Raw genomic sequence first — 115,343 nt, 5'->3', positions numbered from 1 at the left:
CAACCAAAGACGCAGGTAAAATCGCCGGCCTTGAAGTGCTGCGGATCGTCAACGAGCCGACGGCTGCTGCATTGGCATACGGTTTGGAAAAAGCCGAAGATCAAACGATCCTCGTTTATGACCTTGGCGGCGGTACATTCGACGTATCCATCCTTGAACTGGGCGACGGATTCTTCGAAGTTAAAGCGACGAGCGGCGACAACCAACTGGGTGGCGACGACTTCGACCAAGTGATCATCGACTATCTCGTGAGCGAGTTCAAAAAAGATCAAGGTATTGACCTGAGCAAAGATAAAGCAGCCGTGCAACGTCTGAAAGACGCTGCGGAGAAAGCGAAAAAAGAGCTTTCCGGCGTATTGACTACAACCATTTCCCTGCCATTCATCACTGTTGCTGACGGCGTTCCTCAGCACTTGGAGCTCAACCTGTCCCGCGCGAAATTCGAAGAATTGTCCGCAGGTTTGGTAGAGCGCACGCTTGGACCGACTCGCCAAGCATTGAGCGATGCAGGCATGACAGCTAACGATATCGACAAAATCGTACTCGTTGGTGGTTCCACGCGTATTCCTGCCGTTCAGGAAGCGATCAAAAAGCTGACAGGCAAAGAGCCGCACAAAGGCGTTAACCCGGATGAGGTTGTAGCGCTGGGTGCTGCCGTTCAAGCCGGCGTATTGACTGGCGACGTAAAAGACGTGGTATTGCTTGACGTGACTCCACTGTCCCTCGGTATCGAGACCGCAGGCGGCGTATTCACAAAAATGATCGAGCGCAACACAACGATCCCTACAAGCAAATCCCAAGTGTTCTCCACATATGCAGACAATCAGCCTAGCGTTGAGATTCACGTCCTGCAAGGTGAGCGCGAAATGGCTGCAGGCAACAAAACGCTGGGACGTTTCATGCTCGGAGACATTCCTCCAGCACCGCGCGGCGTACCGCAAATCGAAGTTACTTTTGACATCGATGCGAACGGGATCGTCAACGTGTCTGCAACAGACAAAGGAACGAACAAAACGCAAAAAATCACCATCACTTCTTCCAGCGGCCTGAGCGATGCCGAAGTGGAACAAATGATGAAGGATGCCGAGCTGCATGCCGAAGAGGACAGAAAACGCAAAGAGCTGGTTGAGGCGAAAAACAACGCGGATCAGCTGATCTACTCTGTGGACAAAACGATCAAAGATCTCGGCGAAAAAGCAGATGCAGGCGAAGTCGAAAAAGCAAATGCCGCGAAAGAAAAACTGCAGGGCGTGCTTGCTTCCGACAAACTGGAAGATATCAAAGCGGCTACCGAGGAATTGACCCAAATCGTACAGCAACTGTCCGTAAAACTGTATGAGCAGGCGCAAGCTCAAGCTCAGGCAGAGCAAGGCGGCGCGGAGCAAGCGGGTTCCGCTAAACGCGACAACGTCGTGGATGCCGATTACGAAGTTGTGGACGAAGACAAAAAATAACACCAATTCACGAATAAGGATTGGACATTGAAACATCGGTGACGTTCGGATCAAAGGGAAAGTCATAGCCGGGGCTCCCGTGCTTTGGCTTTCCTTTTGTCACGATGTACGGTATGGTGTATGACATGGGGGTGGAAGAGTGGCTGAAAAGCGTGATTATTATGAGGTGCTCGGCGTCAGCAAAAACGCAAACGACGACGAGATCAAAAAGGCGTATCGCAAGCTGGCGCGTCAGTATCACCCTGACGTAAACAAAGCGCCGGATGCGGAAGCCAAATTCAAGGAAGTCAAGGAAGCTTACGATGTCATCAGCGATAGTCAGAAGCGTGCCCAATATGACCAATTTGGCCATATAGACCCGAATCAAGGCGGATTTGGCGGAGCCGATTTCGGCGGCGGCGGTTTCGGTGACATCTTTGATATGTTCTTTGGCGGTGGCGGCAGACGCGATCCGAATGCGCCGCAGCGGGGGAACGACCTGCAATACACAATGACGATCGAATTCAAGGAAGCGGTGTTCGGCAAGGAAACCGACATTACCATTCCGCGCACCGAAAGCTGCGATACCTGTCATGGTTCCGGAGCGAAACCTGGAACAAGACCGGAAACGTGTTCCGTCTGCCACGGCAGCGGCCAGCAGGAAGTCGTGCAGAATACGCCGTTTGGGCGCATGGTCAACCGCCGTGCCTGCTCCAACTGCAGCGGTACCGGCCAAATCATCAAGGAAAAATGCTCGACATGCAGCGGCAGCGGCAAAGTCCGCAAGCAGCGCCAAATCCATGTGCGCATTCCGGCGGGTGTGGATGACGGTGCCCAGCTGCGCATGACAGGCGAAGGCGAAGGCGGGTTACGCGGGGGTCCTGCAGGGGATTTGTATATCGTCATTCGCGTGAAATCGCATGACTTCTTCGAGCGCGAAGGTGATGATATTTACTGCGAAGTTCCGCTTACTTTTGCCCAGGCAGCACTGGGAGACGAGATCGAAATCCCTACGCTCACGGAAAAAGTGAAGCTCAAAATACCCGCAGGTACACAAACGGGCACCTATTTCCGCTTGAAAGGAAAAGGGGTTCCGCGCCTTCGCGGCATGGGACAGGGCGACCAGCATGTGAAGGTGGTCGTCGTTACGCCTAGCAAGCTGAGCGAGGAACAGAAAGACCTGCTGCGCCAATTCGGCGCTTTGAGCGGAGAACAGACGCATGAGCATGAGCAATCGTTCTTCGACCGGGTGAAACGGGCGTTCCGCGGCGATTGAGCTGCATGAACGTTTCTGAATCGTCAACATATGATATACAACAGAAGGCATCGCGTCCCAATCGGCGCGGTGCTTTTTTTATGGCCAAAGTTCTGCATATTTACGGGAGGGTTGCGGAAGGATAGCAGACGAGACAAGTTTGACGTGGGGTATCCCTCGCGTAGAGATTTCAGGAAGCAGGTGAAACGGATGACCGAGAAAAACATTTTGGCGTATTTTCACAGCCCCGAACAAGCGGAAGGCGCGGCCAAAAAGCTGCAAGCGCTGCGCGTGGAAGATATGTCCATCGATCGCTTCAGTCGTTACGCCGGCGATGGACCCAGTGGGGCTTCATATACCCCTGGCGTCACTGGCAGTTTTTCATCCTGGGTGCCGGACACGATGGGGACCAATTCCTCATCCGGCATTCTGGCCGCGGCCGACCCATCGGCCAGCGGCATGAGCGATGGCGGTCAGGGCGGTCCGACGGGCAGGGATATCCTGCTTACTGTCGTTGTGGACGAAAATTTGCATCACCGTGCAATGTCCATTATTGAACAAGCGGGCGGAATGATTTGACGCACCAATCCTAATCCGTACATCAAGGAGGCATTTAAACCATGGCAAATCACAGACATTCCAGCGAAGTTTTAACCAAGACCGAAAAAATGAAACAGCTCCAGTCGGCCAAAAATGAAGACGTGGAATTCAGTGCAGAGCTTGCCGACCATGACGATGTGGAGGCATTGCGCCGAAGCGAAGCGGCAGACCGCCGTCAGGGACGCGAGCTGAATGACTGAGGATCGTTCGGCGGTCACCGTTGAAGCGGTATTTGGCAGCTGGACGGCTGCCGAATCGGCCCGAAGGTCTTTGGAGCTGTTGAATCCCGGACAATGCCGGCTTGAGAGCCTGAGTGAAGGAACAGCGTTGTCGCAATCGATGGCAGCGGATCGCAACGGCAATGCGCCGACGGTTTGGTTTGGCGGATTCAGCGGTGAATTGAACGTGCTCTCCTTGATCAGCGATGAGCCGGAAATGCTCTCCGGAGGAGAAGTGTTCGATGCGCCTGCCGTTCCCGCAACTTCCGGGCAACGCCAAGGTGTACTGCTGTCCGTTTCCGTATCCGAGCCTTCACTCGCTCAAGCGGAAGAAATGATCATTCGCAACGGCGGAACGATACGTTGAACAGACGTATGAACCCAAGGCGAGAAAAGGTGTACAGGAAGAAGCGGGATACTTACACGCAGGGCGTGGGTATCCTGCTTTTTGCCGTTGTTTTCATACCTCTGCCTTTGTGCTTGGGACGGCATGTGTAGTACAATAGTTGGGATGTGTGAATATGAGGAGGATAAATCAAGTATGTTATGGCATGAATTGACGATACATACCACAGAGGAAGCTGTGGAGATGATTTCGAACTTTTTGCATGAGGCGGGCGCCGGCGGGGTTTCCATCGAAGAGTCCGGCACATTGAATAAAGAGCGTGACACCTCTTACGGCCAATGGTACGAACTGCCGCTTAACGACATTCCCGAAGGCCAGGCCGTGATCAAGGGATACTTCTCGGAAGGTACGGATATGGAAGCCTTGCAATCGGAAATCGCTCCAAGAATCGAACAGCTCTCCGAGTTTGACATCGAAGCAGGAGAGCTTCGATATGAGGTGCGCACGGTCGACGAAGATGACTGGGCGAATGCATGGAAGCAATACTTCAAGCCGGTGCGCGTTTCGGAACGTTTGACGATCAAGCCGACATGGGAAGAGTATACGCCGGAAAGCTCAGATGAAAAAATTATTGAACTCGATCCGGGCATGGCGTTTGGCACGGGCACGCACCCGACGACCTCACTTTGCCTGCGCACGCTGGAAACCGTCATTCAAGGCGGCGAGGAAGTGATTGACGTCGGTACAGGGTCCGGCATTCTCGCCATCGGTGCCGTTCGGCTCGGCGCGAAGCATGTGCTGGCCCTCGACCTCGATCCGGTAGCCGTATCGAGTGCAACCGAGAACGTGCGTCTGAACGGATTGGAGCAGCGCATTACCGTGAAAGAAAGCGATCTGTTGTCCGTGCTCGGCAGCAAGGATCCGGCTCTCGGAGTAGCCCTGCCGGTCAAAGTGATCGTGGCCAACATTTTGGCGGAGATCATTTTGCTGTTCATTGATGATGTCTACAACGCTCTAGAAGCCGATGGTGTATATATCGCATCGGGCATCTGGAAAAACAAGGAGCAGGTCGTGCATGATGCACTCCTGGCGGCCGGTTTTGAAATTGAAGCGGTGCACCGCGACGAGGACTGGCTGGCGTATGTGGCCAGAAAGAGGTAACGCATGGACTTTCTGAATTCGTTTTTTCGTTATCCGCTCGATCAGCTGCCTTTTTTTCTGCTGACGATCATCATCGCGTTCACGGTGCATGAATTTGCCCACGCCTATTTCGCGAACAAATTCGGCGACCCCACGGCCAAACTGCTTGGCCGGGTGACGTTGAATCCGGTCGTGCACTTCGATTTTCTCGGCGTGCTTCTGCTGCTCATTGCAGGCTTCGGCTGGGCTCGTCCCGTGCCTGTCAATCGCGCCAACTTCGCCAAGCCAAGGCTGATGGGCGCCATTGTATCTCTTGCCGGACCGCTCAGCAACCTGCTGCTTGCGATCGTGGGCACGATCATATACGCGGTCCTGGTCGGTTCAGGAACGTTGGGTGGGATCGAAAACGAACGGTTATTGACGGCGGTGCAAATGTTCTTCGTTATGTTTAACCTAACGAACTTTTTCTTGTTCCTGTTTAACTTGATTCCCCTGCCGCCATTGGACGGGTATCGTATTTTGGAAGATGTACTGCCGCCTTCCGTAAGCAGCAAGCTGCGGGGCGTGGAGCAATGGTCCATTTTTATTTTCCTTTTGATTCTGGTCATTCCAGCACTTAGGAACGTCACGATCCAACCGCTCTATGAGCTGGCGCAAAACATGTACGTTGATCTGGCCAAATTGATCCTGTCCTTTTTCTAGAATCGGTACCACTGCACGTTTTTTGGATTGAAATACTGGTCAGAAGGACATAAAAGTTGTATGATCATCTGTGGCGATTGGGTTCATGCCTGCCGGCAGGCGGGATGAATGCCGATCATAACAGGAAAGAATGGTGGATGGACCCATGCAGCGATATTTCGTATCCACGGAACAATTTACCGAGCATTCTGTCGTGATTCAGGGTGACGATGCCCGCCATATCGGCAAAGTGATGCGAGGCAAGCCTGGAGATCAGGTGATCGTCAGTGACGGACGAGCAAGGGAAGCTCTGGTGGAAATTGAAAGCATAGAGGCCGGTCAGGTGACGGCACATATCGTGGAATCCCTGGCCATGGATCACGAGGCGCGTATACGCGTAACGGTGGCCCAAAGCTTGCCGAAGGGCGACAAGATGGAAACAGTCATTCAGAAATGCACCGAGATCGGGGCGGTGGCATTTGTCCCTTTCGAGTCAGAGCGCACGATCGTGCAGTACGACGGCAAAAAAGAGGGCAAACGTCTTGAACGGTGGCGCAAAATCGCCAAGGAAGCCGCCGAGCAGAGCCACCGCAACCGCATTCCATCCATCGAGCAGCCGCTTTCCTGGAAAGGGCTGCTGTCTTCTTTTGGGGGCTATGGTCTGGTATGCTATTGTTATGAGAAAGAAGACGGCTTGCAGCTAAGGGATGCAGTCAAGCCGTTTGTGGAGCAGCTTGCCCCTGAGGCGGCTGCGGACGTGTTGGTAGTCGTTGGGCCGGAAGGCGGCTTCTCCGAAAAGGAGGCGCTGGAGGCCGAGCAGGCGGGAGCCGTATCCGTTGGTCTGGGCAAACGCATTTTGCGTGCCGAGACCGCTGGCATGGCGGCGCTGACCTGCATTTTATATGAATCCGGAGAAATGGGAGGAATGTAATTATGCCATCCGTGGCGTTTTACACCTTGGGATGTAAAGTGAACTTTTACGATACGGAGGCGATCTGGCAGCTGTTCAAAAACGAAGGCTACGACCAGGTCGACTTCGATGAACAGACCGCAGACGTTTATTTGATCAATACATGTACAGTGACGAATACGGGCGACAAAAAAAGCCGCCAGATCATTCGCCGTGCCATCCGCCGCAACCCGGACGCGATCGTGGCAGTAACCGGATGTTATGCACAGACATCCCCGGCCGAAATCATGGACATTCCGGGCGTCGATCTCGTCATCGGTACGCAGGACCGGGATAAAATCCTGCCTTACGTCAAGGAAATCCAGGAATCCCGTCAGCCGGTGAACGCGGTGCGCAACATTATGAAAACACGCGTGTTCGAAGAAATGGACGTGCCGGATTTCGCGGACCGTACCCGCGCTTTCCTGAAAATCCAGGATGGCTGCAACAACTTCTGCACGTTCTGCATCATTCCGTGGTCGCGCGGATTGTCCCGCAGCCGGGAAGCAAGCAGCATCATCCAGCAGGCGAAACAGCTGGTGCATGCCGGGTACAAGGAAATCGTCCTGACGGGCATCCATACCGGCGGATACGGCGACGACATGGAGAATTACGACCTGACCGACCTGCTGTGGGATCTGGACAAGGTGGAAGGACTGGAACGGATCCGCATCAGTTCCATCGAAGCAAGCCAGATTGACGACCGCATGCTGGACGTGATCAAACGCTCGGACAAACTCGTGCGCCATTTCCACATTCCGCTTCAGGCCGGTGACGACACGGTGCTCAAACGGATGCGCCGCAAGTACACGACCGAAGAATTCTACAACAAAATGCTCCGCATTCGCGAGGCGATGCCGGACGTGGCCATTACGACCGACGTCATTGTTGGTTTCCCGGGCGAAACGGACGAAATGTTCCGCAACGGCTATGAGCTGATGCAAAAAATCGGCTTCTCCGAAATGCATGTGTTCCCTTATTCCAAACGGACCGGAACGCCGGCTGCGCGCATGGAAGACCAGGTGGACGAGGACGTGAAAAATGCCCGCGTGCACGAGCTGATCGATTTATCCGAAAAAATGCAGCTGGAGTACGCGCAAAAATTCGTGGGACAAGTGCTGGAAGTCATTCCTGAAGGCGAAGCGAAAGGCCGCGAAGGCAGCGGCAAGCTGCATGGCTACAGCGACAACTACATTCAGCTTGTCTTTGACGGAACGCCGGACATGATCGGCAAAGTATGCCGCGTCAAATTGACGGAAGCCGGCGTAAACGAGAGCCAAGGGACGCTTGTCCGCGTGCTGGAAGAAAATCTGAAATCCGCAGCGATGTAATCGGGCGGCAGGGATCAAGGATTTCAAGACCCTGGGCACATCCGTGTCCGGGGAAATTGAAATCCTTCTTTTGCTAATACAGGCGAGATCATTATCGTGAACTGGGGGAAATCGGGATGAACAAAAAGGAAATTTCGGCAGGCGGTGTTGTTTATCGCACGGGAGAGGGCGGTCAATTGCAAATTCAGCTGATCGTGGACCGCTATGGAAAAACAACGTTGGCCAAAGGCAAAATGGAGCCGGGCGAAACGGTGGAACAAACCGCGCTGCGCGAAATTTTGGAGGAAACCGGCATGGTGGGCCGCATCGTCGAGCCTGTGGACATTATTGCGTATACGTACCAGCATGCAGAGTTTGGTCCGGTGGACAAAGAGGTACATTATTATTTGGTCGAAGCCGAAAGCGGTGATCTGCAACCCCAGATCGAGGAAATCAAAGGGGTGGATTGGTACACCCCGGAGGAAGCCTGGACGAGACAGCAGCAGAGCGGATACGACAACAATGACAGCATTTTGCGTACGGCACTGAACAAGCTTGGCATTGACGTTTAACCGTAATTGGTGTCAGCCCGGGATGATGTACCAGCAAAGCCGTGTGCAGACATCATATCAGGCCGCAGGTGATTTCGCCGATGGGCGGGACGCCGGTGGCCTTTTGTGCCAGATGGGCAAATAACAGAAGGGCAGGGCAAGCAGGGAACTGATCACGTTAAAAAGGGTCTGGGCATGTGCAATCTGTGCCCCGAGGTCCGCTGATATCCAGGCCGAGGCGGCCTGAAGCAGGCTGATCAGCGGCATGAACAGCAGCGCGCCTGCCACGTTGAGCACAACGTGCGAGGCGGCGACGAACTTGCCGGCCGATGCTCCGCCCGCGGCTGCAATCACGGCGGTGATGCAGGTCCCTACGTTGGACCCGATCACGATGGCGATGCCGATTTCCACGGGCAGAACCCCCGTGGCCGCAAGCGTGATCGCCATGCTGATCACGGCGGCGCTGCTGTGAATGAGCGCTGTCAGACAGGCGCCGGCGAGGAACCCCCACCAGAGGCTGTCCGCCGCCCGGTCCAGAAACCACTGGAACACCCCCATGCTGCGCAGTGGAACGGCAATCGATTGCATGACCTGGATGCCGATCATGATCAGTGCGAAACCGGCGACGGCAAGAAAGCCGTATTGTGCACCCAGCAATATGTTTCGCGTGCGCGTCGGTGCGAATGGATTGAGCTCGCTTAGAACAACGAAGAGGGCCCAGCCGAGCAATGACAGCATAAGCAAAGGCAGGCCGAAGCGGCCAAGCTGCAATCCGACCAGTTCGGTGGTCAGGCAGGTCCCGATATTGGTTCCCAAAATAATGCCAAGGGTACGCCCATACGTGATCAGGCGCGCATTGGCAAGGCCGATCGTGAGGACGGTGACGGCAGTGCTGCTTTGGAGCAATGCCGTTGCTCCTGCACTAAAAGCCATGCCTTTCCAGGGAGCAGACGTGGCTCGCCCCAGCCAAGTGGCGAGCGATGGACCGGCCATGCGCTGCAATGCCGTCTCCATCCATTTCATGCCGGCCAAAAAAATAAGCAATCCATACAGGAGCGGAAATAGAACATCCCTAAACATCGTTCTGTATCATTCCTTCCGTACCTTTCCTTCATTCATCTTATGAACGACGGCGGACAACCATGACAAGCACAAGAGATGGAGCATGAAAAACGTCGTGGCGACAGGAACGGAACGGGGCACATCATGTTTGTATGGACAAGCGAAATATAAAATACCAAAAAAGGAAGTGCATTGACTTGCCATCGGTTACACTGGAACGCAGCCGCAAAAAGCGGCTCGAACAATCCCACCCGTGGATTTACAACAATGAAATTGCTTCGGTGGACGGCAATCCCGAGCCAGGCGACCTGGTTCAGGTGCTGAATCATCAAGGCCGGTATTTGGCGACCGGGTATTATAACCCGGCTTCGCAAATTACGGTAAGGGTCGTATCTTACGAACCACTGGAATACAACCAAATGGATATCGCCTTTTTCGCAGACCGGTTCCGTGACTGTTTGCGTCATCGGGAGCGGTTCATCCAGGATGGCGAGGCGTACCGACTCGTCTACGGTGAAGCCGATTTCCTGCCCGGACTGATCGTGGACCGCTTCGGCAGCATCCTGGTGGTGCAGTTGCTGACGCTCGGCATGGACCGCTGCCGCGAGGCGATCGTGCAGGCATTGATCGAAGTGCTGCAGCCTGAGGGCATCTACGAACGCAGCGACGTGCCGATTCGCGAGCTCGAAGGCCTGGAGCAAACCAAAGGGCCGCTTTACGGCGATTGTCCAAGACATGTGACGGTGACCGAGAACGGTCTGTTGATCAAAGTGGACATCGTGGAAGGGCAGAAAACCGGTTATTTCTTCGATCAGCGCGAGAATCGTGCCGCCATTGCGCCGCTTATGAAGGGCTGGGGTTACAAAAGCGGCATTAGGCTGGAAGAGGTTGATCAGGATGGCGAGAAGCAAATGCTTCCGGTCAACAAAAGCGGCAAGGTGGTCACATTCCCGTATTGGGACGGAGCAACCGTGCTCGAATGCTTCTCCCACACCGGCAGCTTTACGCTGAATGCATGCAAATACGGCGCGAAAAAGGTAACTTGCCTGGACATTTCCGAGCATGCGATCGAAAGCGCGCGCACCAATGTGGAACTGAACGGTTTCACGGACCGGGTGGAGTTTGTCGTTGCAGACGCTTTTCAATATTTGCGTGACCAAGTCAAAGGATTGGATGAACGGGCGGCACGCTCCCGTGCCGGGGAAGAAAAAGTGGATACGTCCAAGGCACTGGCCGCCGGAGGCGGAAAAACATTTGACGTCGTCATTTTGGACCCTCCGGCGTTCGCCAAAACAAAGTCGGCCGTCAAAGGGGCCTGCCGCGGCTACAAGGACATCAACCTGCACGGCATGAAGCTGGTGAACGAGGGAGGGTACCTCGTAACGGCAAGCTGTTCGTACCACATGCGTCCCGACCTGTTCCTCGAAACGATCGCCGATGCCGCGAAAGATGCAGGCAAAGTGCTGCGTTTGATCGAGTGGAAGGCGGCAGGCAAGGACCACCCGCAAATTCTTGGCGTGGATGAAGGGCACTATTTGAAATTTGCGATCTTTGAGGTGCGCAGCAAAACGAAGTAATTCGGAATTGTGAATCGCCGGGTGATGATGGATATAACGAAACGTATTTGCAAAAAGCCCAATGCTGGGAAAGCTGCGGGCTTTTTGCCATGTATGGATATGGAAGCGGCACTTTGCCGGATTGTGGCAAACGTATGTTCCGAAGCACTTCCGGTATGGTATACTGGAAATTAAAATCTTGATCGTGATGTTTGGAGGAAGGAACATGTCCGTACGTTTTGTGATAGGCCGGGCAGGCAGCGGCAAAAGTACGCTGTTCACCCGGGAGATGGTTTCCCTGCTTCAGCAGGACCCGCAAGGCAAGCCGCTGATCATGCTGGTTCCCGAACAAAGCTCGTTCCGTGCCGGACAGGCGTTGTTTGCGTACGGGGCCGTCAAAGGCGCGATGCGCGCAGAAGTGTACGGCTTCCGTCGTTTGGCCCACCGGGTCATGCAGGAAGTCGGCGGTTCCGCGCGCACGCCCATCGGCAGCGAAGGCAAAAAAATGCTGCTCTACAAAGTGCTGCAGCGTCGGCATGAAGAGTTGAAGCTGTTCGGCGCGTCAGGCAGCCAGTTGGGATTCATCGGCCACTTGAATGACCTGTACGGCGAGTTCAAGCGCCATGAGCTGGCTCCGGCTTCGTTGGAGGAGGGCCTAGCCGCATGGGATGCTTCTTCGTCGGCTCCGATTCTGGGCGACAAGCTGCATGACCTGCTTCTCGTATACCGCGATTTCGAACAGGAATTGAGCGGTTTGTACATTGACGATGAAGACACGCTGTCCGAGCTTTCGGAACGCATGCCGGAGAGCGAGCTGCTGAATGGCGCGCAGGTCTGGATCGACGGTTTTCAAAGTTTTACACCGCTGGAGCTTGGCGTGATCGGGGGATTGATGTCTCGGGCGGAGTCCGTCACCATCGGACTGACGCTTGACCGTCCTTACGATCAAGGCGCACTGCCTGGGGAACTGGATCTGTTCTTCCCTACGGCGGGAGCGTATGCCAAGTTAAAAGGCATGGCCGACGAGAGAGGCGTGGCAACCGAAACGCAGGTGCTTCATGCGGACGTCTTGCCTCGCTTCGTGAACAGTCCGGGGCTGGCTCATCTGGAAGCGGGATTCGATCGGCGCGTCCGCTGGAGAAGCGATGGCCGAGATCCGGGCATTCGGCTGTACGCGGCGGAGAACCGCCGTACCGAATTGGAAGGCGCGCTCCGGGAAATGCGTCGCCTGGCACAGGAAGAAGGCGTGCGCTATCGGGACATGGCCGTGCTCGTCCGCAATCTCGATGCCTATGCCGATATGGCCGAACCGCTTTTCCGGGATTACGACGTGCCTGTGTTCCTTGACCGAAGAAGAAACGAATTGCATCACCCGCTTGCGGAATTCGTTCGTTCCGCCTTGGACATCGTTCGCCGTCGGTGGAGGTACGAGGACGTATTTCGCTGCGTCAAAACGGATTTGCTGCTTCCCCGGGACGGCTCCGTTACGCGCGAAGACATGGATCAGCTTGAAAATTACGTGCTTGCCAGCGGCATTCACGGATATCGTTGGACGGACGGCAAGCCATGGCGGGCTGCGCCAAGCCTGTCGCTGGAAGATCCGGGCCAGGAGCGCCGCAACCTGGGGCGTGAGCAGATGTTGGCCCTGATGGAGACGTGCAGGTCGACGATTACAGGCCCGCTGGGCGCATTCGAGAAACGAATGAACAAAGCCAAGACCGCCAAGGAACGCTGCGTTGCTCTGTACCAGCTATTGGAGGACGCGGAAGTTCCGTGGAAGCTGGATGCCATGTCGGCCCGTGCGGAGGCTGAAGGCGATCCGGAACGATCGCGCGAGCATCGCCAGATCTGGGGCGCCGTGCTGGATTTGCTGGACCAGACGGTGGACATGCTCGGCAGCGAACGGTTGGAGCTCGACCTGTTTGCAGGCATGGTCGAGACCGGACTGGCCGAGCTGCAGCTCGGCCTGATTCCCCCGGCGCTGGATCAGGTCCTCTTCGGCTCCATGGACCGGACCCGTCTAAGGGACATCCGTTACGTGTTCGTGCTGGGCGCCGTGGATGGAGAACTGCCTGCCGTTCCTCAGGACGACGGCGTATTGACGGAGCAGGAGCGGCTCTGGCTGACGGATCGCGGTCTCTCCCTCGGACCGAATGCCACCCGAAAAATGTTGGATGAACGCTTCCTGATCTATACTGCGCTCACCTCGGCGAGTCACCGGTTATGGCTCAGTTATCCGGTTGCCGATGAAGAAGGCAAAACGCTGCTGCCCTCGGAAATCGTAAGGCATGTGCGCAAAATGTTCGGGCTTGAAATTTCACCGCTGCTCGCGGAGCCGCAAAACGTGGACGACGAGCAGAGCCATTGGGCCCATGTGCTTCATTCCGGACAAAGCCTGTCCAGCCTGATCGCGCAGCTGCGCAGATGGCGGCGGGGAGAAGAAATACCTGAACTGTGGTGGGCGGTATACAATTGGCACCTGTCCCGCATGGAGACAAGGCTTCCGCTGGAACGCCTGCTCGGGTCGGTGTTTTATCAGAATCGCGCACTGCCCCTGCGTACGTCGACAAGCCGCAAATTGTACGGAACGCAAGTCAGGACCAGCGTCTCGCGCATGGAACGCTTTGTGGCATGTCCTTTCTCGCATTTTGCCTCCCATGGGCTGCGCCTGAAAGAACGTCAGACGTATCGCTTGCAGGCGCCTGACATCGGACAATTGTTCCACGCTGCGCTCAGCCAGCTTGCGATTCGGCTGCGCGAGCAAAACCGAAGCTGGGGAAGCCTTTCGCCCGACGAGTGCAGGCAGGAAGCCGAGCATACGGTAGAGCAGATCGCTCCGCAGCTTCAGGGCGAAATTTTGCTCAGCACGAAGCGGTACGGATACATTTTCCGCAAGTTGAAAGAAGTCGTCGGCCGTGCCTCGGTCATTCTCGGCGAGCAATCGCGGCGGGGGAGCTTCGAGCCGATCGGGCTGGAGCTGGACTTTGGCCCCGACAAACCGCTGCCGCCGCTGCGTTTCGAGCTGGAGAACGGCTGCGTGCTGGAAATCGTGGGCCGGATCGACCGCGTTGACGTTGCAGAAGGCGAGAACGGATTGCTGCTGCGCGTCATCGACTACAAATCAAGCCAGACGGATCTCAAGCTGCATGAAGTGTATTATGGCCTTTCTTTGCAGATGCTCACTTACCTTGAAGTGCTGCTGAGCGCTGCCGAAGAATGGCTTGGAGAACCTGCATTGCCTGGCGGAACATTGTATTTCCACGTGCATAACCCGCTGTTGCAATCCTCCAACGGCATGACTCCCGAGCAGGCGGGGCAGGAGCTGTTGAAGAAATTCAAGATGAAAGGGCTGCTGCTTGCGGATCGGGATGCGATTGCTCAGATGGACCACACCCTCGATAAGGGTCATTCGGCCATAATTCCGGTTGCGCTGAAGGCGGATGGAAGCTTCTACAGCAGTGCGGCCGTGGCGACGCCGGAGCAATGGGATACGCTGCTGTCATCCGTGCGCCATAACATTCGCGAGATTGGAACGCGCATTACCGAGGGCGATGTGGCCATCGAGCCTTACCGCATCCAGCAGGAGGTGGCCTGCACGTTTTGCCCGTACAAGCCGGTCTGCCAGTTTGACGAAAATATCGAAGGCAACGAATACAAGCTGCTGCCCAAACCGGGCAAACAGCAAATGTGGGACCTGTTGTCCCATCACAAGGGAGGGGAGACGACATGACGAAGTTGCATAGCATACCCAAACCGGAGGGAAGTTTCTGGAGCGACGATCAGTGGAGCGCCATTTCGCAAAGCGGGGAAGACATTCTGGTGGCGGCTGCGGCCGGGTCCGGGAAAACGGCGGTGCTGGTGGAACGCATCATTCGCAAAATTGCCGATCCTTCCCTGGGGTTCAGCGTGGATCGCCTGCTCGTGGCCACGTTTACGAAGGCGGCAGCTTCCGAAATGAAGCAGCGGATTCGGGAAGCGCTGGAACAGGCGCTGGAACAGAATCCGGAGGAAGAGCATCTGCGCACGCAGCTTTCGCTGCTCGGGCGGGCGTCGATCACGACGCTGCATTCCTTCTGCATGGAAGTCATTCGCCGTTATTATCAGCTTATTCCGCTGAATCCAGCGTTCCGCATCCTGAACGAAAACGAAGCGGAACTGATGCGTCAGGAGCTGCTCGAGCAGCTGTTCGAAGAAAAGTATGGCCAAGAGGGGGAAGGCAGCACGTTCCGCGAACTGGTCGACTGGTTCAGCGGCGAACGCAGCGATGATGCGATGCACAGGCTGGTCCAGCGGCTGTACGATTTTTCGCGCAGCCATTCCTGGCCGGAGCATTGGCTTGCCCAGATGGCAGACGCATTTCAGGTCGAAAGCGTGGAAGCTTTGGGACAATCGCCTTGGGTGCGAAGCATTTTGCAAGATGCGGCACTGACATTGAGCGGGGCAGCCGGATTGCTGCGCCAGGGGATCGCGATTGCGCTGCAGCCCGGAGGACCGGCCCCATACGCCGATACATTGAAAGCTGACCTTGCCATGGTCGAAGAGTTGTTGTCCGCGGTGCAGGTCGTGCCATGGGAGCGCCAGCCGGAGGCTTTTCAAACGGTGGCTTTCGGCAAGCTGAAACCGTGCAAGAAGGACCAGACCGATCCCGATTTGCAGGAGCAGGTCAAGGAATTGCGCGAGGCTGCGAAAAAAGCGGTCTCGGATCTGAAAGCTTCGCTGTTCGGCAGAAGCGCATTTTCCTTTTGGCAGGAGCTGCAGCAGGCTGCTCCGCTCATGCAAGAGCTGTCCCGTCTGGTCAGCGAGTTCGCCGAGCTGTACCGCAGCGCAAAGCAGGAGCGCGGACAGGTCGATTTTAACGACTTGGAGCATTACTGCTTGCAGATTTTGCGGCATGAGGATTCCACGCCGGACCAGGCGTTGCCTTCCGATGCTGCGATGGAATACCGGGAGCGCTTTGATGAAGTGCTGCTGGACGAATACCAGGATACCAATACGGTGCAGGAAGACATCGTGCGGTTGATTTCGAGGGAAGCCCCGGGGAACCGCTTCATGGTCGGGGACGTGAAGCAAAGCATCTATCGCTTCCGTCTTGCGGAGCCTGGATTGTTCTTGAGCAAATACCGACAGTATCGGACGGACGCGGGCGACAGGGAAGATCAAGCGCTGCCGCTTCGGGCGGGGAAACGGATCGACCTTGCGCGCAATTTCCGCAGCCGTTCCGAAGTCGTGCATGCCGTGAACATGCTGTTTCGCCAAATCATGAACGAAAGTGTTGCCGAAATCGCGTATGACGAGCGAGCACAGCTTGCCTATGGCGCGACTTTTCCGGAAGAATCGCTGGGCACGGCGTCCTACACGCCTGAACTGCTGCTGATCGACCGCCAGGGCGACGGCGCGGATTGGGCGGATGCCGAAAGCGAGACGGGAGAAGGCCAACCGCTCGCGGAATTGGAGAGCGCAGAGCTGGAGACGGCCCAATTGGAAGCACGGGCGATTGCAGGACGGATTCGCGAGCTTTTGGGTGACGGGGACAAACCTGCGCTGCAGGTATACGACAAAGCGCTCAAAACGATGCGCCCGACGCGTTACGGCGATATCGTCATTCTGCTTCGTTCCGCGGCGATGTGGGCTCCGCTCATGATCGAGGAATTCAGGCAGCAGGGCATTCCGGCTGGCGGGGAACAGAGCAAGGGTTATTTTCAGGCGACCGAGGTCGAAGTGATGTTATCCTTGCTGCAGATCGTGGACAATCCGCGTCAGGACATCCCGCTTGCTTCGGTGCTTCGTTCCCCGATCGTGGGACTGGATGAAGAGGAACTTGCGCTCATACGCCTTGGCGATCAGAGACAATCCTTCTATGATGCAGTGATAATGGCTGCTGGTAGTCTTGAGGAACCTTCGATTCGTTTGGCAGATTCGATGGGGAAAGGGAAAGACGACGCCACTCAGGTGGAATGGTCCGAGGCATGGAGCGAGCTGGAACAGGCGCTGGGGGAAACCGCGACGACGGCGGAGCTTGAACTGCCTGAACCGGTTTTGGAAAACGACGATCCCGATCAAAGCTTCGTTGGAGCAGAGGGTCATGCAGATGGTCAGTTCTATGCCGGTCTATCCAACGGACATCAGGAGCATTTCGTTCAGCATGAAAGTGATGAAGCGGATTTGTTGCGGCAAAAACTGGTGCGTTTTTTGCGCCAGCTGCAGCAGTGGAGACGGGAAGCGCGTCAAGGAAGCTTGAGCGAGTTGATCTGGCGTATATACCGCGAAACGGGATATTTGGATTGGGTGCGCGGCCTTCCCGGAGGCATGCAGAGACAGAGCAATCTTAAGGCATTGTACGATCGTGCACGGCAATATGAAGAAGCGACCGCGAACCGCGGATTGTTCCGTTTCCTGACATACGTGTCCAGACTTCGGGAAAATGGCGGGGATTTGGGGGCGATGAGCGCGTCCGGGGAGCAGGATAACGCGGTGCGCATCATGACCATTCATCGAAGTAAAGGGTTGGAGTTTCCGGTCGTGTTCGTGGCAGGCATATCCAAAATGTTCAACCAGCAGGACCTGAACGCACCGTTTCTGATGCACAAGGAGCTTGGATTCGGCCCGCGGTTCGTGGATCGCGACAATCGGGTAACCTATCCGACGCTGGCCAATCTGGCCATTCGCCGCCGCGCCCGTTTCGAACTCCTCGCGGAGGAGATGCGCGTGCTGTATGTGGCACTGACACGGCCGAAGGAAAAAATGATTTTGGTCGGCACGGTGAAAGACGCGGCCAAAAAAGCGGCTGCCTGGGCACAGGTCAAGGACAGTCCCGAACTGAATCTCCCGGATTACCTGCTCGCCGCCGGCAGAAGTTATCTCGACTGGATCGGACCTTCGCTGGTCCGTCATCCGGATGCGACCCTGCTGCGGCAGCTTGCGGGTGGAAGCGATGCTTACGCTGCATGCCTGACCGATGATGAATCACGCTGGAACATTGCGGTAGTAAACGCTGACCGCATATCCAAGGAGGTCATGGTCGGTTCGGCGCAAGAGAACCAGGAAGGGTTGTCGCTGATCCGTGAGGAACGGATGTCTGCCTTGGCGGCGAAACAACCGGTATCTTTGCGGCCCAAACTGCGCATGGATGATCGGATCGAAACGGAGGAAGCGTTGGAACTGCCGGAGCAGCGAACTGATGATCGAGACGGATTAGTGCAGATCGACGACCAGGCAAGCAGCAATCTGATGCAGGAAGTGGATCGGCGGCTGTCATGGTCTTATGCTCATGAGGCAGCCACGCAAGTTGCTGCGAGCACATCCGTATCCGAACTGAAAAGCCGTTTTTTCTCCCTTGGGGACGAATCCCTGCAGGTGATGGAGGAGCTGTTTGTGCGGAATCGATACAAGCCTGACGGAGAAGCAGGGCAAGTGGACACGGAAAACCCGGGATCGGGTGACGAGACGGCAGAAGCGGGCGACGGAAAACCGGTCCACGCCCGACAAGGCGCCGGTCAGGCGCCGGATTTGCGCGATGGCAGGAAAAGCGATGAAATCCGCAGAAATGTTCCGGTCCGGAATGCCGATAACGGAGGCGGCCATGCCGCAGATGCCTCGTTCAAGCTTCATCTTCGTCGTCCGAAATTCATGGAAGAGAAGCAATTGACAGGGGCTGAGCGAGGAACCGTGTATCATACGGTGATGCAGCATGTACCGTTTGATGGTACCGTGATTGACGTTGCCGTCCTGGAACAAACGGTCGCCAATCTCGTTCAGCGGCAATTGCTGACCCAGCAGCAGGCGGACGTCGTTGAAGCTGCGGAGCTTATGGCGTTCTTCGAGACGGAGCCCGGCTCCGAGCTGCTGCGTGCCGATCGTGTTCAACGGGAGATTCCGTTTGTTTACGGGCTTCCGGCGAATCTTACGCCCGCGCGGTGGGTGAACGATCGTACTGCAAACGCCGGAGAGGGAACGGTGGACTTTGACGCGAAACAGAGCGCGGTTCTGGAACAAGAAACGGTGCTGGTTCAGGGGATCATCGACTGTCTCTATGAGGTGGACGGAGAGTTGGTTCTGCTCGATTACAAGACGGACCGCGTGCTTGAACATCGGGGCGGCGTCGATGCGCTGGTAGCGAATTACAGCTTCCAACTGAACCTGTATGCTCAGGCCATCGAAGATATATTGGGCCGGAAGGTTTCGCGGAAATGGTTGTATTTCTTTGATGGCGGGTATGCCGTTCGGTTATAGGCCACCACGGCCGAGTGCGGGAGGCGGTCCACGAAAGATAAAAGAGGCAGGGCTGCCTGTATGAGTGCCTTGATCACGAGGGCTCAGCAATAGATGAATGCAGAAACACAAAGGAAACCCGGGTGGACGGGACGAGGGTAAGCGTACGGGGGAAAGCAGGTTTGTACGGAGCATTTTTCTCCTCGCGGCCGCGAGGGTTTCCATGGAGAGGGGATGAACGGGCGATGCGTATGTTGCACACGGGAGATTGGCATTTCGGAAAAACGCTGGAGGGTCGGAGCCGACTTCGGGAGCAGGAGGATTTTGTGGACGAGCTCGTCAGGTTGGCCGACGAGCAACAGGCCGATGCGGTGCTGATGGCAGGGGACGTGTACGACTCCGTCAATCCGCCGGCGGCTGCGGAACAGCTGTTCTATGAGGCTGCGGCCAGACTGACGGAAAAGGGCAGGCCGCTGGTCGTCATTGCAGGCAATCACGATCAGCCTGAGCGGGTATCGTCGGTCACGCCGCTGGTGAACAGGCATGGGATTACGTTGATCGGAACGCCGACCGCCGAGACGGTAACCATCCATGCCAAGCGGACCGGAGAGACGGCGCATATTGCGGCGCTGCCTTATCCTTCCGAATCACGACTGAATGAATTGCTCAGCGCGGATAGCGATGAACGCGTGCTTCGCCAGGCATACAGCCGCCGCGTCGGCATGCTGATGCAGCGGCTTGCAGCTTCTTTCCGCCCGGATACGGTCAATCTGGCGATGAGCCATATTTACGTGCTCGGCGGCGTGGAGACAGATTCGGAGCGTCCGATTCAGGTGGGGGGTGCATACACCGTAGACCCGTCCGCATTGGCTGTTGGCGCGCAATATACAGCGCTGGGCCATCTTCACCGGGCCCAGGCAGTGAAAGGTGACGGGATCATTCGTTATAGCGGGTCACCGCTTGCATATAGCTTTTCGGAGGCGGGACAGAGCAAGTCGGTCACTATGGTGGACGTCGTACCAGGACAACCTGCTCAAGTTGAAGAAGTGCTGCTGTCCTGCGGACGGCCGCTGGTGCGCTGGAAAGCGCGCGGCGGGTTGGCCGAAATTCAGCGCTGGCTGGACGAGGGCAGGGATGCGCAGGCTTTCGTGGATCTGGAAGTATGGCTGGACGACGCGATGTCGCTAAAGGAGATCCAGACGCTGCGGCGGGCGCATGACGGCATCATTCACATTCGTCCGGTATATCCGGAGATGGAGGCGGCGGGCTTGCTGGAGCAGCGCGCGGAATTGCCTGTGCATGAGCTGTTCCGCAAGTTTTACCAGCGGCAGACCGGAGGGGCGCAGCCTGAGGACCGGCTGGTCCAGCTGTTTTTGGAGCTCGTGGACGAGGACGAGCCCGGCGTTCGTGAGGAGGTCGAAGCAAGATGAAACCGATTTGGTTGAAAGTGGCGGGTCTGCAGAGCTACCGAGAGCCGCAGGAGATCGATTTCACGGTGCTGACGGAGACGGGACTGTTCGGCATATTCGGACCGACCGGAAGCGGCAAGTCCTCCTTGCTGGATGCGATTACTCTGGCCATGTACGGCAAGGTGGAACGCGCCGTAGGCGGCACCCAAGGCATTATGAACCATGCGGAAGATTCGTTGTCGGTTTCGTTCGAGTTCGAGCTGGCTGCGGCCCACGGACCGCGCAGGTTCCGCGTGGACCGTACGTTTAAACGGACGGGCGAAGTCACCGTGAGCAATACGAAGAGCCATTTTATAGAAGTGCTCGAAGATGCCGAGCCGGACGTGATTGCCGACAAGGTGTCCGACGTAAATCGTTGCGTAGAGGATGTCATCGGGCTGAAGATGGATGATTTCACTCGCGCCGTCGTGCTGCCGCAGGGCAAATTCGCCGAATTTCTGTCCCTGAAAGGCAGCGAGCGGCGCCAAATGCTGCAGCGGCTGTTCCATCTGGAGAAATACGGGGATCAGCTTGCCATCAAGCTTAGCCGCAGAGTGAAGGACAACGACGTGCAGCATCGAGCCATTGCCGCTGAGCAGCAGGGGCTGGGGAATGCAAGCCGTGAGACGTTGGAGGAAGCCGGGCAAGCCGTTCAGGCCGCGACGAAGCAAGCGGAGGCTTCCCGCAAAGCGTTGGAAGAATCGATGCAGGCCGCGGAGCGGCTTGGCAAAGTGCGTGAACTTGGCCTTGAACGCCAGGCACGTCAGGCAGAGCAGCAAAACTTGAAGGCACAGGAACCGTTGATCGAGGCGGAGGAACAACGGCTGAAACTGGCGGCTGCAGCAGAGGCCATCCTGCCTGCATTGCAGGCGATGCGGGATGCCGACAGCGCAAGCAAGCTGCGGCAGCAGGCGGCCGAGACGGCGAGCAAACAGGCGGCGATGCATGAGCAGTTGTCCGCGCAGGCGGCGAGCCGTGCGGATCAGACCCGTGCCCTACTGGCTGAGGAAGAACCGCGGCTCGTATTGCGTCTGGAACAATTGGAACAGGCCAAAGAACTGCAAAAAGAGCGGGACGGCTTGCAAAGCGACACGCAGCGCTTGTCCCGGCTTTTGGAGCAAGGGGAAGCGGAACAATCTGCCCTTTCCCAGCAGTTGGACAAGGAACGGGAACTGCAGCAGCGCGGGCGCAAGCGGCGGGAAGAGCTGCAGGAGGACTTGAAGGTCAGCGAGGTGAAAGCTGACGAACGCAGGCAGCTGCAGATTGCGCTGGAGCTGCGCCATCGCCTGGAGGCGATCAACGAACAGCGTCGTAGCCATCAAGCCGAGGCGGATGCGGGCAAGCTTGCCTTGGAGCAAGCGGATGCCAAGCAGAAAACGGTGAGCTTGCAGGAAGAACGCCAGGCTAGGCAAAAAGAGCTGCTGGTTGCACAAACCTTTGCAAACGTAGAAGCCTTGGCCGCCTGCGAGCAGGATATCGGCCTTGAGCAGCGCTTGCTGGCCCGGGCGGAGGAACAATTGCAGGGCGCGTTGCGTGAGCAGGAGCTGCACCGCCTTTCCGCTGCCCTGCGGGCAGAGCTGCGCGACGGCGAGCCTTGCCCGGTGTGCGGCTCCGCGCACCACCCGCTCCCGGCGCCGCCGCCGGAAGAAGGTCCGCACGCAGGCGATGCGGACCTCGAGCTGCTGCGCAGCCTGCAGGCGGAGCTGCAGGAGCTGCGCTTTGGGCTGCGCCAGCAGCTGCACGAGCGTCGCAGCCTGCTGGCGCAGCTCGGCGCGGCGGCCGGCCCAGCCGCCGCCGAAGCCGCGCCTGCGGCAGCGGCGCAAGAGCCCGCCGGGGAGCCCGCGCACGCAGGCTCTCCGGCGGAGCTCGCGGCGCGTGCCGCCGCGCTGCGCCAGGCCGCGCAGGCGCTGGCTGACGCCGCAGCGCCGCTGCAGGGCGAAGCCGCCGCGCTTGCGCAGGCGGCGGCGGAGGCGCAGCAGCGGCGCGCGGAGGCCGCTGCTGCGCAAGAGGCCGGCCGTGCCGCGCTCGCGCAGGCGGAGCGCCGGCTGGCCGAAAGCGAGGCCGCAGCGGCTGCGCTGCAAGCCCGCTGGGCCTCGGAACTGCCGGGCATCGCCCCGGAGCAGGCTGAAGCCATGGTGCAGGCGATGCAGGAGCGCGATGCACGCTCCGAAGACATCAAGGAACGACTTAGCAAAAGCGTCACGTTCCTTGAAGAGAAGGAGCGGCTGATCCAGACGCTCCATCAGCAGCTGGTCGAGCTGGACAAACGGTTGATCCAGTGGCGGACGGAATGGCAAGGCAACACCAAACAGCTCGCCGAGAAAGAAGAACGTTTGCGCAAATGGGTCGGTGAACAGCGCGTCGAGGAACTGATCGCGGCGGCCCAGGCGCGGTTAAGCGAGCTGCGACAGGCTGCCGAAGAGGCTTCCCGGCGTTATAAGGAAGCGGATGCCTTGAAGCAAGAGTCTGTCAAAAACGACGCCTTGGCTCGTCAAGCTGCCGAGTCCGCGGCCCAGCAGCTGGAGCAGGCCATGGAGCATTGGCGGCAATCGCTGGCGCATTCCCCGTTTGAAACCGATCATGAAGTGGAACTCGCCAAGGTGGAAGAAACCGAGGTTCTGCGGCTGACGGAAAAAATCCGTCTTCACCGCGAACGGGAACGCGAGCTGGCATCCCTGCTGCGCGAGCTGGAGCAGAAGTTGAACGGTGCGGAAGTAACCGAGGAACAGTGGCAGCATTGCATGACTCTCCTTCAAACCAGACGGGCGGAGGATGAAGCTGCACTTGCAGCGAAAGCCAGAGCAGAGCGGGATTTGGAGGATGTGCAGCAGCGGCATGTACGCTGGACCGAGCTGGAAAACAAACGGCTTGAGGTCAGCGAAGAGGGAGAGCTGCTGAGCAAGCTGCAAGCGGCGTTCCGGGGCAATGCCTTCGTGGAATACATTGCGGAAGAGCAGTTAATGCAGGTGAGCCAGGCAGCCTCGCAGCGCTTGCGTTTCCTGACCAAGCAGCGTTACTCCCTGGAGGTTGATTCCGGTGGCGGCTTTGTCATCTGCGACGATGCCAATGGCGGTGTCAAACGGCCGGTATCCACCCTGTCTGGCGGAGAAACCTTCCTGACCTCCCTGTCTCTGGCGCTGGCGTTGTCGGCGCAGATTCAGCTGCGGGGGCAATATCCGCTGCAATTCTTTTTCCTGGACGAAGGCTTTGGCACGCTCGATCCCGATCTGCTCGATACGGTGATCACTTCCCTGGAAAAACTGCATGACGACAGATTGGCCGTCGGCGTGATCAGCCATGTGCCGGAACTGCGGGCTCGTCTTGCCCGCAAATTGATCGTCGTCCCGGCGAACGAGGCGGGTGGCGGTTCCAGAGTTATGCTGGAAACGCTATAACCCCGGATTACGAGGAAAGCAGGCTGCCGATGAACGTGAGCTTTCTCACAGATACAGGTTCAGCCTGCTGTTATACTACAGTCAAGCCGACAATTCTTATTTACAAGTACCCTGGCAGACGTTTGATCAGGAATGTTCCTGAATAGACGTCTGCGGAAGTGTCTCCCACTGGGAAGATGCTCATGGGGTGCTTCTTTTTTTATCCATTTGATGTTGGGGTTTGTCCGCGATTGAACGTCTGCTCTGGCGCTGCCGCCCAAAAAAAATGTAGGGGTTTCGTGCCCCATAGTGTCAATTCGCCCAGAACTGAATACGATGGGATCAGGAACAGAGGTTAATTGAGGAGGCGCAGCAACGTGGAAAAAATGGAAGCAAAGAAATTATGCATGGATCATTTGCATCGGTATGTATGCATCCAGATGGAGGACGGGAATCTTTTTGATGGGATCGTGGAACACGTGGATGACGACATGGTTTATCTGGCAGTCCCCGTTGGTCCTGAGGCTGCTGTACCTTATGCGAATCAGGCACCAAGCGTGATGCCTTCATCCAACATGCCGATCACGCCAATGCGTGGATTTTATCCGGGATATGGATACCCGCAGCCATATCCATATCCATATCCTTATCCTTATCCTTATTATGGTTATGGACGCAGACGTTTCAACAGACTTGTGCTGCCGTTGTTCGGGCTCGTGGCCTTGTCGCTGCTGCCTTATTATTGAGGCGATGAACAGCCTCCCAACTCCCTTGAGTTCAAGATCCTGGGAGATGGGAGGCTTGTTTTTTTTCAAATTGGACGTGAGATTTCAGTTCCGGTATGATAAAGAAGGATATACATAACATATCAATTAAAGGAGGGTATCCACTATGGATTGCTTGTTTTGCAAAATCGTCGAGGGCAGCATTCCCTCCAACAAAGTATTGGAGAATGAACACGTGATCGTATTTCATGATATCCAGCCTGCGGCGCCTACCCATGTGTTGATCATTCCCAAGAAGCATATTGCTTCCATGAACGAGGTAACGCCGGAGGATCTGCCGTTGATCGGAGAGATGCACCTGGCGGTGCAGGAGGCTGCCGAGCGTTTGGGCGTCAAAGATTCCGGATATCGTTTGATCAACAACTGCGGCAAGGATGGGGAACAGTCAGTGAACCATTTGCACTATCACCTGCTTGGAGGGACCCGCATCGGCGCCCTGACAAGTCTATCCGATTCACACAAATAATCGACAATTCCTTTAAGGTTGACACCTTGATTGTCTTTCGCCTATAATGAAAGGTGATGAACCGTGTTGTTGCTCTTGGACGGTCTGGTCGGAGGGAGGGAAAACTGGTGTCTGAAACTAAAGTTCGCAAAAACGAGACTATTGATGCTGCACTTCGTCGCTTTAAACGTTCCATCGCAAAAGATGGCGTCCTGGCCGAGGTGAAGAAGCGTAAACATTATGAGAAGCCAAGCGTGAAGCGCAAGAAAAAGTCCGAGGCTGCTCGTAAGAGAAAGTTTTAGGAGGATTTGAACTACCATGAATCTTAGCGAACGATTGAACGAAGATATGAAGCAAGCGATGAAGAGTAAGGATAAATTCAGACTCTCCACCATTCGGTTGATTCGTTCGACGATCAAGAATCTTGAAATAGATTTGAAAAGAACTTTGGATGACAACGAAGTGCTTGATATCCTGAGTCGTGAAATCAAACAGCGCAAAGATGCCCTCCAAGAATTTGACAAAGCCGGTCGCGATGAACTCGCGGCTAATGCAAAAGCGGAAATTGATGTAATTAGTCAGTACCTTCCTGCACAGCTTACCGAAGAAGAAATTAAAGTTATTGTACAGCAGACCATCCAGGAAACCGGTGCTTCTTCGAAAGCCGAGATGGGGAAAGTCATGGCCGCCCTGATGCCGAAAGTCAAAGGCAAAGCGGATGGCAAACTGGTTAATCAAGCAGTCCAACAATTTCTGCAATAAAGCAAAAACGGTAAACACCTCCTGAATGCTCAGGAGGTGTTTTTTCTTTCTCTGGACTCGGTTATCATTTTTGATATTCCTTTCAGTGTGAATAATGAATGACCATACTTAAACGAGTCGTTGCATATCCGGCATGCTGGTAGACATGTGGTTTGTCTGCCTTGAGCCGGATAGCCGCGCCTGCGGGGACGGCATACTCCTGATCATGCACCTGAACGATAAGCTCTCCTTCAAAAGCCCAAATGAACTCCTCCGTACCTTTATTATGGGGGGCCGCCCGAAGCACTCCGTATTGATCCATTTCCATCATGTATGTCTCAAACGGTCTTCCATCCTCAATGGAGAAGTGGGGATATATCCGAATCCGCCCCTCATCTTTCGTCCACATGCGAACCCGATCCAACGGAATGACCGATGCATCTTGTACGGGCTCGCTGATCAAGGCCGTGATGGACAGCTTTAAGCCGTTGGCGATTTTCCACACCGTTGCAATGGAGAGGTGGGATTCGCAACGTTCGATCTGACCCAGCATCGTTATGCTAATGCCCGTCACTTCGGCGAAGCTCATGATCGTTCCTTTCGGTGGGGGACGGCCCTGGTTCTCATAAATTGCGGAATTTCCATGTGGTGAGCTGCTTTGTTTGGAAATACATCTTTAATGGCATAAATTAATTTTGTCTTTTATGAAACGCAATGTTGCATTCTACGTAATAAATACCATAAGCTGGACTGTATAACGATATTGGAAAAGGGGGGATTATTTGTGAAAGGAATGCGTCGAATGTGGCTTGCGGTGCCACTGATGCTTATCATGCTATTAACGCTGACGCTTCCTGTCTTCATGGGCGGGTCTTCTGTTTATGCGGCTGAAAACAAGACCGGGTCGGTGTACATCATTCCGGTTGACAAACCGATTGAGCAGGGGCTTGGCAAATTCATGGAGCGTGGTTTCAAGGAAGCGGAGGCCATGGGGGCCGGGTTGATTGTACTTGATATCAATACGCCCGGCGGGCGAGTGGATACTGCGGAAGCGCTGGGAACGCTCATCAAGGAAAGCCCTGTGCAGACCGTGGCTTTTGTGCGTGGGGACGCAGCTTCTGCGGGAAGTTTTCTGGCGTTGAATGCAGATAAGATCGTGATGTCGCCAGGAAGCATGATTGGTGCGGCGGCGATGGTGGACAGCTCCGGTAAACATGTGGACGATCCTAAGCTGGTTGCTTTCTGGAAAAGCAAAATGCAAGGGGCCGCCGAAAAAAGCGGCCGCAACCCGGACATCGCTGCCGGCATGGCTGACGTAAACGTCGTTGTGGAAATGCCGGAAATCAACAAAACGAAGCAAAAAGGGGAAATCATTGCTTTGTCTGCCGAGGAAGCGCTGAAGGTGGGTTATGCCGACCATATCAGCAGTACTCCTGAGGAAGCTGCAGCATGGCTCGGTTACGGGAACAATGACGTGTTTACGATGGAGCGGACAACCGCGGAGAACATTTCTACGTTTCTGACGAATCCGGTCGTCATGACCGTGCTTTTGTTCCTGGGTATTGCAGGCGTGGTCATTGAGATGATTGTACCTGGATTCGGCGTGCCTGGCATTGTGGGCATCGTCAGCTTTGTCCTCTATTTTTCCGGCAATTACATTGCCGGGTTTGCCGGAGCGGAGACATGGATTCTGTTTACCGTAGGGCTGATTATGATGATTCTGGAAATGTTTATTCCGAGCTTTGGCATACTGGGTATTCTCGGCTCGATTGCGTTGGTTGCAGGCGTTGTACGGGCTGCATATGACACCAGCGACGCCTTTGTATCGCTCGGCATTGCTTTTGCGGCAGCGCTCGTGGTGATTGCCATCGTGGTTATTGTGTTCAAGGACAGAGGTGTCTGGAAACGATTTATTCTGAGTGACAGAATGACTGCAGACAAAGGCTATTCTTCTGCAACGGAGCGCAAGGAATTGCTTGGCATGCAAGGAATCAGCCTGACTCCGCTTCGGCCGGCCGGAACGGCGCTCTTTAACGGTGAACGTGTGGATGTGGTGACCGACGGAGGCTTCATCCCTGTGGATACACCGATCATTGTGGTTAAGGCCGAAGGAACGCGAATTGTTGTACAACAAGCTCTTCCCGTTTAATTCAAAATGCGTGCCAAAGTCATGAGCTTTGGCACGGTACATAGCCGTATGGCTAACGAATGCACCATTTTAAGGGTGTTTTTCGGTAAAACGCAGCATAGATTCACAAGGTGTGTTATGATTTTTGTTCATAAAACTAAGAAAAAATGGAGGAACTAACATTATGGAACCTGGTTTGATCTCTGTGTTGTTCATTGCGGTAATAGCCATTATCGTGTTGAGCGTGTTCTTCAGCTTCTTCCCGGTCATGCTCTGGATCTCGGCACTCGCGTCCGGCGTACGGATCGGCATTATTACTCTGGTGGCAATGAGACTGAGACGCGTTACGCCTAGTCGAATCGTGAACCCGTTGATCAAAGCAACGAAAGCGGGTCTTGGACTGACGATTAACCAACTGGAAAGCCACTTCCTGGCAGGCGGTAACGTAGACCGCGTTGTCAACGCCCTGATTGCTGCACAACGTGCGAACATCCCGCTGGAATTTGAACGGGCTGCAGCGATCGACCTGGCTGGACGCGACGTGCTGCAAGCCGTACAGATGAGTGTTAACCCGCGCGTCATCGAAACACCAATCGTTTCTGCGGTTGCCAAAGACGGTATCGAAGTTAAAGTTAGAGCTCGTGTAACTGTACGTGCCAACATTGACCGTTTGGTCGGTGGTGCCGGTGAAGAAACCATTATTGCCCGTGTCGGCGAGGGGATCGTCAGTACGAACGGTTCTTCCAATTCCCACAAAGACGTCTTGGAGAATCCGGATCTGATCTCCCGTACAGTCCTGGCTAAAGGGCTCGATGCAGGAACAGCCTTCGAAATTCTGTCCATCGATATCGCTGACGTGGATGTAGGTAAAAACATCGGTGCATTCCTGCAAACCGAGCAAGCCGAGGCGGATAAACGCATCGCACAGGCTAAAGCGGAAGAACGCCGCGCCATGGCGGTTGCCCAAGAACAAGAGATGAAGGCCCGCGTCGTGGAAATGAGAGCGCGAGTGGTGGAATCCGAGTCCCAAGTTCCACTGGCGATGTCCGAAGCGCTCCGCAGCGGCAAAATCGGCGTGATGGATTACATGAACCTGAAAAACATCGAGGCAGATACCCAAATGAGAACCAGTTTGGGCAAACCTGGCGACAATTCCGGCTCCGGCAATCAGGATGGCTCGAAAAACTGAGGATAGGCGGTGAGTGCATGTGAGCCTATTGGATTGGGTATTCGATAATTTGTACATTGTAGCAGTCATTGGCTTTGCATTGTTTTCCTTCATCGGAAAAGCAGCCAAGGCTGGCGACCCCAAAAAGAAAGGTACCCATACCGGGATGCCCACCTTTGGAGGTGGGGGAGAACCGGATTGGAATCGGCAGAATTCTCCTCAGCAGGCTGCAGGACCTCATTCATCGAGAGGCGCGAATGATGAGGACGAACGCGATGAAGATGAGCGATATGAGGATGAGTGGTACGATGACCACCGTGGAGAGCAGCACGATCAGCCTGCTGCCACCAATAACCGTGCCGATGATTTTGGAGGCCATCTTTCGGAGGGTAAGGGAGCGTCACTGCAGGAGCAGATGCTGGAAGTAGAACGTCAGCAGCGTCTTATTCAAGAGCGGATGGATCGGATTTCCTCCGCGAATACAGCTGCCGCTAGCCCGCTTCCGGATGAGCAAGGCTCCGACGCCGAAGCAGGGCGGTCCGTGCTGCGCCGGGAGGATATTCGCAGTGGCGTATTGTGGGCGGAAGTATTGGGTCCGCCGCGCTCTAAGCAACCCTTCGGGACCCGCGGAAAGCTTTAGTTTTTAAGTAGGCTATCTTATGACGAAATAATACAAATGAAGAACCGTTTTTTGGCGATTGTTCGCCGGAAAACGGTTCTTTTTGTTTTGCTCGGCCCTCCTTGCGCATAGTTCTCATATTTGTTTCCCTCATCGCATAAGTTGAAATGTATAGGAAGGGGGCAGACCTTCGAATGACCCGGATCAGCCGCAAGCTGCGGAGATGGACCAGCGAAGTGCTGGATCTGCCGCAGGATGTGCTTTATGATATGCCACGGTTAACCCTGATCGGCAGCAAGCAATTGTATATTGAAAATCATCGTGGAGTCATCCAGTTTACCCCTGAGCGAATCGTGCTTGCCTTGTCGCAAGGTCAACTGGAAATCAAGGGGACAGATCTGATGATTCGCAATATTATGCCTGATGAAGTGGCGGTAGAAGGCATCATTTTGGATATTCACATGAATGGAGTGGAGGGAAAAGGATGAAGCAGCCCAGTCTGTACAAACTGCGCGGAAACGTCCGCATTACGGTTACTGGGGAGAAGATCGAAGCGTTGATCAACCTGTTGACGGAGCAAGGGATGGAGATTTGGGACTTGCGCGCCCGGGACGCACACACGGCAGAAATGAACGTGTTGCTGCCGCATTTTTTCAGGTTGCGTCCCTTGCTTAAACGGACAGGCTGTCGTATGCGGGTAACGAAGCGCAACGGTTTTCCCTTTTTTTTGGATAGACTGTGGAAGAGAAAGTTTTTTCTCGGCGGAATGTTGTTTTTCATCGTGGCACTGTTTGCGTTGTCTTCCATGGTCTGGAGCGTGGAAGTAAAGGGAAATGTCAAAATACCTTCCGACGTTGTGCTTGCTGCAGCCAAAAAAGAAGGGCTGTATCCTTTTCAATGGGGGTTCCGGTTACAGAGCCAGGACAAGCTCTCCAAACAGCTGGCGCTTGCATTGCCTGACGTGACTTGGGTTGGTGTCAGCAAGGAAGGAACGACCGTTACGATCCAGATCGTGGAATCCGCTCAGCCTAAGCCGGAACCTTTGTTGAATCCTCGGCATCTGGTCAGCAAAACGGACGCCGTAATTACGAACATATACGCTGAACAAGGGCGACCCGTCGTTCAGAAAGACATGCGCGTAAAAAAGGGACAGGTTCTGATTTCGGGCATATTGGGCGATGAAGAAAATACACGGACTGTTGTCGCAAAAGGAGAGGTCAAGGGCCTTGTATGGCGCGAGTACGAAATCGAGGTGCCTCTTGTGCAAAAGCATCACACGATGACCGGGGAGAGCAAGGAACGTTTTTACGTCGTGCTGGGCAATTGGGCCGTGCAGCTGTGGGGGTATGGGGACACCCCGTTTCGTTCGTATGACACAAAGAGCGACCATAAACCGCTCACCTGGCGTTCTCTGACCCTTCCGTTCGGGTGGTTGACCGAAACCGACTTGGAGACGCAGGATCGACAGGAGCAGCATACGGAAGAATGGGCCAGGGCCAAAGGACTGGAAGGGGCCAGAAACGACATTATCGCGAAAAATGGCAAAGGCACGAAAATTTTGAGTGAAAAAATTTTGCATGAGCGTGAAGAGAATGGTAAAGTTTATATGAAAGTACTATTTGAAGTGGAAGAAAGCATTGCGGAAGAACTTCCGTTAGTCCCTAGTCAAGGAGAATGAGGCTATTTGTCAGAGCAAACACGCAGCATACGAATCTCCCTGCAGAGCGCGGGAGAGGGCCAGGCTCTTTTTGGCCCCCAGGATATTTTTCTGAAACTGATTGAGAATGAAATTCCGGCCCAGATTGCATCCCGCGAAGCGGAAATCGTGATTCATGGCGGTATCCGGAACGTGGAATCACTAGAACAATTATTTGACGTGCTGTTGCAATTGGTCCGCAACGGATATGCGTTGACCGAAAGGGATGTCCTGTATGCCATCGAGCTGGCGAAAGATTTGCGCGCCGACCAGCTTCTGGATCTGTTTAAAGGCGAGATTACAACGACATACCGCGGAAAGCCGATCCGAGTCAAAACCATCGGGCAAAAGCACTATGTAACCACAATCAAGAAACGCGATGTCGTATTCGGCATCGGGCCTGCTGGAACGGGCAAGACGTATTTGGCCGTCGTGTTGGCGGTTGCGGCTCTCAAGGAAGGCAGCGTCAAACGAATCGTGCTTACGCGTCCTGCGGTTGAAGCGGGCGAAAGTCTCGGCTTCCTGCCAGGCGATCTTCAGGAAAAGGTCGATCCGTACTTGCGTCCTCTCTATGATGCGCTGTATGACGTGATGGGTCAGGAACAGGTTGCCAAAGCGCTGGAACGCGGGCTGATCGAAATCGCCCCGCTCGCCTACATGCGCGGCCGGACGCTGGACGATTCATTTATCATTTTGGATGAAGCGCAGAACACCACGCCCGAGCAGATGAAAATGTTTTTGACGCGTCTCGGTTTTGGTTCAAAAATGGTCATTACCGGGGATGTTACGCAAATTGATCTGCCGCGGGGCAAAAAATCCGGGCTCGTGGATGCCAAAACGATCCTCGGCGATGTAGAGGAGATCGGGTTCGTTTATTTTGCCGAACAGGATGTCGTACGTCACTCCCTTGTGCAGAAAATCATCGTCGCATACAACGAAGCCGCGGAAAATCAAGTGTAGAAAGGGATTGTCTATCGTGACTTCGAAGGAAACGTCAAAAGGCAAATCTTTTCAAAAGAATAGAACAACAGGATGGAAGTATAGCGTGTGGGCACGCTATCTTCTGTTTTTGTTTCTGGTGCTGGTCTTTTATGTCAGTCTTGCGTCGCGGGTGCTTCCCGAGCGTTATGATATTCAGGAAGGCACGCGGAGCGAGGTGAATATCGCTGCTCCGATGCAAATTCCGAATAACAAGGCTACGCTGAAAGCCCAGGAAGAAGCGGCTGAGCGGGTTCAACCGATATATCAGATTGTGCAAATGCGTAATGAAAATTTGATGACAACGCTGCTTGACCGGATTGACCGTTTGAACCAGGATGATCAGATTTCCAGCCAGGACAAAATCGATATTTATCGGGACGAAATTCCGCAGCGGCAAAAAGATTTTGTTTCCAATTTCATCAACAACAACCGAAAAGCGGGTACATACTCGGAAACACTGCTTGAGGAAGTGCGAAATGTGGTGCAGGAGCAAAGTTACCGTATTCCGGAGGAAACCTACATCAAGATTTCCCGCCTGACCTCGGATGACATTCAGGAGATGAAGCCGGTTGCCCGGGATATCGTTTCCAGGCTGATGACGGACCAGATCAGCGATGCGACCATTGCTCGTGCAAAGGTGGCTGAAATGGTCAGCGTCAGTTCGCTTGGCAAACGCACGCAACGCGAAGTGGTTCAGGAGCTTGCCCGGCTTGTATTAACGGCCAACCGTTTCTATGACGAGGAAGGAACCAAGGAAGCCAAAGTGCAGGCACGTGAAAATACGCCAACGGTGTTCATCAAGCAAGGGGAAACGCTTGTTTCCAAAGGCGAGATGATTACGCCGGAGCTGTACTCGCTGCTGGACGAAAACGACCTGTTGAAGAACGAAGTGAACTACTGGCCGCAGCTGGGGCTGTTCATGTTGTCCTGCCTGTTATCGGCAGCGGTGCTGATGTACATTCAGCAGTGCAGCGGAACACATTTCAAGTACAATAATGCCCAATTGTTGATGCTTGTTTTAATATTCATTATTACGATCGTGGTTATGCATGTGACAGCGATCATTCAGACCAATGAGCAATCCTACGTCGGATATTTGGCACCAGTGGCGATCGGCGCGATGATGATTGCGCTTTTGCTGGATACGTCGCTTGCATTTGTTTGTTCGATCATTATCGGCATTTTGTCCAGCATCATCCTGAATACGCATCAGGGTCAGCTGTTCGATTTCGAATTCGGATTTTTTGCCGTACTGGTATCCTTTGTGGCCATTTTTGCCACGCACCGCGCCAGCCAGCGCTCCACGATCATCAAAGGGGCGATCATGGTCTGCCTGTTCGGTTCGCTTGCGGTCTTTACCGTGGCTTTGATGGATTCGGGAGAATGGAGCCGGACGACAACGTTATACGGCATCGGGTTTGCGTTTGCCGGCGGTGTGCTGACTGCGATTCTAGTCATGGGGCTAATGCCGTTTTTCGAAACCTCTTTTGGCATTTTGTCCGCGCTGAAACTGGTGGAACTGTCCAATCCGAATCATCCGCTGCTGCGCAAGCTGCTGACCGAAACGCCCGGAACATACCATCACAGCGTCATGGTCGGGAATCTTTCGGAGGCTGCGGCTGAAGCCATCGGCGCCAATGGATTGCTATGTCGCGTCGGTTCGTATTATCATGACATAGGCAAAACGAAGCGTCCGATTTATTTTATCGAAAACCAGAACAATATGGAAAACCCCCATGATTCCATCGATCCGAAGCTGAGCAAGTCGATCATCGTCGCACATGCCAGGGATGGGGTGGAGATGCAGAAGGACTATAAGCTGCCGAAGCCGATCCGGGATATCGCGGAACAGCATCACGGGACGACATTCCTTCACTTTTTCTACCACAAGGCCTTGCGCCAGGCAGAGGAAGCCGGCGTGGAACCGGACTTTACGGAGGAGGATTTCCGTTACCCGGGACCGAAGGCGCAATCGAAGGAATCCGCGATTGTCGGCATTGCCGACAGTGTGGAGGCCGCAGTTCGCTCCCTGCGTAAACCGACGGTCGAACAGGTGGAGTCCATGATCGGAAAAATCATCAAGGGACGGCTTGACGATCATCAGTTCAACGAATGTGACTTGACGATGCGCGAGCTGGACATCATAGCCAAAACGCTGCAGGAAACGGTGATGGGCATTTTCCATTCCCGGATCGAATATCCGGAGGAAATCAAAAAATCGAAGCCGGTTTCACCGGAAGCAGGTTGAACCGATTTTATTATGAGCAGACAGGAGCTAGAAAGAATGACCCTTAATCTGGCATGGAATAATGAACAAGAGGATGAAGAAATTTCGGAATCCATGATTGCAATGCTCGAGCGATTGCTCGTGCTTGCCGGAGAAGCCGAAGGCATCGAGGAGGGCGAGGTAGCCCTGACTTTTGTTGACGATGCGCAAATTCATGAATTGAATCGCGACTATCGCGGCATTGACCGTCCGACGGACGTATTGTCCTTTGCGATGAATGAATCCGTTGACGAAGAGCTCGATATCATCTATGAGCTGGATGAGGATGAAGAGCTGGAGGAAATGCCCGAGGTGCTCGGCGATATCATTATTTCCGTTCCGCGCACGATTGCGCAAAGCGAAGAATATGGACACTCGTTTGAGCGTGAGCTGGGCTTTTTGTTTGTGCACGGTTTCCTGCATCTTCTGGGGTATGACCATCAGGATGAAGCAAGCGAAGCCGAAATGATGGGCAAACAGGAAGCGGTTCTGGCACGTGCCGGGCTGACACGATAATGAAAAGGCGCTCCTGGGGGTTGGTATTCCGCAATGCGGCGGAGGGAATCGTATACGGGCTGCGGACCCAACGCAATGTTCAGGTACATACAGGAGCAGCCTTCCTTATGTGTGCAGCCGGAGTTTTTTTCGGCATTTCCAAAATGGAATGGCTGTTTGTGCTTACCGCCATTTTTCTGGTGCTGGTCACCGAGTTGATGAACACGGCCGTGGAGGCTGCGGTGGATCTGGCTGAGCCTAATATTCATCCGCTGGCCAAAGCGGCAAAAGACACCGCGGCCGGTGCGGTTTTGCTGGCTGCGGTGTTCGCCGTCATCGTGGGATGCATCGTTTTTGCGAAGCCGGTCCTGCGATGGCTGGGGTTGTCATGAGGAATAAAGGGAGTGATTAGAGATGGATAAACAGGGATTGATGCAGCAAGCGATCAAGGCACGTACGAAAGCGTACACTCCTTATTCCCATTTCGGGGTTGGTGCGGCATTGTTGGACCATGAGGGCAACGTTCATCATGGGTGCAATATCGAGAATGCGGCTTATACGCCGAGCAACTGCGCTGAACGTACCGCGTTGTTCAGCGCCATTGCGGGCGGGCAGAAGCCGCGCAGCTTCAAAGCGATTGCGGTTGTGGGCGATACGGAAGGTCCCATCGCGCCTTGCGGGGTATGCCGTCAGGTATTGTTCGAGCTTTGCGAGCCGGACATGCCCGTTTTTTTGGGCAATCTGAAAGGAGATCTTCAGGAAACAACCGTGGCCGAATTGCTGCCATGGGCGTTTGGACCGGCTGATCTCGAAAAATCGACCAAACAGTAAGCAAAAATACACATTCCAGGCCTAGGCGCCTGAGGAGGAACATATGAAAAAACAAGCATTCAAATCGGGTTTTGTTGCCATCGTCGGCCGTCCGAACGTGGGCAAATCCACGCTGATGAACAAAATTATCGGGCAAAAAATCGCGATTATGTCGGATAAGCCGCAGACGACGCGCAACAAGATTCATGGCGTATACACCTCTGCCGAACAGCAAATCGTTTTTTTGGATACCCCGGGAATCCATAAACGCCAATCCAAATTGGGCGATTTCATGAACCAAACGGCCCTGAACACGCTTGGCGAAGTCGAGGCGGCGCTGTTCCTGATCGATGCTTCGGAAGGTATGGGCGGCGGAGACCGTTACATTGCCGAGCAGCTCAAAAACGTGCGGACTCCGGTGATTTTGGTCATGAACAAAATCGACAAAGTAGAGCCGGAAGCCTTGCTTCCGCTGATTGAGGAATATCGCAAACTGCATGATTTTGCGGAGATCGTTCCCGTATCGGCGATGCATGGCAACAATGTTTCGACTTTGCTCGAGCAGATCGGCAAATACCTGCCGGAAGGCCCGCAGTATTATCCCGAAGACCAGGTCACGGACCACCCCGAGCAATTTGTGTGCGCTGAGCTGATCCGGGAGAAAATTTTGCAAATGACGCGTGAAGAGGTACCGCATTCCATCGCTGTAACCATCGAGGATATGAAGGTGCAGGATAACGGCGTGGTGTATATTTCGGCGGTTATTTTTGTGGAGCGGGATTCCCAGAAGGGCATCATCATCGGCAAACAGGGCGCCATGCTTAAAGAAGTAGGCAAGCGCGCCCGAACGGATATACAGAATTTGCTTGGCTCAAGAATTTATATGGATCTGTGGGTTAAAGTCAAGAAAGACTGGAGAAATCAGGAACGTGTGTTGCGCGACTTGGGCTTCCATCGTGATGCCTGACCCGGCGAGTATCCATTAATTGCAACACATAGTTTCCCTTGGAAAACTCCATCCTATCGGGTAGAAGCAGACGTCATTTCCGAAGAGAGGATGAATTCCGAGTGCGAGATTTTTCGTGGAAGGTGTTTACGATGACGGGGGATGTAGAATCTTATTTGCTATATACCGAGGCGTGTAATGCATTGGAACCGGAGTCGGAAGCTTCAGGGGAAGGAATCGAAGATGAAGAAGCCGAGAGTTGATTGGCATCTTCGGGAATGGTTAGGTGACGAGGCATGCTATACAGGGTGGAAGGGATTGTCATCCGCAGCATGGATTACGGCGAGGGAAATAAAATTGTTACGCTTTGCACCGAAAGCGGAACAAAAGTAGGGGTGCTTGTCAAGGGCGCCAAAAAGCCCAAGAGTAGACATGCTGCGCTGGTACAGCCTTTTACGTACGGCCAATATGTATACTTCCGCAACAAAGGTCTGGGAACGCTGAACGCAGGCGAGATCATTGAATCCAACCATGAGCTGAGGGAAGACCTGGTCAAGGCTGCTTATGCTGCCTATGCTTGCGAGCTTTTGGACCGGGTGCTGCAGGAAGAGGAAACAGGTGCATTTTGGTTCAAACAACTAAAGGCGTGCCTTCAGGCATTGAAGGAAGACAAAGACCCGGTGGTCATCACCGGTCTGTATGAGATGAAAATATTGCAGGCCGCAGGATACGGCCCGGCTCTGGACGAATGCATTTCCTGCGGACGCGAGCGTCCGGAGGAGCAGCTGTTCGTCAGTCCAAGACTGGGCGGAGTGCTTTGCAGGGCCTGCAAGCATTTTGATCCGCCGGCGATGAGTGTGGGCCCGAGGGCGCTTAAGCTGCTTCGTTTGTTTGCTCAGCTGGATCTGCAACGATTGGGCAGCATATCGGTCAGCGAAGACACCCGGGCCGAACTTAAACGAATCATGCGAGCCTTCATGGATCACCAGTTAGGGCTTCATTTAAAATCCCGTTCTTTCCTGGACCAGATGGAAAAGTACGGGATTTGAACTGCTCGTTTTTGAAAAAAATATGTTCTTGACTTTTTAATAGGAATTATATATTATCAATGTAATTTCTCTTTTTTAGAGTCATGCGTTGAACGAGAGAGTAGCATTCAGGACGAATCATTGAGCGAGCCGGGGATGGTGAGAGCCTGGCTGAGTCGGTTTGCGAAACGGCACTCGGGAGCATGAATGGACACGGAAAAAGTGGGCTTTGCTTAACCTTCGTTACGCAGGCCAAGTAGGGTGGAACCGCGGGAATAACTCTCGTCCCTACGTCTGTACATCAGGCGTAGGGCGGGAGTTTTTTTGGCTGCCGTTCTGGGCTTGTAATCAAACCATCGAAAAGGAGCATGATCATGAATTTTCAGCAGATGATTCTAACGCTGCAACAATTCTGGGCCGAGCACAACTGCATTATTGTGCAGCCATACGACACGGAAAAAGGCGCAGGTACGATGAACCCGATGACCTTTTTGCGTTCTCTTGGGCCTGAGCCGTGGAAAGTAGCCTATGTGGAGCCCTCCCGCCGGCCTTCGGACGGTCGTTACGGCGATAATCCCAACCGCTTGTATCAGCATCATCAGTTCCAGGTCATTATCAAGCCTTCGCCGGATAATATACAGGAAATTTACCTCGAAAGCCTGGCGCGTTTGGGCATCGATCCGCTGAAGCATGACATTCGTTTTGTGGAAGACAACTGGGAGAACCCGTCTCTTGGTTGTGCGGGTTTGGGATGGGAAGTATGGCTGGACGGCATGGAAATTACCCAGTTCACCTACTTCCAGCAAGTCGGCGGCATCGAGACCAATCCGGTCGCGGTAGAAATTACGTACGGCATGGAACGTCTGGCTTCCTATATTCAGGAAAAAGAAAATGTATTTGAACTGGAATGGGTCGAAGGCATTTCGTATGGCGATGTTTTCAAGCAACCCGAGTTCGAGCATTCCAAATATACGTTTGAGGTATCTGACGTCAAGATGCTGTTCACCCTTTTCAACATGTACGAGGAAGAGGCAAACAAAGCAATGGCTCAACATTTGGTATTCCCTGCATACGATTACGTGCTGAAATGTTCGCACACCTTTAACTTGCTGGATGCACGCGGCGCAATCAGCGTAACCGAGCGTACCGGATACATTACCCGCGTTCGGAATCTGGCTCGCCAAGTAGCCGCAACATACGTGGAAGAGCGCGAGAAGCTGGGCTTCCCGCTGATCAAGAAAGGGGGAGCCGAGCATGTCTAAGGATTTACTGTTCGAAATCGGGTTGGAAGAGGTACCTGCGCGTTTTTTGCGTGGAGCCATTGAACAGCTTCAGGAACGTGTTGTCAAGTTTTTGGATGCATCCCGCATTGCGTTTGGCCAAGTAGAGGCTTATGCGACTCCGCGCAGACTTGCCGTGCTTATTCGTGACGTTGCCGAAAAACAAGAGGACGTCGAGGAAGAAGTAAAGGGGCCTTCCCGCAAAATTGCGCTGGACGAAAACGGAAACTGGAGCAAGGCCGCGCTCGGGTTTGCACGCAGTCAAGGCGTCGATCCTGAACAGTTTACGTTCAAAGAGCTTGCGGGCGTGGAATACATCTACGCAACGAAAAGCAGCAAAGGGGTTGAAACCGCCTCGGTTATCGGCGAAGGACTGCTGTCCGTGCTGCATGCGATGACTTTCCCGAAATTCATGCGTTGGGCTTCGTACGATTTCAAATTCGTTCGCCCGATCCGCTGGATTGTTGCTTTGCTGGGCAACGAGATTATCGAATTGGAAGTTGCTGGCGTCAAGTCCGGCAATGTTACCCGCGGACATCGTTTTCTGGGGCAGGAAGCGGTTGTCACCGATCCGGGCTCTTACGTGGAACTTCTTCGTTCCGAACATGTAGTTGCGGATATTAAGGAACGCGAGCAAATGATCGTTTCCCAGATTCAGGCGCTTGCCGCCGAAAAAGGCTGGAACGTGCCGATCAAAGAGGATTTGCTTGAAGAAGTATTGTTCCTGGTGGAGACGCCGACCGTGCTGTTCGGTACGTTCGACGAATCGTTCTTGAACATCCCGCAGGACGTGCTGATTACGTCGATGCGCGAACATCAGCGTTATTTCCCTGTACTGGACGAGAACGGGCAGCTGCTGCCTTACTTCGTGACGGTGCGCAACGGAGGAAGCGATTCGCTAGACGTCATCGCAAAGGGGAACGAGAAAGTATTGCGCGCACGCCTGTCCGACGCAAAATTCTTCTATGAGGAAGATCAGAAATTGCAGATCAAGGATGCATTGTCCAAACTTGAGAGCATCGTCTTCCAAGAAGAGCTTGGAACGGTTGGAGACAAGGTACGCCGCATTCGTAAAATTGCCGACAGCCTGGCGTCGAAACTGGACGTGCCTGCAGACGATGCCGAGTCCGTAAGCCGCGCAGCCGACATTTGCAAATTCGACCTGGTCACGCTCATGGTTGGCGAATTCCCTGAATTGCAAGGCGTGATGGGTGAGGATTATGCCCGCAAGGCTGGAGAAAAAGAAGCAGCTGCCAAAGCGGTATTCGAACATTACCAGCCGCGCTTTGCAGGAGATCAATCCCCTGCCTCGCTTGTCGGTGCAATCGTGAGCATTGCAGACAAAATCGATACCATCGTGGGATGTTTCTCGATCAACATCATTCCAACAGGTTCGCAGGACCCTTATGCACTGCGTCGTCAAGCAGCCGGCATCGTGCAAATCCTGCTCGATCACAATCTGCCTTTGACGCTGTCCGAAGTTTTCGGCATTGCGCTGGACGTTCATGCACAGATGAATCTTTTGAAACGCACCGAGGACGAAGTTCGTAAGGATTTACAAGACTTTTTCAGCTTGCGCGTGAAAAAGCTTCTGTCCGACACCGTGCGTTATGACGTCGTCGATGCGGTCATTGCCGCCGGTTTTGACGATATCGGCGCCATCGTTCCGAAAGGTGAAGCATTGATGGCCGCGGTTCAAACCGGGGATGCTTTCAAAACGACGGTGGAATCCTTTAACCGCGTAGGCAATCTGGCTGCGAAAGCTTCTGCCGTTGCCGTTCATCCCGAACTGTTTACGGAAGACGGGGAGCGTCAGCTGCACGAGGTCTGGAACAGAACCGCCGACGAGTACCGTCAAGTTCTGTCCCGTCATGAAGCTGCCGAGGCGCTGGCCATTGCGTCGGGCTGGAAAGAAGCCATTACGGCATTTTTCGATTCCGTCATGGTTATGGCGGAAGACGAAGCGGTTCGGGCGAATCGTCTTGCGCTGCTCGCGGCCATTGATCGCGACCTGAAAGGATTTGCCGATTTCTCCAAGCTGGTATGGTAATTCGAGTATTAAAGCAGGATAGATGAGGGTATAAATATACGGAACGCGTTGTCGAATCATTTGAACAACCGTTCCGTATTTTGTCCTTGCATTTCCATGATCTTGCCAGAAGGATTTTTCCTGGCTCGGGTCGTATATTACATTATGCAGTTATTTTATGAAGTCGGGTGGTCTGATTTGAGTGAGTTGAATGTGCGCCACATCGTTGTGGACGGTGATGCTTGCCCGGTCAAGGCCGAGATTGCCGATACGGCACGGCGTTTCAATATTCCAGTCCTGTTGGTCTCTTCATTCGATCATCAGCTGCAGGGTGGAGACGGCGTGCGCATCGTACAGGTAGATCGAAGCAGCCAGAGTGCGGATCTGTACATTGCCAATCATGTTAAGGCATATGATGTGGTTATTACGCAGGACTACGGATTGGCTGCACTCGCGCTAGGCAAACGTTGTTACGTTTTATCTTTTCGCGGCCGTAACTTCACGGATCGTGACATCGACTTTATGCTGGATTCGCGTCATACCGCTGCGAAGGAACGCAGGAAAGGCCGCTATGGCAAAGGGCCGAAGCCTTTCACAGCGGAGGATCGTGAAATTTTTCAACATAAACTGACAAAACTTTTAAAAGATTTGCAGGAGAACGTACAAATTTAGCGAATTATATCTACGTGTTAAAGAGATGAAGGTGGTTGAGATGAGTACCGGACAAGGCGGTATACCCGAAAGCATCATTGAATCGGTGTTACAGCAGCACGACATCGTTGACACGGTTAGCCGATTTGTGCATCTGACCAAGCAGGGGAAATACATGAAAGGCCTCTGCCCTTTTCATTCCGAGAAGACGCCTTCGTTTACAGTCACTCCCGAGAAACAGATTTTCTATTGCTACGGCTGCGGCAAGGGCGGAAATGCCATCAAATTCAGGATGGAAATCGAAGGATTATCTTTTCCCGAGGCCGTCAAGTCGATGGCGGAAGAAAGTCATATTTCGCTGGGAGATTGGCAGGGGCGCGAATCTGCTCATTACAATCCGGAAACGGCACGTTTGCTGGAAGCATATGAGCTTACTGCGAAGCTGTATCATTTCTTACTGAAAAATACCGAGCACGGCAAGGCGGCTATGGAGTATTTGCGTTCGCGTGGTTTTAACGACAAGTTGATCGACCAGTTCCAGATTGGTTATGCACCGAATCGTTGGGATACGCTGGTGCAGTTTCTGGAGAAACGCGAGTTTTCCCTGAAGGAGATGGAACGCGGCGGGCTTCTGTCCGAGCGCAATGAGGGCGAAGGATACGTCGATCGCTTCCGCGATAGAGTCATGTTTCCGATTCATGGGAGAAACGGGAAGCCCATTGCTTTTGCAGGCCGCATTTTGGGAGAGGGACAGCCGAAATATTTGAATTCGCCGGAAACCCGGCTTTTTCACAAGGGTCGTGTCCTCTATAATCTGCATCAAGCCAAAAACGGGATTCGCAAACAAAGACAGGCCATCTTGTTCGAGGGATACGGTGACGTGATCTCTGCTTGGGATCAAGACATACAGAACGGCGTAGCCGCAATGGGAACGGCACTGACGGAAAATCAGGCCTTAATGCTTAAAGGCATGTGCGATGAAGTCATCCTCTGTTATGACGGCGACCGGGCTGGACAGGCTGCAGCAATGAAAAACTTTCCGATCCTGGAAGAAGCCGGACTGAGAGTGAAGGTCGCGCTAATTCCGGAAGGATTGGATCCGGACGAGTTCATTCGCAAGCATGGCGGCGAACGGTTCCGGAACCAGATTGTTGAAGGTGCTGTAACAACCACAAAATTTAAGCTTATAAACCTGAAAAAAAACCATATACTGCTAGAAGGCGGCGGGCAGATTGCCTATACGAAGGAAGCGGTGAAGCTCATTGCCCCACTGCCTTCGCCGACAGAGCGCGAGGTATATCTTCGTGAGCTGGCTGCCGAGGTCGACGTTTCATTCGAAACGCTCAAGCAGGAATGCAACGAACAGCGCGAAGCCATGAAAAATAACCCGGAGTTCGGGGATAATAACCCGAAAAGGTGGAATAATGGTAGGCAACAAAATAGGCATGTGCCAACACCTAACCTGTTGCCCGCTTATCATGTGGCTGAGCGGAAATTGCTTGCTTGGATGCTTTTGGATGAAGAAGCGGCCCAGTACGTGAATGAGCATCTTGGTGAAGCTTTTAATTTGGAGGATCATGCAGCGATCGCTGCTTATCTATACGCCTATTATGCACAAGGAAAACCGCCGGATACAAGCCGTTTCATGTCATCGTTGCATGATGACCGCCTGGAGAAAACGGTAAGCTCCATCTCCATGATGGAGGGACCGGGCGAATGGAGCATTCAGGTGCTGGACGATTGCATCAGGGAAATATTGAAATATCCTCGGATGAAGCAGTATGACCTGAAGAAGGAAGAAATGATTGCTGCAGAGCGGGCGGGTGATTCTGTACGCGCGGCACAAATCGCAATTGAAATGATTGCCCTAGAGAGACAGTGAACGTCTGCAGGTTGGATGTTTCTAGGGAGGAGGGAGTCGAAGTTATGGCGAATGATCAGCATACTGAACTAGAAACAGAAATGACGCTGGATCAGGTTAAGGATCAATTGATTGAACAAGGCAAGAAAAGATCGTCATTGAACTACAAAGAAATTATCGAGAAGCTCTCCCCATTTGATCAGGATCCGGAACAAATGGATGAGTTTTACGAACAACTGAGCGATCTTGGCATTGATGTGGTGAATGAAAATAATGAAGAGGTTCGGCCCGGGGAAGAGGGAGAAGGGCGGGATTCGGACGACGAATTCCACTTTGATGATGACCTGAGCTTGCCTCCAGGGATCAAAATCAACGACCCGGTCCGGATGTATCTCAAAGAAATCGGTCGTGTACCTTTGTTGTCTGCGGACGATGAGATTGAACTTGCGAATCGGATCGAGCAAGGGGACGAGGAAGCCAAACGGCGTTTGGCGGAAGCGAATCTCAGACTCGTTGTCAGCATCGCGAAGCGGTATGTAGGACGTGGAATGCTGTTCCTTGATTTGATCCAGGAAGGAAACATGGGGCTGATCAAAGCCGTAGAGAAATTCGACTACAAAAAAGGCTTCAAGTTCAGTACGTATGCGACATGGTGGATTCGCCAGGCCATTACGCGTGCCATTGCCGACCAGGCGAGAACGATTCGTATCCCGGTGCATATGGTTGAAACCATTAATAAGCTGATTCGGGTATCCCGTCAGCTGTTGCAGGAATTGGGCCGCGAACCGACGCCCGAAGAGATTGCAGCCGAGATGGATCTGAGCGTGGAAAAAGTACGCGAAATTACGAAAATTGCTCAGGAACCCGTTTCCCTTGAGACACCGATTGGTGAAGAGGACGATTCTCATCTGGGTGACTTCATCGAGGATCAAGAAGCGCTTGCACCAGCGGATGCGGCCGCTTACGAACTGCTGAAGGAGCAGCTTGAAGACGTTCTGGATACGTTGACCGAGCGTGAAGAGAACGTACTGCGTTTGCGTTTCGGACTTGATGATGGACGGACCAGAACATTGGAAGAAGTGGGCAAAGTATTTGGCGTGACGCGTGAGCGTATTCGTCAGATTGAAGCCAAAGCTCTTCGCAAGCTGCGTCATCCAAGCCGCAGTAAACGTCTTAAAGATTTCCTCGAATAACATGATCATGGGAGACTTTCCGCAAAAGCTGAGGCGAAGGCGGGGTCTCCTTTGTTTTTAATTTTAAAGTCTTCATTTCTTGGTTTTGGAAATTAATCCTTGAAATGTTTGATTGGCTTTTATTTTATCGCTTTTCGCTGCCTAATGCAAATCCAAAACTAATGAATGGTGTAGGTGTTCATGAAACTTTCGAATCGATTACAGTTAATTCACGACCAAATTCCGGAGGGCAGCCGTCTGGCAGATATCGGTTCAGACCATGCATTGCTTCCAGTCGCTGCCGTCCGCAGCGGACGAGCGGCACTGGCCGTTGCGGGGGAGGTCAATCCGGGACCTTATGAAGCTGCCCGCAAGCAGGTGAGCGATGCTGCTCTCGAGGGGCAGATCACGGTGCGCCGGGGAGACGGCCTTGAGGTCATTTCCAAGGGAGAGGTCGACGTTATCACGATTGCGGGTATGGGAGGGGCTTTGATCGCTTCCATTTTGGACCGTGGGTACGACAAACTGGACGAGGTCAGCCTGCTTGTGCTGCAGCCGAACGTAGGCGAGGACATTCTGCGACGCTGGCTGCTTGAACACGGCTGGGTCGTCGTGGCTGAGCGGTTGCTGGAGGAAGACGGAAAAATTTACGAAATCATTACGGCTATGCCGCAATCGCAAAGCCCGATCGCCAATGAAGAAGTATATCGCCCGCGGCCGCTTGGAAACGGGATCGAGTTGACGCAGGATTTATTGCTGCGCATGGGGCCGTATTTGGTCGATCGTCCGAACGAAGTGTTTTTTGCAAAATGGGAAAGCGAGATCGCCAAACTGCAAGGCGTTGCCGATTCCATCGCCAGATCCGATTCCGATACTGCCCGGGACAAGGCTTCCGAGGTGGAACGACTGATTACGAGTCTGAAGGAGGTTCTTACATGTTTGCCAAAGGTCAAACCGTCATTCAACTGATGGAGCAGCTCGCTCCCAAACATCTGGCTGTCCCGGATGATCGAATCGGACTGCAGCTGGGCAGTCTGCAAAAAGAAATCAACCATGTGCTCGTTGCCCTCGACGTCACCAATGAAGTCGTCGATGAAGCCATTCGGATCGGCGCCAACCTGATCATTGCGCACCATGCGATCATCTTTCGTCCTGTCAAATCGTTGAGCACGGATACGCCGATGGGCAAGTTGTACGAGAAATTGATCAAACATGATATTGCGGTGTATATCAGTCATACGAATCTGGATGTGGCGGAAGGCGGCATGAATGACTGGATGGCCGAGGCCATCGGCATCAACAGCAAGGAGTCGCTGGAGGACGTACATACGGACCAGCTGTTCAAATTGGCGGTATTCGTGCCTCGCACGCATCATGAACAAGTGCTGCAGGCGATTCTGGAAGCCGGGGCAGGAAGCATTGGCAAGTACGAGAAGTGCAGCTTTAACACGGAAGGCACAGGCACGTTTGTGCCAGGCGAAGGGACCCAGCCGTTTATCGGTGCACAAGGCCGAATGGAGCGGGTGGAAGAAATGCGGATCGAGACGATCGTACCGCAAAGCCTGCGCAGCAAGGTCATTCAGGCGATGCTGAAAGCCCATCCTTATGAGGAAGTGGCTTATGACCTGTATCCGATGGATTTAAAGGGCCGTACGTTGGGTCTGGGGCGTTTGGGACCTCTTCAGGAGACAAAGACCTTGGGTGAACTGGTAGAGGTCGTTAAAAAGGAACTGAACGTGCCCCACGTGCGCGTTGTTGGCGACTTGGCTAAACCGATCAAAAAAGCAGCCGTGCTTGGAGGTTCAGGAAGCCGTTACGTGCTTACCGCCCGTTTCAAAGGAGCGGACGCTATTGTCACGGGGGATATCGATTATCATACGGCGCACGATGCGCTGATGGCCGGTATGTGCATCATTGACGTAGGACATAATGCCGAGAAAATCATGAAATCGAAAACGGCGGACTGGCTGCGGACCCATTTGGAGGAAAAACGCTATTCTACTCAGGTGACCGCTTCCGAAATCAACACGGAAGTATTCCAATTCATGTAAGATGGAGGTTGTGGAGGCAGCATTTCCAATAACATTAGGCTTGTATGTCAAAAGGAATCCCTGTATACTATATAATGTTGTTTCGGAAAGCTTGACAGACAATCGCTGGTGGCCTTGTTGCCACGAGAGGAAAGTCCGGGCTCCACAGGGCAGGATGCTGGATAACGTCCAGTCAGCGCGAGTTGAAGGATAGTGCCACAGAAATGGACCGCCGATGGCCGGATCTTCCGGCACAGGCAAGGATGGAACCGAGGTGTAAGAGACCCCGAGGAACGCTGGTGACTTCGTTCCTGGTAAACCCCATCTGGAGCAAGACCTAATGGGACACGGCCTGATCTTCGGATTAGGCAGCCTTAGCCCGAGGTGTGTCTAGGTTGGTCGCTTGAGCCATGCAGCAATGCATGGCCTAGATAGATGATTGTCGCTTATGGTGGGAGGGTAGTTCCCGTCTGAACCACGACGAGCACAGAACCCGGCTTACGGTAAGCTTTCCTAACTGCAACAACGTGGATCATGTAATTTCTTTATTTTTTCTTTTCGCTATGTTGCATCGCTTCGCGTGACGAACGATGCTGAAGCAAGTGATGAGCAGCTCATCGCCATACATGCACAAAGGCGGCAGAATCCGTGATACGGAGACTGCCGCCTTTTTTGTTATGAATATAAATATTTTATCTGGCCAAACTCTTCCAGGAGAATTTGGCCGGATAAGATGATTACAGCGTAACGGCCGTGTCGGATTGTACAGCCGCATGCCAGCGCTGGATGGCGCGATCCATCCGTTCAACCGCTTCGGGCAGCTGATCTGGATCGGTATGCGTAAAGTTGATGCGCATGCGGTTCGTTTCCGGTGTGCCGGCATAGAAGGAATCGCCCGGCACGATACATACTTTTTCCTGAATGCCGTAGGTGAACAATGTAGCTGCAGACATCGATTCAGGCAGCTCCAACCATAAGAACATGCCTCCCTGCGGGGAGTTCCACGTAATGCCTTCCCATGATTTTTCCGACATCAACGAAGTCATCTTCTGCATCCGCTGTTTATAGTCGTTGGAAATTTGACGAATGTGTCCGTCCAGATCGAAGGACTCCATCAGGGCATGCAACGCTCTTTGGTCAATGCTGCTGGAGTGGAGGTCTGCCCCCTGTTTGGAGCGGGCTGCCATTTTGATCACATCCGGCGCAGCCAGGATCCAGCCTGTGCGGAGGCCGGGAGCCACCGTTTTCGAGAAGGTGCTGGTATAGATAACGTTGGATGGACTGCCATAACCTTCTGCATCGAGCTCAGCAAGGGCAGGTGCATCCAATTGCTCCGGATTAAAGCGGATTTCGCCGTAAGGATCGTCCTCCAGGATCAGCACGCCGTATTTTCGGCAAAGGTCAACCGCCTGCTGCCTGCGAGCACGACTCCACACTTTACCTGCCGGATTGGAGAACGTTGGATTAATGTAAACCAATTTTGGACGGTATAGCTTCAGGTTTTCTTCAAGGGATTCGGGAAGCATGCCTTCGTCATCGCAAGCAACGCCATGGGATTGGGCCTGGTAAGATTGGATGACTTGCAGTGCGGCCAAATACGTCGGCGATTCAACAAGCACATGATCACCCGGATTCAGCAGGATGCGGCATACCAGGTCAATGGACTGCTGCGATCCCGTAGTCAGGAGCAGATGGTCCGGCGAAGCCGGAATGCCCTTGGACTGGAGGCGGTCAGCGATCTTGACACGCAGTGGCCGATAGCCTTCGGTTTCCGCGTATTGAAGGGCAGCGGGGCCGTCGGCGAAAACTCGGGCATATGCATCGCGGATGGCTTCCAACGGGAAGGAACTTTGGGCTGGAAGGCCTCCGGCAAGCGAAATCATTCCAGGTGCCTGCGCAGCCTGAAGCATGTCGCGAACGACAGAGGACGGGGTATTTTGTGCCATGTTGGACCAAGGGATATTCATCGTGTTCTCATCTCCTGTTATTCACTGTTATACTTATATTATTCGCTATTATACTCGGTCTGCTGTATAACAGTAAAGCGAGAATCATAACAGTTGGAGGCCATGATGATGCACATTGAATTGAAGCGGGGGAGCAGCACCAAGCTGTACATGCAAATCGCCCTAACGATCGCGGACCGCATCCGATCCGGGCTTATTGCGCCAGGCACCCGCCTGCCGTCCGTAAGGAAATTGACTGCAGACCTTGGCGTCAGCCTGGTTACCGTGTCCAAAGCTTATGCAGAATTGGAGTCCAGTCAACTGATTGTTTGCTCGCAGGGGAAGGGATGTTATGTCAGAGCGCTTGAAAAAGGCGAAGCTGAACAAGTCGGAAACGGGGGGCAGCCAAAACACCAAAACGTGCATCGACAGGGTCAGGTCAGCGCAGAGTTGAACTGGCAGTTGGCGTTAGTGGACTATTTGCCGCGTGCCCAGCTCTGGCGCCATTTCGACGCTTCCCCGCAGGTCCGCTACGAGTTTCATATGTCTGCCATCCAGCCTGAGCTGCTGCCCACTCGGGATATTATCGACAGCGCATATCGTTTGTCTTCGGACCATCCGGAACGCATGGCCTACTATGGTTCTTTCCAGGGAGACCGTGAACTTCGGCAAATTTTTACGCAGCATTTTGCGGCAAGAGGGCTGGAAGCATCACCGGAACGGATGTTGATCACAAGCGGAACCCAACAAGGGATCGATCTTGTAGCCCGAACGTTTGTGGGACCCGGAGATGTGGTATATATGGAGGCTCCCACCTATACCGGCGCCATTGATGTTTTTACGAGCCGAGGCGCGAAAATCATCACCGTTCCGATGGATCAGGAAGGCATGCGGATCGACCTGCTTACCCGCCTGTGCGATTCTTACCCGCCCAAACTCATATATACGATCCCGACTTTTCACAATCCGACAGGCATTACGATGAGCGCCAAAAGAAAGGCGGAGCTGCTGAATCTGGCCCAGAGCTACCATTGCCTCATTCTGGAGGACGATCCGTTCGCCGATCTGCATTTTCATGCCCCTCCGCCAGCCTCGATCAAATCGTTGGACAGGACTGGACATGTCGTATACATCAAAAGCTTCAGCAAAGTGCTTTCTCCGGGATGCCGCGTGGCGTGCGCCATCGCCGACGGGAGCGTGCTTACCCGATTGGTGGCGGCCAAATCGACGGCAGACCTCGGGAGTCCGCTGCTTACCCAGAAAGCGCTGCAGTCTTTCATCCAACATCAATATGAACCATATATCCAAGGACTGCGGAAGGAGCTGTACGCCAGGCTGCAGGCTGCAGCGGGCGTTCTCGAAAGGCATGCGCCGGACGGCGTGCATTGGATATTGCCCGAAGGGGGGCTAAATTTGTGGCTGCAGTTGCCGGCCGGGATCGACATGCATGAATTACATCGCAAAGCGCACGCGGCTGGTGTTTCCTTTTTGCCGGGCTCTGCCTGTTATGCGGGAGAGATGGATGACGCAAGTCTTCGCATCTGTTTTACCGTAACGGGTCCCGAGCCGCTGCGGGAAGGCCTTCGTATCCTATGCGAGGCGATCCGCGTGATGCTTCCCCATGGGGGAAGGACAACAGCGGACAGGCTGCCGCTGATTTAATTCGTCGGAGTCAGGACATCCATCCAATCCACTTTCGTCCTTCCGCAATACTCTATAGTATCACTTGAAAGGGAGTTGGTTTTGAGATGAGACATTGTTGTCCTGAGCTCGATCCTATCGTTTGTGATCCGATTCAAGTCGTGAATGATTTTTATCACCCGCAAGTACAGCCGATTATTCACCCGGTTGAAGTCATTAATCAGCACCACTGCGTTCCTGTTCCGCATCATGTGTATCCGGTAGTCGTTAAAGAGCAGGGTCCGGTATACGTGTCCAGCCGCCGCAGCAAAAAAGCAGGGAAGAACAAAGGCAAAGCCCGTACGTCTTCCCGCAAACGCTAAAGCAGCGTTAAGGCCCCGGGGAACCATTACGCATACCAAAAAGCAGCATTACGCCCCCGGGGCGCTGCTGCTTTTATTTTTGCCTATTTCGAAGATTCCGTGTATTTTTTCAAAATATTGTCCATCTGCTCGCGTACATGCTGCGGCCAGAATTGCAAAGGGGCGCTTTTGCCTGCAGCGGCTTGCAGCGCTTTATAAACATCGATCTGCCCATAACCGTAGTATTTGTCATGTCCCGGGTCGCCGAGGTCGATGACGCTTTGGCGCATCAGATCCATCACTTCCGTATTGGTCAAGTCGGGGTTGAGCGAACGGATCAACCCGGCAAGAGCCGCCACATGCGGGCTGGCCATGGATGTGCCTGACAGCGCGGCATACTGGTTCTTGGGATAGGTGCTGGCAATGCTTGTGCCAGGAGCCATGACATCGACGTAATCTCCGTAATTGGAGTAGGAAGCTTTGTTCATATCCGGATCGGTGGCGGATACGGCAAACACCTCGGGATAAGCGGCAGGGTATCCTGGACGCTCGGTATTGTCGTTCCCTGTGGCCGCAATCAGCACGACGTCACGGTCATAAGCATACTTGATCGCATCATGAAGGAACTGTGCGTCTGCGTAATTGCCCAGACTCATGTTGATGACTTTGGCGCCGTGATCGGTTGCCCAAATGATGCCCTCGGCGACGGCATAAGTAGTGCCCGAACCCGAGTTGTCCAGCACTTTGACAGGCAAAATTTTGTTGTACCAGCTCATGCCTGCCACACCTTCGTTGTTGTTGACGGTGGCTCCGATGATTCCGGCTACGTGAGTGCCATGACCTACATCGTCCAGAGGGCGGCTGGAAGGGTCGATCACGTTGTATCCTTCAAGCACCCGGCCTTTCAGGTCAGGATGGTCCAGGTCCACGCCCGTGTCCACAACGCCAATAATGACATCTTTGCTTCCTTTCGTAATGTTCCACCCTCGATTGGTTTCGATAACGGGCAGGTTCCATTGATAATCGGAAAACAAAATATCGTTCGGAACCGGTACATCCGTTTGTTCAACGGCGGTTTCGTTGGTTAAATACATGTAGTGGGGTTCCATGTACAAGGGATTCCACTTGCGCTCGAAATAGTCATGAAGCTGTTTGTAGCTCATTTGCTCGGAGCGGAAGACATAGGTATACCCCAGTTTGCGTGCTTTCGAGGCATGAAGGTCGGCACGGATGATGCGCATGTCCCGTTCTCCCGGGTCCTGCCTGAACCTGACCACGATTTCATTTTCATAAAAATGGCTGGCATTGGCATTGTCGTGTCCCGTTTTCACGGTGATTTCGTTCAACGTATCGGGGTGTACCGATTCAACGCGGAATTTGCCTTCGCGTGGATAGGGAATCATACGCAGATTTCTGCGCTGGTGCTGTTCCACCGAGTTCAGGATCTGTTGATTAAACAGGGCGATCACGGAATTTTTGCCTTCTTTGGAGGGCAGCGCCATGACAAAATATTTATCATTTCCTACGGAAAAGGATGACGATTCAAAGCTTTTGCGGTCCATTACCGCTTTTTTGGCCAGGCTCATGGAATGCTCCAGCTTTTGATGCTCCAATGTGCTCCCATCCTGCGGCTTTTTGCCGTAATGCTTTTGGATGGATCCTTTGGCGTCGACAATATCCACAAACCGAATATGTGCATGTGAAAGCTGCAATTCGTTCATGTACCGGGCCAGATCCGCTTCGGACATTTTGGCGGTTTTATCCAGCAAAGCGGCTAAATGCTGCTTGGCATCCATGCGTGTCAGCATATCGGTTGCTTTAACATCCTGTACTTTGAGGCGCTGTTTACTGGCTTGTTCCTGGTGCTCGCGTGGGGCCTGGGGAAGCGCTTGATTCCTTTGGTTCGTGTCCGGGCGATACATTGTGGGAAGAAGCAGAACCAAGGTCAGTGCGCCAACGCCTGCGGCAAGGGTCCAATTTTTCCATTTCGGTCTCGACATGGGGGAAACCATACCTCCTCTGTTGGTCTGGACAGCAATCATCGCATCATGCCGATTCCATGTTGTCCGCGCTTGGTGTTATCGTTAGGAGAAGGACATATTTTTATGCAGAACAGCCCAGAAATGATGCAGAAATGTCGTTGTGAAAGGCTGGAAATAATAAGGAAGATTAAGGGATACCTTTTGGCACCTTTTTATGGTAGGATAGTAGCTGAGAATTCACGGTCAAACGAAACATTTTTGTGGCCGATTTATATGTAAGGACTTATCTAAGGGGGAGCTATCTTTATGACAGCAGCCAATGTACAAAAAATTTGTGAGTCAACGAGGGAAAAGTTAAAACCAGCTATTGATCGGATCGAACAATTTTTGAATCAACATTCCTTGCCTGAATTGGATCAGAATCAGACGGAAGAATCGACGGCGTTTTACAAAGGATTTTTATCGGATCTCCGTCATCTGCTCGTTTTTTCTGAAGTTTCTTACGAAAAACTTGGCGTTGTGCTGCGTCGTGCCAACTTCGATGTCGAATTTGCCGAAAAGGCTCTTTATCATACGTACCACCAATGCATCAATAGCTTCTTCTATCCCAAAAACGAATGTTATTCCGAAGATGGAAGATATGCCTATACCGGGCAAGACGCGATCCGTTTCCGTGACAAGCCCGTTCGCGCCGTGCGTGACGTCGTTTTGGAAATTTCCAAAACCTACGAAGAATTGCGCGATGATCTGGCTTATTATGAGAGCGATTATCTGACTCAGCGCCGGATGCAAAATCAGCGTAATCACGCTTAGCATTGTGGCATACCCGATACACATGAAGAACTAACCGCCGATTTTCGGCGGTTTTTTTTGTGCGTTGTCTCATGTTTGCCTTGGCATCGGCATGACATCATCTGGCATTTCGCAGGCGGAATAGCCGAATCGGGCAGCGGGGACAATAGCTTCGAGGTGATAAAACAAATGAGTGACAACAAGCCAATCGTCAAATGTAGCGTATCGAATTGCCACTTTTGGGGAGAAAACAATTTCTGTCATGCAGACGCGATCATGATTGACATCGATCAGCATGCCAGAAGTCATTATGCTGAGGAATTCGCCGGCGAGATGTTTGATTCCGAGCACCAAGATCAAGCCAGCACTTCTTCGGCCACTTGCTGTCATACATTTAGGCCTAAATAAGCTCTCATTCCATTCATCTACGGAGGTGTACTGAAATGAAAGATGAACATGACCGCAATGATGAAGTTTCATCCAAGCCTAAAAGCGATGACACGGTAGATCGGAAACGCGTTGATTTCCCGAGACGTGCACATCGTGAAGAGTATGGTGCAGAGGTGGCTCCGCCTACCTCATACCGGAGAGAAGAAGTCAAACGCAAGGAAGCCGTTCCGGTAAAACACGAGGCAGATCGTATTGCGGAATCCAGCGGGAAGGTATCCGGATATGTCGGTTTGGCCTGCGGGATCGCTTCGCTGTTTATGTGGTCCATCGTTTTGGGGCCGGCCGCTGCAGTGTTGGGGTATTATGCTTATGCGAACGGACATAAAACGTCTGGAGCATGGTCGATGGGGCTTGGCATTGTCGCCACGTTGAGTTACTTTTTCATGATTCCGTTTGCCCGTTAAAACGCAGGCTTGGAGAACTGCATTGCTCCTTCCTGATTAACGCAGAGCAAACCCTTCTTCCGATATCGGAAGAAGGGTTTTTCGTGTTTACGCAAAAGACAGGAGGTTTGGAATAATTTTTCTGAAAACGATGGCAGTATTTTGTAAAACCATGTAGAATGTAGGCAGAAAGTTGATGCTATATGACACGGGAGTGGAGAGAATACATGCAGATTGATTCAAGCGCATCACGGAAACTGTTGGAGACGCAATTGTCCAATGTTCTGAGTCAAACGATCGGATCGGAAGGAACGTCGGATACCGTCTCCGATTTTGCCGAATTGATGGACGGGCTGCTTGGGAAGGGAACGAGTGCTTCCCCAGCTTCGATGCCTTCGGCCAATTCTACGCAAGCTCCGCTTGCGAACAGATCTCTTGACGGTTTGCTCTGGCTGCAATTGGGAAGTGCGTATGCTGCGGATGCGGGTACCTACGAAAACACATACGCCTCCGCCAACAGTCCGGAAGTTTCATTAAATGCGTCGACGAATGTGAGTTCGGCCGATTCCGGTTCCGGTTCTTCCGTGCCTACCGATTTCGAATCGCTGATCGCGGCCGCAAGCGCCAAATACGGAGTGCCTGAATCCTTGATCAAAGCGGTGATCGATACGGAATCCTCATTCAATCCGAATGTCGTTTCCTCGGCCGGCGCAAAAGGATTGATGCAGCTTATGGACGGAACGGCAGCCGGACTGGGAGTCAGCGATCCGTTCGACCCTGCGCAGAACATCGATGCCGGAACGAAGTATCTTTCGCTTCAGCTCCAACGTTTCGGCGGTCAGGTGAACATGGCGCTTGCCGCCTACAACGCAGGGCCAGGACGCGTGACGAAGCTGGGCGTGTCCACCGACAGCGAGCTGATGAGCGTGATCGGCCGCTTGCCAGCCGAGACGCAGGCATACATTGCGAAGGTGGAAAAGGCGCGCCAAAAATACATCGCATAGATGTTCTCATAACAGGCCGCAGAAGGCTGGTTCCGAAAGATCAAGGCGGGAAGTGTTGGCAATTGCGCCATTTTCCTGCTTGGTCTTTTTGTGTTGGGACAGGTTCGTGTTACAATGCAGACTGTAGAAAAATAGCCATAATGAGAAAAGGGAGGTTCGCCCTCATTTGAAATATTTCGATTACGCGGCAACCACCCCGCCTTATGAAGAAGTGGTGCAAACGATCGCAGAGATCATGGGAGCCCATTACGGGAATCCTTCCTCCATCCATGGTTTTGGTGAAAAGGCCCATCAGCTGCTTCGCCGGGCAAGAACGGTCTGTGCCGATGCCTTGGGCGTCAAAGCAGACGAGATCGTGCTTACCTCCGGAGCCACGGAAAGCAACAATCTTGCGATTAAAGGCTCGGCGCTGCACTATGCTTCGCGCGGCAAACATATCATTGCCACGGCAACGGAGCACGCGTCGGTATATGAAAGCTTTTTGCAATTACAGGATTGGGGCTGGGAGGTCAGCTGGATCCCGGTGGATTCGGCAGGAAAAGTAAATCCTCGGCACATTCTGGACGCGCTCCGACCGGATACGGTGCTGGTCAGCTTGATGCATGTCAACAACGAAACGGGAACCATTCAGCCCGTGGCCGAAGTGGGCAGGCTGCTCAAAAAGCAGGCGCCGCGCGTATTGTTCCATGTGGACGGGGTTCAGGGTTTTGGCAAAATCGAAGCCGCCCCTGCGACATGGGGAGTCGATCTATACAGTCTGTCCGCCCACAAAATCCGCGGCCCCAAAGGGGCGGGCCTTTTGTATGTCCGCAGCGGCGTGGAACTGACTCCGCTTCTGTCCGGAGGTTCGCAGGAACGGGGATTACGGGCCGGAACTGAAAATGTGGCGCTGTTTGTCGGCATGGCCAAAGCGATGCGCCTTGCGTCCGAACGTCAGGCTGATTTTGCCAAACGAACGACCGTGCTGAGGGATCGGATTATGGAGACGATCGAAAGCATTCCGGAATTTGTGCTGAACAGTGGCAAGGGTGGAGCACCTCATATCGTTCATTTTTCATACCCGGGCATGAAAGCGGAAGTTGCTCTGCACACTTTGGAGCAGCTCGGAGTAACCGTGTCTACGCAATCGGCTTGTTCCTCGCGTTCAGCCGAACCGAGCAGAGTGCTGCTGGCCATGGGCCGAGATCAGGCGACGGCTGCCGGAGGATTGCGTATCAGTTTGGGAGACGAACATACAGAAGAAGACGTGGCCGTGCTTGCACAGGCCCTGAAACAGATGGTGGCGCAGCTGCGTCCATTGGAAAGGCGGATGTAATAACCGATGAAATACGATATGCTGCTTCTCCGTTTCGGAGAATTCATGCTGAAGGGGAAGAACCGTTCCCGTTTCGAAAATACGATTATCAATCAGGTGCGCTCGCTGCTTAAGCCCTACCCGGCTGCACAGCTCCGCAAAGAATTCGGCAGATTGTACGTGGATCTGGGGGGCGAGCCTCACACCGAGCTGATTGATGCGCTCAAGAAGGTGTTCGGCGTAGTGTCGATCAGTCCGGTCATTGTGACCTCTTCCGAAAAGGATGAAATTGTGACGGCCGCCGTTGCCTTCATGCATGAACGCTCAGAAGTGTTTAAAGAAGGCACAACGTTTAAAGTGACCTCCCGGCGCGCCTGGAAAGCTTTCCCTCATTCCTCGCATGAGATGAATCACATCGTGGGTTCGCCCGTCCTGCGGGAATTCCCGCAGCTCCGTGTCGACGTGCGCAATCCTGATATCGAGCTTCGCGTGGAGATCCGGGATCAGGGGACCTATATCTTCAACGAAGTAATCCCGGCAGTGGGAGGGTTTCCGCTTGGTTCGAACGGCAAGGGAATGCTGCTGTTATCCGGCGGCATTGACAGTCCGGTCGCTGCCTGGTCCTCTATGAGACGTGGGCTGGAGGTGGAGTGCGTTCACTTCTATAGTTACCCGTTTACAAGCGAGCGGGCCAAAGAAAAAGTCATTGAACTGGCAGCCGCCCTGGCAGGACATGCGGGAAGCATTAAGCTGCATCTGGTGCCTTTCACCAAAATTCAGACCTCATTTACCCAGGTCGGACAGGACAAGTTGATCATTACGTTGATGCGTCGCTCCATGCTGCGCATCGCCACTAAACTGGCAGAGCGCGAAGGAGCGCTTGCGCTGATTACGGGAGACAGCTTGGGACAAGTAGCCAGCCAAACGCTGCCAAGCATGAACGTCATCGGGCGGGCCACCGATTTGCCCCTGCTCAGGCCGCTGGTCATGATGGACAAGGAGGAAATTATCGGTTTATCCAAAAAAATCGGAACGTACGATATTTCCATTTTGCCTTATGAAGATTGCTGCACGTTGTTTGTGCCCAAATCGCCGACGACGAATCCGAATTTGCGAATTGTGGAGCGAATCGAAGAGTCGTTGACGGAGCTTCCGGAATGGGTGGATGAGGCTGTGGCCCAGACGGAAACGTTGGTGCTGCGTGCCGGCGAACCGCTTCCATTCGGTTCTGCGGACACGTCGTCCGATATCAAGGAAGAGTGGTTCTGACCGTTAGGGTAGAGCTGCCCGACGCATCGACATAACGAACGTTATGTTATCCGAGTCGAATGATGTAAAATAAAGCAGCACGAAAAAAAGGACTGATCGACATGATGTCGACCAGTCCTTTTTGCGTCCATTCTACAAATGCTGCCAACGTTCTTTGCAAATGTGTTTTGATGTCAGGAATAGGAATGCTGTCTTTCATCCTCCCGTTTGGGTCCCCTTGACCGTTTGCGGTATCCTGCGAACACAATGGCTGCGATCACAATGATGATGAACAGCACCCTGAGTACGGCGTGCTCCGCAAAGAACGCTTCAAGCCGGCGTTCCTCTGTGATCATGTTGGAAGCCGTATAACCAAGCACGATGGCTCCGAGATAGATGATCCAAGGGAATCGGTTGATCAGCTTGATGAACAGCGTACTGCCCCAAACGACAATGGGCACGCTGATCAGCAAACCCATAATGACGAGCACCAGATGCTGCTGGGCGGCACCGGCTACCGCAATCACGTTGTCCAGACCCATGGCGGCATCGGCGATGATAATGGTTCGGACGGCAGTCCATAAGGAGCTTCCGGCTTTGATGTCGGCATGCTCCTCGCCTTGGTCTGCCAGCAATTTATAAGCGATCCAGATGAGCATTAGTCCGCCGATCAGCAGCAGCCAAGGAATTTGCAGCAGCCATAATACAACAATCGTTGCCAAAATACGTATCAGAAGGGCTCCGCCCGTTCCGTAAAGAATCGCCTTTTTTTGCACGGAAGGATGCAAATTTCGAGCAGCGAGCCCAATGACGATGGCATTATCGCCCGCCAGAATCAGATCGATAAACACAACATTCAACAATGCAAGCCAAAATGCGGGACTAAACAGCTCCATCATCGTCACTCCTTCGATTAATCCATCCCTAAGCTTAAGCTTGTTCAATCGATAAGCATAGCATGGACAACTTTAACATACAAGTTAAGTGGGGGGATGAGAGACGTGGATACATTGTGGATGCTGATGGAAATATTGATGATCAATCTGGTATTAAGCGGAGATAATGCGGTAGTCATAGCCATGGCCAGCAAAGACCTTCCATTGAATCAGCGTAAACAGGCAGTATGGTGGGGCGCGTTCGGCGCTGTCATTCTACGCTGTGCATTGACTTTTGTGGCGGTCATGCTGTTAGGCATTCCTTTCATTCAAGCAGCAGGAGGGCTGCTGCTGTTGTGGATCTCGGTGAAGCTGCTCCTGCAAAATGAAGATGAAGTGGAAGTCAAGGGGGCCTCGACGACATGGAAGGCCATTCAAACGATTCTGGTTGCCGATTTTGTCATGAGCCTGGACAATGTGCTCGCCATCGCGGCGATCTCGGACGGTGATCTGGCGCTTACGGTTATCGGGATCGCGATCAGCATTCCGATCGTAATCTGGGGCAGCGGCCTGATTGTGGGGTTGTTGAAACGATATCCGATATTGGTATTTGCGGGTTCAGGCATTCTGGCCTATACCGCCGGAGAAATGGTGATGAGCGATCCGAAGCTGGGACAGTGGTTACACGGATTGACTGCAGAAGCGCATACGCTGCTGCCGGTCGCCATGGCTTGCCTTGTTATTGCGATTGGAGGAGCTCACCGCTTTGTACGGAAAAATGTATAGTTCCTCATGTCATTCTGCCGTAGAGCAGAATAAAATATATGCTGCCCTGTGTCCTCGGTATATCGTAGGAAAGCCAAGCCGCCCAACACGGGCGGCTTTCTAAATGTATAAAAATCGATTGTAAAAGGGATCCTGATCCATATGGATAAAATTTGAAAAGGCTGAGGAATGAACACAAAAGAGGCCACCATTAGCGACATACGGTATAGTTTTTTGCGCAAACATGGGCTACACTTATAGTAAGCTGCGTGCTTTGGCCACGTATGGAACATCGGCTGCTCTACATTTCTACATGCATCAAACGGGATAAGAGGTGATATTGGTTGAAAAAGCGAAACGAAAAAGCGATCGGTATATTCATTGTTGCTGCAGGTCTCATTATTTTATTAGGGCAGTTGGGGGTTTTTGGATTCATTGGCCGGCATTTCTGGCCGCTGCTCATTTTGTTGCCGGGAATCGCGCTGCATGCCATGTACTACATGCGCCTAGCCCCGGCTTGGTCGCTCGTTCCGGCAGGGACCCTGACGGTATACGGCCTATTGTTTGGAATTACAAATACGTGGGGTGCGGGGTTGATGGGAAGACTGTGGCCCGTCCTGCTGCTCGGCGTTGCGATCGGATTGCTGGAGTATGCGATGGTTGATCGCCGCAGACCGCCGGAAGTGCTCACGGCTGCTTTTATCCTGGGCGGTATATCCATCATATTGCTGGCATTCACTTTGCTGCATTCCGGAATCATCTATGTGCTTGCCGTGCTTCTCATCCTTGGTGGAATATGGTTGCTGCTCGGTCGCGGGAACGGAAGGCAGCGAAAAGGCTGGTAGCCATTCACAGGGATGGCGAAGGCGAAATATCTTGATTTTTACTTATGATCAACTATAATAAAAGGGTTAGGACACGCGTCGGGACATCACCGACGCTTATTTTGTGAGTAACCTGCGAACCTGTGGGAAGTTTAGTAGATAAGATAAAGAATTGAATTTGGAAAGGATATGGATACAAACCATGCATTCAAGAGAACACATTCGCAATATTGCGATTATTGCCCACGTCGACCACGGGAAAACGACGCTTGTCGACAAATTGCTGCAACAGTCCGGTATTTTCCGTGACCATGAAACGTTACAGGAGCGCGCCATGGACTCCAACGACTTGGAGCGCGAACGCGGTATTACGATTTTGGCCAAAAACACAGCCATTACTTATAAAGACTATCTCATCAACATCGTGGACACACCTGGACACGCCGACTTTGGCGGCGAGGTAGAGCGGATCATGAAAATGGTCGATGGCGTACTGCTCGTTGTAGATGCTTACGAAGGCTGCATGCCGCAAACGAAATTCGTTTTGCGCAAAGCGCTGGAGCACAACTTGACGCCGATCGTCATCGTGAACAAAATCGACCGTCCTGCCGCACGTCCGGCGGAAGTCATCGATGAAGTGCTTGACCTGTTCATCGAGCTGGGCGCGAACGACGATCAACTGGAGTTCCCGGTTGTTTATGCTTCGGCATTGAACGGTACATCCAGCATGGAAGATGACCCTGCCAAGCAAGATGACAATATGATGGCGATTTACGATACGATCGTAAGCCACATTCCTTACCCAACGGAGAACGTGGAAGAGCCGCTGCAATTCCTCGTTACACTGATGGATTATAACGAATACCTGGGCCGTATCGCGATCGGCCGCGTGAACCGCGGAGTGATCAAGCAAGGCCAAGCGGTTACCGTCATTATGCGTGACGGCAAGAGCAAATCTGCGCGCATCGAGAAACTGTTCGGCTTCCAAGGCCTCAAACGTGTTGAGATCGAAGAAGCCGGAGCAGGGGATATCGTTGCGATCGCAGGGATCAAGGACATCAATATCGGTGAAACGATCGCAGATCCAAACCAACCTGAAGCGCTGCCGGTTCTGAAAATCGATGAGCCGACCCTGCAAATGACGTTCCTCGTGAACAACAGTCCTTTTGCAGGCCGCGAAGGTAAATGGGTGACTTCCCGTAAACTGCGTGAACGTTTGCTGAAAGAATTGGAAACCGACGTGTCCCTTCGCGTTGAAGATACCGACAGTCCGGATGCATTTGTCGTTTCCGGACGCGGTGAGCTTCACCTGGGGATTCTGATCGAAAACATGCGCCGCGAAGGATATGAGCTTCAAGTATCCAAACCGGAAGTTATCGTCAAAGAAATCGACGGCAAAAAAATGGAGCCGGTTGAACGCCTGTTGATCGACATTCCGGAAGACAGCATGGGTGCCGTTATGGAAAGCCTGGGCTCGCGCAAAGCGGAAATGGTAAACATGGTCAACACGGGCAACGGTCAAGTTCGCCTCGAATTCTTGATTCCTGCACGCGGCCTGATTGGATACCGTACCAACTTCCTGACGCTGACTCGCGGTTATGGCGTAATGAACCATGCGTTCGACAGCTATGCTCCACTGATCGGCGGTCAAGTGGGCGGCCGTCACCAAGGCGTATTGATCTCGACGGAGAATGGTACAACGACGTTCTACGGCATGATCGGCGTCGAAGATCGCGGAACGCTCTTCCTGGAGCCGGGAACCGAGGTTTACGAAGGCATGATCGTCGGTGAGCACACGCGTGACAACGACATCGTGGTTAACATTTGCAAAGAAAAACAATTGACCAACGTCCGTTCCGCAACCAAAGACGATACCGTAAAAATGAAGACGCCAATGATCTTCTCCCTGGAGCAGGCACTTGAATATTTGAACGATGACGAGTATTGTGAAATTACGCCGAAATCTGTTCGTCTGCGCAAAAAGATCTTGAATAAGAGCGAGCGCGAGCGTGCCGAGAAACAACGCAAAATGGCACAAAATAACGCTTAAGCCTGACCAAAATAAAATAATAAGTTAATGTTTGATGGTGGGTTCACAAAGAAGGTGCTTCTTCCTGCAAAAGTAGTGAAGGGAGCGGGATCGATTCTGTAGAAGCAAAGCGTCCGCCTTTATCCCGGATTTTCTCCTTATGTATGTTGATCAAAAAAATCCGGTGATAACGAAGGTCGGAAGAACGACCCGCAACCGGAACGGCCACTTGGCAGGCAGATGCACCGGGTTTTGACTCATCAGCAATGTGTTTAACTTATATCACCCAAGCATGATTTGCGAAAGGAGCTGGCTATGCATGCAAGCATGGTTCGCGTCACACCCGATCGTAGCCTACATCGTCATCTTTGTGCTGATTACTTACGTGTATAACAAGGTGTTTCGGGTTCGTCAGAAATTACCGCTCGTTAAGGAAATCTTTCTGTATATTTTGATGGCGATGGGCACATTCATGCTTCTTGTTTTTCAGATCGACAAGCTGCCGATCATCCAGTGCCTGCTTGTGGCCGTAGGATTGATGCTGCTTGTGCGGATCAGGTATTTTATCGAAGGCCGACAAAAGAAAAAAGCGGAATCCACCGCACGTAATTCATGACATATGCCCGTATATACTTCCGTTTTCCTTCGGGGAAACGGTTGTCTTTTTAAAGGCAAAAAACAGATGTGATAAAGGTGTTGAGGATATGAACTCGAATTCGAACGGGCTTCCTCCGCGAAGGAAGGCAGCCGGAACAACAAGCCCTTCCGGATCGAATAACGGAAAGAAAAAGCCGCCCAAGAAGAAACGGAAACGTACCTTTGCCAAAGTTGTATTGGGCTTGCTTTTCATCTGCATCATTGCAGGCGGAGGGTACTTGTATTGGATCTATAATCAAGTTGCCCACACCGGAATTGACAAACCTGTGCCTTCCGGCATGGAAGCTCAAAGCAAACCGTTGACGATGCTTCTGCTGGGTACCGATAATCGCCCGGAGACCGGAACCTATCTGTCAGACGTGGTGATGGTTGCAGCGATGAATCCGGCTACCAAAACGGCCACCATTGTTTCCCTGCCTCGCGATACACGCATCGTCCTGGATGGATATAAAAGCAACAAACTGAATGCTTATTATCCAAGATTCAAGGCACAGGAAAAAACAAGCGGCAAAAAGGCCGAGGACCAGATGAAGGACATGATGAGCAAATATCTGGATGTCGATATCAATTACGCAACAGTCTTGAATTTCCAGGCATTTCGGGATGGCGTGGATGCGGTCGGCGGCGTGGATGTCACGGTGGACAAAAACATGTGTTACCGCGATACGGCAGATGGAACGGATATTAATCTCGTGGCAGGCCCGCAACATTTGGATGGCAAAAAGGCCCTGGATTTTGTACGTTACCGGAAATCGAATTGCAGCCCGAAAACGGCGGAATCGAATGATTTTGACCGCAATCAACGTCAAAACCAGGTGCTGAATTCCATGCTTGACCAGCTGAAATCGTTAGGTGGCATAACGAAGATTAGCAAAGTGATCGGTGCGATCGATAACAACATGACCACCGACGTGGAATCCGACCAGATGAAAAATCTGATTGCAACCTACTGGAATATTTCCAAAGAAGACGTGCATTACACGCCGGTGACCGGCGAATGGAAAAGCCCTTATGTTTATATCAATGAGACGGAGCTGGCAAATGCCAAACAAGCCTTGAAAGATACCCTTGAAGGCAAGGTGACCGCCGCTTCGAAATCGGAATAGACTGCACGGTAGGGATTGGAAGCTTGATCTATCGTATGTTATAATATCTTTAATCATCAAGCTCCAAAGCACTTGCAACATGCACATCTGCATCATTTGAAGTGGCCTAACGTGATTCTATTAATACGGGTTCTATAGGAATAAATCTACAATGAAATGAACAAAGCATGGCATGATGAGGTTGGGGAGGCTGGTTCGATGTCTGAAGCTGTCACACAATTGACTGAATCCCTTTTGCAGCAATTCAAAAGCGAGACGTTTGTGCTGCTGGCTACCGTTGATGCGGAATCCGGCGGACCCACGTCAAGCGTAATCTCCTGGATTTATGCGGAGAATGCTTCTACGCTTCGTATTGCCCTTGACCATCGTTCCCGTCTGGTGAACAATATCATCCGCAACCCGGCGATTACCGTTACCGTTTTTGGAGAAAGCACGATATACGCCATCAACGGTCGTGCCTCGGTGAGACAAGATCCGCTGCAAGAGGTTCCGTTCAACATGTGCTGTTTCGACATTTCCATCGAAGCGGTACGTAATGCTCTTTTTTATGGAGCCGAATTGGCCTCCGTACCTCAATATGTCAAAATATATGATCAAAGAGCTGCAGAGAAACTCGATCAGCAGGTCTTTGCTGCCATGAAAAAAGCCTAGTGAGAGATCACTGGGCTTTTTGTTGCTTTCTGTCAGAAGAATGCAGTTGCTGCATATGTCTTTCCGTATTGACGTTTTCATTCGGATTTTGGCGTACTTTGACGTCTTTGGGCAATTGGGGGATGATTCGGCCGACGATGTCCGAAAGCTCTGATGCAAAACCGGATACCGGATTGCCTTTGCGGATATGCTCTCCGATTTCTTTGATTCGTTCGGAGACGTCCGCATCTGCGGTTACGATGGAATCGACGCCCTCCGGATCTTTGCGCAATGCTTCGGCCACGGAATATTTAATCGTACCTACCCGTGCCCGATCAAGCTTGCCATCCACATCGATGCCGACAATGGCCGTATTGCCGAAAATGACGCAATTGGCATCACGTACGCCTTCGACCTTCTTGGCCAACGTTTTCAGATGAGTGATGCGTTGTTCATGGGGCATTTTGCCCGTTTGGTTTACGTTTTCGGCCTCACGAACGGTTTGGCCTGACCTTTCATTGGCACGGTGCGTGTTTGCGGATTCCATCCGACGATTTTCAGTATTCAGACTGTGGGTTCCTCCCTGGAGATCTTGCCGAGTTGCTGCATGTTCACGGGTATTCGTGTTTTTCTCCTGCGAAGCACTGCGTGTGGTTGTGCTGCAACCTGTAAGTATAAAGATCAGAAGCAGCGCGCAAATCCAACCTTTCATGAATGTTCATCCTTTCCTGTAGTTTTTCAGAATGGTTGACAATTATTTTGTCCTACACGAATACATTTATGTATGGGAGGATGATTGTCCATGCCGCTGCTGAAAGATCAACCGATCTACGCCTTTAACGACGCCGCTTTGGAGGGGATTGAATGAAAAAGATTTTTGTATTGGATACCAACGTGCTTTTGCATGACCCCAATGCCATATTTGCCTTTGAGGAACATGAGGTCATCATTCCCGCGGTTGTGCTTGAGGAGATTGACTCCAAAAAAAGAAATGCTGACGAAATTGGCCGTAATGCCAGAAACGTGTCCAGGTTGCTGGATGGTTTGCGCGAGTTAGGACACTTGCATAGCGGGGTGCCGCTTGGCAGCGGAGGCAGTCTCAAAGTGGAACTGAATCATCGCAGCTTCGTTAAGGTGCAGGAAATGTTCGGCGAGATATCCAACGATAATCGGATTTTGGCGGTTGCGCTGAATTATCAGATCGAAGAAAACGAAAAGGAGAATGCAGAGACTCAGGTGGTCCTGGTCAGCAAAGACGTGCTTGTTCGCATCAAGGCCGATGTACTCGGACTGGTCACTCAGGATTACTTGTCGGATCGGACAGCGGGGCCGAGCGAGCTTTATTCGGGTTATACAACGCTTAAAGTCCATCCGTCGGTAATCGATGAGTTTTACACATATCGTTTCTTGCCGATTAAGCCGCTGCAATTGCCTTATATGCTATATCCCAACGAGTTTGTGATTCTCAAGGACGAGATGGGAACCAACAAATCGGCGTTGCTTAAAGTGAACGGAGAAGGAACCCGGCTTGAACCACTGTATTTGAGCAATGATAATGTGTGGGGAATTGTGGCCCGAAATGCACAACAGCGCATGGCCCTGGAATTGCTTTTGAACGACGATATTCCTCTGGTAACCATTACCGGCAAGGCGGGAACAGGGAAGACGCTGCTCGCTTTGGCAGCCGGATTGCTCAAGGTGGAGGATGACCATAAATACAAAAAGCTGTTGATTGCTCGTCCCGTTGTTCCCATGGGCAAGGATATCGGTTATTTGCCGGGAGAAAAGGAGGAGAAGCTGCGTCCATGGATGCAGCCGATCTATGATAATTTGGAATTTCTGTTCGATACCAAAAAAGCCGGCGATATCGACAAAATATTGATGGGGCTTGGCAGCATCCAAGTTGAGGCGTTAACGTATATTCGCGGCCGGTCCATTCCCGGACAGTTCATCATTGTGGATGAAGCACAGAACTTGTCGAGGCATGAAGTGAAAACGATCGTATCACGCGTCGGCGAAGGCAGCAAAATCATATTGATGGGGGATCCGGAACAGATTGACCACCCCTATCTTGATTCGGCAAGCAATGGACTGACGTATGTAGTAGAACGGTTCAAACAGGAGGGAATCAGCGGGCACATCATGCTTGAAAAAGGAGAGCGCTCCAAGCTGGCCCAACTCGCTGCTGATCTGCTGTAATCGGATGACATGGAACTATTTCCCGGAAAATGATTGGTCCAAACCGGCTCCTAGAGCCGGTTTTTTGCTGAAAAAAGATCGAATGGATATTGGACAGAACGCGTTATGCTCAAAGTATGGCAAAAAGCCGGAAGGCTGTTTTTTAGCATCAATAGGACAATAGCATCATTTTTTTGTTACAATGAATGTTGCAGGAAAAACTAGGCATTGAGGGGGAGAATATTTAATGAAGCGGAGACATCAAGTGGTTTTGTTCGCCGTACTGCTGCTGTCGCTGACTATTTTGTCCCCGAGCTTTGATTTTCGAGGTACGCCATTGAATCCGGAAAAGAAACAGGAGGAAGATTCTTTTCCAGGGACCTCATCCAGAAACGAGGAGCAGCAAGCACCGGTAGAAATCGTTGTTTCCATGTCTTCAGAGGATTTCAAGCCATTTCAAGAAATCGCCAAGCAGGTTGCGGAATTGCAGCACGTAGAGATTCAGCTCCGAAATGTAGAACCAGATACATATAAACAGGTTTTAAATCAAGAGTTTGCGCTGGGAGAAGGCGGAGACGTCATTTTGATGGACAATGCAGAGGTGCAGCATTATGCCAAACGGGGGAATTTATATCCTCTAAATGGCACGTCTTTGGCCAAATCGGCGGGAGACACCGTTCTGCGCTTCAGGAAGAGTGCCGAGTGGAATGGCTATCAATGGGCAATGCCTTTTGATTTTGATGCATATGTTGTGGCATCCAGACCGTTCCTTATCAACAAAGCAGGACTGGATTCCCCCTTGCTCACCGCGGAGCAATGGAATGCATTTGTAAAAGGAAGGGGGGCATCGAGCCAGGAAAAACTGCTCGGATTGGATGCAAGCGATCCATTTGCGATCAGTGCGTGGCTGAATCAGATCCATCCAAAGCTTGTTCCGACTCGGATGAATCCTGCCAACTGGGCCGAACCCAACAAAGAAGAACGGGAAGCGCTGCAATTATTAAACACGATGCCAAAATATGTTGTAGCTTTCGATGGAAACGAAACTTCAGCAACTGCAGCGAATCCGGATCAGCTTCCGATGGTTGTCACATCATTGGCACAGTGGAAGAAAGGGAGCGAAGCGTCCAAGAAGGGGGGCGGAATCCTGGGAAGCCAGGATTCCAAGGCGTCCGTCACGTTGGCCGGACTTGCCATGGTTCATTCCAGAAGCTTCGTAATTACAGCCGGTTCATCCGTTTCCGAACATGCCAGCAAATGGATTGAAGGCATGACATCCGTTATCATTCAAGCCGAATGGTCCAGCCGTACAGGCCGAATGCCTGCCAGGCAGGAGCAATTGCATGCAGAAATGGAAATGCTCGAAAACCAATTTAAGTTAACGAACGGAGAAACATGGGGCAAGGGAGAAAGCATGCACGAAATCGGCCAATCCCAGCTGCACGATTACAGTACGAGTATGGAACAGCTGTTCCGGGGAAAACTAAAGGCCGAACAGTACGTGAAACGTATTTTGGAAATTCACGCGAACGGGTCAGAATGAGATGGCGAGCTTCACTTCAAGAACACCTTTGCTGGTCGATACATCCGTGGCTTTGACGAAGGATAGAATCTTCTGGGGATAGAAACCAAGATCGAATTCACGTTCCAACATGCGGCGGGTTGTATCGGGCAGTTCGAACTGGTTAAATACCAGTTTGTTCACATGAAATCGGATGGAATTTTGTGGCTCGTTTTCAACCGTGTAATGACCCTCGATGCTTAACTGCAGTTCGTCACGCTGTCCCGCGGCCGTAATCTTGTTCTCGTCAAACTGAAAAGCAAAGTTTTCAAAAATCGGATCTTGTTCGCGCAAAAATGCATTAAGTTCATCCTGCCCGATTCGAATCGTGTACGTCGTTCCTGTCGTGGAGATCCCCCCATTTTGCTCTTGGATGAACTGCGGCAGATTTTGCATGGCCGCTGCGAGCGCCTTGAAGTAACGTTTGACTTCATAAATGCCGATGTTTTCCCAGTAATTCGTCAATTCCTCCATCAGCTTCTGAATGGCCGCAGCATTATCGCTTTTGGCCAACTCGCCATCCACCTCGTTTTGAAGCGCGGCAACGCGTTTCCGCTGGTTCTGCAAACCGGCTTTTAAAACGTTTAATTCGTCGGTGGTTTCGGAAATCCGCAGGGAGGTTTGCAGCATGCTGTCATACCTTTCCTGGTATTTGTCGAGAACCGCCCGATCCCTGCCAATAATGATCTGATAATAATCATATAATACGAATAAATCCTTAAGCGATCTGGCACCCAAGACGGCCATAAGCAGGCTATCGCGTTCCCCCATATAATAGGACCTGACCACTTCCCCGGCCCGATCCTGTTGAATATGTATCTCGTTTTCCTGTTCCCGAAGCTGAACCTGCAGTAGTTGTTGCTCCTGGCCGAGCTGCTGCTGCCGTTCCTCGATCCGTTCAATCTCATGGTCAATCTCGACGATCGAAAGGCTTTTTTGCAGCAGGGCGCGAGTTTCCTCAGGGGAGTAATCTTCTCCATAAACATAGGTCGATGTAAGTTGTATGCATAACAAGGCACAGACCAGGGCAGCAATGGCGGATCGACCCTTCACCAGTTCATTCTCCTCTCTGTGTGAATAGTTTCATCGTACAAGCTTCAAGTCCTGAGAACAATATATGAAACCGAAAGCGGAATTATCCTCAATAAAAGCTGGCTGCTTCGTAGCGATGGTATGGAAATATTCCAAACGTACGTCAACAAACGGCAAAAAAGCAATCCGGCAGCAGCCGGATTGCTTGCATGATGGCGGATTAAAGCGGCAGTCCCATCTGGAATACGGTCCAATAGCTGAAACCGGTGAACGTTACGATCATATATCCCCAGAAGAGCAAGATGTATGTTCTCTCGGTAAATTTCAAATATCCCAAAATGACGAAAAACGCAGTCTGCAGGAAAAACAGCAAAGCCATTTCAACGAGATCTCCAGCAAAGGCCATGAGGCCAATAGTCAGCGTGAAGAAGCCGAGTACCCGAAACATGCGTGCCACGGTTAGTCCTCCTCTCTATGTACGTTCATAGATATACTTCCTCAACATTATACCGTTAAAGGAAATTCGTGTAAACCTAAACGGGGGTAAAAGGGGATTCTTTTCCGTCGGTGACAAGTTATATTTCACCCTGTTTTCATATGTTACGTATGGAGGCTAATAAATGTGGAAATACATTTTAGTATGAAATCAATTCTATGAACTCTATGAGAGGCATATGAATGAGTAAAGCAGCTTTTATGTCTGAATTCACACGACGGGCATCGGCTGGTGAATGGTTATTATGGATGTTGTTAGGAGGGTATATAGCATGACTGCAGTTAGACAGGATGCGTGGAGTACAGAAGATGATTTGATCTTGGCGGAGGTGACATTGCGGCATATTCGCGAAGGCAGTACCCAGCTTGCAGCTTTTGAGGAAGTGGGCGAAAAAATCGGCAGGACTTCTGCCGCTTGCGGATTTCGCTGGAACAGCTGTGTGCGCAAGAAATACGAGTCTGCCATCAGCAATGCCAAGGCGCAGCGCCAGAAACGGAGCTATCTCCGGAAACAGCCTGCCGTGCATGGCCCGCAAGTGGCCGCATTAGCGCCGATGGATACGGAAGAGAATGCGTATCAGACGGATGGAGTATCCGAAGAATCCCTATCGATGGATGCAGTCATTCGTTACTTGAGGCAATGGAAAGGGACGGTCCAGGAAACCAGCCGCCAGTTGAAGATGTTGGAGAAGGAACTGCGCGAAAAAGAAGACGAGTTAATGGAGCTTCGATTGGAGAACGACAGGCTGTCCAAAGAAGTCAGTGAAGTACAGACCGATTATCGTGTGGTGAACGATGATTACAAAGCATTGATCCAGATCATGGATCGTGCGCGCAGGCTTGCTTTTTTGTCCGAAGAAGAAGAAGAAATCAAGACTCGCTTCAAAATGGATGCCAATGGAAATTTGGAGCGGATTGAGTAGTTCGTTAATGATTCTGGACTACTCATTTGAACCAGCCCGTCACATCTCCGTTACAAACGGCGGATCAGACGGGTTTTTTGTTTCGTATTTTTGTTCTATTATAGATAGAAGAAAGGCATGATGAACGAAAAAAGAGGTGTCGCATGATTATTGATATTATCGGGGCTGGGGCACTAGGCCTGCTGTTTGGAACCAAGCTCCAAGCCGTACGGCACCAAGTCCGGTTTTGGACAAGAACGGAAGAGCAGTCGAAGCAGCTGCGCGCTCAAGGAATTCGGGCCCTCGAATCTGGCGGCGCCGTGCATGTGCTTTCACCGGAAAACGTCCAAGCACAGCCGATTTCCGGGCTTCTTGATGAATGGAATCGTGCTCCGGGTGATTGGCTGTTTCTAATGGTCAAGCAGACGGGAATGGATGAAGCGATTCAAAGCATGGACGGTCTACAAACCAAGCCGGTGAACGCAGTTTGTTTTCAGAACGGATTGGGACATATCGAAAAACTGGAAAAGGCGTTTCCTTCTTGGCGAATATTCAGCGCAGTCACGACCGAAGGGGCAAAACGCGATGGCGGGGATGTGCATCGTGCAGGGCATGGCCAAACTTGGATTGGCGAAAGCAAGGATGCCCGTGGAAATCAGTCGGCGAATGTCGGCCGAAGTTCGGCGGCGGATGTAGCCCTGATGCTGTGCCAGGCAGGATTTGACGGGATTGCGTCGAATCAAATCGAGAGGATGGTTCACAGAAAATGGATGATCAATGCGGTCATCAATCCGCTAACGGCATTGTGGAGAATACCGAACGGTGAACTGCTGTCGCGTGAGGAACGCATTGCTGTCATGCGCCAGCTGTATGATGAAGGAATGAACATTCTTGCTGCAGCAGGAATCGAAATGGACCCGGACTGGTGGGAACAGATCCTTTCCGTATGTCGATCGACGGCTTCCAATACCTCTTCGATGCTGGCAGATGTTCAATCCGGGCGCCGCACTGAAATTGAATCGATCAACGGCCAGTTCGTCATGCTTGCCCAGCGTTGCGGTTTGCCGGCTCCGATGCATGAAACGATGTATCGCCTGATTGAAGGCATGTAAACGGAAGGAGTGAGTTGATGGGAATTTTCATCGGATTGAGCGTGCTGCCCTTTTTCCCGTTTATCATTACGTATTTGGCCATGGTTGCATGGAAGAAGAACAAGCGGGCTGCTTTCAAAGTCGCAATGGACGTAACGACTCTATTTTTGATTTTTTCGGTCTCGGCATTATTCAATTTGACATTTGATACGCAATTTGGATTTTATTTGACCCTTCTCCTCATACTAATCGCGCTGGGACTGATCGGAGGAGCCCAAAATAGGCTTAAGGGCAGGGTCGATGGGGTTCGAATGTTCCGGGTCGTTTGGCGCATGGCTTTCGTCGTGATGAGTTTCTCTTATATTCTATTTACTGTATTTGGGCTTTTTAGATATTTCATCAATATCATGTGAGCATACATAACACAAAAACTTCGAAAACGGTGTCGAATTTGTCGAAAAGTGAAAAAAAACATTACTTTCTGAAAAAGTAATGTAGATTTTTTTGACCGGTGGTTGTATAATCTATAAACATAAACCACATCAATTTAGGGGGAAAGTGTTAGATGAAAAGGAAAAGTCTATTAGTCCTTTTGACGCTGATTTTGGCGTTCGGTACCGTACTTGCAGCGTGCGGATCGAAAAATGAAGGCACAAGCAGCAACAACAACACAGGAACTGGTTCTGCAGGCGAAGAAGCCGGTCTTGCAAAAGACCAAGTGCTCAAAATTAACCTGACAGCTGAACCTCCTACGTTGGACCCGGCACAAGCAAAAGACAGCCAAACCAACACGGTTCTGAAATTCTTGTATGAAGGCCTCGTTCGCATTGACGCTGACGGCAAAGAAGCTGCAGGCGTTGCTAAAGACTGGAAGGTTTCTGAAGACGGCCTGAAATATGTGTTTAACTTGGACCCTGAAGCGAAATGGAGCAACGGCGATCCAATCACTGCGGAAGACTTCGTTCGTTCTTGGGAACGCGCTTTGAAACCGGAAACAGCATCTCCTTACGCTTATCAGCTTTACTACATTAAAGGTGCGGAAGGCTTCAACCGCAGCACTGATGAGTCGTTCAAAGGCGAAAAAATCACTGATTTCTCCCAAGTTGGTGTGAAAGCTACCGATGAGCATACACTGGAAGTAACTTTGGAAAACCCAACGCCTTACTTCTTGGGTTTGACAGCATTCTATACGTACTACCCAGTACACAAGTCTGCTGATACAAACGACAAGTTCTTTACGGATTACAAAAACATGATCGTTAACGGACCGTTCACAATGGATTCTTTCCTTAAAGGTCAAAAAATCGTTGTGAAGAAAAACGAATCTTACCATGCTGCAAGCGAAATCAAACTGTCTGAAATCAACATGTCCCTGACTAGCAGCAGCGCATCCGAACTGCAAGCTTACAAATCCGGTCAATTGGATTACACGGGTGCACCTAACGGTGAAGTTCCTACGGATCAAATCCCGTCTGTAAAAGCTGAATTGCCGGACGAGTTCAAAGCTACAGGTATTGCAAGTACGTATTACTATTTGTTTAACGTAAATGAAGCACCTTTCAACAACAAAAAAATCCGTCAAGCTTTCGCGATGTCGATCAACCGTCAACTGATCGTTGACAAAGTAACGCAAGGCGGACAAATTCCGGCATTCGGTTTCGTTCCTCCAGGTATCCGCGGTGAAAACGGCGAATTCCGTGACGAACACAAAGACGACTACTTCAAAGAAGACGTAGAACAAGCTAAAAAATTGCTTGAAGAAGGTATGAAAGAAGAAGGCTACACAACTTTGCCGCAAGTTACTTTGATCTACAACACAAGTGACGGTCATGCGAAAATTGCTCTGGCGATCGCTGATATGTGGAAACAAAATCTTGGCGTTGACGTGAAAACGGAAAACCAAGAGTGGGGCGTATTCCTTGAGAACCGCCAAAACCAAAACTTCCAAATCGCTCGTGCGGGATGGTCTGCGGACTATAACGATCCGTACAACTTCTTGGAAATGTGGACAACTGGCAACACAAACAATGATCCTAAATACAGCAACGAACAGTTCGACAAAGACGTTAAAGCAACTGTGAAAGAAACTGATCCTGCTAAGCGTATGGCTGCATTTGCTGACGCTGAAAAAGTCCTGGTTCAGGACGACATGGCGGTCCTGCCAATCTACTATTACACTAACGTATCTTTGACTAAGCCTTACCTGAAAGGCGTACAACTTGATTTTAGTGGAGCGATCGACTTCACTCGCGCATATTTGGAAGCGAAGTAAAGTTGTTCTGAAGTCTATATGAATGCTTCGGGATATATATGTGGTTTTCCATATATATCCCGATTTTTTTGTATGTGAGCCGATTTTCCTTATAATTCTTGAAATTTCCGATAACTGGATTGGACAAGACGCATTGTCTAATTCTACAATCGATTTGTATACAAAATATTGTTTTTGGAGGTGTGCAAGGGTTGGTTAAGTATGTTTTGAAAAAACTGCTATTCGTGCTGCTATCGCTTTTCATACTGGCATCGGCAACATTCTTCTTGATGAAAGCCATTCCGGGAGACCCTTTTACCTCCGAGAAAAAGGTGTCTCCTGAAATCCGGGCATTGCTCGAGCAGAAATACGGATTGGACAAATCCCTGTTTGAGCAGTATTTGAAGTACATGGGCGGGATCGTGCAAGGTGATTTCGGCGTTTCCATGAAATACCTGAATCAGGACGTTTCCGATATGATCGTTCAAACGTTTTCGGCTTCGTTGCGTCTCGGCATCTTTGCGATCATCATTTCGATCGTCGTGGGGGTACTGCTAGGTTTGTTGGCGGCAGTCTACCACCGCAAGCTGATCGACGATATTACGATGGTACTTGCCGTCATCGGGATCGCCGTGCCGAGCTTTTTGCTGGCGTCGCTGATCCAGTACGTGTTTGCCTACAAGTTGGGATGGTTCAACGTCATGGGCTTCGATGGCCCGCTTGACTACGTTCTCCCGGTAGCCGCGCTTTCGGCATCCCCGATCGCGTTCATTGCCCGTTTGACCCGTTCTAGCATGTTGGAAGTATTGCATGCGGATTATATCAAAACAGCGAAAGCCAAAGGTTTGAAATGGCCTGCTATCATGTTCAGACACGTTGTGCGTAACGGCATTTTGCCGGTCGTAACTTATGTGGGTCCAATGACTGCAAACATCATCACCGGTTCGGTCGTTATCGAGCAAATCTTTAACATCGGCGGTATTGGTAAAGTGTTTGTCGAAAGTATTACAAACCGTGACTATACGATGATTATGGGGATCACGATCTTTTACGGCGTTCTGTTGATGCTCGCTCGTTTCTTGACAGATATCGCCTATGTACTGGTTGATCCTAGAATTAAGCTGGAAAGCAAGAAGGGGGCATAACGTTGTCTGGCTCAAATAATAAAAATGCACAAACGGCGAATGCTGCCCCGGCGGTAAAATCGCAGGAAAGCGTATCGCTGTGGAAAGACGCGATGTACAGGCTGGCAAGCAACAAAGTTGCGATGATCAGCTTGGGCGTTCTCATCCTTGTTGTTCTTTTTTCGATCATTGGTCCAACTTCGATCTTTACAAGCTACAACTATTACTCCAATGATTTGTTGAACGCCAATATGGCGCCAAGCGCAGAGCATTGGTTCGGCACGGACGAACTCGGCCGTGATATTTGGGTAAGAACTTGGGTCGGTGCACGGGTATCCCTGACGGTCGGCCTGGCGGCTGCCTTGATTGACCTTGTGATCGGGGTCATTTATGGTGCGATCATGGGTTTTTACGGCGGACGCGTAGACGGAATCATGAACAAGTTCTCCGAAATTTTGTACTCTCTTCCTTATATGTTGGTTGTTATCCTGCTGCTGGTCGTTCTGGAGCCAAGCTTGACAACCATTATTATCGCATTGACGATTACCGGCTGGATTAGCATGTCCTGGATCGTTCGCGGGGAGATCATGCAGCTGAAAAACAGAGATTTTATTCTCGCCGCACGCTCGATGGGTGCAAGCACGGGACGCCAGTTGTTCCGTCATTTGCTGCCTAATGCGGTTGGCCCGATTATCGTTACATTGACATTGTCTATCCCGAATGCGATCTTTGCGGAAGCGTTCCTGAGCTTCCTTGGTCTGGGTGTATCCGCTCCGAGATCTTCCCTGGGATCGATGATCAATGACGCTCTTACAGGCTGGACGCTGTATCCTTGGCGGATGTGGTTCCCTGCCGGCCTGATGGTATTGACGATGCTTGCTTTCAACTTGCTCGGCGACGGACTCCGGGATGCGCTGGATCCGAAATTACGTAAATAGAAATAGGAGGTGGGATTATGGAGACGATTTTAACAGTCAAAGATCTGAGCGTTTCGTTTAAAACGCGCTCGGGGGTATTTGATGCCGTAAAAAATGTTAGTTTCGAATTAGGCAAAGGAGAAACGCTGGGAATCGTTGGTGAGTCCGGTAGTGGTAAAAGCGTTACCGCTCAGACCATCATGAAGCTGATCCCCTCCCCGCCTTCCATCGTTAAAAATGGAGAGATCGTTTTTCAAGGTCAGAGCCTATTGAATAAAACGGATAAAGAAATGGAAGCGATTCGCGGTAAAGATATCGGTATGATTTTCCAAGATCCGATGACATCGCTCAACCCAACGATCAAAGTCGGTAAACAAATTACCGAGGTGCTTCGCAAGCATCAGAACATGTCCAAAAAGGAAGCGGAAGCCCGCGCCCTGGAAATGCTCAAGCTTGTCGGCATCAAAAACCCGGAAATCCGGATGGGGCACTATCCGCACCAATTTTCAGGTGGTATGCGTCAGCGTGTAATGATCGCCATTGCCTTGGCTTGCCGCCCATCATTGCTGATCGCGGACGAACCAACTACAGCGCTTGACGTAACGATCCAGGCTCAAATTCTGGATGTTATGAAAGACATGCAGCAAAAGCTCGGCACTTCCATCATGCTGATTACGCATGACCTTGGCGTCGTAGCAGGTATGTGTGACCGTGTCGTGGTCATGAAAGAAGGCGAGGTTGTCGAAACAGGTACAACCGATGAAATTTTCAGCAATCCTCAGCATCCATACACGATTAAATTGCTGAACGCTCTGCCGCGTTTGGATGAGCCTAAAAAGGAAAAACCGACTCCGGTAGGCATTGTTAAAGGGGAAAATAAACCTCTCGTGCAGGTTAAAAACCTCAAACAATACTTCAATCTGGGCAAAGGCAACATCCTGAAAGCCGTTAATGATGTGAGCTTTGACATTTTCGAAGGGGAAACGCTGGGCGTTGTAGGCGAGTCGGGTTGCGGTAAATCGACAACCGGCCGTACGATTCTGCGTTTGTACGAACCATCGGGCGGAAACGTAAACTTCAACGGAACGGATATTTATAAGCTGTCTCCCCGCAAGATGAAAGAAATGCGCAAAGACATGCAAATGATCTTCCAAGATCCATATGCATCGTTGAACCCGCGTTTCAATGTCATGGATATTATCGGTGAATCTTTGGATATCCACGGTTTGGCTTCCAGCCGAGCAGAACGGAAAAAACGGGTAGAGGAGCTGCTTGACCTGGTCGGGTTGAATCCAAGCCATGCGCTGCGTTACCCGCACGAATTCTCGGGTGGTCAAAGACAACGGATCGGGATTGCACGCGCCTTGGCCGTTGACCCTAAATTCATTATCTGTGACGAGCCGTTGTCGGCGTTGGACGTTTCGATTCAGGCTCAGGTCGTCAAATTGCTGGAAGAACTTCAGCAGCGTCTTGGCCTGACTTACCTGTTCATTGCGCATGATCTTTCCATGGTTAAACATATCAGTGACCGAGTTGCGGTAATGTACATGGGGAAAGTGGTGGAACTGGCAGAAAGCGAAGAGCTTTACTCCAATCCGGTGCACCCTTACACCAAAACGCTGCTGTCGGCGATTCCGGTTCCGGATCCCGAGGTGGAACGCAGCAAACGCCGCATTTTGCTTCCGGACGAACAATCCGGACCGATTCAGAATGCTTCGGGCGGTCCTGTAAACGATCCTTACAATCTGCAAAATGCCCAATTGATCGAAGTATCCAAAGGGCACTGGGTAGCAGAACCGTACGTATAATATGTCATCAAGCCAGATGCCATTATCGATTTAATCAAACCGCCGAGCGATCGGCGGTTTTTTGTTTTCAATTGTTATCATAGTTAAAGCTGGAATTTAAGGGAACAAGGCATACTTTCTTTTGACGTAGAGGCCTACTATTGAGTACAATCAAGAAAGGCTCTTTGAAGCAGAATAGGAGGCAGACCTCATGAAAGGAATACCCGAGGCGCTCCGCAGCGGATCACGGCTGGCTGAAGATTATATTTGTTCGCGTGATGCTGTGAGAGCCCTTTATGAATATGACGTTCACTTTGATTCCAATCTCTCGGCGCGTGCCCAATGGCTGGATGAAACCGAACACGCGCGAGTGCATCGTCAGAATCTGGTGGAATACTTGAGTATATATAATCGGCGTTTGAACGATCACCCGGAAGTTCGTCAATCGCTGGAACGATTGAGCCAGCAAGGTGCGCTGGTTGTGACGGGCGGACAGCAGAGCGGTCTTTTTACAGGTCCGTTGTTCGTTATTTACAAGGCTGCCAGTGTGATTGCGGCTGCACGCGAAGCCGAAGCCAAGCTCGGGCGTCCTGTCGTGCCTGTTTTCTGGATTGCTGGTGAAGACCATGACTGGGACGAGGTGAATCACACGTTCTTGCCCGACCGCAATGGGAACATCGTCAAAGTAAAGCTGCACGGGCGATTTAGCGGACGGGATTCGGTGAGCAGCGTTCATGTGGATGCAGACCAATGGAAGAATGCCATCGAGCAGGTGGAACAGCTCTTGCCTGATACAGTACATAAACCGGGACTGGTTAAACTGCTTAGGGACATTCACGAATCCAGCTCCAATCTCAGCGATGCGTTTGCCAGAATGTTGTCCGCCCTGTTCGGAGGAAGCGGGCTTGTTCTTATGGATGCGGCAGAGCAGGGACTGCGGGCGTTGGAACAACCGGTGTTTGCGAACATGATTCGCAAGAACGATGTGCTGCGACACGCTTATTTGCAAGGAGCTTCCCAGGTTGTGGGGGCTGGCTATGACATGCCGGCAGAAGTTGCCGAAGACGGGGCCAATTTGTTCTACATCCATCAGGGCGCACGCCTGTTGTTAACTTACAAGGATGGCTTATTCGGCGATCGGAAGGGACTGGTGTCCTTCACGGAAGATCGGCTGCTTCAGGAGCTCGCCGAACATCCCGAACGTTTCAGCAACAACGTGCTGACAAGGCCGTTAATGCAAGACTCTGTGCTGCCGGTTCTGGCCGTTATTTTGGGACATGGAGAGATCGCATATTGGGGATTGACCCGTGAAGCCTTCAGACAGTTTGGTTTGCAAATGCCCATTCTGTTGCCGCGTCTTTCTTTTACCATTTTGGAAGACATCCACCACAAACATATGCAGCAATACGGTCTTTCGTTTCAGGATGTTCAGTATCGTCTTGAAGAGCGCAAGCAGCAATGGCTGGACGGCCAGGAAACGTTGGCTGTGGAGGAAGAGTTTGCAAAAGCACAACAGGCTATAGAAACCGTGTATCGGCCCTTGCTGGACCGATTGGCGGAAATCCAAGCCGGACTTGGACGAATCGGCGAAACCAATTTGCGCAAGATTGGAGAACAGGTCCAATATATGCAGCAGCAGACGCATCGGGCCATTGCGGAGAAACATGAGGCGGGGCTGCGTCACTGGAATGGTATCCAGGCTTCCCTTTTCCCAACGAACAAACCGCAGGAGAGGGTCCATAATGTTCTATTTTACTTGAACCAGTATGGTACAGAGTGGATCGAGCGTTTGATTGGAAGCCAATCCGAATTCACCGGGCAGCACCAGGTCATCCGGTTGTAATCGAAAGCTCGAAAAGATATAGAAGCAATCACATGTTTAGGAGGATGAAGGTATGACTACACCTGCTTTGCAGAACAGCATTGTTGCTGATATGGCGCTTGCGCCGGAAGGTCATCTTAAAATCGATTGGGTAGAAGCGCACATGCCGGTGTTGAATCGCATTCGCCGTCAGTTTGAACAGGATCTTCCTTTCAAGGGACTTAAGGTATCCATCTGTCTTCACCTTGAAGCCAAAACGGCGTATTTGGCCAAGGTCATTCAAGCGGGGGGAGCGGAAGTCACCATCACCCACAGCAATCCGCTGTCGACACAGGATGATGTGTGCGCCGCACTCGTTGAGGACGGAGTGACCGTTTATGCAAAGCACAATCCGGGCGCGGAGGAATTCAAAGCACTGCAGATTCGTGCGCTTGAAGCCAAGCCGGACCTGATTATCGACGATGGCGGCGATTTTGCTACCATTCTCGCATCCGAACGGCCAGACCTGGCCGCAACGATTCGCGGCGGGGCAGAGGAAACGACAACGGGCATTATTCGCCTGAAAGCGTTGGCGAAAGAAGGCGAACTGAAATTTCCGATGGTTGCGGTGAATGACGCCTATTGCAAATACTTGTTCGATAACCGGTACGGTACGGGACAGTCTGCATTTGACGGAATCATCCGTACGACCAACCTGGTTGTTGCGGGAAAAACGGTCGTTGTTGCGGGGTATGGCTGGTGCGGCAAAGGCGTGGCCATGCGTGCCAAAGGACTGGGCGCGAACGTCATCGTCACCGAGATTGATCCCATCAAGGCCGTGGAAGCGCATATGGACGGGTTCCGGGTCATGCCTATGCTGGAAGCTGCCAAGCTTGGCGATTTCTTCATCGCGGTAACGGGCAACAAAGACGTTATTACAGGCGAGCATTACGATGTCATGAAAGACGGAGCCATTCTTAGCAACGCAGGCCACTTTGACGTGGAAGTAAACAAGCCAGAGCTTGCCAAGCGATCGGATTCGATTCGTACCGTGCGCCGCAACATCGAGGAGTACCGCTTCAAGGATGGACGCAAAATGTACCTTCTGGCGGAAGGACGCCTTGTCAACCTGGGCGCGGCGGACGGACACCCGGCCGAAATCATGGACACAACGTTTGCGCTTCAAGCTCTTGGCCTGCGCTATGTAAGTGAGAATTATGCGGATTTGGGCAAAAACGTGGTTAACGTGCCTTATGAAATTGACCGCCAAGTCGCCAGCTACAAGCTGGAGAGCCTTGACATCGCGATCGACGCCTTGTCGCCGGAGCAAGAGAAGTATTTGGACAGCTGGAAGTTCTGATTCCGGGTCGGGATATCGATCATGGCGCGAGACACCAGAAATTACTTGCAGAACATCTGGTTCGAAAGGTATAAAATGATGTAGATGTGGCATGTACGGCATCGTACAGTCACTGCCAGGGAAACGCCTTTGGTCCTGAGTACGGGATCAAGGGCGTTTTTTATGTTTTTTTTCATGATTACGAATATTTGGGGAAATCAAGATAGGAAAGAAGGGTTTTGATTTTTTTTTGCGAATCTATTATGCTTAGGTGGTGGAAAGTGGGGCAAAGTGGGGAGAATGGGTGAGGAGTGAGTGGGCCAATGTTTATGGGGGAATTCCAACATAGCATTGATGACAAGGGCCGGATCATTATCCCGGCCAAATTCCGCGAATCCTTAGGGCCTTCTTTCGTTGTCACACGTGGGTTAGACCAGTGTCTTTTCGTGTATCCCATGGATGAATGGGGAATCATGGAACAGAAGCTCAAGGCACTGCCTTTGATGAAATCCGATGCGCGCGCGTTTACCCGGTTTTTTTTCTCGGGGGCTACCGAATGCGAATTGGACAAACAGGGCAGGGTAAATTTGCCTGGCAACCTCAGGGAGTATGCCAAGCTGGACAAGGACTGCGTGGTTCTGGGCGTGTCAAACCGGGTGGAGATTTGGAGCAAAGGCATATGGGAGAACTATTTCAATCAATCCGAAGAAGCATTCAACGACATCGCCGAGAAGCTGGTCGATTTTAATTTTGATTTATGAAGCAGGAGGGGTGCAGGTTGTTTCACCACATTACCGTACTCAAAGAAGAAGCAACAGAAGGATTAAACATCAAGCAGGACGGGATATACGTGGACTGCACTTTAGGCGGTGCCGGGCATAGTTCCGTGATTGCATCCAAGCTGGGTCCAGAAGGGCGACTCATAGCGCTCGACCAGGACGACTGGGCATTGGACAATGCGCGCGAGAAACTGGCCGTATACGGAGAGCGGGTGACGCTCGTCAAAACCAATTTCCGTGATCTGGAGCAGGTACTGAAAGATTTGAACGTACCCATGAAAGACGGCGTACCGCAAGTGGACGGCATTTTGTACGATTTGGGGGTATCTTCCCCGCAGTTTGATGAGGGAGAGCGCGGGTTCAGCTATAACCACGATGCTCCGCTCGATATGCGCATGGACCAAGATGCGTATCTGACGGCCAAAGAGATCATCAATGAATGGCCCGAAGAGGAGATTGCCCGGATTTTGTACACCTATGGCGAGGAAAAGTTCTCAAGACGGATCGCCAGGGTTATCGTGGAGAAGCGAAGTCAGTCTCCGATCGAAACGACGGGCGAGCTCGTCGAATTGATCAAAGAAGGAATTCCCGCCGCGGCTCGCCGCACAGGCGGCCATCCGGCCAAACGCAGTTTTCAGGCATTGCGGATTGCCGTCAATGATGAGCTGGGAGCCTTCGAGGAAGCGTTGCACCAGGCTGTTCGCTGTCTGGCGCCTGGCGGACGTGTATCTGTCATCACCTTCCATTCGCTTGAAGATCGGATATGCAAACAAATTTTCAGCAGTTATTTGGAGAAATGCACATGCCCTCCGGATTTCCCGTTGTGCGTGTGCGGCGGCCAAGGCGTACTTCGTTTGGTCAACCGCAAACCTCTGGTTCCAACGGAAGCGGAACTGGCCGATAATCCACGTGCTCGTTCAGCCAAGCTGCGCGTAGCCGAGAAATTGTAAACCAATAGCGAAGGAGGAGCTTCAGCATGGCATATACACGTGGCAATCTGGCAGTGAAGGAGAAGGCGTCCGAACAGCGCGTGTCACAGCAGCGCTACAAGGAAACGACCAAAGTGGTGACGCGCCGTTCAAGCATCCCCGGTCGAGAGAAGCTTTTGTACATGGCGACCCTGCTCGTCTGCATCATTGTAGGCGGTGCTTTGATGTGGCGATATGCGCACATTTACGATTTGAACAGACAAGCGCAAACAGCTGCTTCGGAAATCAAAAAAAATGAAAAAACGATCGCCGATCTGGAGGTCGAAAAAGAGAGACTTAACAATCTGGTCATCGAAAATGCGCGCAAACTCGGCTATGTCGAAGCTACCGACAAAGACGTTATTTACGTGCCTCGTTCAACGAGCAGGGCGAGTGACACGGATGCAGGCAAGTCGTCGGATTCCGCAGAGTAAATAAAGAGGTGTGCCGATGATTAAAAAAATTAAAATGCGAACGCTGCTTATAGGGGGATGTATAACCCTCTTTTTTCTTGTACTGATCATTCGAATTTTTTTCATTCAAGTGGTGAACGGTGATACATGGCAGGCTGAAGCCTCTTCGCTGATCGACCGGGAGAAGACCATAAAGGCATCCCGCGGCACGATTATGGACCGGAATGGCAACGTTCTGGCCACCGATGCGCCTGCCTATATCGTTTCCGTCAATCCCAAATTGATCAATAAACTCGGGATCGAAGATGTGGTAACGACCGAGCTGTCCAAAATTTTGGGCAAAAAAGAAAGTGAAATGCGCACTTTGGTGACCGCGAAAAAGCCGAACAGCGACGAGTTTTACGAGCAGCGTGAAGTGCGGAGCGAAGGGTTCAAGATCGGCCCCGAACTTGCGGCCAAAGTGAATGATTTGCGGAAACAGCTGCAGGAGAACTACAAAGCAGAGAATGCAATCGTCATGGCGCAGGTATCCAAGCGATACTACCCCGAGGAAAATCTGGCTTCCCATTTGCTTGGTTATATGAACCTGGAAGGGAAAGCGGTCAACGGGCTTGAAGTCTCTTACGATGACAAGCTTACCGGTACCGACGGGTATTTGCATTATCAGAAGGACGCAAAGGGCGTGCAGCTTCCCAATTCGAAGGAGAACTACCAGCCTCCGCAAAACGGGCACAACCTGAAACTGACCATTGACGATACGATCCAATTTTACATTCAGGATGCGATGAAAGAGGCCGTGGCAAAGTATAACCCGCTCAGCATGACTGTTATTGCAGCCGATCCGAACACGATGGAAATACTGGGCATGGCCAACTGGCCGGATTTTAATCCGAATACGTATTGGAATGCCTCGGATCAAAGAAACTTTGTTAATCACGCCGTCCAGTCGATTTACGAGCCGGGTTCTACGTTCAAAATTGTCACGCTTGCGGGCGCCGTGGAAGAAAAACTGTTCGATCCCAATGCGACCTTTGAGTCCAAACGGATCGTCATCGGCGGATATCCCATCAGTGACAATGGGCACGCTTATGGGCGCATTTCATACCTGGAAGGGGTCAAACGTTCAAGTAACGTCGCTTTCGTCAATCTGGGTTACAGCATGCTCGGCGGCGATCGGTTGCGGAAATACATTGATAATTTCGGTTTTGGCGTCAAAACAGGCATCGACCTGCCCAATGAGTCGGCATCACCGATCAAACCGCTCGTGTACAAATCGGAAATCGCGGCCGCGGCGTATGGACACGGCCTCGTGCAAGTAACGCCAATCCAGCAAGTGGCCGCCATCTCGGCTATAGCCAATGGAGGAAAGCTGCTGGAGCCACATTTGGTCAAAGAGATCATTAATCCGAATGACGGCACTTCCGAAGTGATCAAACCGAAGGAAGTCCGCCAAGTTATTTCAGCGGAGTCTTCCAAACTGGTGAGCGGTTATTTGGAACAGGTTGTAGCAGACCAGATTATCGGAACCGGACGAAACGCCTACATTGAAGGGTACCGTGTCGCAGGCAAGACGGGTACGGCCAGAAAAGTCATCAATGGGCAGTATAGCAAATCCAAAGATGTCGTATCGTTTATCGGATTTGCGCCTGTCAATAATCCGAAAATCGCCGTATTAGTCGTTATCGACCAGCCTGAAGGGACCAATATCGGCGGCGGTGCCGCTGCAGCACCTGTTTTCAAAAAAATCGTGAGCCAAACTTTGCAGTATATGGGTGTACCGAAAGATACGGCGAAAACGAAATCGAAAACCGACGCTCCTGTCGTTCAAGCCAAAGCCCCTGATCTGACAGGAAAAGCGGCGAAACAAGCCAGAACGACACTGCTCAATTCGGGCATCGCCTATGTAACGCTGGGCCAAGGAGAGAACGTGATTCGACAGTACCCCGCTGCGGGCGCCTCGATGAATCCGGGACAGCGTGTCTATCTGCTTACCGAAGAGAGCAGCAAAATGAAAGTACCTGATCTGACGGGAGAATCGCTCAGAGACGCCATGGAAGTGCTGTCGCTCATGAAGGTGGGCGTTACGGTCAAAGGCGAAGGGTATGTCGTTGAACAGAAAGAGCAAGTGGCAGGAGAACAGCGAACGGTGCAGCTCACGCTGCAATCGGCCAAAGCAGCAGTCACCGGGATCGAGGACGAAGCACCGGAATCTTCGGGTACGCCAACATCGTCCGAAAACGACGACGCGAGCAATTCGGAGCAGGCGGACCAAGAGAAGGAAACGCAGACGCAAACGACGGATTCGTCTCAAACCGAGAATGGAGATGCAGCGTCCGATTCGCAGTCCACAGATACCTCGCTGCCATAACGATATGGACAGCCCGTTCTAACCCCCGGTTGTCCCGAATATTCATGAATGGAACGCAGATCATGATTTTGGGACGACTGGGGGGAACTTCTATTGAAAGGCACAAGCATTCAGCTGCGGCGCAGGTTGCTGTGGGCATTGCTCATTTTGGTAGTGTTGTTTTCGGCCTTGGTAATCAGGCTTGCATATGTACAATTGGGACAAGGGCCGGAACTCGCGGAAAAGGCGGAAGAGTCATGGCGGCGCAACATCCCGTACACGGCCAAACGAGGGGAAATTCTGGACCGGAATGGTACTGCGCTTGCATACAATGTCACCACGCCGACGATTATGGCCATCCCTGTGCAAGTCAAGGAACCCGAGACAACGGCCAAGGCGCTGGCCCCTTTGCTGGGCATGACGGAAGAAAAGGTGCTGGCAACTATCACGAAGAGAGATATGATCGTACGACTACAGCCCGGCGGCCGCAAAATTACGATGGAGAAAGCACAACGCATCCGTGATTTGAAGCTTCCGGGCATCGTCGTTGCGGAGGATAACAAACGCTTTTACCCATATGACGATTTGGCGGCGCATATTCTTGGCTTTACCGGGATTGATAATCAGGGATTGACCGGGGTCGAGAAGAAGTATGATGACAAACTCAATGGGCTGAACGGGAGCGTTTCCTACTTGTCCGATGCGGCCGGCAGGCTGATGCCGGGTTCATCCGAGAAGTATGTGGAGCCCAAGGACGGATTGGACCTGAAACTGACGATTGATCACTCGATTCAATCCATCATGGAGCGCGAATTGGACCAGGCGATGGTTAAATTCCAGGCCAATTCGGCGCTGGCCATCGCGATGAATCCAAAAACGGGCGAGGTGCTTGCGATGGCGAGCCGTCCGGGTTACGAGCCGGCTAACTATCAGCAATATGCATCCGAGATCTACAATCGCAATCTTCCGATCTGGATGACTTACGAGCCGGGATCGACCTTCAAGATTATTACACTCGCGGCAGCGTTGGAAGAGAAAAAGGTCAATTTGCAGCAGGACCAATTCTATGATCCAGGTTATGTCGAGGTCGGCGGAGCCCGGCTTCGCTGCTGGAAAAAGGGTGGCCACGGAAGCCAGACATTCCTTCAAGTCGTCGAAAACTCCTGCAACCCGGGTTTTGTGGCCCTTGGCCAGAAGCTTGGGAAAGAATCCTTGTTCTCGTACATCAAAAATTTCGGGTTCGGCAGCAAAACCGGCATCGATCTCAGCGGGGAAGAAAACGGAATTTTGTTCAAGCTATCGCGGGTAGGCCCTGTCGAATTGGCCACGACGGCGTTTGGCCAAGGCGTCTCGGTAACGCCGATCCAGCAAGTGGCCGCCGTGTCGGCCGCCATCAATGGCGGCAAGTTATACAAGCCTTATGTGACCAAAGCGTGGGTTCATCCGGATACAGGCGAAGTCATCGAGGAATCGAAACCCCAACTGGTGCGGCAGGTGATTTCGGAGAGCACGTCGAAGCAGGTGCGCGAAGCGCTGGAGAGCGTGGTTGCCAAGGGCACGGGAAGACCGGCGTTCATTGACGGTTACCGGGTCGGCGGCAAAACGGGAACGGCCCAAAAGGTCGTAAACGGACGTTATTCAACAAGCGAGCATATCGTATCCTTTATCGGATTCGCCCCTGCCGACGATCCTCAAATCGTTGTTTACACGGCGGTGGACAATCCCAAAGGCATTCAGTTCGGGGGCGTGGTTGCTGCGCCGATCGTGCAGAACATTCTGGAGGACGCGCTGCATTACATGAACGTCGCTCCTCGCAAGGACCAGGTGGCAAAGGAATACAAGTACGGAGAAACGAAAATCGTTACCGTACCCGATCTGACGGGGGCAACGGCGGAGGATCTTTACGAGGATTTGAACATGAACTTTATGCTGGCGAAGTCCGGCAGCGGAAAGTATGTCATTAATCAGGCGCCGAAGCCCGGGTCCCGGGTAGAGCAAGGTTCAACGATCCGGATTTACATGAGCGATGTGTTGAAGGATGCACATCAGCATGCCGAGGAGGAGGGAGGCACGTCGTAACGCGTGCTCCTTCTCCTCAACCGCAACAAAATTCGCCGAACTGCGTTTCATTAAATGGCCTTATTGACGATATTAGTATAATAAAGACATCATGTTAGAGCAGATTAATTTGGAGAAGTGAGGTTATTCATGTGCTTTTAAACCAATTTGCAGCAAAACTGAAAACCGCTCGCCTCATCGGCGAGCCTCATACAGAATGTCAAAACCTGCAGACAGATTCCCGTCAGGTCAAGCCGGGCGATCTGTTTATCTGTCTGCCGGGACATACGGTCGACGGTCATGATTATGCGGAAAAAGCCGTGAACGCGGGTGCGGTCGCACTTGTCGTGGAACGCGAGCTGAATCTGCCGGTTCCGCAGCTGCTCGTCAAGGACAGCCGTTTCGCCATGGCCGTGCTGGCCGATTTCTTTTTCGGGTCCCCAAGCCGCAAGATGAACATGATCGGGGTAACCGGAACGAACGGCAAAACGACGACCACTTATCTGATCGAAAAGATCATGAGCGATTACGGACAAAAGACAGGACTGATCGGCACCATCCAGATGCGTTATGACGGTCGCACATACCCGATGTCCGGCACTACGCCGGAAGCGCTGGATCTGCAGCGCAGCCTGCATGACATGGTGCAGACGGGGACGACCTGCTGCGTGATGGAAGTGTCTTCTCATGCACTGGAACAAGGCCGCGTAAAAGGAACCGACTTCCGCACGGCCGTATTCACCAACCTGACGCAGGATCATCTGGACTACCACCACTCCATGGAAGAGTACCGTTCCGCCAAAGGACTGTTCTTTGCCCGCCTGGGCAACGAATTCAGCGCGGATGATTCCCGCCGCAAATACGCGGTCATCAATGCGGACGACGCCGCTGCGGACTATTTCAAATCGGTAACGGCGGCCGAAGTCATTACATATGGCATGGGAGAGGACGCGGACGTCCGAGCCTCCGAGATCAAAATAACGGCGCAAGGCACGTCGTTCCATGTGGACACCTTTGCGGGCAGCACGGATATCCGTTTGCGCATGGTGGGCAAATTCAACGTTTACAACGCCATGGCGGCCATAGCTGCAGCGCTTGTGGAGAACGTACCCTTGGAAGAGATCAAGCGCAGCCTGGAGACGGTTCCTGGTGTGGACGGCCGCGTGGAAGCCGTCGACGAAGGCCAGCCGTTTGCGGTGATCGTGGATTATGCGCATACGCCGGACGGACTTGAAAACGTGCTTCGCACCGTGAAGGAGTTCGCTGAAGGCCGCGTAATTACCGTGTTCGGCTGCGGGGGAGACCGCGATCGGACGAAACGTCCGCTCATGGGGAAAATTGCGGCAAAATACAGCGATCTTGTGTTTGTTACCTCAGATAACCCTCGCACGGAAGATCCGGAGCTCATTCTTAAAGACATCGAGCAGGGACTCATCGAAGAATCCGTTCCGACCGACCGGTATATCATGATCGTTGATCGCCGTCAGGCGATTCATGAGGCTATTGAAAAGGCAAGCCCTGCCGATGTAGTATTGATTGCGGGCAAAGGGCATGAAAACTATCAGATTATCGGCACGACCAAAACCGATTTTGATGACCGGATCATTGCCAAAGAAGCGATAAGGGGAAAATCCAATTGATAAAGAGAACTATGGCACAACTGGCCGAAATGTGCGGAGGCACTTTAGTCGCCCCTGCTGCATATGCCAATATGGCTGCCCAAGGCGTTTATACGGATTCGCGTAAGCGGGCTGAAGGAAGTTTGTTCATTCCGCTTGTCGGCGACAGATTTGACGGACATGAATTTGCGCAAGCCTGTATGGAGAACGGCGCTGCCGGTACACTATGGCAAAAAGACCATGGCGAACCGCCGCAGGGAGCCGTCATCGTCGTCGACGATACCCTTGAGGCGCTCCAGGCGCTTGCGTCGGCTTATTTGGCCGAAAGCAAAGCCTCGGTGGTCGGCATTACGGGCAGCAACGGCAAAACAACGACAAAGGACATCGTCGACGCGCTTCTGTCCACCACGTTCAAGGTGCACAAAACGCAAGGCAACTTTAACAATCATATCGGTCTGCCGCTCACCGTGCTTGCGATGGAGCCGGACACCGAGATTATTATTTTGGAAATGGGCATGAGCGGACGAGGGGAGATCGAGACATTGTCCCGCATTGCCCGCCCCGACGTTGCGATTATTACGAACATCGGCGAATCCCATCTTCTGCAGCTCGGTTCCAGGCTGGAGATTGCCAGGGCCAAAGTGGAGATCGTGGCTGGCATGAAACCTGGCGGCTTGCTGATTCGAAACGGGGATGAGCCGCTAATCACGCAAGTGCTTGCAGAGGAAACGACGATCAAACCGGCAGGCTTGAACCAGTTTACATTTGGTCTTCAGCCGGACAATGACGATTATGCGACAGGCATCATGAATGCGCCCGGCGGGGTTGTTTTCACGAGCAAACAATCCGGCGAGGCCGCGCTGAGCTTGCCGCTGCTCGGCACGCATAATGTCGTGAACTGTATGGCTGCCCTGGCGGTCGCTCGCCATTTCGGAGTGCCTGCCGACCGCATTGCGCAGGGATTGTCCGGGCTGAAGCTTACAGGCATGCGGATTGAGATCGTTCAAGGCGCCAGCGGACTCACCATGCTGAACGATGCTTACAATGCAAGCCCGACCTCCATGAAAGCAGCGCTGGATGTCATTGAAGGCCTGAATGGATACAAATCCAAGGTCGCCGTGCTTGGCGACATGCTGGAGCTTGGGCCTCAAGAGCAGCAGCTTCATTATGATATAGGCAAGTATATTTCGCCGGAGAAATTGGACCTGGTGCTTGCATACGGGCCGTTGTCCGCCCACATTGCGGAAGGGGCCAGGGAAAACATGCCGCCCGAAGCGGTGCATGCTTTTGACAACAAAGAAGAAATGACCCGTTACCTGCTAGAGAAACTCCATCCCAGAGACGTTGTCTTGTTCAAGGCCTCACGGGGCATGAAGCTTGAGGACGTGGTCGAAGCACTGAAAACAGCACCATTACAGAACCGAGTAGACTAGAGGGGTGAACCCATGGATTTTCAAGTATTACTGTTAACAATCGGCGTTTCATTCATTTTGGCGGTGATTGCCGCACCGCTCTTGATTCCACTGCTGAGACGGATGAAATTCGGCCAGCAGGTACGGGAAGATGGCCCGCAGAGCCATCTGAAGAAAAGCGGAACGCCGACAATGGGCGGGGTTGTGATCATTCTGGCGTTCACGCTGGCTTTCCTGAAATTTTCGGCTGTCAAAAATACGGATTTTTACGTTCTGCTCGTAGCTACGCTTGGCTTTGGACTCATCGGATTTTTGGATGATTACATCAAAATCGTGTTCAAGCGCTCGCTGGGCCTGACGCCGGGGCAGAAGATGTTCGGGCAGCTGTTATTCAGCGCGATCATGTGTTACCTGCTAATTCAAAACGGGCATAGCACCGCCATATCGATTCCGGGCACTTCGGTATCTTTCGACTGGACGGGATGGTTCTACTATCCATTTGTCGTAATCATGATGCTGGCCATTACCAACGCCGTGAACTTTACCGATGGCTTGGACGGTCTGCTATCCGGCGTAAGTGCCATTGCTTTCGGCGCATTTGCCATTGTGGCGATGCAGGCGACTTCCATGCCGGCAGCCGTATGTGCCGCGGCTATGATCGGGGCTGTGCTGGGCTTCCTCGTTTACAATGCCCATCCCGCCAAAGTATTCATGGGTGATACCGGATCGCTGGGCATTGGCGGAGCGATAGGAGCGGTTGCCATCGTCACGAAGACGGAGCTGTTGTTCGTCATTATCGGCGGCGTGTTTGTCATCGAGATTTTGTCCGTCGTCATCCAGGTCATCTCGTTCAAAACCCGGGGCAAGCGCGTATTCAAAATGAGTCCCATCCACCATCACTTCGAACTGAGCGGCTGGTCGGAATGGCGCGTCGTCATTACCTTCTGGGCTGTTGGCGCGATATTGGCAGCTGTCGGACTTTATCTCAACAAGGGGTTGTAAAACATGAAGCATCCTGATGAATATCGCGAAAAACGGGTTGTCGTGCTCGGACTGGCCAAAAGCGGCGTGCAGGTCGCCAAGGTACTGGAACGCGCCGGCGCCAAAGTGACGGTCAATGACAAAAAGGAGAGGGAACAGTGTCCCGAAGCATCCGAATTGGAGGCTTTGGGAATTTCTGTTGTATGCGGGGGACATCCCGATAACCTCATTAACGAGGATGTTCAGCTTGTGGTCAAAAATCCGGGAATCCCGTACCAGGCACCCCCTGTCCAGAAAGCGCTCGAGCTTGGGATTGAGGTCGTTACCGAAGTCGAGGTTGCTTACCATCTCTGCGAGGCACCGATCATCGGAATTACGGGCTCCAACGGCAAAACAACGACAACGACATGGGTTGGAAAAATGCTGGAGCATGCCGGCCTGAAACCGATTGTGGCTGGAAATATCGGTACACCGCTCTGCGAAGCGGCGGAACAGGCCGATCAGGACAATTGGATGGTGGCTGAGCTGAGCAGCTTCCAGCTTAAAGGCACGGTGGATTTCCGTCCGCGCATTGCGTGTCTGCTCAATGTGGCCGAGACCCATCTGGATTACCACGGAGACATGGACGATTACGTTGCCTCCAAAGCCAAGCTGTTCGCCAACCAGCAGTCCGGGGATACCGCGGTGCTCAATTGGGATGACCCCGTATGCCGCGGCCTCGTACCCTACATCAAGGGCAGATTGGTTCCCTTCTCCGTGACGGAGAAGCTGGACATCGGGGTTTACGCCGATCCGCCATACGTGGACGGTGAGGAGGATGATGTTCAGCGCCAGGCGATCTACGCTGACGGCAGCGGCAATCACCATGTCATCATTGACGTGTCCGACATCGGCCTTCCTGGCCGGTTCAACGTGGAGAATGCACTGGCCGCCATCGCGATTGCGGTGTCTGCCGGGGCCGATCCGTCTTCATTGCTCGTACCTCTGTCCGAATTCAAGGGTGTCGAGCACCGTTTGGAGTATGTCCTGGAGCATCAAGGAGCCGCGTATTACAACAATTCGAAAGCGACCAACTCCAAAGCTACCGTCAATGCGCTGGGCTCTTTCAAACAACCCGTCGTGCTGATCGCCGGTGGATTGGACCGCGGGTCGGACATGATGGAACTGCTGCCTTTATTTCAGGAAAAGGTCAAAGCGGTGGTGGCCCTTGGCGAGACACGGGAGAAGATTGCCCGGGTTGCGGAACTGGCCGGGTTAAAGGAAATCAAGGTCGTCGATAATGAGGAGGATGCCGCCCTGACGCTAACCGCTGCAGTACAGGAAGCGAAGAAGCTTGCGGCTCCGGGCGATGTGGTTCTTCTGTCGCCTTCTTGCGCCAGCTGGGACATGTTTGCTTCTTACGAAGAGCGGGGACGCATTTTTAAAGAGGCGGTGCATAACTTGTAAGTAGGGGGGTGGAAAAGCCCCTACTTCGATGCAAGGGGTGGCCTCCTGATGAAACAGACGCGACCGGCGCCGGACATCTGGCTCCTGATTTGTATTTTGGCTTTGCTTGCCATCGGCATTATTATGGTTTATAGTGCGGGATCGGTACTTGCATTCCATGATTATGGCGATTCCTTTTACTTTGTCAAACGACAGCTGCTGTTTGCGGGACTTGGACTCGCGGCGATGTTTGTTACGGCTAACGTGGACTATCGTGTGTGGAGGAAGTATGCCAAGCCGATATTGATTGCCTGTTTCGTGATGCTGATTGCGGTGTTGATTCCCGGGATCGGCGTTGTTCGCGGCGGAGCCAGGAGCTGGCTGGGCATCGGCTCGTTCGGCATCCAGCCGTCGGAGTTCATGAAGCTGGGCATGATTTTGTTTTTGGCGCACTGGCTCGGTAAGGATACGGGCAAACTCAAAACCTTTACGACAGGATTGCTTCCGCCCCTCGGATTGATGGGACTCGCTTTTGGGATTATCATGCTGCAGCCTGATTTGGGGACAGGCACCGTCATGATGGGAGCCTCCATGTTGATCGTGTTCACTGCCGGAGCAAGAATGAAACATTTGCTGCTCTTAGCCCTTGGCGGCGTGGCCGGTTTTGTGGCATTGATCGCTGCAGCCCCCTATCGGCTGAAACGAATTACGGCATTTCTTGACCCATGGTCAGACCCGTTAGGTGCAGGATATCAGATCATTCAATCCCTTTATGCGATTGGCCCTGGCGGGTTGGCAGGTCTGGGACTCGGGATGAGCCGGCAGAAGTACAGTTACGTCCCGGAACCGCAGACTGATTTTATTTTTTCCATTTTGGCCGAAGAGCTTGGATTCATCGGTGGAATGATTGTGCTGCTCCTGTTCCTTGTGCTGATTTGGCGGGGCATGCGCGTCGCGATGACGATTCCCGATGCTTTCGGCAGCCTGCTCGGCGTCGGCATTGTCGGCATGGTTGCTGTTCAGGTCATCATCAACATCGGCGTGGTGATCGGTTTAATGCCGGTCACGGGCATTACGCTTCCACTGATCAGTTACGGCGGTTCTTCTTTAACCCTCATGCTGACAGCTCTCGGCATTTTATTGAATTTATCCCGTTATGCGAGGTGAACATACGATGCGAGTCGTATTAAGCGGCGGCGGAACCGGAGGTCATATCTATCCGGCCGTGGCCATTGCTAGGCAGATCGAGGCGGAAAATCCGGACTCGGAATTTTTATATATCGGCGGTACCAGAGGCTTGGAGAGCAAACTGGTACCCCAGGAGAATATCCCGTTTCAGTCCATTGACATTACGGGCTTCCGTCGTAAATTGTCCATGGACAATCTGAAAACCGTGATGCGCTTCCTTCAAGGCGTCAGGAAATCCAAAAAAATGCTGAAGGAGTTCAAACCCGACGTGGTGATCGGCACAGGCGGATATGTGTGCGGACCGGTCGTTTATGCCGCAGCCAAATTGGGCATTCCGAGCGTCATTCACGAGCAGAACGCCATTCCGGGTCTGACCAACAAGTTCCTGACCCGCTACGTGGATACGGTGGCGGTCAGCTTTGAAGGCGCGGACAAGGCTTTTCCGGGGGCCAAGCGGGTCGTTTACACCGGAAATCCCCGGGCAACGACCGTGGCCAAGGCCAGCCGTGACCGGGGATTTGCCACGTTGGGCGTACCGATGGACAGCAGGGTTGTCCTTGTTGTGGGAGGCAGCCGCGGAGCCAAGGCGATCAATCAGGCAATGGTCGACATGGCTCCGATGCTGGAGCGGTTGAAGGATGTGCACGTCGTGTACGTCACCGGCGAATCGTACTTTGATGAAACGCGGGAAGCCATTCGCAGCACGCTTGGCACGATGCCGAATCATTTGCATGTATTGCCATACGTACACAACATGCCGGAAGTGCTGGCGTGCACTTCGCTGATCGTCAATCGGGCAGGCGCATCGTTTCTGGCCGAGATTACTTCGCTCGGCATACCTTCCATCCTGATTCCGTCTCCGAACGTGACGAACAATCATCAGGAAGCCAATGCCCGCATGCTGGAACGAGGCGGAGCTTCGGTGACCATGCTTGAGAAGGATTTGTCCGGCAAGGCGCTTTATGAGGCCATCGAGGGCATCATGAACAACGAGGAAGCCCGCAAACGCATGGCGGCATCCTCCCTTTCGCTCGGCAAACCGGATGCAGCCGAAGTGCTGGTAGACGAAATTCGAAGACTTGCGGTGCATCGGTAAAGTGCTTTATGGGCGATTGTCACACACTGGCAGGGACTTACATAAGATACCCTATAAATCGTGACAATCGTTCTATGGCGCGGCAGCACAGCCTGCGGGAAAAGAAGCTGGTTCTCCGATCGGTTTCGAAACAAGGGTGATGGTCTGCATGAGTTTGGAGCCCCATCCGGCATCATGCGGACACGGTCCTTGAAAACGAAACGCTTGCAACTGGCACCATATGGAACATCGGCGGATCCTGCGGGTGCGCCGGTCCTACCGGGGAACAGTGAGCAAATGTTCAATCCCGTTCGGCCTGTTGCACAGATGGCAGATTCCTTGGGGGAGCCGAAGGGAAATGGAGGATCTGGGTTCGACTGCAGCTCCCGGAACTGTCGGGGGATGTCGTGAAATGAATGCAGGTGCCCATGGATCGGATGTGTCACGGATATTTCATACCGCTTGAATAGAAGCTGGGGCGTGGGAGACGGTACATTATGTTTCCAAGTGCAATTCCCGGCCATGCAACGGCATAGGACGTTATCACCCTGATACAGCAAATTCGGAGCAATACATCATCTCAAACCGGCATTGAACTTGTTTCGGAAGTTTTCGCAGCGGGTGAGCGGTAAACCCCGGAGGTGATACATTGGACAAATTGGTGATTGAAGGCGGGAAACCCCTCTCAGGAACCATACGCATCCATGGAGCAAAAAATGCCGCTTTACCGATTATGGCCGCAAGTTTGTTGGCAGACGGCAAAGTAACCCTGCACAACGTTCCGCACTTGCTGGACATTCAAGTGATGCTGTATATCCTGGAGCGGCTTGGATGCACATGTCGGCATGAACAGGAGATCGTGACCATTGACACATCGTCCATTCAGTCATTCGACGTGCCTGAGGACCTGATGAAGCAGATGCGCTCATCCATCTTCTTGATGGGGCCATTATTGGCCAAGTTTGGGCAAGTCTCCGTGTACCAGCCAGGCGGCTGTGCCATAGGAGAGCGGAAGATTGACCTTCATCTCAGAGGCCTTGAAGCATTGGGGGCTTCGATTGAAGAACTGGATCAGCAAATCGTCTGTCAAGCACAGAAACTGGTGGGTACGGATATTCAGCTTGATTTTCCCAGTGTAGGAGCCACCGAAAACATCATGATGGCCGCAGTGTTGGCAGAAGGTACTACGACGATCTACAATGCGGCGCGAGAGCCCGAAATTCAAGATTTGCAGCATTTCCTCAATGCCATGGGGGCACGCATTATCGGTGCGGGAACCGATACGATTACCATTAACGGCGTGGAGAAGCTGGAGCCATGCACATATGAAATTATCCCGGATCGAATCGTTGCAGGCACGGTGATGATCGCAGCCGCAGCGACCCGTGGCAATGTGACGCTTACGCACTGCAACCCGGCGCACCTTACTTCGCTTATTCATGTGCTCAAGCGCGTTGGTGTTCAAATCACGGTCTGCAATGATATAATGACGGTGAGCAGCATGAGCCGTCCAAAATCAGTGGACCGCATCGTGACTTCGCCGTATCCTTCGTTTCCTACAGATCTGCAGTCCCAGATCATGGTCCTGCTTAGCTTGGCGGATGGGTTTAGTGTAATGAGGGAAACGGTGTTCGAGGGCCGCTTCAAACATGTTGATGAGTTGAATGTGATGGGAGCCGACATTTCCGTGGATTTGAACGCGGCTTTCATCCGCGGGGTACCTAGGCTTTATGGGGCTACCGTGGAAGCAACCGATCTGCGCGCCGGAGCGGCACTTGTCATTGCCGGATTGGCTGCGCAAGGGAAGACGGTTGTGGAGCAGGTTCATCATATCGATCGAGGATATGATCGGATTGAGAAGCTGTTCCAGAGTCTGGGGGCTACGGTTGAACGACAGTCTCCGGTCTCGAAACAGCTGGATTTTGCCAATTAACGTCCTTTGAGTCCCCTTCTTATAGGGGAGGGGACTCGAGGCTTTGTGGAGCGCGATCTATGCCAAAAAGTCAAATTCCGGTTCTGAAAACGAACCGGCCTAAACGAAATACGAGCCGTAAGCTTGTTTTTGTGTTATTGCTATTATTCGTAGTCCTTCTTGCCGTTCTTTTTTTTCGTTCTTCCGTTAGCCGGATTTCGGCGATTGAAATTACGGGAAATGTATACACTTCGACCTCGGAGCTTCTTGAGCAAACCGGATTGAAGGTCGGCGACCAGTTTTTTGGGACAAGTTCCGGGGAAGTGGTCCAGAGGCTGAAAGCGAACAAGGCCATACAAGGAGCGACGGTGGACAAGCAGTTTCCGGGCACCATTCATATCAAGGTCCAGGAGTACCCGACAGTTGCGTATGAACTTGATGCGAGCGGTGCGCTGAAGGCCATTCTGGCCAGCGGGACAAGCCTTGCCGTACCTGCAAACACCGGGGTAGCCGTTGAGAAGCCGATCCTCACGCAGTGGAAAGCCGATGATCCGCTCAAAGCGGAACTCAGCGAAGTGTTATCGAAAATTCCGAATGAGTTGACCACGGATATTTCGGAAATCATTCCGAATCCGACGCCATCTTTTCCCGACCAGATTCGGATGTATACCAAAACGCAATTCGAAGTGGTTACGACGGTTTCCATGCTTGCGGACAAAGTGGAGTATTTGAACCAGGTGATCGAGACCGAACGGCCAGGGAAAATCACGATGCTGGAGGCGGACACATACGTGCCTTTCATTGCGGAAGACCCGGATGAAAATGCCGAACCAGGAGCGGGTCAATAACGAAACGAAGCTCTCCTGATTAGATGTGCAAAGCCTGACGGAATGCCGTTTCAGACTGGTCCGGTTTGTGAAAGTTGTGCTTTCTGTGAAGGGGAAAAAATGATACACTTTAGCTTATGGCACTGGAATAGCCTCCTTCTTTTTTCTTCAAGGTTTTATGTATTGACACCCAGATGTTGGCATCCAAAAAAATTGTAGAAAAAAGAGGGAAAGCCTAAAGTGTGTTGAATATGTTTTAAGAGTGTTTATACGTTCGTAATCTATTATTGGAGTCAGGAGGTGCCAGAGACTTGAGCAACAATGACATCATTGTTAGTTTGGACATCGGTACATCCAAAATTCGCGCTATTATTGGGGAAATTAATAATGGAACCTTTAATATTATTGGAGTTGGATCTGCCGACTCGGAGGGAATTCGCAAAGGTGTAATCGTAGATATCGACCAGACGGTGCAATCGATCCGCAATGCGGTGGAACATGCGGAGCGTATGGTAGGTATTCAAATATCCGAAGTATATGTTGGAATCTCGGGAAATCATATTGGGTTGATGAGCAGCCACGGTGTCGTGGCCGTTTCGAACGAAGATCGTGAAATCGGGGAAGAAGACATGGAACGGGTGTTGAAAGCAGCCGAAGTCATTGCGGTCCCGCCAGAGCGTGAAATTATCGATGTTGTGGCGAAGCAGTATATCGTAGATGGTCTGGAGGGCATACAGGACCCGCGCGGTATGATTGGCGTTCGCCTTGAAGTTGAGGCAACGATTATTACGGGGGCAAAAACCGCGATACATAATCTTTTGCGCTGTGTGGAGAAAGCGGGCCTGAAGGTAAGCGACCTCGTGCTGATGTCTCTGGGCGCAGGTCAGTTAGCATTGTCCAAAGATGAGAAATCGATGGGTTCCGTGCTTGTTGACATTGGCGCAGGGGCAACAACGATTGCCGTTTTCGAGGAAGATAGCCTCGTGGCTACTTCAACGCTTCCGATTGGCGGCGAGTTTGTAACCAATGATATCGCCTATGGGCTTCGCACGTTGACGGATCAGGCTGAAAAGGTCAAGTTGAAATACGGTTGTGCTTGGCTGGATGATGCTGCCGCCGACGTTATGTTCAAGGTAACCCGCATTGGCAGCAATGTGGACAAGGAGTTTTCGCAGGAGGATCTTGCCGCAATTATTGAGCCAAGGGTTCAAGAAATTTTCCAGATGATCGCTCAGGAAGTGAAACGCCTTGGTTACATGGAACTTCCCGGAGGTTATATATTAACGGGAGGAACCGTATCCATGCCTGGAGTGCTGCAGGTAGCTCAGCATGAACTGGCTGCATCGGTTCGAATCGCGGTTCCGGATTATATCGGTGTCCGCGACCCCGGATATACTAGCGGTGTGGGCATATTGCATAATGTGATCCGCAGCTTGCGCGTTCGTCCGTCTGTGAGCAGCAGCGGTGGCGGCAGCAGCACGGGCAGCAAGAAGCCGGCCAACCGCGCAAAGCCGAGCGCAGCTCCGGAAGCTGAACAAAAACCGGGCTTCATCGAACGGCTGAAGAACATGTTCAGCGAATTTATATAACAGGTTGAATCCATTTCATACTCTTTAAGCCGTCTGAATGCGCTGGTAAATTCACAGAAACGCTTTCGTTCGTCGATATATGAAATTGATTCGGTTCAATACCAATTGGACGGGCCATCCATGCACATTGAGGGGGAGATGGAATAATATGTTGGAATTTGATTTCGAGATGGAGAGCTTGGCTCAAATAAAGGTTATCGGTGTGGGCGGCGGCGGAAGCAATGCTGTCAACCGGATGATCGAAAATGGAGTGCAAGGCGTAGAATTCATTACGGTGAATACGGATGCGCAGGCGTTGCACTTGGCGAAATCCGAACATAAATTGCAGATTGGCGACAAGTTGACGCGAGGTCTTGGTGCCGGTGCCAACCCGGAGGTAGGTAAAAAAGCTGCCGAGGAATCCCGCGATCTGATCATGAACACCTTGAAAGGTGCGGACATGGTCTTTGTAACTGCCGGAATGGGCGGAGGTACAGGAACAGGCGCGGCACCGGTCATTGCCGAAATCGCCAAGGAATGCGGGGCCCTTACGGTAGGCGTAGTGACCCGACCATTTACGTTCGAAGGACGGAAACGTTCCAGCCATGCGGAGCAAGGCATTGAAGCTCTTAAGGAAAAGGTCGATACGCTGATCGTTATTCCGAACGATCGTTTGCTTGAAATCGTCGACAAAAAAACGCCGATGCTCGAAGCGTTCCGTCAAGCGGATAACGTGCTTCGTCAAGCCGTTCAGGGCATTTCTGACCTGATTGCTGTTCCAGGATTGATCAACCTTGACTTCGCGGACGTCAAAACGATCATGACGGAACGCGGATCGGCCCTGATGGGGATCGGCGAAGCAACAGGAGAGAACCGCGCGGCTGAAGCTGCACGTAAGGCGATCATGAGCCCATTGCTTGAAACTTCGATTGAAGGCGCACGCGGCGTAATCATGAACATTACGGGCGGAATCAATCTTTCCCTGTATGAAGTGAACGAAGCAGCGGAAATTGTTACTTCGGCTTCGGACCCTGAAGTGAACATGATCTTTGGTGCGATCATTGACGAAAACATGAAAGAGGAAATCAAAGTCGTTGTCATTGCAACCGGTTTTGAAGACAATCCGGTATCACCGCCTCCAGGCCGCAAACCAACGCCAACGAGCGAACCGGCGGAGAATCGTTCTCCGAACCTGCGTCCGTTTGGGAATCAGCCAAGTGCCGATCAACTGGACATTCCGACATTTTTGCGCAATCGTACGCGTAATAACAATAACGATTGATCGTTCATGGAAAGCGACAGAACCCGGTCTCCTGATGGAGAAACCGGGTTCTTTGCCGTTCACAATATCAGCATGACTGAACTTCAAGTCACCTTCTCCTTCATACTGCAACCCGGTTCTCTTCAATTCGCGGCCCGGTTCCTCGACAAGTGCCTCGATAACTATTTCCTTTAGGAAGATTGTACCATACCCCAATGAACAAATTCTGAACAACCCACATAGCGCACGTTCCGACAAAAAAAGTTGAAGCCATTCCACCATGTTTAGACAGACTTTGAGAAAGGGGTTCCCTATACTTGTGAGTATGTTCCATATGGAAACTGTGCTGCAAAATTGATAGATAAGCAACCACGGCGATCGAAGTCAGTTAATTTCGATAATTTCGATATGTGGTGAGCGGGCAGGTGGATCGTGTGGTTGTATACGTAGATCTCATTTTTTTGACCAACCTGTGCATCGACGGTGCGCTCATCGGGCTGACAGCATGGATGAGAAAGAGCAGGCTGGTCTGGTGGAGATGGTTGTTGTCCGCCGTTGTGGGGGCACTGTACGTGGTCATGATGTTCGTGCCTGAGCTCGCGTTTCTGTTCACGTTCCTGATCAAATTCACATTGTCCCTGATTATGTTGTTTATCGCGTTTGGCTTCAAAGGTCTGCAGGCTTTCTGCAAAACGTTGGGAACCTTTTATGTCATCAATTTTGTGGCTGCCGGGGGCATTCTGGGCGTGCACTACATGCTTCAGAGCTCGGGTGAGCTGTTCAACGGAATCTGGTTTACGGCATCTGGCGGAATGTCGTTTGATTTGAAAATCGCGTTTTGGTTTACGTTTATCGTATTTTTTGCCGTGCTGGCGTTGTTCAAAGCCGTGCAGAACTCGAAGCGTAAAGCAGAACGGATGACTACGTATCTAGGGCAGGTCGATGTGTACATTGATGAAGCGATCGTTTCTTGTACAGGCCTTTTGGATACGGGAAACCAACTTGCCGACCCGCTCACCCGTCAGCCCGTTATGGTGATGGAAGTATCGCAATGGCAGCAATGGCTGCCGGATTCCTGTAAGGACAGATTGAAACATGAGGCGCCGGACAACCTTATTATGGACATGAATCAGGAGCAATTTCACTGGCAGGATCGATTGAGGCTTGTACCCTATCGGGGCATCAATAAGGGGACTGCGTTTATGCTGGCAATCAAGCCGGATCGGGTGAAGGTAACGATGGGTGGGGTTTGTTATGAAACAACCAGAGTCCTGATAGGTTTGGATGGGGGAACGTTATCGTCCGAAGGAAAATATCAGGCGGTCATTCACCCTGACCTCGTGCAGGATTCCAGCGGTGGAGCGCCGATCGCCGGCACTGCAGGAACAACAGAAAAGCCGCTGAATGTGGTATAGGAGGAACGTGCATGCTTTTGAAATGGAAACTGGTAGCGCAGCTTCAATATTATCGTTTTTTATTTTTGCTTGGACTCAAGAGCGAGGAAATCTATTACATTGGCGGAAGCGAGGCGTTACCGCCTCCGTTAACGCGTGAGGAAGAAGAGTATCTGCTGCAAAAGCTCTCTTCGGGCGACGCTGCGATCCGCGCGATGCTGATCGAACGAAACTTGCGGCTGGTAGTGTACATTGCGCGCAAATTCGAAAATACGGGCATCAACATTGAAGACCTGGTATCCATCGGGGCCATCGGGTTAATCAAAGCCGTGAATACGTTTGACCCGGAGAAAAAAATCAAGCTGGCGACGTATGCTTCGCGTTGTATCGAAAATGAGATTTTGATGTATTTACGGCGCAACAGCAAAATCCGGACAGAGGTTTCGTTCGACGAACCGCTGAATATCGATTGGGATGGAAATGAGCTGCTCCTGTCTGACGTGCTTGGCACTGAGAATGATACAATCTACCGAAACATCGAAGAGCAGGTCGATCGGAAGCTTTTGCATAAAGCGCTCGACAAATTGACCGATCGCGAGCGAATGATCATGGAGCTGCGGTTCGGGCTGCAGGACGGGGAAGAGAAAACGCAGAAGGATGTGGCCGATCTGCTGGGAATCTCCCAATCCTACATTTCCCGCCTGGAGAAACGGATCATCAAGAGGCTGCGCAAAGAGTTCAACAAGATGGTTTGAAGCGCCGCAGATCCGGTTTGTTTAATTTATGGGTATTACTGGCAAGCGTGCCAGCTGCGAATAAAAAAGCCTGCCCCGGAGATAATGTACATTAATGTTTCTCCTTGGGAGGTAAATCACGATGACCCGAAACAAAGTCGAGATTTGTGGCGTGGACACTGCAAAATTGCCTGTCCTCACCAACGTAGAAATGCGGGAATTGTTTCATTCCCTTCAGCAGCACCATGATCGCTCAGCAAGAGAGAAATTGGTGAATGGCAATCTGCGCCTCGTGCTCAGCGTCATTCAGCGTTTCAACAATCGGGGGGAGTTTGTCGATGATCTGTTCCAGGTTGGCTGCATAGGCCTGATGAAAGCCATTGATAATTTTGATTTATCCCAAAATGTCAAATTTTCAACATACGCAGTGCCGATGATCATCGGTGAAATTCGTCGATACCTGCGCGACAACAACCCGATTCGCGTATCCCGATCCCTCCGGGACATTGCTTATAAAGCGCTCCAAGTCCGGGATAGCCTGACGAACAAAAACTCTCGCGAACCGACCATTTTCGAAATTTCCGAAGCGCTGAACGTGCCCAAAGAAGACGTGGTATTTGCCCTTGATGCCATTCAGGACCCGGTATCGCTCTTCGAACCCATTTATCACGACGGAGGCGACCCCATCTATGTGATGGATCAGATCAGCGACGACAAAAACAAGGACGTTTCCTGGATCGAGGAAATCGCTTTGCGCGAGGCGATGCATCGGTTGGGACAACGGGAGAAAATGATTTTGTCCATGCGTTTTTTCGAAGGGAAAACCCAAATGGAAGTGGCGGATGAAATCGGGATTTCCCAGGCACAGGTCTCGCGTTTGGAGAAGTCGGCCATTCAGCAGATGCAAAAACACGTGAAGTCATAAACGATACGAGATAGGGCGATGATCCGGGATAACCCGGAGTCGCTCTTTTATTTTGGGGTGCATGGTAATACGGAGATGTTTCGCTGTGCGGCCGCCTGCCTAAAAACAGGACATTTTTCCCCGCCCGTACATATAGTGTATAGAATGAAAGAACGGGCAGGAGCGGAAGCAGACTGGAGGCGGAACCCGATGAAAGGAAATGTGGGCGCCCAGACGGGCAGAGGCATGAAGATTTCCGATTTTCAAACCAAAGAGGTCATCAATATTACCGATGGCAAACGATTGGGCCAGATCAGCGATTTGGAACTGGATTTAAGGCAGGGGAGGATCGAGGCCATCGTGGTGCCGGGGTATACCCGCTTCATGGGATTGTTTGGAGGGGGCACGGACCTGATCATTCCATGGCGAAACATCGTCAAGATCGGCTCCGACGTCATATTGGTGAAGATGGATGAAGTCAAGGAGCCTTCATACGATGAAGGGGAACGCGAGGCTCGCATGTATGATGCGCAGATCAGCCGCGCAGAACGAATGGATCGAACGGAGCGTCTGGAGCGAAGTCAGCGCCGGTCGATCTGAACGAGACAGGACAGGGGTTCATTTGGTACACTGGAGCTTGCGAGGTGAAAAATATGAAGATGGAACCTTTTGTGTTGGAACAGGAACAGATGCTTAAGAGTGGGGGCCCGGAAAATGCAGCGGCTCCCGAGCCGTTGTTGATATATGTGAAGCCGTGGAGAGAGCAATATGACGGTTTGAGTGCAGGATTTACGACGAGGCAGGGAGGAAACGGAAGTGCTCCTTATGGAAGCCTGAATTGTGCGTATCACGTCGGTGACGATCCGGTAACGGTTCTCAACAATCGAAAGCGGATTGCATCCAAGCTGGGCTTTTCGGAAAGTGCCTGGACGTGCGGAGAGCAGGTTCATGGCAAACAGGTTGCCGTCGTTCGGGCTGAAGACCGAGGGCGGGGGTGGATGGATCGCGAATCTGCCTTTCAAGATACGGACGGCTTGGTTACGGATGTGCCGGGTGTCCTGCTGACCTCTTTCTACGCGGATTGCGTGCCATTATATTTCTACGATCCCGTACGAGGTGCAGTAGGGCTTGCTCATGCCGGCTGGAAAGGGACGGTAGCGGGCATTGCCGAATCCGTGATCGAGAAAATGGAGCAGGAGTACGGCAGCCAAAGGCATCATATCCGAACCGCGATCGGCCCTTCCATCGGCGATTGCTGTTACGAGGTGGATGAGGCCGTCATGAAACATGTGCGGGTTTGGCTTGACGGGGCCGAGGGTAATGAGGGGTATGGGGCAAATGGCAACCTGATCTTCCATTCGGCCGGCAATGGCAAAACGATGTTAAACTTGAAAGAATGCAATCGACACATTATGATGAAAGCAGGAATATTGCCGGATCATATCGAATGTACTACTTGGTGTACAAGCTGCAACCCGGACATTTTCTTCTCTTACCGGAAAGAAAACGGAACTACCGGGCGCATGGCTAGCTGGATTGGGCTGGAAGAGAGGTGACCCTCTGTGTCTTTGGAGGAACGTATACAACAGGTAAATCAGAAGATCGAAGCCGCGTGTCGGCGCAGCGGCCGCAATCGCGAGGATGTTAACGTGATTGCCGTCACGAAGTACGTTTCGCTGGAAACGACGGGAGCTGTGCTGGACCGCGGGCTTGAGCATATCGGAGAAAATCGCTGGCAGGATGCGCAGGCCAAATGGGAAGCCTATGGGCAGCAGGGAACTTGGCATTTTATCGGCCACCTGCAGACGAACAAGGTCAAGGACGTTGTCGGAAAATTTCGTTACATACATTCGCTGGACCGGTTATCGCTGGCGAAGGAATTGAACAAAAAGGCGGCTGCGCTGGGCATTGGCGTGGAAACGTTTTTGCAGGTCAACATTTCGGGTGAAGAGAGCAAGTATGGTTTGCAGCCTGAAGACGCAGCCGGCTTTTTACGTGAAATAGGCTCATTGGATCATATCAAGGTTATCGGCCTAATGACGATGGCCCCTCATGAAGAGGACCCGGAGCTGACTCGTCCCGTATTTCGCGGATTGCGGGAACTGCGAGACCGTTTGAATGGACAGGCCCTGACACAAGAACCGCTGACTGAATTATCCATGGGCATGTCCAATGATTTTGAAGTGGCGATTGAAGAGGGAGCAACCTGGGTTCGACTGGGATCGATTCTCGTAGGGAAAGAGGAGGGTTCACGATGAGCGTAATGAATAAATTCATGAATTTCTTTGGACTCCAGGAAGAAGAAGAGATTGTGGAACGTGAACGTTTGGCTGCACAAGAAGAATCCGAGCCGGATCACCATGAACCTGAAACCTCCGAGCTGGATAAACGTAGAACACAAAGGGGCAATAATGTGGTAAGCATTCATTCCCAGAAAAATGTGAAAGTTGTTTTGTATGAACCGCGCTCCTATGACGAGGCTCAAGAAATTGCCGATCATCTGCGTTCGCATCGTACGGTCGTTGTTAATTTGCAGCGTGTTCGCCAGGACCAGGCTTTGCGCGTCATTGATTTTTTGAGCGGAACGGTGTACGCCCTGGGCGGCGGTATTTCCAAAATCGGCGGTAACATTTTTCTCTGCACGCCAGACACGGTAGAGATCCAGGGTACCATTACGGAAATTCTGGCTGAGAGCGAACAAGATTATAACAGGATGAGGTGAGCCTTTTTTGAGTCTAATTTATAGTGTCGTATCCATCGCGTTCCAAATTTACCTCTACATGATTATTGCGTATGTGCTTTTGTCGTGGCTTCCCAATGCTCGGGAGAGCGCTGTCGGAGAATGGCTTGCCAAACTCGTTGAACCTTTCCTGAGCCCGTTCAGGCGGTTTATTCCGCCGTTATTCGGAATGCTGGACATTTCGCCGATCGTGGCCTTGATTACACTTCAATTGGCGGAAGTGGGCTTGAAGTCCATTCTTCTCCGTTTTATGTAAGGTAGGAATCGACCATGGGTAATGGAATATATGAACATTTTACGCCGGATGAACGGGATTTCGTGGATAAGGCAGCGGAATGGGTGGAACGTGCCGGGGAAAGGCATGACACCCGGCTGACGGATTTTTTGGATCCCAGGCAGATGTTTATACTGCAAACGCTAGTCAATCGGCGGACGGATGTCCAAGTGCGTTTTGATGGCGGATACGCGTCCGCCGAACGAAAGCGTGCTCTGATCGCCCCGGATTACCGCTACCTTGACGATGAAGATATGAATATGCAGGTGCTCAGCATTTCGTCCGATGACTCCAAAATTGCCGAATTGGAGCACGGCGACTACATGGGAGCTTTGCTCGGGCTTGGCATGAAACGCGGCAAAATCGGGGATATCCAAGTGCTGGAAGACGGGTGCCACGCTGTGGTAGCGTCGGAAACCAGCGCTTTTTTATCGCTGCAAATGAATCAGGTGCATCGGGTGCACGTATTTACCGAGCTGCTGCCGCTGGATCAATTGCGATGGTCGGAAACGAAGCTTGAGATTCTGGACATCACCGTTGCTTCCTTGCGGCTGGACGGTATTTGCGCGGACGTATACCGGATGAGCCGAAGCAAGGCGCTGCTCCCGATCAAAGCGGGTCGCTGCCGCGTGAACTGGAAAGTGGAAGAAGACCCGTCCAAGCTTCTCAACGCAGGGGATGTCGTTTCCGTTCGCGGATTTGGTCGGTTTAAGGTACTGGAACTGGATGGCATGACCAAAAAAGGACGCTGTCGCGTAAAAATCGGCAAATTTGCATAGCTCGTTGCAGGAAATCTCTTGTTCTTGTCGAAATAACTAAACTAAAGGTGAAATAAATATTTGGGGTTTCCGATAAACAATGAGGATGGATGGGATGCTGTATGGCCCTCCGGGTTCACCGTATCTCATTCCATGATGCAAACGTAGGAATCTTCCAAGAAGCCGGTTGCCTGGCTTCTTTGTAAGAAACCTATATATGCTGCAAACTTTCTCGGCACGAGAAGGAACTTTTACAGGAGGTGGACAGCTTGCCATTAACGCCGCTGGACATACACAACAAGGAATTCTCCCGACGGTTGCGCGGGTATGACGAGGATGAAGTCAACGAATTTCTTGATCAAGTCATCAAAGATTACGAAGGCGTCATCCGCGAAAACAAGGAACTGACCAATCAGTTGCTGTCCGTTCAGGAGAAGCTGGACCATTTTGCCACGATTGAGGAGACGCTTAGCAAAACGATCATTATCGCCCAGGAAGCAGCGGACGATGTGAAGAACAACGCCAAGAAGGAAGCTCAGCTGATCGTGAAGGAAGCGGAGAAAAACGCCGACCGAATCGTCAACGAGGCTTTGGCGAAATCGCGCAAGGTTTCTTTGGAAGTGGAAGAGCTGAAAAAGCAGGCATCCATTTACCGCGCCCGTTTCCGTACGCTGGTCGAGGCCCAATTGGAATTGTTGTCTCAGGACGGTTGGGAAGCGCTGGAGAGCCGGGAACAAGAAGTCCTTGAACGCGAACGGGAAATGAAGGAAATTTATTAAACGCCCGCCCGGTTGACTTTTACCGGTAAAGAGGCTATAACTATATTCATAATGAATAGTGATTCCATGACGGGTTCAGTACGTTATGATTGCATCCCTCAGAGAGTTGGCGTTTGGTGCAAGCCAATGGATGGGTTATAGCCGAATATCATCCCGGAGAAGCGACGCTGAAGCGGTTTAATGTATCCGTGCGTAAGCGAAGCCGTTAGCCGAACGTTATATCGGCACCCTGTATACTGAGCAGGGCATAAGTGCTGTTGATGACAAAGCATACCCAAGATATTTGGTTATGGTTTGTGATGAACAGAATTAGGGTGGTAACGCGAGCACAACCTCGTCCCTTTCCGGGACGGGGTTTTTTGGTGTTTAAAAAAGGCGAGCGCCCATGAGGCCCGCAGGGACCTCAGGCAGGGAGCCCAGCGCCGATGGAGCGAAGCCATCGGCCAGAGCCTCCGCCAAGGCGAGCGCCCATGAGGCCCGCAGGGACCTCAGGCAGGGAGCCCAGCGCCGATGGAGCGAAGCCATCGGCCAAAGGGCCCCATGCGGCGAAGTCGAGGCCCTGGGGCGTTCCTGAAAAGGAACAGCCGCATAAGGGCCGACTCCCCGCACGCAGCACCACCCACGCGCCGCATGCTCGCCCCCGACAAACCATGCCGGGTGTCCAGAGGGCGGAGCGCCTATGGGGTCCCCCTTGGTAAGGGGGATTTAGGGGGATTGAAACGGTCCACAATTAACTAATGTCGAAAGGAAAGATATCATCATGCAAAGAGTTGACGTCAAGGAGAAGGCCCGCGCAAGAGAACTGCGCATGCTGAACAAATGGAAGGAAGAAAACACCTTCAAAAGATCGATCGAAAACCGCGAAGGGAAGCCGAATTTCGTATTTTATGAAGGTCCGCCTACTGCAAACGGAAAGCCGCATATCGGACACGTGCTCGGGCGCGTCATCAAAGACTTTATCGGCCGTTACAATACGATGAAGGGATATCGCGTCGTGCGCAAAGCGGGCTGGGATACACATGGTTTGCCGGTGGAGCTGGGCGTGCAGAAGAAACTGGGCATCTCTCATAAATGGGAAATCGAAGATTATGGCGTGGAAAAGTTCATCAATGAATGCAAAGCCAGCGTTTTTGAATATGAGCAACAATGGAGAGACCTGACCGAAGGCATCGCCTACTGGACGGACATGGATAACCCTTATATCACGCTCGACAACAACTATATCGAAAGCGTGTGGAACATCCTTGCGACCATTCACGAGAAAGGGCTGCTGTATCGCGGTCATCGCGTAAGCCCGTATTGTCCTTCTTGTCAGACAACGCTGAGCTCCCATGAGGTTGCCCAAGGATACAAGGATGTTAAAGACCTCAGTGCTACTGCCAAATTCAAGCTGGATGACAGCGGAGAATTTGTACTGGCATGGACGACAACGCCATGGACGCTGCCATCCCACGTTGCGCTTGCGGTGAATCCGGACATGGAATATTCCCGCGTAAGCCAGAATGGTGAAGTGTACATCATGGCGACTAACCTGGTCGAGAAAGTCATGAAAGACGCAAAAGGTGAATATGAAGTCATTGGCACACTGAAAGGTTCCGACCTGGTTGGCAAAACCTATGATCCTCCATTCAACTACATTAAAGCAGAGAAAACCAATATCATCCTGGGCGCAGGCTTCGTAACCGATGCAAGCGGTACAGGGATCGTACACATGGCGCCTGCTCACGGCGAGGACGACTATCGCGTTTGCCGCGAGAACGGCATCAGTTTTGTGAACATGGTTGATCTGGAGGGTAAATTCGTAGCTCAGGTTACTGATTTTGCCGGACGTTTCGTCAAAGATTGCGATGTGGACATCGTGAGATATCTGTCTGAAAAAGGACGCTTGTTCAGCAAAGAAAAATATGAGCACAGCTATCCATTCTGCTGGCGTTGCGATACACCTCTGCTGTACTACGCCATGGACAGCTGGTTTATCCAAACGACTGCGATCAGAGACCAATTGATCGCCAACAACAGTGAAGTGGAGTGGTATCCGGGTCACGTTCGCGAAGGACGTTTCGGCAAATTCCTCGAAGATCTGGTGGATTGGAACATCAGCCGTGACCGGTACTGGGGAACACCGCTGAACATCTGGGTGTGCGAGGAGACCGGCGAACAGTTTGCTCCGCACAGCATTGCCGAACTGCGTGCTCGCGCGATCGGGGATGTACCGGAAAACCTGGAATTGCACAAGCCTTACGTCGATGAAGTGAAGGTACTCAGCTCTTGCGGAAAATACGAAATGAAACGAACGCCGGAAGTGATCGACGTTTGGTTCGACAGCGGCTCCATGCCATTTGCGCAGCAGCATTATCCGTTTGAGAATCAAGATATCTTTGCGCAGCAGTTCCCTGCAGACATGATCTGCGAAGGGATCGACCAGACGCGCGGCTGGTTCTACAGCTTGCTGGCGGTTTCCACATTGCTGACAGGCAAAGCGCCATACAAAGCGGTTATGGCAACCGGACACGTGCTGGATGAGAATGGGCAAAAAATGTCCAAATCCAAGGGCAATGTCATCGATCCATGGGATGTCATCGAAGAGTTCGGTACCGATGCATTCCGTTGGGCCCTGCTCTCGGACAGCGCGCCATGGAACAGCAAACGTTTCTCCAAAGGCATCGTGGCGGAAGCCAAATCCAAAATGGTCGATACGTTGGTGAATACCCATGCATTCTTGACGCTGTATGCGACGATTGACGGATTCGATCCGCAAGAACATCCGTTCAAAGTGTCTGCCCACAATCTGGATCGCTGGATTCTGTCCAGATTGAACAGCCTGATCCTTGTTGTTGAAAAGGCGCTGAACGTTAACGATTATCTGAACTCCTCCAAAGCGATCGAAGCGTTTGTTGATGAGCTCAGCAACTGGTATATCCGCCGTTCCCGCGATCGTTTCTGGGGCAGCGGACTGACTGAGGATAAATTGGATGCATACCGCACGCTGACTGAGGTGCTCGTGACAACAGCCAAATTAGTGGCTCCATTTACGCCGATGCTGGCGGAAGACATCTATCTGAATTTGAGCAACGGCGAAAGCGTGCATATGGATGACTATCCGGCAGCGAACGAGTCTTTGATCGATTTGGAATTGGAACGGGATATGGAGACGGCTCGCCGGGTAGTTGAGTTGGCACGCAATGTGCGTAACGAGACCGGCGTGAAAACGCGTCAACCGTTGTCCGAGCTGATCGTTTCGCTGGACAAAGGCTTTAATCTCTCCGACTATGAGGACATCATCAAGGAAGAGATCAACGTAAAAACGATCCGGGCTGAGCATAACGACGCCGATTTCGTTGACTTCACGTTGAAGCTGAACCTGAAAGTAGCCGGCAAGAAATATGGCAAAAACGTTGGATTCTTGCAAAACCTGTTCAAAGGCATGACGCCGGATGAGACGCGCAAAGTGGTAACAGAGGGCCGATTCAATGTCGTTTCTCCGGATGGGGAAGAATTGCAAGTGACCGAAGAAGAGCTGCTGGTTGAAAAACAAGCCAAAACCGGCTTTGCTTCCGCTTCAGGATATGGCTTGACGGTTGCACTCAATACCGAAATCACGCCTGAGCTGGAACAGGAAGGCCTGGTTCGCGAAGTGGTGCGCGTGGTTCAGGATACACGCAAAAAACTCGATCTGCCGATCGAGAAAAGAGTGCGCCTGACGCTGGACGTCGATGCCGAATTGCAGGCAGCCATCGAAGCTTTCGATCATGTGCTGCGTGAAAACGTGCTCGTGACGGACGTGGTTTTTGGTTCCAGTGAGTCCATGGAACGTGTCGAAGCTGCCGGTAAAAACATCGGTGTAGCGATCGAGTAGTTGGAGTACCCGAACATATCATACGAAAAACATGCAAACGAGCCGCGGAGTCAGGGTTACCCTGTTTCCCGGCTCGTTTGATTTTAAGGCAAATGGGCAATGACTATATGGTGTACATTGCCATTATGGTATAAACCCCATACAGAAATGAGCGGAAATCATGACTGAACCAAAGAATAAACCGTCAACCGAAGCACAGGCGAAGACAACATCTTCCGTTCCGCCTACATTGGACTCGAACGAACAAATAAAGGAGCTGTTCACCCTGACGAGCCGAATCGCTCAGGAACTGGAACGTTCCCGCATTTTGCAATATACGGAGCTGCTGTATCGCCCCTGGAAGCTGATTGGGCTTAATCTGTTATCCGGAGCTGCCAGAGGAGTGGGCATTGCGATCGGCTTTACTTTTTTTGCAGCGACGATCATTTATTTATTACAGATGCTTGGTGCATTGAACCTGCCAATCGTGGGGGATTATATAGCCGATATTGTTCGTATTGTTCAGCGTCAGCTTGAATTGAATACGTATTAGGAATTAACGGGCAGCCTCAATATAAATCATCGGAAAATTCGACATCCGGTTCAAGCAATCCTTCGCCTTCGCCTCGTTCAAGGTATTCCTTGTATTGCCGGTTGCGTACGATGGATACGTCATGTCCGTAAATATCGGTGGCCACAAAGCTTTCATAAGCTTCAACGCAGCCTTCGACTTCATCTGTAGCTTCGATCGACATCACATCATAGCTGTCGATGTCCGAGCCTTCGGCCATGGCCGGAGTATTGGATGTTCCCCAGCTCTCGACGATTTGCCATGCGTCTTCCCCATCGAAACCGTTTTGGTCCTCGCGCTCATCCAAACTTGTTCGGCCAAAGGGAGGTTCCAAAAATTGTTCTTCGACAGGTCGGTCGCTGGAGACATGGCCGGGTTGATGGTCGACGCAATACTGGGTATAAGGCACGGCTTGAAGACGCTCAAAGGAAATCGGCTGCCTGCAAACGACACAGATGCCGTATCTCCCTTCGTCCATGGATTGCAAAGCGGAAGCAATTCGTTCCACCTGAAATTCATCATGTTCCAGCAAGGAGATGTCTTTTGCACGTTCGTACATTTCTGTGCCTACGTCTCCCGGGTGATTATCGATGGGGGAAAGCTCGCCGGTCTGCAATTTCATTGAATCGCCTAGCCCATAATGTTCGTTCTCGGCAAGCCGATGTTCGATGTGCCGTTTCTCGGTGATCAGTTGGGTACGCAAGGAATGTAACTGTTCCGGTGATAGATGTGCCATGGTATTCCCCTTTCCGCAGCGATATGTTGAACCTGCTAAGCCGAATGTGTACTCCGTTGTAGGATGTGCCATTTCGGGCAGGAATACAGAAGGAAAATGTTATCCTTTTTGCCATGAAGCCGCCTTTCGCACGGGCCGTGGACGATTTCCAAACAGCTGTGCTACAATGGACAAGTCTGGCGCAAAGCCTGGTATCGTATGGAAAAGACAAGATCGGAGTGACAAAAAACGTGGTGTACTATATCCTCGCTTTTATCGTTTTTTTGGTGGATCAGGGCACAAAGTACCTGATCGCCACACAAATGACCATCGACGACGAAATTCCGGTCATCGGCAATTTCTTCGTTATTACCTCTCACCGCAATGCCGGCGCGGCGTTTGGCATTTTGCAAAACCAACGCTGGTTTTTTATCGTGGTGACCATTGTTGTAGTTGTTGCTCTGGTATGGTATTTGCAAAAAGTAAAAAACAGTCCGCACAAATTGCTGCCTGTAGCACTTAGTCTGGTGCTTGGGGGGGCGATCGGCAACTTCCTGGACCGGGCATTGACCGGTGAAGTCGTTGACTTTGTTCAGCTTAATTTTGGAAGTTATACGTTTCCCATCTTTAACATTGCCGACTCGGCCATATGTATCGGGGTGGCCTTGATCGTGCTTGAAACGCTGCTTGAAGGACGCAGAGAGAAAGCCGCTGCAAAGATTGAAGGGAATGAAACGCATGAGTAACCGTTTTGATGACGCAGCAAAAAGTCAGGAAGACGTCTCCGCTTTGGGAAAATACGGCCAGGAAGACGATCTTCTTCAAGGCAAAGAACGAATGGAATGGACTGTAGCTCCCGAGCATAAAAAGGAGCGCATTGACAAATATATTACGGAGTCGCTGGAGGACGTATCCCGCTCTCAAGTCCAATTGTGGATCGGTGATGGATTGGTTACGGTCAATGGCAGTGCGACGAAAGCGAATGCCAAGTTGTCCGAAGGCGACGTCGTGGTGCTTGAGATTCCGGAGCCTGCCGCGGTGGAGATTGCTGCCGAGGACATTCCGCTGGAAGTCGTATATGAAGACAGCGATGTCATCG

102 protein-coding genes, 1 other RNA gene and 1 other annotated feature (2 of these 104 running past the window's edge) are annotated in these 115,343 nt (G+C 52.2%); of the genes, 94 read left to right on the top strand and 9 right to left on the bottom strand.

All coding sequences use genetic code 11. The features are described from left to right. The 10 genes from dnaK to RSX24_RS21510 form a co-directional block, all read left to right on the top strand. Window positions 1–1,454 carry the 3' portion of a molecular chaperone DnaK gene (gene dnaK, locus RSX24_RS21555; protein ID WP_343261738.1) on the top strand. It extends 385 nt beyond the left edge of the window, so only the last 1,454 of its 1,839 coding nucleotides appear in the window; the start codon falls outside the window, past its left edge; its stop codon occupies window positions 1,452–1,454. A gap of 139 nt (window positions 1,455–1,593) precedes the next feature. Next, window positions 1,594–2,709, top strand: coding sequence for a molecular chaperone DnaJ (gene dnaJ, locus RSX24_RS21550; protein WP_236416716.1), 1,116 nt, complete (start codon window positions 1,594–1,596; stop codon window positions 2,707–2,709). 189 nt (window positions 2,710–2,898) lie between these two features. Then, window positions 2,899–3,267, top strand: coding sequence for a hypothetical protein (locus RSX24_RS21545; protein WP_236416714.1), 369 nt, complete (start codon window positions 2,899–2,901; stop codon window positions 3,265–3,267). 41 nt (window positions 3,268–3,308) lie between these two features. Beyond that, on the top strand, window positions 3,309–3,488 hold the full coding sequence (locus RSX24_RS21540; protein WP_343261737.1) for a YfhD family protein: 180 nt from the start codon (window positions 3,309–3,311) through the stop codon (window positions 3,486–3,488). Beyond that, window positions 3,481–3,873 (top strand): hypothetical protein, encoded by a 393-nt coding sequence (locus RSX24_RS21535; RefSeq protein WP_236416710.1) that lies wholly within the window; start codon window positions 3,481–3,483, stop codon window positions 3,871–3,873. The genes RSX24_RS21540 and RSX24_RS21535 overlap by 8 nt, the downstream gene beginning before the upstream one ends. A 174-nt stretch (window positions 3,874–4,047) precedes the next feature. Next, window positions 4,048–5,013 carry a 50S ribosomal protein L11 methyltransferase gene (gene prmA / locus RSX24_RS21530; RefSeq protein ID WP_339273872.1) on the top strand — a complete coding sequence of 322 codons (966 nt, stop codon included), beginning with the start codon at window positions 4,048–4,050 and terminating at the stop codon, window positions 5,011–5,013. Window positions 5,014–5,016: 3 nt separating this feature from the next. Then, the gene (locus RSX24_RS21525) at window positions 5,017–5,694 is read left to right on the top strand and encodes a site-2 protease family protein (protein WP_236416707.1); all 678 of its coding nucleotides are present in this window, start codon (window positions 5,017–5,019) and stop codon (window positions 5,692–5,694) included. A 145-nt stretch (window positions 5,695–5,839) separates the two neighbouring features. Next, window positions 5,840–6,604 (top strand): 16S rRNA (uracil(1498)-N(3))-methyltransferase, encoded by a 765-nt coding sequence (locus tag RSX24_RS21520; RefSeq protein WP_343261736.1) that lies wholly within the window; start codon window positions 5,840–5,842, stop codon window positions 6,602–6,604. A gap of 2 nt (window positions 6,605–6,606) precedes the next feature. Then, on the top strand, window positions 6,607–7,953 hold the full coding sequence (mtaB, locus tag RSX24_RS21515) for a tRNA (N(6)-L-threonylcarbamoyladenosine(37)-C(2))-methylthiotransferase MtaB (RefSeq protein WP_236416704.1): 1,347 nt from the start codon (window positions 6,607–6,609) through the stop codon (window positions 7,951–7,953). Window positions 7,954–8,069: 116 nt separating this feature from the next. Then, window positions 8,070–8,504: an NUDIX hydrolase gene (locus tag RSX24_RS21510; protein ID WP_236416703.1), complete on the top strand. Its 435-nt coding sequence runs from the start codon at window positions 8,070–8,072 to the stop codon at window positions 8,502–8,504. Window positions 8,505–8,561: 57 nt separating this feature from the next. Here RSX24_RS21510 and RSX24_RS21505 read toward each other — a convergent pair whose 3' ends face one another. Then, entirely contained in the window at window positions 8,562–9,563 is a 1,002-nt protein-coding gene (locus tag RSX24_RS21505) for a Na/Pi cotransporter family protein (RefSeq protein ID WP_236416702.1), read from the bottom strand. A 179-nt stretch (window positions 9,564–9,742) separates the two neighbouring features. Between RSX24_RS21505 and RSX24_RS21500 the strand changes: the two genes are divergently transcribed. From RSX24_RS21500 to RSX24_RS21460, 9 genes are all read left to right on the top strand, one after another. Then, window positions 9,743–11,122: a class I SAM-dependent rRNA methyltransferase gene (locus RSX24_RS21500; RefSeq protein ID WP_236416701.1), complete on the top strand. Its 1,380-nt coding sequence runs from the start codon at window positions 9,743–9,745 to the stop codon at window positions 11,120–11,122. Between the two features lie 205 nt (window positions 11,123–11,327). Further along, the gene (gene addB / locus RSX24_RS21495; protein ID WP_343261735.1) at window positions 11,328–14,831 is read left to right on the top strand and encodes a helicase-exonuclease AddAB subunit AddB; all 3,504 of its coding nucleotides are present in this window, start codon (window positions 11,328–11,330) and stop codon (window positions 14,829–14,831) included. Beyond that, the gene (gene addA, locus RSX24_RS21490) at window positions 14,828–19,330 is read left to right on the top strand and encodes a helicase-exonuclease AddAB subunit AddA (RefSeq protein WP_343261734.1); all 4,503 of its coding nucleotides are present in this window, start codon (window positions 14,828–14,830) and stop codon (window positions 19,328–19,330) included. The genes addB and addA overlap by 4 nt, the downstream gene beginning before the upstream one ends. A 224-nt stretch (window positions 19,331–19,554) precedes the next feature. After that, a complete protein-coding gene (locus RSX24_RS21485) occupies window positions 19,555–20,739 on the top strand; it encodes an exonuclease SbcCD subunit D (protein ID WP_343261733.1) in 1,185 nt (394 codons plus the stop codon). Beyond that, on the top strand, window positions 20,736–24,152 hold the full coding sequence (locus tag RSX24_RS21480) for an SbcC/MukB-like Walker B domain-containing protein (RefSeq protein ID WP_343261732.1): 3,417 nt from the start codon (window positions 20,736–20,738) through the stop codon (window positions 24,150–24,152). The genes RSX24_RS21485 and RSX24_RS21480 overlap by 4 nt, the downstream gene beginning before the upstream one ends. A gap of 365 nt (window positions 24,153–24,517) precedes the next feature. Next, on the top strand, window positions 24,518–24,877 hold the full coding sequence (locus RSX24_RS21475) for a hypothetical protein (RefSeq protein ID WP_343261789.1): 360 nt from the start codon (window positions 24,518–24,520) through the stop codon (window positions 24,875–24,877). A gap of 145 nt (window positions 24,878–25,022) precedes the next feature. Then, window positions 25,023–25,382: a histidine triad nucleotide-binding protein gene (locus RSX24_RS21470; protein ID WP_236416695.1), complete on the top strand. Its 360-nt coding sequence runs from the start codon at window positions 25,023–25,025 to the stop codon at window positions 25,380–25,382. A 107-nt stretch (window positions 25,383–25,489) separates the two neighbouring features. Continuing rightward, window positions 25,490–25,663, top strand: a complete 174-nt coding sequence (gene rpsU / locus RSX24_RS21465) for a 30S ribosomal protein S21 (protein ID WP_005547957.1) — start codon at window positions 25,490–25,492, stop codon at window positions 25,661–25,663. Window positions 25,664–25,679: 16 nt separating this feature from the next. Continuing rightward, a complete protein-coding gene (locus tag RSX24_RS21460) occupies window positions 25,680–26,123 on the top strand; it encodes a GatB/YqeY domain-containing protein (RefSeq protein WP_236416694.1) in 444 nt (147 codons plus the stop codon). Window positions 26,124–26,205: 82 nt separating this feature from the next. Here RSX24_RS21460 and RSX24_RS21455 read toward each other — a convergent pair whose 3' ends face one another. After that, window positions 26,206–26,691 carry a helix-turn-helix domain-containing protein gene (locus RSX24_RS21455; protein WP_343261731.1) on the bottom strand — a complete coding sequence of 162 codons (486 nt, stop codon included), beginning with the start codon at window positions 26,689–26,691 and terminating at the stop codon, window positions 26,206–26,208. Window positions 26,692–26,895: 204 nt separating this feature from the next. Between RSX24_RS21455 and RSX24_RS21450 the strand changes: the two genes are divergently transcribed. The 21 genes from RSX24_RS21450 to rnpB all read left to right on the top strand — a co-directional run bounded on the left by RSX24_RS21450 (window position 26,896) and on the right by rnpB (window position 47,778). Next, window positions 26,896–28,251 (top strand): NfeD family protein, encoded by a 1,356-nt coding sequence (locus RSX24_RS21450; RefSeq protein WP_343261788.1) that lies wholly within the window; start codon window positions 26,896–26,898, stop codon window positions 28,249–28,251. Window positions 28,252–28,414: 163 nt separating this feature from the next. Next, a complete protein-coding gene (floA, locus tag RSX24_RS21445; protein WP_236416692.1) occupies window positions 28,415–29,419 on the top strand; it encodes a flotillin-like protein FloA in 1,005 nt (334 codons plus the stop codon). Between the two features lie 19 nt (window positions 29,420–29,438). Beyond that, window positions 29,439–30,038, top strand: a complete 600-nt coding sequence (locus RSX24_RS21440; RefSeq protein WP_236416691.1) for a YqfB family membrane protein — start codon at window positions 29,439–29,441, stop codon at window positions 30,036–30,038. 173 nt (window positions 30,039–30,211) lie between these two features. Beyond that, window positions 30,212–30,505, top strand: coding sequence for a sporulation protein YqfC (gene yqfC / locus RSX24_RS21435; protein ID WP_236416690.1), 294 nt, complete (start codon window positions 30,212–30,214; stop codon window positions 30,503–30,505). Further along, window positions 30,502–31,695 (top strand): sporulation protein YqfD, encoded by a 1,194-nt coding sequence (gene yqfD / locus RSX24_RS21430; protein ID WP_343261730.1) that lies wholly within the window; start codon window positions 30,502–30,504, stop codon window positions 31,693–31,695. The genes yqfC and yqfD overlap by 4 nt, the downstream gene beginning before the upstream one ends. Window positions 31,696–31,701: 6 nt before the next feature. Next, a complete protein-coding gene (locus tag RSX24_RS21425; RefSeq protein ID WP_236416688.1) occupies window positions 31,702–32,673 on the top strand; it encodes a PhoH family protein in 972 nt (323 codons plus the stop codon). 16 nt (window positions 32,674–32,689) lie between these two features. Next, the gene (locus tag RSX24_RS21420) at window positions 32,690–34,942 is read left to right on the top strand and encodes an HD family phosphohydrolase (protein ID WP_339273865.1); all 2,253 of its coding nucleotides are present in this window, start codon (window positions 32,690–32,692) and stop codon (window positions 34,940–34,942) included. A gap of 36 nt (window positions 34,943–34,978) precedes the next feature. Next, window positions 34,979–35,476, top strand: a complete 498-nt coding sequence (ybeY, locus tag RSX24_RS21415) for an rRNA maturation RNase YbeY (RefSeq protein ID WP_343261729.1) — start codon at window positions 34,979–34,981, stop codon at window positions 35,474–35,476. Further along, the gene (locus RSX24_RS21410; RefSeq protein ID WP_343261728.1) at window positions 35,476–35,847 is read left to right on the top strand and encodes a diacylglycerol kinase family protein; all 372 of its coding nucleotides are present in this window, start codon (window positions 35,476–35,478) and stop codon (window positions 35,845–35,847) included. The genes ybeY and RSX24_RS21410 overlap by 1 nt, the downstream gene beginning before the upstream one ends. A 22-nt stretch (window positions 35,848–35,869) precedes the next feature. Continuing rightward, entirely contained in the window at window positions 35,870–36,286 is a 417-nt protein-coding gene (locus RSX24_RS21405) for a cytidine deaminase (protein ID WP_343261727.1), read from the top strand. Between the two features lie 43 nt (window positions 36,287–36,329). After that, the gene (era, locus tag RSX24_RS21400) at window positions 36,330–37,232 is read left to right on the top strand and encodes a GTPase Era (RefSeq protein WP_236416683.1); all 903 of its coding nucleotides are present in this window, start codon (window positions 36,330–36,332) and stop codon (window positions 37,230–37,232) included. 101 nt (window positions 37,233–37,333) lie between these two features. Beyond that, window positions 37,334–37,474 carry a YqzL family protein gene (locus RSX24_RS21395; RefSeq protein WP_236416682.1) on the top strand — a complete coding sequence of 47 codons (141 nt, stop codon included), beginning with the start codon at window positions 37,334–37,336 and terminating at the stop codon, window positions 37,472–37,474. Between the two features lie 33 nt (window positions 37,475–37,507). Next, window positions 37,508–38,260, top strand: coding sequence for a DNA repair protein RecO (gene recO / locus RSX24_RS21390; RefSeq protein WP_236416681.1), 753 nt, complete (start codon window positions 37,508–37,510; stop codon window positions 38,258–38,260). Between the two features lie 353 nt (window positions 38,261–38,613). After that, window positions 38,614–39,501: a glycine--tRNA ligase subunit alpha gene (glyQ, locus tag RSX24_RS21385; RefSeq protein WP_236416680.1), complete on the top strand. Its 888-nt coding sequence runs from the start codon at window positions 38,614–38,616 to the stop codon at window positions 39,499–39,501. Further along, window positions 39,494–41,569, top strand: coding sequence for a glycine--tRNA ligase subunit beta (glyS, locus tag RSX24_RS21380; protein ID WP_236416678.1), 2,076 nt, complete (start codon window positions 39,494–39,496; stop codon window positions 41,567–41,569). The genes glyQ and glyS overlap by 8 nt, the downstream gene beginning before the upstream one ends. 177 nt (window positions 41,570–41,746) lie before the next feature. Continuing rightward, window positions 41,747–42,220: a YaiI/YqxD family protein gene (locus tag RSX24_RS21375; RefSeq protein WP_236416676.1), complete on the top strand. Its 474-nt coding sequence runs from the start codon at window positions 41,747–41,749 to the stop codon at window positions 42,218–42,220. A 40-nt stretch (window positions 42,221–42,260) separates the two neighbouring features. Then, window positions 42,261–44,081 (top strand): DNA primase, encoded by a 1,821-nt coding sequence (dnaG, locus tag RSX24_RS21370; protein ID WP_236416674.1) that lies wholly within the window; start codon window positions 42,261–42,263, stop codon window positions 44,079–44,081. Between the two features lie 44 nt (window positions 44,082–44,125). Further along, the gene (gene rpoD, locus RSX24_RS21365) at window positions 44,126–45,253 is read left to right on the top strand and encodes an RNA polymerase sigma factor RpoD (RefSeq protein ID WP_236416673.1); all 1,128 of its coding nucleotides are present in this window, start codon (window positions 44,126–44,128) and stop codon (window positions 45,251–45,253) included. A gap of 180 nt (window positions 45,254–45,433) precedes the next feature. Further along, entirely contained in the window at window positions 45,434–46,201 is a 768-nt protein-coding gene (locus tag RSX24_RS21360) for a tRNA (adenine(22)-N(1))-methyltransferase (RefSeq protein WP_343261726.1), read from the top strand. Continuing rightward, window positions 46,168–47,283, top strand: a complete 1,116-nt coding sequence (locus RSX24_RS21355; RefSeq protein WP_343261725.1) for a Nif3-like dinuclear metal center hexameric protein — start codon at window positions 46,168–46,170, stop codon at window positions 47,281–47,283. The genes RSX24_RS21360 and RSX24_RS21355 overlap by 34 nt, the downstream gene beginning before the upstream one ends. Before the next feature lie 86 nt (window positions 47,284–47,369). Then, window positions 47,370–47,778: RNase P RNA component class A (gene rnpB, locus RSX24_RS21350), an RNA gene on the top strand. Window positions 47,779–47,999: 221 nt separating this feature from the next. Here the strand turns inward: rnpB and RSX24_RS21345 are convergent. After that, the gene (locus RSX24_RS21345) at window positions 48,000–49,229 is read right to left on the bottom strand and encodes an aminotransferase-like domain-containing protein (RefSeq protein ID WP_339273861.1); all 1,230 of its coding nucleotides are present in this window, start codon (window positions 49,227–49,229) and stop codon (window positions 48,000–48,002) included. A gap of 108 nt (window positions 49,230–49,337) precedes the next feature. Here RSX24_RS21345 and pdxR point away from each other — a divergent pair, with 108 nt between their 5' ends. Together pdxR and RSX24_RS21335 are read left to right on the top strand one after the other, a co-directional pair. Next, window positions 49,338–50,870 carry a MocR-like pyridoxine biosynthesis transcription factor PdxR gene (gene pdxR / locus RSX24_RS21340; RefSeq protein WP_343261724.1) on the top strand — a complete coding sequence of 511 codons (1,533 nt, stop codon included), beginning with the start codon at window positions 49,338–49,340 and terminating at the stop codon, window positions 50,868–50,870. An 86-nt stretch (window positions 50,871–50,956) separates the two neighbouring features. After that, window positions 50,957–51,211 (top strand): hypothetical protein, encoded by a 255-nt coding sequence (locus RSX24_RS21335; protein ID WP_236416668.1) that lies wholly within the window; start codon window positions 50,957–50,959, stop codon window positions 51,209–51,211. An 83-nt stretch (window positions 51,212–51,294) separates the two neighbouring features. Here the strand turns inward: RSX24_RS21335 and RSX24_RS21330 are convergent, their stop codons facing one another. After that, a complete protein-coding gene (locus tag RSX24_RS21330; RefSeq protein ID WP_343261723.1) occupies window positions 51,295–53,190 on the bottom strand; it encodes a S8 family peptidase in 1,896 nt (631 codons plus the stop codon). Between the two features lie 288 nt (window positions 53,191–53,478). Here RSX24_RS21330 and RSX24_RS21325 point away from each other — a divergent pair, with 288 nt between their 5' ends. The 6 genes from RSX24_RS21325 (at window position 53,479) to thiI (ending at window position 58,364) form a co-directional block, all read left to right on the top strand. Further along, entirely contained in the window at window positions 53,479–53,985 is a 507-nt protein-coding gene (locus RSX24_RS21325) for a YpuI family protein (protein ID WP_236416665.1), read from the top strand. A 168-nt stretch (window positions 53,986–54,153) separates the two neighbouring features. Then, window positions 54,154–54,372 (top strand): DUF1540 domain-containing protein, encoded by a 219-nt coding sequence (locus RSX24_RS21320; RefSeq protein ID WP_236416663.1) that lies wholly within the window; start codon window positions 54,154–54,156, stop codon window positions 54,370–54,372. Between the two features lie 35 nt (window positions 54,373–54,407). Beyond that, entirely contained in the window at window positions 54,408–54,818 is a 411-nt protein-coding gene (locus tag RSX24_RS21315) for a hypothetical protein (RefSeq protein ID WP_236416661.1), read from the top strand. Window positions 54,819–55,024: 206 nt separating this feature from the next. Further along, window positions 55,025–55,801: a lytic transglycosylase domain-containing protein gene (locus tag RSX24_RS21310; protein WP_236416659.1), complete on the top strand. Its 777-nt coding sequence runs from the start codon at window positions 55,025–55,027 to the stop codon at window positions 55,799–55,801. A 166-nt stretch (window positions 55,802–55,967) separates the two neighbouring features. Continuing rightward, the gene (locus RSX24_RS21305; protein ID WP_343261722.1) at window positions 55,968–57,116 is read left to right on the top strand and encodes a cysteine desulfurase family protein; all 1,149 of its coding nucleotides are present in this window, start codon (window positions 55,968–55,970) and stop codon (window positions 57,114–57,116) included. Between the two features lie 6 nt (window positions 57,117–57,122). Next, entirely contained in the window at window positions 57,123–58,364 is a 1,242-nt protein-coding gene (gene thiI / locus RSX24_RS21300; protein WP_236416656.1) for a tRNA uracil 4-sulfurtransferase ThiI, read from the top strand. 173 nt (window positions 58,365–58,537) lie between these two features. Here the strand turns inward: thiI and RSX24_RS21295 are convergent, their stop codons facing one another. Further along, complete coding sequence (locus RSX24_RS21295) at window positions 58,538–59,239, bottom strand: TerC family protein (RefSeq protein WP_343261721.1); 702 nt, start codon at window positions 59,237–59,239, stop codon at window positions 58,538–58,540. 105 nt (window positions 59,240–59,344) lie between these two features. On the opposite strand from RSX24_RS21295, the gene RSX24_RS21290 reads away from it, so the two are divergent. From RSX24_RS21290 to RSX24_RS21265, 6 genes are all read left to right on the top strand, one after another. Then, window positions 59,345–60,004 (top strand): TerC family protein, encoded by a 660-nt coding sequence (locus RSX24_RS21290; RefSeq protein ID WP_236416654.1) that lies wholly within the window; start codon window positions 59,345–59,347, stop codon window positions 60,002–60,004. Window positions 60,005–60,327: 323 nt separating this feature from the next. Next, a complete protein-coding gene (locus tag RSX24_RS21285) occupies window positions 60,328–60,828 on the top strand; it encodes a hypothetical protein (protein WP_343261720.1) in 501 nt (166 codons plus the stop codon). A 181-nt stretch (window positions 60,829–61,009) separates the two neighbouring features. Next, the gene (gene typA / locus RSX24_RS21280) at window positions 61,010–62,857 is read left to right on the top strand and encodes a translational GTPase TypA (protein ID WP_236416652.1); all 1,848 of its coding nucleotides are present in this window, start codon (window positions 61,010–61,012) and stop codon (window positions 62,855–62,857) included. Window positions 62,858–63,155: 298 nt separating this feature from the next. Further along, window positions 63,156–63,452: a YlaH-like family protein gene (locus RSX24_RS21275; RefSeq protein WP_236416651.1), complete on the top strand. Its 297-nt coding sequence runs from the start codon at window positions 63,156–63,158 to the stop codon at window positions 63,450–63,452. An 88-nt stretch (window positions 63,453–63,540) separates the two neighbouring features. Then, window positions 63,541–64,599, top strand: a complete 1,059-nt coding sequence (locus RSX24_RS21270) for an LCP family protein (protein WP_343261719.1) — start codon at window positions 63,541–63,543, stop codon at window positions 64,597–64,599. A gap of 198 nt (window positions 64,600–64,797) precedes the next feature. Then, complete coding sequence (locus RSX24_RS21265) at window positions 64,798–65,250, top strand: pyridoxamine 5'-phosphate oxidase family protein (RefSeq protein WP_236416649.1); 453 nt, start codon at window positions 64,798–64,800, stop codon at window positions 65,248–65,250. 7 nt (window positions 65,251–65,257) lie between these two features. Here the strand turns inward: RSX24_RS21265 and RSX24_RS21260 are convergent, their stop codons facing one another. Continuing rightward, window positions 65,258–65,941, bottom strand: coding sequence for a YhcN/YlaJ family sporulation lipoprotein (locus RSX24_RS21260; RefSeq protein ID WP_236416648.1), 684 nt, complete (start codon window positions 65,939–65,941; stop codon window positions 65,258–65,260). Between the two features lie 152 nt (window positions 65,942–66,093). Here RSX24_RS21260 and RSX24_RS21255 point away from each other — a divergent pair, with 152 nt between their 5' ends. Continuing rightward, the gene (locus tag RSX24_RS21255) at window positions 66,094–67,428 is read left to right on the top strand and encodes a PhoH family protein (protein WP_343261718.1); all 1,335 of its coding nucleotides are present in this window, start codon (window positions 66,094–66,096) and stop codon (window positions 67,426–67,428) included. 226 nt (window positions 67,429–67,654) lie between these two features. Then, on the top strand, window positions 67,655–68,950 hold the full coding sequence (locus RSX24_RS21250; RefSeq protein ID WP_343261717.1) for an ABC transporter substrate-binding protein: 1,296 nt from the start codon (window positions 67,655–67,657) through the stop codon (window positions 68,948–68,950). Here RSX24_RS21250 and RSX24_RS21245 read toward each other — a convergent pair. Both RSX24_RS21245 and RSX24_RS21240 read right to left on the bottom strand, forming a co-directional pair. Further along, complete coding sequence (locus tag RSX24_RS21245) at window positions 68,942–70,021, bottom strand: hypothetical protein (protein ID WP_343261716.1); 1,080 nt, start codon at window positions 70,019–70,021, stop codon at window positions 68,942–68,944. The genes RSX24_RS21250 and RSX24_RS21245 overlap by 9 nt on opposite strands. A gap of 199 nt (window positions 70,022–70,220) precedes the next feature. Next, window positions 70,221–70,457: a DUF2626 domain-containing protein gene (locus RSX24_RS21240; protein WP_095289941.1), complete on the bottom strand. Its 237-nt coding sequence runs from the start codon at window positions 70,455–70,457 to the stop codon at window positions 70,221–70,223. Between the two features lie 310 nt (window positions 70,458–70,767). Here RSX24_RS21240 and RSX24_RS21235 point away from each other — a divergent pair, with 310 nt between their 5' ends. The 36 genes from RSX24_RS21235 to RSX24_RS21060 all read left to right on the top strand — a co-directional run bounded on the left by RSX24_RS21235 (window position 70,768) and on the right by RSX24_RS21060 (window position 113,511). Beyond that, entirely contained in the window at window positions 70,768–71,418 is a 651-nt protein-coding gene (locus RSX24_RS21235; RefSeq protein ID WP_236416643.1) for an RsfA family transcriptional regulator, read from the top strand. A gap of 143 nt (window positions 71,419–71,561) precedes the next feature. Further along, window positions 71,562–72,509 (top strand): ketopantoate reductase family protein, encoded by a 948-nt coding sequence (locus RSX24_RS21230; RefSeq protein ID WP_343261715.1) that lies wholly within the window; start codon window positions 71,562–71,564, stop codon window positions 72,507–72,509. 17 nt (window positions 72,510–72,526) lie between these two features. Continuing rightward, on the top strand, window positions 72,527–72,901 hold the full coding sequence (locus RSX24_RS21225) for a DUF3397 domain-containing protein (protein WP_236416641.1): 375 nt from the start codon (window positions 72,527–72,529) through the stop codon (window positions 72,899–72,901). Window positions 72,902–73,053: 152 nt separating this feature from the next. Continuing rightward, window positions 73,054–74,760: a peptide ABC transporter substrate-binding protein gene (locus RSX24_RS21220; protein WP_339273850.1), complete on the top strand. Its 1,707-nt coding sequence runs from the start codon at window positions 73,054–73,056 to the stop codon at window positions 74,758–74,760. 191 nt (window positions 74,761–74,951) lie between these two features. Next, complete coding sequence (locus RSX24_RS21215; protein WP_236416639.1) at window positions 74,952–75,884, top strand: ABC transporter permease; 933 nt, start codon at window positions 74,952–74,954, stop codon at window positions 75,882–75,884. A gap of 2 nt (window positions 75,885–75,886) precedes the next feature. Then, window positions 75,887–76,801: an ABC transporter permease gene (locus tag RSX24_RS21210; protein WP_236416638.1), complete on the top strand. Its 915-nt coding sequence runs from the start codon at window positions 75,887–75,889 to the stop codon at window positions 76,799–76,801. A gap of 17 nt (window positions 76,802–76,818) precedes the next feature. Beyond that, on the top strand, window positions 76,819–78,588 hold the full coding sequence (locus RSX24_RS21205; protein WP_343261714.1) for an ABC transporter ATP-binding protein: 1,770 nt from the start codon (window positions 76,819–76,821) through the stop codon (window positions 78,586–78,588). Window positions 78,589–78,778: 190 nt separating this feature from the next. Further along, window positions 78,779–80,410 carry a bacillithiol biosynthesis cysteine-adding enzyme BshC gene (bshC, locus tag RSX24_RS21200; protein ID WP_343261713.1) on the top strand — a complete coding sequence of 544 codons (1,632 nt, stop codon included), beginning with the start codon at window positions 78,779–78,781 and terminating at the stop codon, window positions 80,408–80,410. A gap of 52 nt (window positions 80,411–80,462) precedes the next feature. Then, window positions 80,463–81,728, top strand: a complete 1,266-nt coding sequence (locus tag RSX24_RS21195) for an adenosylhomocysteinase (RefSeq protein ID WP_236416635.1) — start codon at window positions 80,463–80,465, stop codon at window positions 81,726–81,728. Window positions 81,729–82,030: 302 nt separating this feature from the next. Next, a complete protein-coding gene (gene mraZ, locus RSX24_RS21190; RefSeq protein WP_236416634.1) occupies window positions 82,031–82,468 on the top strand; it encodes a division/cell wall cluster transcriptional repressor MraZ in 438 nt (145 codons plus the stop codon). Between the two features lie 17 nt (window positions 82,469–82,485). Beyond that, window positions 82,486–83,436 (top strand): 16S rRNA (cytosine(1402)-N(4))-methyltransferase RsmH, encoded by a 951-nt coding sequence (gene rsmH / locus RSX24_RS21185; protein ID WP_236416633.1) that lies wholly within the window; start codon window positions 82,486–82,488, stop codon window positions 83,434–83,436. A 26-nt stretch (window positions 83,437–83,462) separates the two neighbouring features. Then, a complete protein-coding gene (locus RSX24_RS21180; protein WP_236416632.1) occupies window positions 83,463–83,888 on the top strand; it encodes an FtsB/FtsL family cell division protein in 426 nt (141 codons plus the stop codon). A 16-nt stretch (window positions 83,889–83,904) separates the two neighbouring features. Beyond that, window positions 83,905–86,235 (top strand): penicillin-binding transpeptidase domain-containing protein, encoded by a 2,331-nt coding sequence (locus RSX24_RS21175; protein ID WP_343261712.1) that lies wholly within the window; start codon window positions 83,905–83,907, stop codon window positions 86,233–86,235. 93 nt (window positions 86,236–86,328) lie between these two features. After that, window positions 86,329–88,293 (top strand): stage V sporulation protein D, encoded by a 1,965-nt coding sequence (locus RSX24_RS21170; RefSeq protein WP_343261711.1) that lies wholly within the window; start codon window positions 86,329–86,331, stop codon window positions 88,291–88,293. Window positions 88,294–88,424: 131 nt separating this feature from the next. Next, window positions 88,425–89,912: a UDP-N-acetylmuramoyl-L-alanyl-D-glutamate--2,6-diaminopimelate ligase gene (locus RSX24_RS21165; RefSeq protein WP_343261710.1), complete on the top strand. Its 1,488-nt coding sequence runs from the start codon at window positions 88,425–88,427 to the stop codon at window positions 89,910–89,912. Beyond that, on the top strand, window positions 89,912–91,324 hold the full coding sequence (locus RSX24_RS21160; protein ID WP_343261787.1) for a UDP-N-acetylmuramoyl-tripeptide--D-alanyl-D-alanine ligase: 1,413 nt from the start codon (window positions 89,912–89,914) through the stop codon (window positions 91,322–91,324). Before RSX24_RS21165 ends, RSX24_RS21160 begins: the two co-directional genes overlap by 1 nt. 12 nt (window positions 91,325–91,336) lie before the next feature. Next, window positions 91,337–92,305, top strand: coding sequence for a phospho-N-acetylmuramoyl-pentapeptide-transferase (gene mraY / locus RSX24_RS21155; RefSeq protein ID WP_236416625.1), 969 nt, complete (start codon window positions 91,337–91,339; stop codon window positions 92,303–92,305). 3 nt (window positions 92,306–92,308) lie between these two features. Further along, the gene (gene murD, locus RSX24_RS21150) at window positions 92,309–93,730 is read left to right on the top strand and encodes a UDP-N-acetylmuramoyl-L-alanine--D-glutamate ligase (protein WP_236416624.1); all 1,422 of its coding nucleotides are present in this window, start codon (window positions 92,309–92,311) and stop codon (window positions 93,728–93,730) included. A 48-nt stretch (window positions 93,731–93,778) separates the two neighbouring features. After that, entirely contained in the window at window positions 93,779–94,876 is a 1,098-nt protein-coding gene (gene spoVE, locus RSX24_RS21145) for a stage V sporulation protein E (RefSeq protein ID WP_236416622.1), read from the top strand. 7 nt (window positions 94,877–94,883) lie between these two features. Beyond that, a complete protein-coding gene (murG, locus tag RSX24_RS21140) occupies window positions 94,884–95,993 on the top strand; it encodes an undecaprenyldiphospho-muramoylpentapeptide beta-N-acetylglucosaminyltransferase (RefSeq protein ID WP_343261709.1) in 1,110 nt (369 codons plus the stop codon). Window positions 95,994–96,621: 628 nt separating this feature from the next. Continuing rightward, window positions 96,622–97,905 (top strand): UDP-N-acetylglucosamine 1-carboxyvinyltransferase, encoded by a 1,284-nt coding sequence (gene murA, locus RSX24_RS21135; protein WP_236416620.1) that lies wholly within the window; start codon window positions 96,622–96,624, stop codon window positions 97,903–97,905. 59 nt (window positions 97,906–97,964) lie between these two features. Beyond that, window positions 97,965–98,732, top strand: a complete 768-nt coding sequence (locus RSX24_RS21130) for a cell division protein FtsQ/DivIB (protein ID WP_236416619.1) — start codon at window positions 97,965–97,967, stop codon at window positions 98,730–98,732. A gap of 290 nt (window positions 98,733–99,022) precedes the next feature. Then, window positions 99,023–100,300, top strand: coding sequence for a cell division protein FtsA (ftsA, locus tag RSX24_RS21125; RefSeq protein WP_236416618.1), 1,278 nt, complete (start codon window positions 99,023–99,025; stop codon window positions 100,298–100,300). A gap of 148 nt (window positions 100,301–100,448) precedes the next feature. Next, entirely contained in the window at window positions 100,449–101,561 is a 1,113-nt protein-coding gene (gene ftsZ, locus RSX24_RS21120) for a cell division protein FtsZ (RefSeq protein WP_236416617.1), read from the top strand. A gap of 413 nt (window positions 101,562–101,974) precedes the next feature. Then, window positions 101,975–102,955: a sigma-E processing peptidase SpoIIGA gene (spoIIGA, locus tag RSX24_RS21115; RefSeq protein ID WP_343261708.1), complete on the top strand. Its 981-nt coding sequence runs from the start codon at window positions 101,975–101,977 to the stop codon at window positions 102,953–102,955. A gap of 11 nt (window positions 102,956–102,966) precedes the next feature. Further along, window positions 102,967–103,689, top strand: coding sequence for an RNA polymerase sporulation sigma factor SigE (gene sigE, locus RSX24_RS21110; protein WP_236416615.1), 723 nt, complete (start codon window positions 102,967–102,969; stop codon window positions 103,687–103,689). 121 nt (window positions 103,690–103,810) lie between these two features. Beyond that, window positions 103,811–104,593, top strand: a complete 783-nt coding sequence (gene sigG / locus RSX24_RS21105; RefSeq protein WP_236416614.1) for an RNA polymerase sporulation sigma factor SigG — start codon at window positions 103,811–103,813, stop codon at window positions 104,591–104,593. A 189-nt stretch (window positions 104,594–104,782) separates the two neighbouring features. Further along, window positions 104,783–105,172 carry a YlmC/YmxH family sporulation protein gene (locus RSX24_RS21100; protein ID WP_236416613.1) on the top strand — a complete coding sequence of 130 codons (390 nt, stop codon included), beginning with the start codon at window positions 104,783–104,785 and terminating at the stop codon, window positions 105,170–105,172. Window positions 105,173–105,231: 59 nt separating this feature from the next. After that, window positions 105,232–106,128, top strand: coding sequence for a peptidoglycan editing factor PgeF (gene pgeF / locus RSX24_RS21095; RefSeq protein WP_343261786.1), 897 nt, complete (start codon window positions 105,232–105,234; stop codon window positions 106,126–106,128). A gap of 6 nt (window positions 106,129–106,134) precedes the next feature. Continuing rightward, a complete protein-coding gene (locus RSX24_RS21090) occupies window positions 106,135–106,830 on the top strand; it encodes a YggS family pyridoxal phosphate-dependent enzyme (protein ID WP_236416612.1) in 696 nt (231 codons plus the stop codon). After that, window positions 106,827–107,294 carry a cell division protein SepF gene (locus tag RSX24_RS21085; RefSeq protein ID WP_236416611.1) on the top strand — a complete coding sequence of 156 codons (468 nt, stop codon included), beginning with the start codon at window positions 106,827–106,829 and terminating at the stop codon, window positions 107,292–107,294. The genes RSX24_RS21090 and RSX24_RS21085 overlap by 4 nt, the downstream gene beginning before the upstream one ends. Window positions 107,295–107,301: 7 nt before the next feature. Next, entirely contained in the window at window positions 107,302–107,568 is a 267-nt protein-coding gene (locus tag RSX24_RS21080) for a YggT family protein (protein WP_290371453.1), read from the top strand. 14 nt (window positions 107,569–107,582) lie between these two features. Next, complete coding sequence (locus tag RSX24_RS21075; RefSeq protein ID WP_236416610.1) at window positions 107,583–108,365, top strand: YlmH family RNA-binding protein; 783 nt, start codon at window positions 107,583–107,585, stop codon at window positions 108,363–108,365. Window positions 108,366–108,613: 248 nt separating this feature from the next. Further along, window positions 108,614–109,123: a DivIVA domain-containing protein gene (locus RSX24_RS21070; protein WP_236416609.1), complete on the top strand. Its 510-nt coding sequence runs from the start codon at window positions 108,614–108,616 to the stop codon at window positions 109,121–109,123. A 57-nt stretch (window positions 109,124–109,180) separates the two neighbouring features. Continuing rightward, window positions 109,181–109,468 (top strand) — a binding site (T-box leader). A 415-nt stretch (window positions 109,469–109,883) separates the two neighbouring features. Beyond that, the gene (gene ileS / locus RSX24_RS21065) at window positions 109,884–112,979 is read left to right on the top strand and encodes an isoleucine--tRNA ligase (RefSeq protein ID WP_343261707.1); all 3,096 of its coding nucleotides are present in this window, start codon (window positions 109,884–109,886) and stop codon (window positions 112,977–112,979) included. A gap of 160 nt (window positions 112,980–113,139) precedes the next feature. Continuing rightward, window positions 113,140–113,511 (top strand): DUF5665 domain-containing protein, encoded by a 372-nt coding sequence (locus tag RSX24_RS21060; RefSeq protein WP_343261706.1) that lies wholly within the window; start codon window positions 113,140–113,142, stop codon window positions 113,509–113,511. A gap of 16 nt (window positions 113,512–113,527) precedes the next feature. Here RSX24_RS21060 and RSX24_RS21055 read toward each other — a convergent pair whose 3' ends face one another. Further along, window positions 113,528–114,265: a TraR/DksA C4-type zinc finger protein gene (locus RSX24_RS21055; protein WP_236416605.1), complete on the bottom strand. Its 738-nt coding sequence runs from the start codon at window positions 114,263–114,265 to the stop codon at window positions 113,528–113,530. Between the two features lie 230 nt (window positions 114,266–114,495). Between RSX24_RS21055 and lspA the strand changes: the two genes are divergently transcribed. Together lspA and RSX24_RS21045 are read left to right on the top strand one after the other, a co-directional pair. Continuing rightward, a complete protein-coding gene (lspA, locus tag RSX24_RS21050) occupies window positions 114,496–114,990 on the top strand; it encodes a signal peptidase II (RefSeq protein WP_339273837.1) in 495 nt (164 codons plus the stop codon). A 91-nt stretch (window positions 114,991–115,081) separates the two neighbouring features. After that, window positions 115,082–115,343, top strand: partial view of an RluA family pseudouridine synthase gene (locus tag RSX24_RS21045; protein ID WP_236416740.1) — the 5' end (the start) only. 641 nt of this gene lie beyond the right edge of the window; 262 of the gene's 903 nt are visible here — the first part of the coding sequence; the start codon lies at window positions 115,082–115,084; its stop codon lies beyond the right edge, outside the window.

It is taken from the genome of Paenibacillus hubeiensis (genome assembly GCF_032334105.1).
Taxonomy (GTDB): domain Bacteria; phylum Bacillota; class Bacilli; order Paenibacillales; family Paenibacillaceae; genus Paenibacillus; species Paenibacillus hubeiensis.
This window is presented reverse-complemented; position numbering and strand designations above follow the sequence as displayed.

Coding starts and splice junctions, on each gene's coding strand:
- floA (WP_236416692.1), top strand. CDS start 28,415: ATGGAACCTGGTTTGATCTCTGTGTTGTTCATTGCGGTAATAGCCATT.
- recO (WP_236416681.1), top strand. CDS start 37,508: ATGCTATACAGGGTGGAAGGGATTGTCATCCGCAGCATGGATTACGGC.
- RSX24_RS21545 (WP_236416714.1), top strand. CDS start 2,899: ATGACCGAGAAAAACATTTTGGCGTATTTTCACAGCCCCGAACAAGCG.
- RSX24_RS21220 (WP_339273850.1), top strand. CDS start 73,054: ATGAAAAGGAAAAGTCTATTAGTCCTTTTGACGCTGATTTTGGCGTTC.
- RSX24_RS21260 (WP_236416648.1), bottom strand. CDS start 65,941: ATGAAAGGTTGGATTTGCGCGCTGCTTCTGATCTTTATACTTACAGGT.
- sigE (WP_236416615.1), top strand. CDS start 102,967: ATGCTTTTGAAATGGAAACTGGTAGCGCAGCTTCAATATTATCGTTTT.
- dnaG (WP_236416674.1), top strand. CDS start 42,261: ATGAGTACCGGACAAGGCGGTATACCCGAAAGCATCATTGAATCGGTG.
- RSX24_RS21450 (WP_343261788.1), top strand. CDS start 26,896: ATGCGTCGAATGTGGCTTGCGGTGCCACTGATGCTTATCATGCTATTA.
- RSX24_RS21520 (WP_343261736.1), top strand. CDS start 5,840: ATGCAGCGATATTTCGTATCCACGGAACAATTTACCGAGCATTCTGTC.
- RSX24_RS21315 (WP_236416661.1), top strand. CDS start 54,408: ATGAAAGATGAACATGACCGCAATGATGAAGTTTCATCCAAGCCTAAA.
- ybeY (WP_343261729.1), top strand. CDS start 34,979: ATGACCCTTAATCTGGCATGGAATAATGAACAAGAGGATGAAGAAATT.
- RSX24_RS21320 (WP_236416663.1), top strand. CDS start 54,154: ATGAGTGACAACAAGCCAATCGTCAAATGTAGCGTATCGAATTGCCAC.
- glyQ (WP_236416680.1), top strand. CDS start 38,614: ATGAATTTTCAGCAGATGATTCTAACGCTGCAACAATTCTGGGCCGAG.
- RSX24_RS21275 (WP_236416651.1), top strand. CDS start 63,156: ATGCAAGCATGGTTCGCGTCACACCCGATCGTAGCCTACATCGTCATC.
- murG (WP_343261709.1), top strand. CDS start 94,884: ATGCGAGTCGTATTAAGCGGCGGCGGAACCGGAGGTCATATCTATCCG.
- RSX24_RS21295 (WP_343261721.1), bottom strand. CDS start 59,239: ATGGAGCTGTTTAGTCCCGCATTTTGGCTTGCATTGTTGAATGTTGTG.
- mtaB (WP_236416704.1), top strand. CDS start 6,607: ATGCCATCCGTGGCGTTTTACACCTTGGGATGTAAAGTGAACTTTTAC.
- era (WP_236416683.1), top strand. CDS start 36,330: ATGAAAAAACAAGCATTCAAATCGGGTTTTGTTGCCATCGTCGGCCGT.
- RSX24_RS21055 (WP_236416605.1), bottom strand. CDS start 114,265: ATGGCACATCTATCACCGGAACAGTTACATTCCTTGCGTACCCAACTG.
- RSX24_RS21205 (WP_343261714.1), top strand. CDS start 76,819: ATGGAGACGATTTTAACAGTCAAAGATCTGAGCGTTTCGTTTAAAACG.
- RSX24_RS21485 (WP_343261733.1), top strand. CDS start 19,555: ATGCGTATGTTGCACACGGGAGATTGGCATTTCGGAAAAACGCTGGAG.
- RSX24_RS21235 (WP_236416643.1), top strand. CDS start 70,768: ATGACTGCAGTTAGACAGGATGCGTGGAGTACAGAAGATGATTTGATC.
- mraZ (WP_236416634.1), top strand. CDS start 82,031: ATGTTTATGGGGGAATTCCAACATAGCATTGATGACAAGGGCCGGATC.
- RSX24_RS21175 (WP_343261712.1), top strand. CDS start 83,905: ATGATTAAAAAAATTAAAATGCGAACGCTGCTTATAGGGGGATGTATA.
- RSX24_RS21460 (WP_236416694.1), top strand. CDS start 25,680: ATGAATCTTAGCGAACGATTGAACGAAGATATGAAGCAAGCGATGAAG.
- addA (WP_343261734.1), top strand. CDS start 14,828: ATGACGAAGTTGCATAGCATACCCAAACCGGAGGGAAGTTTCTGGAGC.
- RSX24_RS21265 (WP_236416649.1), top strand. CDS start 64,798: ATGTCTGAAGCTGTCACACAATTGACTGAATCCCTTTTGCAGCAATTC.
- RSX24_RS21455 (WP_343261731.1), bottom strand. CDS start 26,691: ATGAGCTTCGCCGAAGTGACGGGCATTAGCATAACGATGCTGGGTCAG.
- RSX24_RS21360 (WP_343261726.1), top strand. CDS start 45,434: ATGAAACTTTCGAATCGATTACAGTTAATTCACGACCAAATTCCGGAG.
- RSX24_RS21475 (WP_343261789.1), top strand. CDS start 24,518: ATGGAAGCAAAGAAATTATGCATGGATCATTTGCATCGGTATGTATGC.
- addB (WP_343261735.1), top strand. CDS start 11,328: ATGTCCGTACGTTTTGTGATAGGCCGGGCAGGCAGCGGCAAAAGTACG.
- RSX24_RS21330 (WP_343261723.1), bottom strand. CDS start 53,190: ATGTCGAGACCGAAATGGAAAAATTGGACCCTTGCCGCAGGCGTTGGC.
- yqfD (WP_343261730.1), top strand. CDS start 30,502: ATGAAGCAGCCCAGTCTGTACAAACTGCGCGGAAACGTCCGCATTACG.
- bshC (WP_343261713.1), top strand. CDS start 78,779: ATGAAAGGAATACCCGAGGCGCTCCGCAGCGGATCACGGCTGGCTGAA.
- prmA (WP_339273872.1), top strand. CDS start 4,048: ATGTTATGGCATGAATTGACGATACATACCACAGAGGAAGCTGTGGAG.
- RSX24_RS21335 (WP_236416668.1), top strand. CDS start 50,957: ATGAGACATTGTTGTCCTGAGCTCGATCCTATCGTTTGTGATCCGATT.
- RSX24_RS21355 (WP_343261725.1), top strand. CDS start 46,168: ATGTTTGCCAAAGGTCAAACCGTCATTCAACTGATGGAGCAGCTCGCT.
- RSX24_RS21505 (WP_236416702.1), bottom strand. CDS start 9,563: ATGTTTAGGGATGTTCTATTTCCGCTCCTGTATGGATTGCTTATTTTT.
- RSX24_RS21075 (WP_236416610.1), top strand. CDS start 107,583: ATGGGTAATGGAATATATGAACATTTTACGCCGGATGAACGGGATTTC.
- RSX24_RS21060 (WP_343261706.1), top strand. CDS start 113,140: ATGACTGAACCAAAGAATAAACCGTCAACCGAAGCACAGGCGAAGACA.
- RSX24_RS21405 (WP_343261727.1), top strand. CDS start 35,870: ATGGATAAACAGGGATTGATGCAGCAAGCGATCAAGGCACGTACGAAA.
- RSX24_RS21130 (WP_236416619.1), top strand. CDS start 97,965: ATGCCAAAAAGTCAAATTCCGGTTCTGAAAACGAACCGGCCTAAACGA.
- RSX24_RS21345 (WP_339273861.1), bottom strand. CDS start 49,229: ATGAATATCCCTTGGTCCAACATGGCACAAAATACCCCGTCCTCTGTC.
- RSX24_RS21225 (WP_236416641.1), top strand. CDS start 72,527: ATGGGAATTTTCATCGGATTGAGCGTGCTGCCCTTTTTCCCGTTTATC.
- RSX24_RS21510 (WP_236416703.1), top strand. CDS start 8,070: ATGAACAAAAAGGAAATTTCGGCAGGCGGTGTTGTTTATCGCACGGGA.
- rpoD (WP_236416673.1), top strand. CDS start 44,126: ATGGCGAATGATCAGCATACTGAACTAGAAACAGAAATGACGCTGGAT.
- mraY (WP_236416625.1), top strand. CDS start 91,337: ATGGATTTTCAAGTATTACTGTTAACAATCGGCGTTTCATTCATTTTG.
- sigG (WP_236416614.1), top strand. CDS start 103,811: ATGACCCGAAACAAAGTCGAGATTTGTGGCGTGGACACTGCAAAATTG.
- RSX24_RS21535 (WP_236416710.1), top strand. CDS start 3,481: ATGACTGAGGATCGTTCGGCGGTCACCGTTGAAGCGGTATTTGGCAGC.
- ftsZ (WP_236416617.1), top strand. CDS start 100,449: ATGTTGGAATTTGATTTCGAGATGGAGAGCTTGGCTCAAATAAAGGTT.
- RSX24_RS21310 (WP_236416659.1), top strand. CDS start 55,025: ATGCAGATTGATTCAAGCGCATCACGGAAACTGTTGGAGACGCAATTG.
- RSX24_RS21410 (WP_343261728.1), top strand. CDS start 35,476: ATGAAAAGGCGCTCCTGGGGGTTGGTATTCCGCAATGCGGCGGAGGGA.
- RSX24_RS21085 (WP_236416611.1), top strand. CDS start 106,827: ATGAGCGTAATGAATAAATTCATGAATTTCTTTGGACTCCAGGAAGAA.
- RSX24_RS21100 (WP_236416613.1), top strand. CDS start 104,783: ATGAAAGGAAATGTGGGCGCCCAGACGGGCAGAGGCATGAAGATTTCC.
- RSX24_RS21325 (WP_236416665.1), top strand. CDS start 53,479: ATGACAGCAGCCAATGTACAAAAAATTTGTGAGTCAACGAGGGAAAAG.
- spoVE (WP_236416622.1), top strand. CDS start 93,779: ATGAAACAGACGCGACCGGCGCCGGACATCTGGCTCCTGATTTGTATT.
- thiI (WP_236416656.1), top strand. CDS start 57,123: ATGAAATACGATATGCTGCTTCTCCGTTTCGGAGAATTCATGCTGAAG.
- yqfC (WP_236416690.1), top strand. CDS start 30,212: ATGACCCGGATCAGCCGCAAGCTGCGGAGATGGACCAGCGAAGTGCTG.
- RSX24_RS21270 (WP_343261719.1), top strand. CDS start 63,541: ATGAACTCGAATTCGAACGGGCTTCCTCCGCGAAGGAAGGCAGCCGGA.
- ileS (WP_343261707.1), top strand. CDS start 109,884: ATGCAAAGAGTTGACGTCAAGGAGAAGGCCCGCGCAAGAGAACTGCGC.
- pgeF (WP_343261786.1), top strand. CDS start 105,232: ATGGAACCTTTTGTGTTGGAACAGGAACAGATGCTTAAGAGTGGGGGC.
- RSX24_RS21525 (WP_236416707.1), top strand. CDS start 5,017: ATGGACTTTCTGAATTCGTTTTTTCGTTATCCGCTCGATCAGCTGCCT.
- RSX24_RS21195 (WP_236416635.1), top strand. CDS start 80,463: ATGACTACACCTGCTTTGCAGAACAGCATTGTTGCTGATATGGCGCTT.
- pdxR (WP_343261724.1), top strand. CDS start 49,338: ATGCACATTGAATTGAAGCGGGGGAGCAGCACCAAGCTGTACATGCAA.
- glyS (WP_236416678.1), top strand. CDS start 39,494: ATGTCTAAGGATTTACTGTTCGAAATCGGGTTGGAAGAGGTACCTGCG.
- RSX24_RS21470 (WP_236416695.1), top strand. CDS start 25,023: ATGGATTGCTTGTTTTGCAAAATCGTCGAGGGCAGCATTCCCTCCAAC.
- RSX24_RS21250 (WP_343261717.1), top strand. CDS start 67,655: ATGAAGCGGAGACATCAAGTGGTTTTGTTCGCCGTACTGCTGCTGTCG.
- RSX24_RS21540 (WP_343261737.1), top strand. CDS start 3,309: ATGGCAAATCACAGACATTCCAGCGAAGTTTTAACCAAGACCGAAAAA.
- RSX24_RS21230 (WP_343261715.1), top strand. CDS start 71,562: ATGATTATTGATATTATCGGGGCTGGGGCACTAGGCCTGCTGTTTGGA.
- RSX24_RS21180 (WP_236416632.1), top strand. CDS start 83,463: ATGGCATATACACGTGGCAATCTGGCAGTGAAGGAGAAGGCGTCCGAA.
- murD (WP_236416624.1), top strand. CDS start 92,309: ATGAAGCATCCTGATGAATATCGCGAAAAACGGGTTGTCGTGCTCGGA.
- RSX24_RS21480 (WP_343261732.1), top strand. CDS start 20,736: ATGAAACCGATTTGGTTGAAAGTGGCGGGTCTGCAGAGCTACCGAGAG.
- RSX24_RS21255 (WP_343261718.1), top strand. CDS start 66,094: ATGAAAAAGATTTTTGTATTGGATACCAACGTGCTTTTGCATGACCCC.
- typA (WP_236416652.1), top strand. CDS start 61,010: ATGCATTCAAGAGAACACATTCGCAATATTGCGATTATTGCCCACGTC.